This is a genomic window from Pseudomonas sp. 1L-B-1-E-C1, assembly GCF_057291835.1.
Genome location: NZ_JBXAWN010000004.1, coordinates 1 through 115,343 on the forward strand (window position 1 = coordinate 1; position 115,343 = coordinate 115,343).

89 protein-coding genes, 3 tRNA genes, 2 rRNA genes, 1 other RNA gene and 3 pseudogenes (1 of these 98 running past the window's edge) are annotated in these 115,343 nt (G+C 59.3%); 64 read left to right on the forward strand and 34 right to left on the reverse strand.

Annotated features, from left to right (window positions below; translation table 11 throughout):
• The 8 genes from AC0Z4S_RS08310 to yfiB form a co-directional block, all read left to right on the forward strand.
• Positions 1-75, forward strand: a 23S ribosomal RNA gene (locus AC0Z4S_RS08310); the annotation flags it as partial.
• A 166-nt stretch (positions 76-241) separates the two neighbouring features.
• Positions 242-357, forward strand: a 5S ribosomal RNA gene (gene rrf, locus AC0Z4S_RS08315).
• 153 nt (positions 358-510) lie between these two features.
• Entirely contained in the window at positions 511-3,963 is a 3,453-nt protein-coding gene (gene recC / locus AC0Z4S_RS08320; RefSeq protein ID WP_485622651.1) for an exodeoxyribonuclease V subunit gamma, read from the forward strand.
• Entirely contained in the window at positions 3,960-7,643 is a 3,684-nt protein-coding gene (gene recB, locus AC0Z4S_RS08325; RefSeq protein WP_485622652.1) for an exodeoxyribonuclease V subunit beta, read from the forward strand. Before recC ends, recB begins: the two co-directional genes overlap by 4 nt.
• Entirely contained in the window at positions 7,640-9,748 is a 2,109-nt protein-coding gene (recD, locus tag AC0Z4S_RS08330) for an exodeoxyribonuclease V subunit alpha (RefSeq protein WP_485622653.1), read from the forward strand. Before recB ends, recD begins: the two co-directional genes overlap by 4 nt.
• Before the next feature lie 119 nt (positions 9,749-9,867).
• Positions 9,868-10,437, forward strand: coding sequence for a regulatory sequestration protein YfiR (gene yfiR / locus AC0Z4S_RS08335; protein ID WP_485622654.1), 570 nt, complete (start codon positions 9,868-9,870; stop codon positions 10,435-10,437).
• Positions 10,434-11,702, forward strand: a complete 1,269-nt coding sequence (gene dgcN, locus AC0Z4S_RS08340) for a diguanylate cyclase DgcN/YfiN (protein ID WP_485622655.1) — start codon at positions 10,434-10,436, stop codon at positions 11,700-11,702. Before yfiR ends, dgcN begins: the two co-directional genes overlap by 4 nt.
• Positions 11,702-12,202: an outer membrane lipoprotein YfiB gene (yfiB, locus tag AC0Z4S_RS08345; protein WP_485622656.1), complete on the forward strand. Its 501-nt coding sequence runs from the start codon at positions 11,702-11,704 to the stop codon at positions 12,200-12,202. The genes dgcN and yfiB overlap by 1 nt, the downstream gene beginning before the upstream one ends.
• On the opposite strand, the gene AC0Z4S_RS08350 is transcribed toward yfiB, so the two are convergent.
• Positions 12,199-13,146 (reverse strand): LysR family transcriptional regulator, encoded by a 948-nt coding sequence (locus AC0Z4S_RS08350; protein ID WP_042608809.1) that lies wholly within the window; start codon positions 13,144-13,146, stop codon positions 12,199-12,201. The genes yfiB and AC0Z4S_RS08350 overlap by 4 nt on opposite strands.
• 148 nt (positions 13,147-13,294) lie before the next feature.
• Between AC0Z4S_RS08350 and AC0Z4S_RS08355 the strand changes: the two genes are divergently transcribed.
• Positions 13,295-14,821 (forward strand): CoA-acylating methylmalonate-semialdehyde dehydrogenase, encoded by a 1,527-nt coding sequence (locus AC0Z4S_RS08355; RefSeq protein WP_485622657.1) that lies wholly within the window; start codon positions 13,295-13,297, stop codon positions 14,819-14,821.
• A gap of 10 nt (positions 14,822-14,831) precedes the next feature.
• Entirely contained in the window at positions 14,832-15,719 is an 888-nt protein-coding gene (gene mmsB, locus AC0Z4S_RS08360; protein ID WP_485622658.1) for a 3-hydroxyisobutyrate dehydrogenase, read from the forward strand.
• Positions 15,720-15,984: 265 nt separating this feature from the next.
• Here the strand turns inward: mmsB and AC0Z4S_RS08365 are convergent, their stop codons facing one another.
• Positions 15,985-16,335: a cupin domain-containing protein gene (locus tag AC0Z4S_RS08365; RefSeq protein ID WP_016770579.1), complete on the reverse strand. Its 351-nt coding sequence runs from the start codon at positions 16,333-16,335 to the stop codon at positions 15,985-15,987.
• Positions 16,336-16,377: 42 nt separating this feature from the next.
• Positions 16,378-17,316 carry a LysR substrate-binding domain-containing protein gene (locus AC0Z4S_RS08370; RefSeq protein ID WP_485622659.1) on the reverse strand — a complete coding sequence of 313 codons (939 nt, stop codon included), beginning with the start codon at positions 17,314-17,316 and terminating at the stop codon, positions 16,378-16,380.
• 216 nt (positions 17,317-17,532) lie between these two features.
• Here AC0Z4S_RS08370 and AC0Z4S_RS08375 point away from each other — a divergent pair, with 216 nt between their 5' ends.
• Entirely contained in the window at positions 17,533-18,297 is a 765-nt protein-coding gene (locus tag AC0Z4S_RS08375; RefSeq protein ID WP_485622660.1) for a sulfite exporter TauE/SafE family protein, read from the forward strand.
• Here AC0Z4S_RS08375 and AC0Z4S_RS08380 read toward each other — a convergent pair.
• Complete coding sequence (locus AC0Z4S_RS08380; RefSeq protein WP_485622661.1) at positions 18,287-18,601, reverse strand: putative quinol monooxygenase; 315 nt, start codon at positions 18,599-18,601, stop codon at positions 18,287-18,289. The two genes, AC0Z4S_RS08375 and AC0Z4S_RS08380, sit on opposite strands and share 11 nt — an antisense overlap.
• Before the next feature lie 181 nt (positions 18,602-18,782).
• Between AC0Z4S_RS08380 and mdaB the strand changes: the two genes are divergently transcribed.
• The 7 genes from mdaB (at position 18,783) to AC0Z4S_RS08415 (ending at position 26,652) form a co-directional block, all read left to right on the forward strand.
• A complete protein-coding gene (mdaB, locus tag AC0Z4S_RS08385; protein ID WP_325719723.1) occupies positions 18,783-19,373 on the forward strand; it encodes an NADPH:quinone oxidoreductase MdaB in 591 nt (196 codons plus the stop codon).
• Positions 19,374-19,481: 108 nt separating this feature from the next.
• Positions 19,482-20,393, forward strand: coding sequence for a LysR family transcriptional regulator (locus tag AC0Z4S_RS08390; RefSeq protein WP_329515760.1), 912 nt, complete (start codon positions 19,482-19,484; stop codon positions 20,391-20,393).
• Positions 20,394-20,496: 103 nt separating this feature from the next.
• Complete coding sequence (locus AC0Z4S_RS08395; protein WP_485622662.1) at positions 20,497-21,390, forward strand: NAD-dependent epimerase/dehydratase family protein; 894 nt, start codon at positions 20,497-20,499, stop codon at positions 21,388-21,390.
• 1,009 nt (positions 21,391-22,399) lie between these two features.
• Entirely contained in the window at positions 22,400-23,749 is a 1,350-nt protein-coding gene (locus AC0Z4S_RS08400; protein ID WP_460094243.1) for a GntP family permease, read from the forward strand.
• Between the two features lie 16 nt (positions 23,750-23,765).
• The gene (locus tag AC0Z4S_RS08405) at positions 23,766-24,626 is read left to right on the forward strand and encodes a MurR/RpiR family transcriptional regulator (RefSeq protein WP_485622663.1); all 861 of its coding nucleotides are present in this window, start codon (positions 23,766-23,768) and stop codon (positions 24,624-24,626) included.
• Position 24,627: 1 nt separating this feature from the next.
• Positions 24,628-26,085 carry an N-acyl-D-amino-acid deacylase family protein gene (locus tag AC0Z4S_RS08410; RefSeq protein WP_485622664.1) on the forward strand — a complete coding sequence of 486 codons (1,458 nt, stop codon included), beginning with the start codon at positions 24,628-24,630 and terminating at the stop codon, positions 26,083-26,085.
• A gap of 198 nt (positions 26,086-26,283) precedes the next feature.
• Complete coding sequence (locus AC0Z4S_RS08415; protein ID WP_016771789.1) at positions 26,284-26,652, forward strand: glyoxalase superfamily protein; 369 nt, start codon at positions 26,284-26,286, stop codon at positions 26,650-26,652.
• Between the two features lie 282 nt (positions 26,653-26,934).
• On the opposite strand, the gene AC0Z4S_RS08420 is transcribed toward AC0Z4S_RS08415, so the two are convergent.
• Both AC0Z4S_RS08420 and gliR read right to left on the reverse strand, forming a co-directional pair.
• Positions 26,935-27,300, reverse strand: a complete 366-nt coding sequence (locus AC0Z4S_RS08420; protein WP_485622665.1) for a DUF6124 family protein — start codon at positions 27,298-27,300, stop codon at positions 26,935-26,937.
• A 480-nt stretch (positions 27,301-27,780) separates the two neighbouring features.
• A complete protein-coding gene (gene gliR, locus AC0Z4S_RS08425) occupies positions 27,781-28,797 on the reverse strand; it encodes an AraC family transcriptional regulator GliR (protein ID WP_485622666.1) in 1,017 nt (338 codons plus the stop codon).
• Between the two features lie 188 nt (positions 28,798-28,985).
• Here gliR and AC0Z4S_RS08430 point away from each other — a divergent pair, with 188 nt between their 5' ends.
• Genes AC0Z4S_RS08430 through AC0Z4S_RS08440 form a run of 3 tightly spaced genes read left to right on the forward strand, consistent with a single transcriptional unit; the run spans position 28,986 to position 33,729 of the window.
• A complete protein-coding gene (locus AC0Z4S_RS08430) occupies positions 28,986-30,590 on the forward strand; it encodes an FAD-binding oxidoreductase (protein WP_485622667.1) in 1,605 nt (534 codons plus the stop codon).
• Positions 30,587-32,182, forward strand: a complete 1,596-nt coding sequence (locus tag AC0Z4S_RS08435) for a glycerol-3-phosphate dehydrogenase/oxidase (protein ID WP_485622668.1) — start codon at positions 30,587-30,589, stop codon at positions 32,180-32,182. The genes AC0Z4S_RS08430 and AC0Z4S_RS08435 overlap by 4 nt, the downstream gene beginning before the upstream one ends.
• Positions 32,179-33,729 carry an FGGY-family carbohydrate kinase gene (locus AC0Z4S_RS08440; RefSeq protein ID WP_485622669.1) on the forward strand — a complete coding sequence of 517 codons (1,551 nt, stop codon included), beginning with the start codon at positions 32,179-32,181 and terminating at the stop codon, positions 33,727-33,729. The genes AC0Z4S_RS08435 and AC0Z4S_RS08440 overlap by 4 nt, the downstream gene beginning before the upstream one ends.
• Positions 33,730-34,339: 610 nt before the next feature.
• On the opposite strand, the gene AC0Z4S_RS08445 is transcribed toward AC0Z4S_RS08440, so the two are convergent.
• From AC0Z4S_RS08445 to AC0Z4S_RS08470, 6 genes and pseudogenes are all read right to left on the reverse strand, one after another.
• The gene (locus AC0Z4S_RS08445; protein ID WP_485622856.1) at positions 34,340-35,203 is read right to left on the reverse strand and encodes a methyl-accepting chemotaxis protein; all 864 of its coding nucleotides are present in this window, start codon (positions 35,201-35,203) and stop codon (positions 34,340-34,342) included.
• A pseudogene (locus tag AC0Z4S_RS08450) lies at positions 35,198-36,259 on the reverse strand (methyl-accepting chemotaxis protein); the annotation flags it as partial. The pseudogene AC0Z4S_RS08450 and the gene AC0Z4S_RS08445, both read right to left, overlap by 6 nt.
• A 147-nt stretch (positions 36,260-36,406) precedes the next feature.
• A complete protein-coding gene (locus tag AC0Z4S_RS08455) occupies positions 36,407-36,994 on the reverse strand; it encodes a GNAT family N-acetyltransferase (RefSeq protein ID WP_310050552.1) in 588 nt (195 codons plus the stop codon).
• Positions 36,995-37,233: 239 nt separating this feature from the next.
• Positions 37,234-37,740, reverse strand: coding sequence for a hypothetical protein (locus tag AC0Z4S_RS08460; RefSeq protein ID WP_485622670.1), 507 nt, complete (start codon positions 37,738-37,740; stop codon positions 37,234-37,236).
• A 39-nt stretch (positions 37,741-37,779) separates the two neighbouring features.
• Complete coding sequence (locus AC0Z4S_RS08465) at positions 37,780-38,079, reverse strand: hypothetical protein (protein WP_485622671.1); 300 nt, start codon at positions 38,077-38,079, stop codon at positions 37,780-37,782.
• 459 nt (positions 38,080-38,538) lie between these two features.
• Complete coding sequence (locus tag AC0Z4S_RS08470) at positions 38,539-38,748, reverse strand: YegP family protein (protein ID WP_323151028.1); 210 nt, start codon at positions 38,746-38,748, stop codon at positions 38,539-38,541.
• A 1,350-nt stretch (positions 38,749-40,098) separates the two neighbouring features.
• Between AC0Z4S_RS08470 and AC0Z4S_RS08475 the strand changes: the two genes are divergently transcribed.
• Positions 40,099-41,670 (forward strand): site-specific DNA-methyltransferase, encoded by a 1,572-nt coding sequence (locus tag AC0Z4S_RS08475; RefSeq protein WP_485622672.1) that lies wholly within the window; start codon positions 40,099-40,101, stop codon positions 41,668-41,670.
• A gap of 10 nt (positions 41,671-41,680) precedes the next feature.
• Positions 41,681-44,317, forward strand: a complete 2,637-nt coding sequence (locus AC0Z4S_RS08480; protein ID WP_485622673.1) for a DEAD/DEAH box helicase — start codon at positions 41,681-41,683, stop codon at positions 44,315-44,317.
• Positions 44,318-44,391: 74 nt separating this feature from the next.
• On the opposite strand, the gene AC0Z4S_RS08485 is transcribed toward AC0Z4S_RS08480, so the two are convergent.
• The 11 genes and pseudogenes from AC0Z4S_RS08485 to AC0Z4S_RS08535 form a co-directional block, all read right to left on the reverse strand.
• A complete protein-coding gene (locus AC0Z4S_RS08485) occupies positions 44,392-44,697 on the reverse strand; it encodes a hypothetical protein (RefSeq protein ID WP_485622674.1) in 306 nt (101 codons plus the stop codon).
• Positions 44,694-45,020, reverse strand: coding sequence for a helix-turn-helix transcriptional regulator (locus tag AC0Z4S_RS08490; protein WP_485622857.1), 327 nt, complete (start codon positions 45,018-45,020; stop codon positions 44,694-44,696). Before AC0Z4S_RS08490 ends, AC0Z4S_RS08485 begins: the two co-directional genes overlap by 4 nt.
• Before the next feature lie 23 nt (positions 45,021-45,043).
• Positions 45,044-45,295 (reverse strand): helix-turn-helix domain-containing protein, encoded by a 252-nt coding sequence (locus tag AC0Z4S_RS08495; protein ID WP_485622675.1) that lies wholly within the window; start codon positions 45,293-45,295, stop codon positions 45,044-45,046.
• 536 nt (positions 45,296-45,831) lie between these two features.
• Positions 45,832-47,066 (reverse strand): annotated as a pseudogene (locus tag AC0Z4S_RS08500) (tyrosine-type recombinase/integrase).
• Between the two features lie 167 nt (positions 47,067-47,233).
• Positions 47,234-47,622, reverse strand: a transfer-messenger RNA (tmRNA) gene (gene ssrA / locus AC0Z4S_RS08505).
• A 98-nt stretch (positions 47,623-47,720) separates the two neighbouring features.
• The gene (locus AC0Z4S_RS08510) at positions 47,721-47,999 is read right to left on the reverse strand and encodes a hypothetical protein (RefSeq protein ID WP_485622676.1); all 279 of its coding nucleotides are present in this window, start codon (positions 47,997-47,999) and stop codon (positions 47,721-47,723) included.
• 129 nt (positions 48,000-48,128) lie between these two features.
• On the reverse strand, positions 48,129-50,939 hold the full coding sequence (locus AC0Z4S_RS08515; RefSeq protein ID WP_485622677.1) for an FAD-binding and (Fe-S)-binding domain-containing protein: 2,811 nt from the start codon (positions 50,937-50,939) through the stop codon (positions 48,129-48,131).
• Positions 50,936-51,607 (reverse strand): LutC/YkgG family protein, encoded by a 672-nt coding sequence (locus AC0Z4S_RS08520; protein WP_472509840.1) that lies wholly within the window; start codon positions 51,605-51,607, stop codon positions 50,936-50,938. The genes AC0Z4S_RS08515 and AC0Z4S_RS08520 overlap by 4 nt, the downstream gene beginning before the upstream one ends.
• Positions 51,604-53,061 carry a LutB/LldF family L-lactate oxidation iron-sulfur protein gene (locus AC0Z4S_RS08525; protein ID WP_485622678.1) on the reverse strand — a complete coding sequence of 486 codons (1,458 nt, stop codon included), beginning with the start codon at positions 53,059-53,061 and terminating at the stop codon, positions 51,604-51,606. The genes AC0Z4S_RS08520 and AC0Z4S_RS08525 overlap by 4 nt, the downstream gene beginning before the upstream one ends.
• A complete protein-coding gene (locus AC0Z4S_RS08530; protein WP_485622679.1) occupies positions 53,058-53,882 on the reverse strand; it encodes a (Fe-S)-binding protein in 825 nt (274 codons plus the stop codon). The genes AC0Z4S_RS08525 and AC0Z4S_RS08530 overlap by 4 nt, the downstream gene beginning before the upstream one ends.
• Positions 53,883-54,043: 161 nt before the next feature.
• Complete coding sequence (locus tag AC0Z4S_RS08535) at positions 54,044-55,738, reverse strand: lactate permease LctP family transporter (protein WP_064364505.1); 1,695 nt, start codon at positions 55,736-55,738, stop codon at positions 54,044-54,046.
• Positions 55,739-56,001: 263 nt separating this feature from the next.
• Between AC0Z4S_RS08535 and AC0Z4S_RS08540 the strand changes: the two genes are divergently transcribed.
• On the forward strand, positions 56,002-56,769 hold the full coding sequence (locus AC0Z4S_RS08540) for an FCD domain-containing protein (RefSeq protein WP_016771775.1): 768 nt from the start codon (positions 56,002-56,004) through the stop codon (positions 56,767-56,769).
• A gap of 105 nt (positions 56,770-56,874) precedes the next feature.
• On the opposite strand, the gene smpB is transcribed toward AC0Z4S_RS08540, so the two are convergent.
• Entirely contained in the window at positions 56,875-57,357 is a 483-nt protein-coding gene (gene smpB, locus AC0Z4S_RS08545) for an SsrA-binding protein SmpB (RefSeq protein ID WP_007953781.1), read from the reverse strand.
• Positions 57,358-57,476: 119 nt separating this feature from the next.
• On the opposite strand from smpB, the gene AC0Z4S_RS08550 reads away from it, so the two are divergent.
• Genes AC0Z4S_RS08550 through AC0Z4S_RS08560 form a run of 3 tightly spaced genes read left to right on the forward strand, consistent with a single transcriptional unit; the run spans position 57,477 to position 59,629 of the window.
• Complete coding sequence (locus tag AC0Z4S_RS08550) at positions 57,477-58,880, forward strand: sodium-dependent transporter (protein ID WP_253498904.1); 1,404 nt, start codon at positions 57,477-57,479, stop codon at positions 58,878-58,880.
• Between the two features lie 7 nt (positions 58,881-58,887).
• Positions 58,888-59,322 (forward strand): type II toxin-antitoxin system RatA family toxin, encoded by a 435-nt coding sequence (locus AC0Z4S_RS08555; RefSeq protein ID WP_016771773.1) that lies wholly within the window; start codon positions 58,888-58,890, stop codon positions 59,320-59,322.
• Positions 59,285-59,629, forward strand: coding sequence for an RnfH family protein (locus AC0Z4S_RS08560; protein ID WP_485622680.1), 345 nt, complete (start codon positions 59,285-59,287; stop codon positions 59,627-59,629). The genes AC0Z4S_RS08555 and AC0Z4S_RS08560 overlap by 38 nt, the downstream gene beginning before the upstream one ends.
• Before the next feature lie 61 nt (positions 59,630-59,690).
• Here AC0Z4S_RS08560 and AC0Z4S_RS08565 read toward each other — a convergent pair whose 3' ends face one another.
• Positions 59,691-60,218 (reverse strand): outer membrane protein assembly factor BamE, encoded by a 528-nt coding sequence (locus AC0Z4S_RS08565; RefSeq protein WP_042608857.1) that lies wholly within the window; start codon positions 60,216-60,218, stop codon positions 59,691-59,693.
• A 97-nt stretch (positions 60,219-60,315) separates the two neighbouring features.
• Here AC0Z4S_RS08565 and fur point away from each other — a divergent pair, with 97 nt between their 5' ends.
• Positions 60,316-60,720 (forward strand): ferric iron uptake transcriptional regulator, encoded by a 405-nt coding sequence (gene fur, locus AC0Z4S_RS08570; protein WP_187676705.1) that lies wholly within the window; start codon positions 60,316-60,318, stop codon positions 60,718-60,720.
• 76 nt (positions 60,721-60,796) lie between these two features.
• Here fur and recN read toward each other — a convergent pair whose 3' ends face one another.
• Positions 60,797-62,470 (reverse strand): DNA repair protein RecN, encoded by a 1,674-nt coding sequence (gene recN, locus AC0Z4S_RS08575; RefSeq protein ID WP_485622681.1) that lies wholly within the window; start codon positions 62,468-62,470, stop codon positions 60,797-60,799.
• A 240-nt stretch (positions 62,471-62,710) separates the two neighbouring features.
• Between recN and grpE the strand changes: the two genes are divergently transcribed.
• From grpE to AC0Z4S_RS08615, 8 genes are all read left to right on the forward strand, one after another.
• Positions 62,711-63,277, forward strand: coding sequence for a nucleotide exchange factor GrpE (grpE, locus tag AC0Z4S_RS08580; protein WP_039759570.1), 567 nt, complete (start codon positions 62,711-62,713; stop codon positions 63,275-63,277).
• A gap of 102 nt (positions 63,278-63,379) precedes the next feature.
• A complete protein-coding gene (gene dnaK / locus AC0Z4S_RS08585; RefSeq protein ID WP_042608859.1) occupies positions 63,380-65,296 on the forward strand; it encodes a molecular chaperone DnaK in 1,917 nt (638 codons plus the stop codon).
• Positions 65,297-65,593: 297 nt separating this feature from the next.
• Positions 65,594-66,718 (forward strand): molecular chaperone DnaJ, encoded by a 1,125-nt coding sequence (gene dnaJ / locus AC0Z4S_RS08590; protein ID WP_485622682.1) that lies wholly within the window; start codon positions 65,594-65,596, stop codon positions 66,716-66,718.
• 9 nt (positions 66,719-66,727) lie between these two features.
• Positions 66,728-67,531, forward strand: coding sequence for a 4-hydroxy-tetrahydrodipicolinate reductase (dapB, locus tag AC0Z4S_RS08595; RefSeq protein ID WP_016771766.1), 804 nt, complete (start codon positions 66,728-66,730; stop codon positions 67,529-67,531).
• Between the two features lie 258 nt (positions 67,532-67,789).
• Complete coding sequence (gene carA / locus AC0Z4S_RS08600) at positions 67,790-68,926, forward strand: glutamine-hydrolyzing carbamoyl-phosphate synthase small subunit (protein ID WP_485622683.1); 1,137 nt, start codon at positions 67,790-67,792, stop codon at positions 68,924-68,926.
• Between the two features lie 125 nt (positions 68,927-69,051).
• Positions 69,052-72,273: a carbamoyl-phosphate synthase large subunit gene (gene carB, locus AC0Z4S_RS08605; protein WP_039759558.1), complete on the forward strand. Its 3,222-nt coding sequence runs from the start codon at positions 69,052-69,054 to the stop codon at positions 72,271-72,273.
• Between the two features lie 2 nt (positions 72,274-72,275).
• Entirely contained in the window at positions 72,276-72,752 is a 477-nt protein-coding gene (gene greA, locus AC0Z4S_RS08610; RefSeq protein WP_039759729.1) for a transcription elongation factor GreA, read from the forward strand.
• Between the two features lie 28 nt (positions 72,753-72,780).
• The gene (locus AC0Z4S_RS08615) at positions 72,781-73,185 is read left to right on the forward strand and encodes an MFS transporter (protein ID WP_485622684.1); all 405 of its coding nucleotides are present in this window, start codon (positions 72,781-72,783) and stop codon (positions 73,183-73,185) included.
• 9 nt (positions 73,186-73,194) lie between these two features.
• Here AC0Z4S_RS08615 and AC0Z4S_RS08620 read toward each other — a convergent pair whose 3' ends face one another.
• Positions 73,195-73,503 (reverse strand): YhbY family RNA-binding protein, encoded by a 309-nt coding sequence (locus tag AC0Z4S_RS08620; protein ID WP_003221534.1) that lies wholly within the window; start codon positions 73,501-73,503, stop codon positions 73,195-73,197.
• 101 nt (positions 73,504-73,604) lie between these two features.
• Between AC0Z4S_RS08620 and rlmE the strand changes: the two genes are divergently transcribed.
• The 17 genes from rlmE to AC0Z4S_RS08705 all read left to right on the forward strand — a co-directional run bounded on the left by rlmE (position 73,605) and on the right by AC0Z4S_RS08705 (position 89,695).
• A complete protein-coding gene (gene rlmE, locus AC0Z4S_RS08625; RefSeq protein ID WP_039759551.1) occupies positions 73,605-74,234 on the forward strand; it encodes a 23S rRNA (uridine(2552)-2'-O)-methyltransferase RlmE in 630 nt (209 codons plus the stop codon).
• Positions 74,235-74,436: 202 nt separating this feature from the next.
• A complete protein-coding gene (gene ftsH, locus AC0Z4S_RS08630; protein WP_016771759.1) occupies positions 74,437-76,344 on the forward strand; it encodes an ATP-dependent zinc metalloprotease FtsH in 1,908 nt (635 codons plus the stop codon).
• Positions 76,345-76,352: 8 nt separating this feature from the next.
• On the forward strand, positions 76,353-77,204 hold the full coding sequence (gene folP / locus AC0Z4S_RS08635) for a dihydropteroate synthase (RefSeq protein WP_485622685.1): 852 nt from the start codon (positions 76,353-76,355) through the stop codon (positions 77,202-77,204).
• A 16-nt stretch (positions 77,205-77,220) separates the two neighbouring features.
• Positions 77,221-78,558 (forward strand): phosphoglucosamine mutase, encoded by a 1,338-nt coding sequence (glmM, locus tag AC0Z4S_RS08640; protein WP_471879908.1) that lies wholly within the window; start codon positions 77,221-77,223, stop codon positions 78,556-78,558.
• 65 nt (positions 78,559-78,623) lie between these two features.
• A complete protein-coding gene (gene tpiA, locus AC0Z4S_RS08645; protein WP_042608862.1) occupies positions 78,624-79,379 on the forward strand; it encodes a triose-phosphate isomerase in 756 nt (251 codons plus the stop codon).
• A 4-nt stretch (positions 79,380-79,383) separates the two neighbouring features.
• A complete protein-coding gene (gene secG, locus AC0Z4S_RS08650) occupies positions 79,384-79,767 on the forward strand; it encodes a preprotein translocase subunit SecG (protein ID WP_123418240.1) in 384 nt (127 codons plus the stop codon).
• A 22-nt stretch (positions 79,768-79,789) separates the two neighbouring features.
• A tRNA-Leu gene (locus AC0Z4S_RS08655) sits at positions 79,790-79,875 on the forward strand.
• A gap of 97 nt (positions 79,876-79,972) precedes the next feature.
• Positions 79,973-80,049, forward strand: a tRNA-Met gene (locus AC0Z4S_RS08660).
• Positions 80,050-80,188: 139 nt separating this feature from the next.
• A complete protein-coding gene (rimP, locus tag AC0Z4S_RS08665; protein WP_007973115.1) occupies positions 80,189-80,647 on the forward strand; it encodes a ribosome maturation factor RimP in 459 nt (152 codons plus the stop codon).
• Between the two features lie 47 nt (positions 80,648-80,694).
• Entirely contained in the window at positions 80,695-82,176 is a 1,482-nt protein-coding gene (gene nusA / locus AC0Z4S_RS08670) for a transcription termination factor NusA (protein ID WP_024011569.1), read from the forward strand.
• A gap of 27 nt (positions 82,177-82,203) precedes the next feature.
• Entirely contained in the window at positions 82,204-84,735 is a 2,532-nt protein-coding gene (gene infB / locus AC0Z4S_RS08675; RefSeq protein WP_042608863.1) for a translation initiation factor IF-2, read from the forward strand.
• A gap of 159 nt (positions 84,736-84,894) precedes the next feature.
• Complete coding sequence (gene rbfA, locus AC0Z4S_RS08680; RefSeq protein ID WP_016771753.1) at positions 84,895-85,296, forward strand: 30S ribosome-binding factor RbfA; 402 nt, start codon at positions 84,895-84,897, stop codon at positions 85,294-85,296.
• A gap of 4 nt (positions 85,297-85,300) precedes the next feature.
• The gene (gene truB, locus AC0Z4S_RS08685) at positions 85,301-86,218 is read left to right on the forward strand and encodes a tRNA pseudouridine(55) synthase TruB (protein WP_024011571.1); all 918 of its coding nucleotides are present in this window, start codon (positions 85,301-85,303) and stop codon (positions 86,216-86,218) included.
• A gap of 142 nt (positions 86,219-86,360) precedes the next feature.
• Positions 86,361-86,630, forward strand: coding sequence for a 30S ribosomal protein S15 (gene rpsO, locus AC0Z4S_RS08690; protein WP_016771751.1), 270 nt, complete (start codon positions 86,361-86,363; stop codon positions 86,628-86,630).
• 204 nt (positions 86,631-86,834) lie between these two features.
• Positions 86,835-88,940, forward strand: coding sequence for a polyribonucleotide nucleotidyltransferase (gene pnp, locus AC0Z4S_RS08695; protein ID WP_485622686.1), 2,106 nt, complete (start codon positions 86,835-86,837; stop codon positions 88,938-88,940).
• A 151-nt stretch (positions 88,941-89,091) separates the two neighbouring features.
• Positions 89,092-89,167, forward strand: a tRNA-Thr gene (locus tag AC0Z4S_RS08700).
• Between the two features lie 228 nt (positions 89,168-89,395).
• Positions 89,396-89,695, forward strand: coding sequence for a DUF6388 family protein (locus AC0Z4S_RS08705; protein ID WP_024011573.1), 300 nt, complete (start codon positions 89,396-89,398; stop codon positions 89,693-89,695).
• An 80-nt stretch (positions 89,696-89,775) separates the two neighbouring features.
• On the opposite strand, the gene nadC is transcribed toward AC0Z4S_RS08705, so the two are convergent.
• The gene (gene nadC, locus AC0Z4S_RS08710; protein WP_056782879.1) at positions 89,776-90,624 is read right to left on the reverse strand and encodes a carboxylating nicotinate-nucleotide diphosphorylase; all 849 of its coding nucleotides are present in this window, start codon (positions 90,622-90,624) and stop codon (positions 89,776-89,778) included.
• A gap of 266 nt (positions 90,625-90,890) precedes the next feature.
• Between nadC and AC0Z4S_RS08715 the strand changes: the two genes are divergently transcribed.
• The 5 genes and pseudogenes from AC0Z4S_RS08715 to AC0Z4S_RS08735 all read left to right on the forward strand — a co-directional run bounded on the left by AC0Z4S_RS08715 (position 90,891) and on the right by AC0Z4S_RS08735 (position 96,809).
• Positions 90,891-93,071 (forward strand): DUF1631 domain-containing protein, encoded by a 2,181-nt coding sequence (locus tag AC0Z4S_RS08715; RefSeq protein ID WP_485622687.1) that lies wholly within the window; start codon positions 90,891-90,893, stop codon positions 93,069-93,071.
• A 64-nt stretch (positions 93,072-93,135) separates the two neighbouring features.
• On the forward strand, positions 93,136-93,696 hold the full coding sequence (gene ampD / locus AC0Z4S_RS08720) for a 1,6-anhydro-N-acetylmuramyl-L-alanine amidase AmpD (RefSeq protein ID WP_485622688.1): 561 nt from the start codon (positions 93,136-93,138) through the stop codon (positions 93,694-93,696).
• Positions 93,693-94,532 carry a regulatory signaling modulator protein AmpE gene (gene ampE / locus AC0Z4S_RS08725; RefSeq protein WP_485622689.1) on the forward strand — a complete coding sequence of 280 codons (840 nt, stop codon included), beginning with the start codon at positions 93,693-93,695 and terminating at the stop codon, positions 94,530-94,532. Before ampD ends, ampE begins: the two co-directional genes overlap by 4 nt.
• A gap of 1,215 nt (positions 94,533-95,747) precedes the next feature.
• Positions 95,748-95,951: pseudogene (locus AC0Z4S_RS08730) on the forward strand (HAMP domain-containing protein); the annotation flags it as partial.
• A 153-nt stretch (positions 95,952-96,104) separates the two neighbouring features.
• On the forward strand, positions 96,105-96,809 hold the full coding sequence (locus AC0Z4S_RS08735) for a methyl-accepting chemotaxis protein (RefSeq protein WP_485622858.1): 705 nt from the start codon (positions 96,105-96,107) through the stop codon (positions 96,807-96,809).
• A gap of 122 nt (positions 96,810-96,931) precedes the next feature.
• On the opposite strand, the gene AC0Z4S_RS08740 is transcribed toward AC0Z4S_RS08735, so the two are convergent.
• Positions 96,932-97,708, reverse strand: coding sequence for a TatD family hydrolase (locus tag AC0Z4S_RS08740; protein WP_485622690.1), 777 nt, complete (start codon positions 97,706-97,708; stop codon positions 96,932-96,934).
• 3 nt (positions 97,709-97,711) lie between these two features.
• Entirely contained in the window at positions 97,712-98,707 is a 996-nt protein-coding gene (gene cra, locus AC0Z4S_RS08745; RefSeq protein WP_485622691.1) for a catabolite repressor/activator, read from the reverse strand.
• Between the two features lie 305 nt (positions 98,708-99,012).
• Between cra and ptsP the strand changes: the two genes are divergently transcribed.
• From ptsP to AC0Z4S_RS08765, 4 genes are all read left to right on the forward strand, one after another.
• Positions 99,013-101,874, forward strand: coding sequence for a phosphoenolpyruvate--protein phosphotransferase (gene ptsP / locus AC0Z4S_RS08750; protein ID WP_485622692.1), 2,862 nt, complete (start codon positions 99,013-99,015; stop codon positions 101,872-101,874).
• Complete coding sequence (gene pfkB / locus AC0Z4S_RS08755; RefSeq protein ID WP_485622693.1) at positions 101,874-102,815, forward strand: 1-phosphofructokinase; 942 nt, start codon at positions 101,874-101,876, stop codon at positions 102,813-102,815. Before ptsP ends, pfkB begins: the two co-directional genes overlap by 1 nt.
• A gap of 11 nt (positions 102,816-102,826) precedes the next feature.
• Complete coding sequence (locus AC0Z4S_RS08760; RefSeq protein ID WP_485622694.1) at positions 102,827-104,560, forward strand: PTS fructose-like transporter subunit IIB; 1,734 nt, start codon at positions 102,827-102,829, stop codon at positions 104,558-104,560.
• A 171-nt stretch (positions 104,561-104,731) separates the two neighbouring features.
• Positions 104,732-106,273: an alkaline phosphatase D family protein gene (locus AC0Z4S_RS08765; protein ID WP_485622695.1), complete on the forward strand. Its 1,542-nt coding sequence runs from the start codon at positions 104,732-104,734 to the stop codon at positions 106,271-106,273.
• A gap of 119 nt (positions 106,274-106,392) precedes the next feature.
• Here AC0Z4S_RS08765 and AC0Z4S_RS08770 read toward each other — a convergent pair whose 3' ends face one another.
• Both AC0Z4S_RS08770 and AC0Z4S_RS08775 read right to left on the reverse strand, forming a co-directional pair.
• Positions 106,393-108,921, reverse strand: a complete 2,529-nt coding sequence (locus AC0Z4S_RS08770; RefSeq protein WP_485622859.1) for a PepSY domain-containing protein — start codon at positions 108,919-108,921, stop codon at positions 106,393-106,395.
• Between the two features lie 235 nt (positions 108,922-109,156).
• Positions 109,157-111,472, reverse strand: coding sequence for a TonB-dependent receptor (locus tag AC0Z4S_RS08775; protein WP_485622696.1), 2,316 nt, complete (start codon positions 111,470-111,472; stop codon positions 109,157-109,159).
• Positions 111,473-111,679: 207 nt separating this feature from the next.
• Between AC0Z4S_RS08775 and AC0Z4S_RS08780 the strand changes: the two genes are divergently transcribed.
• Both AC0Z4S_RS08780 and AC0Z4S_RS08785 read left to right on the forward strand, forming a co-directional pair.
• The gene (locus tag AC0Z4S_RS08780) at positions 111,680-112,360 is read left to right on the forward strand and encodes a Fe2+-dependent dioxygenase (protein WP_485622697.1); all 681 of its coding nucleotides are present in this window, start codon (positions 111,680-111,682) and stop codon (positions 112,358-112,360) included.
• On the forward strand, positions 112,357-113,106 hold the full coding sequence (locus AC0Z4S_RS08785; protein ID WP_485622698.1) for a tetratricopeptide repeat protein: 750 nt from the start codon (positions 112,357-112,359) through the stop codon (positions 113,104-113,106). Before AC0Z4S_RS08780 ends, AC0Z4S_RS08785 begins: the two co-directional genes overlap by 4 nt.
• Before the next feature lie 163 nt (positions 113,107-113,269).
• Here AC0Z4S_RS08785 and AC0Z4S_RS08790 read toward each other — a convergent pair whose 3' ends face one another.
• Together AC0Z4S_RS08790 and AC0Z4S_RS08795 are read right to left on the reverse strand one after the other, a co-directional pair.
• Positions 113,270-114,433, reverse strand: coding sequence for a type III PLP-dependent enzyme (locus AC0Z4S_RS08790; RefSeq protein WP_485622699.1), 1,164 nt, complete (start codon positions 114,431-114,433; stop codon positions 113,270-113,272).
• Positions 114,434-115,089: 656 nt separating this feature from the next.
• Positions 115,090-115,343: the end of an osmoprotectant ABC transporter ATP-binding protein OsmV gene (locus AC0Z4S_RS08795; protein WP_039759487.1), read on the reverse strand. Its footprint extends 904 nt past the window's final position; only the last 254 of its 1,158 coding nucleotides appear in the window; the start codon falls outside the window, past its right edge; the stop codon is at positions 115,090-115,092.

Consider the following 115,343-nt stretch of genomic DNA (forward strand, 5'->3'; position numbering starts at 1 on the left):
CGTTGATAGGTTGGGTGTGTAAGCGCTGTGAGGCGTTGAGCTAACCAATACTAATTGCCCGTGAGGCTTGACCATATAACACCCAAGCAATTTGCATGCTTCAAGCTGAAAAGTGAGAGAGCACCAGATTGCGGTGTGTGAAGACGAAACGAACCGAAAGTTCGAAACGCACAAACACCAGCTGTCACATACCCAATTTGCTGAAGCGAGGCCATCCGGTCACGAGTCAGTACCCGAATTTCTTGACGACCATAGAGCGTTGGAACCACCTGATCCCATCCCGAACTCAGCAGTGAAACGATGCATCGCCGATGGTAGTGTGGGGTTTCCCCATGTGAGAGTAGGTCATCGTCAAGATTAAATTCCGAAACCCCAATTGCGAAAGCAGTTGGGGTTTTGTTTTGCCTGCGAGAAAGTTCTTACAGCCTTCGCAGCCCTCGTCCGGCTGTCACAGCCGGCCGACAATGCTAAGGTTCTGCCTCGGCTTTAGCGATTTTCCAAGGAATCCATATGTCGGACGCCCAGTCCCTCAACGCTGCATTCATGGTGGTTCAGAGCAACAGTCTCGATGAGCTGCGCAGTCTTGTGGTCAGCATCATGCGGCGCTACCCACTGGCACCCTTGGAGAACGAAATCGCTTTGGTGCAAAGCAACGGCATCGCCCAATGGCTCAAACTGGCATTGGCCGAAGATCCTGAAGAAGACGACCTTGGCGGTTGCGGGATCGCTGCGGCGATTGACGTTCAACTACCCGGCAGTTTCATGTGGCAGCTCTATCGCATGGTCTTAGGGCGAGAAGAGATTCCGGCGAAATCCCTGCTCGACAAAGCTCCGCTGACCTGGCGCCTGATGCGCCTTTTGCCACAGGTAATCGACCGCCCACATTTCGAGCCGCTGCAACGCTTCCTCACCCATGACAGCGATCTGCGCAAGCGCTATCAATTGTCAGAGCGTCTGGCCGACCTGTTTGACCAATATCAGGTGTACAGGGCCGACTGGCTGGAAGATTGGGCGGAAGGCCGCCACCAACTGCGCAATGTGCGAGGTGAAATCAAGCCTCTGCCAGCAACCAGTTGCTGGCAGGCAGAGTTGTGGCGAGCGCTGCTGGATGACGTCGGCGAACAAGGCATGGCGCAGAGTCGTGCCGGCGTTCATCAACGCTTCATGGAGCGCATCAACACACTCGACAAGGCTCCCGCGGCGCTGCCACCGCGAGTGATCGTCTTTGGTATCTCTTCGTTGCCTGCGCAGGTACTTGAAGCTCTCGCCGGTCTGGCTCGCTTCAGCCAGGTACTGCTTTGCGTACACAATCCTTGCCGCCATCACTGGGCGGATATCGTCGCCGACAAGGATCTGTTGCGGCATCAGTACAAACGTCAGCAGCGCAAAAGCGGCATGCCCGTCGTGCTCGATGCCGAGACTCTGCATCAGCACGCGCATCCCCTATTGGCCGCGTGGGGCAAACAAGGTCGCGACTACATCAACCTGCTCGACAGCTACGACGACCCCAGCAGCTACCGCGCAGCCTTTCGTGACGGGCGCATCGACCTGTTCAGCGAGGCCCAGCCGCACAACATGCTTAACCAGCTTCAGGACGACATTCTCGAATTGCGTCCGCTCAACGAGACGCGCGAACTCTGGCCAGCGGTCGATGCAACGCAAGACCATTCCATCCGGTTTCACATCGCCCACAGTGCCCAGCGCGAAGTCGAAATCCTGCACGATCAACTCCTGGCGCGTTTCAGCGCCGACCCGGCTCTTCGCCCACGGGACGTGATCGTGATGGTCCCGGATATCGACAGCTATGCCCCGCATATCCGCGCGGTTTTCGGTCAGCTCGATCGATCTGACCCGCGCTTCATTCCGTTCACTTTGGCGGACCAGGGCCAGCGAGGACGTGATCCATTACTAATCGCCGTCGAGCACCTGCTCAAGCTGCCGGACAGCCGTTTCCCGGTCAGCGAGATTCTCGACCTGCTCGATGTTCCAGCTCTGCGTGCTCGCTTTGGCGTAGAGGAACGTGACCTGCCAACTCTGCACCGCTGGATCGAAGGCGCCGGTGTGCGTTGGGGCATGAGCGCCGAGCAACGGGCCGGTCTCGGTTTGCCGGAGGAACTGGAGCAGAACAGCTGGCATTTCGGCCTGCGCCGAATGCTGCTGGGCTACGCCGTCGGCAGTGCCGACGCGTGTGCAGGTATCGAACCTTACGATGAAATTGGTGGGCTTGACGCTGCCTTGATCGGACCGCTCGTCGCGCTGCTGGATGCGTTGGAAATTGCTCACCAGCAGCTCACCCAACCGGCTCAACCGAAGGAGTGGGGCCTGCGCTTGCAGGCGCTGATGCAGGTATTTTTCCAGGCCAGCAACGAGCATGACGACTACCTGTTGGCCCAACTGGAAGAGCTTCGCGAAACCTGGCTCGAGACCTGCGAGGCAGTCGGTCTGACTGACGAGCTGCCGCTGACTGTCGTTAGAGAGGCCTGGCTCGCTGGGCTGGATCAGGGGCGTTTATCGCAACGATTCCTCGCCGGTGCGGTGAATTTTTGCACCTTGATGCCGATGCGTGCCATTCCTTTCAAACTGGTCTGTCTGCTGGGCATGAATGACGGCGATTATCCCCGCGCCCAACCGCCCCTGGATTTCGACCTGATGGGCAGCGATTACCGCCCAGGCGACCGTTCACGGCGCGAAGACGACCGCTATCTGTTACTCGAAGCGCTGTTGTCTGCACGCAATCAGCTCTACATCAGTTGGGTCGGTCGCAGCATCCGCGACAACAGTGAGCGACCCGCCTCGGTGCTGATCGGCCAGTTGCGCGACCACCTCGCCAGCGGCTGGCAATCAATCGACCCGAGCCAGGATCTATTAGAGGCGCTGACCGAAGAACACCCTCTGCAACCTTTCAGCGCCCGCTATTATCACGAAGGCGAGCAACTGTTCAGCTACGCCAGCGAATGGCAAGTGTTGCATCAAGAGCAAACGCATCAAAGCGAGACGCCATTACTCGCGCCGTATGTTCAGGAAGAACCGCTGACGCTGGCCTTACTGCAGGATTTTCTGCGCAACCCGGTGAGGCATTTTTTCACCCAGCGACTCAAGGTTTACTTCGAGGCCGCGCAAGCGCCGTTGGCCGATGAAGAACCTTTCGTGCTGGACGCGTTGCAGCGCTACACGCTGAGCGACAGTTTGCTGGAGGCCGCACTCGGCCAGCCGGACGATGTCGATCAAGCACTGCAAGCCCGGGCGCTGCGCTTGCAAAACAGTGGTTTGTTGCCGATGGCGGGTTTCGGCGAATGCCTGCAGCGAGAGTTGATCGAACCGCTGCCGGATCTTCTGCAGCGTTATCAGCAATTGCTGACGTTATGGCCGACGCCGTTGTCCAGTGCGATCCCGGTCAGTCTCGACTTGCAAGGTGTGCGGCTGGAGGGCTGGCTCGCCAGCCTGCATCAACGCGGCGATGGCGGACTGCTGTCAGTCACCACCATTCCCAACAGCATCGGCTCGATCAAAACGCGCAAGTGGCATCGGCTGACCAAACCGTGGGTGACCCATCTGGTTGCCTGCGCCAGCGGGCATGCGTTGACCACGGCATTGGTCGCGAGTGACGACACATTGTTGCTTGAACCCATGGAGCGAGACCGAGCGCTGCGGTTCCTCGGTGACCTGCTGCTCGCCTGGCAAACCGGCATGCGCCAGCCCTTGCCGATTGCGATAAAAACCGCATTCGCCTGGCTGTCGCAGTCCGACCCGATGAAAGCCGAAGCCGCGGCGCGAAAAGCCTATGAGGGTGACGGCCAGACCAGCGACGGCGAGCGGCGCGAAAGCCCGGCGCTGCTCCGACAATATCCCGACTTCGATGCATTGTTGGCAGACGAAACCTTCACCGGCTGGTGCGATGCGCTATACCGCCCATTATTCGAAGCGCCCTGGCGTTCCTTGTCCAACGAAGGCGCACGTTCATGAGTACCAGGACACCGTTGGCTCTGGCCTTCCCGTTGCGCGGCAGTCAGTTGATCGAAGCGAGCGCCGGCACCGGCAAGACCTTCACGATCTCGGCGCTTTATCTGCGGCTGATTCTCGGCCATGGCGGCGAGACAAGCGGTTTCGCACGCGAATTGCTGCCGCCGCAAATCCTCGTAGTGACGTTCACCGACGCTGCCACCAAAGAGCTGCGTGAGCGCATCCGAACCCGCCTGGCCGAGGCTGCGCGTTTTTTCCGCGACGAGATTCCCGCTCCTGACGGACTGATTGCCGAACTTCGCGATCAGTTCGATCCATTGCAATGGTCGGGCTGCGCCAACCGCCTCGATATCGCCGCGCAGTGGATGGACGAAGCCGCCGTCTCGACCATCCACAGCTGGTGTCAGCGCATGTTGCGTGAGCACGCGTTCGACAGCGGCAGCCTGTTCACGCAGTCGCTGGAAACCGATCACAGCGATTTGCTCGGCGAGGTGCTGCGCGATTACTGGCGTCTGTTCTGCTACCCGATGCAGGGCGATGCGTTGAACTGGGTGCGCAGCAATTGGGGTGGCCCCGCCGCGTTGTTGCCTCGGGTCCGCGGCTTGTTCGCCAGCGCGCGTGATACAGATGAAGGCAAGGTGCCGACGGAGCTGATCGCAGCATGTTTACAGGAGCGGCGAGCGGCGTTGGTCGAACTGAAAATGCCTTGGCGTGACTGGGCAGACGAGCTGCTTGCTCTCTGCCATGAGGGCGTCGCCAGCAAAGCCGTCGATGGCCGCAAGATGCAGGCGCGTTATTTCGAACCCTGGTTCGAGAAGCTCAAGACCTGGGCCGAAGACGAGTCGCTTGAGCAACTGGACATTGGCACCGGCTTCACTCGACTGACACCTGATGGCATGGCCGAGGCCTGGAAAGGTCAGGCGCCGAGTCATCCGGGGCTGGACGCCATGTCCGGGCTCAAGTCGAGCCTCGATGCCTTGCCGACGCCCGATGCCGCGGTGCTGCAACACGCTGCCAAGTGGGTGGGCACGCGTTTTGAAGAAGAGAAGCGTCGTCGCGCGGAAATGGGTTTCGACGACATGCTGCTGCGTCTGGATGCCGCCTTGCAATCGGAAGGCGGCGAGCGTCTGGCGACGCTGATCCGCGAGCAGTTTCCGGTGGCACTGATCGACGAATTCCAGGACACCGATCCGGTGCAATATCGCATCTTCGAGAGCATTTACCGCATCGAAGACAATCACCCTGAGACCGGCCTGTTCCTGATCGGCGATCCCAAGCAGGCGATCTATGCCTTTCGCGGAGCTGACATCTACACCTACCTGCGCGCCCGTCAGGCCACCACCGGCCGCTTGCATACGCTCGGCACCAACTTCCGCTCCAGCCACGGCATGGTGACAGCGGTCAATCACGTATTCGAACGCGCCGAGTCCCGAGAACAGGGACGCGGCGCGTTTTTGTTTCGCGAGAAAAGCGGCGAGAACCCGGTGCCGTTTCTGCCCGTAGAATCTCAAGGCCGCAAAGAAACGCTGCAGATCGCCGGGCAAGACGTCGCTGCGCTGAATGTCTGGCTACTGCCGAGCGATCAACCGCTGTCCGGCGCAGTCTATCGCCAGCAAATGGCCGCTGCCTGCGCCAGCGAGATCACCGCACTGCTCAATGGCGGGCAAACCGGCAGCGCGGGGTTCATTCAGGCAGACGACTTCCGAGGTTTGCGTCCTTCGGACATCGCGATCCTCGTCCGCGACGGTAAAGAGGCTCAAGCCGTACGCAGCGAACTCGCCGCCCGCGGGGTACGCAGTGTTTATCTCTCGGACAAGGACTCGGTCTTCGCCGCGCAAGAGGCGCATGACCTGCTGGCCTGGCTGAAGGCTTGCGCCGAACCCGATGTCGAGCGTTCGCTCAAGGCCGCGCTGGCATGCACCACGCTTAACCTGCCACTGATCGAGCTGGAGCGCCTGAATCAGGACGAAATGGTCTGGGAAGCCCGGGTCATGCAGTTCCGCGGCTATCGCGAGCTGTGGCGCAAACAGGGCGTGTTGCCGATGTTGCGCCGCCTGCTTCACGACTTCCATCTGCCGCAAACCCTGATGCAGCGCAGTGATGGCGAGCGCGTATTGACCAATCTTTTGCACCTGTCGGAACTGATGCAGCAAGCCGCCGCGGAACTGGACGGTGAGCAAGCGTTGATCCGCCATCTGGCCGAGCTGCTGGCACTGTCAGGTCAGGCCGGTGAAGAACAGATTCTGCGGCTGGAAAGCGACGAGCAACTGGTGAAAGTGGTGACCATCCACAAATCCAAAGGCCTCGAATATCCGCTGGTATTCCTGCCATTCATTTGTTCGGCGAAACCGGTGGATGGCAGTCGCTTGCCGTTGCATTACCACGACGCTGCGGGCAAAGCGCAGATCACCCTCAAGCCGACCGCCGAGTTGATCGCCCTGGCTGACGATGAGCGTCTGGCCGAAGATCTGCGTCTTCTGTATGTCGCGTTAACCCGTGCGCAACATGCTTGTTGGCTCGGCGTCACTGACCTGAAACGCGGCAATAACAACAGCTCGGTGCTGCACCTTTCTGCGTTGGGTTACTTGCTGGGGGGCGGTGCCGCTTTGGGCGAGTCCAGCGAATTGAACCGTTGGCTGCAAGAGCTGCAGCAAGACTGTCCGGCGATCGACATCGGCGAGATGCCTCAGCCCACTGACGAGCATTACCAGCCGCCGCGCAATGAAGCAGTTTTGCGAGCCACGCTTCGGCCCAAGCGCAAAGCCAGTGAGAACTGGTGGATCGCTTCCTATAGTGCTTTGCGTATCAGCGATGTATTAAGCGTCGGCAGCGATGAAGCACCGGACAGTCCACAGGCGCAAAAGCTCTTTGACGACGAGCGCCTCGATCCCGACGCGCCCCGAGAAATCATCAGCGGTGGCGCCGATATTCACCGTTTTCCTCGCGGACCGAATCCCGGCACGTTTCTGCACGGCTTGCTCGAATGGGCGGGCGCTGAAAGTTTTGTGGTTACCCGCGAAGCGCTGGAAGATGCGATTGCCCGGCGCTGCAACCTGCGCGGCTGGCAAGGCTGGATCGCCACGCTGACGGACTGGCTGCAGCATTTGCTCAAGTCGCCTTTGCCGATCGCTGGCGGGCCGCCGGTGGTTCTTGAGCAGCTGAAGCAATACCGCGTCGAGATGGAATTCTGGTTTGCCAGCCACAAAGTCGACGTGCTCAAACTCGACGAACAGGTGCGCCAGCACACCCACAATGGCGTCGCTCGTGTTGCGGCAGAACCGGTGCAACTCAACGGCATGTTCAAGGGTTTTATCGACCTGACCTTCGAGCACGCTGGCCGCTATTACGTCGCCGATTACAAATCCAATTGGCTCGGCGTCGATGATCAGGCCTACACGGTGCAGGCGATGGAGCAGTCGATCCTCGACAACCGTTATGACCTGCAATACGTGCTGTATCTGCTGGCATTGCATCGTCAGTTGAAAGCGCGGCTGGCGGATTACGATTACGACCGCCATGTCGGTGGGGCGCTGTATCTGTTCCTGCGCGGTACGCGTGCGGAGAGTCGCGGCGTGTACTTCGTGCGCCCGCCACGGGAATTGATCGAACGCCTCGACCGGATGTTCCAGGGCAAACCCGAACCCAAGTCCGAACCCGCCTGGGAACAGGGAGTCCTGCTATGAGCCGCACATTCGCCGATCTGCTGCCGACACCGCTGGAGGCGGACAGCCTGTCGAAACTCTCGCCGCTGACCCGCGCCGATGATTTGCTGTTGTTGCTGAGCCGGTGGGTCGAACGCGGCTGGCTACGCGCGCTGGACCGAGCCTTTGTTGCTTTCCTGCATGAGCTTGAGCCCGAGACCGATCCGCTGGTGCTGCTCGCGGCGGCGCTGACCAGCCACCAGCTCGGCCATGGTCATGTGTGTCTGGACCTGTTCGAGACCCTCAAGGCGCCGGATTTTGCACTGTCGCTCCCGCCCGAAGGCGACGTGCAGGGCGGTGTGTTGCTGCTGCCCTCGCAACTGCTCGAAACGCTCGATGGAGCCCATTGGTCCAAAGTGCTGGCAAGCAGTCCTTTGGTGGCCCTGGCTGCTGACCCGAGTGAAACAGCGCAGACACGTCCATTGGTGCTGTCCTCGAAACGCCTGTACCTGCGCCGTTACTGGACCTACGAACGCCGCATCGATGCAGCGTTGCGCCAACGCTTGATGCAACAGGAGCCGACGCCGGATGATCTGCCGCAGCGTCTGAACGAATTGTTCGGCGGCGCGGAATCCGCAGCTGTCATTGATTGGCAAAAACTCGCCTGCGCCATCGCTACGCGCAGCGCCTTCAGCATCATCACTGGCGGCCCGGGCACCGGGAAAACCACCACGGTGGTGCGCTTGCTCGCGTTGCTGCAGGCGCCGGCCGTCGAGGCTGGCCATCCGTTGCGCATTCGTCTGGCCGCACCGACTGGCAAAGCCGCCGCGCGCCTGACCGAGTCGATCAGCCAGCAAGTGCAATCGCTGCAAGTCGCCGAAGCGGTGCGCGCGGCGATCCCCAGTGATGTCACCACCGTGCACCGTCTGCTCGGTAGTCGACCGGGCACCCGCCACTTTCGTCACCATGCCGGTAACCGCTTGCCGCTGGATGTGCTGGTGGTCGACGAAGCCTCGATGATCGACCTGGAAATGATGGCCAACTTGCTCGACGCGATGCCGGCGCATGCTCGGCTGGTGCTGCTGGGCGACAAGGATCAGTTGGCCTCGGTCGAGGCCGGTGCGGTGTTGGGCGATCTGTGTCGTGATGCCGAGGGCGGTTGGTACAGCCCGCAGACGCGGCAATGGCTGGAGTCGGTCAGCGGCGAGTCGTTGCAAGGCAGCGGTTTGCATGAAGACCGCGACGGCACCCATCCGCTGGCGCAACAAGTGGTGATGCTGCGTCACTCGCGCCGCTTCGGCGAGGGCAGCGGTATCGGTCAGCTCGCGTGCCGGGTCAATCAGCAATTGGCCGATGAGGCGCGACAGTTGCTCGCGGCCGGCAGCTACGACGACGTGTATTCGCTGCCGCTCAAAGGCGAGCACGATCACAAGCTCGAACGCCTCTTGCTCGAAGGTCACGGCAACGGCCCGCAAGGTTATCGCCATTACTTGAGCGTACTGCGCGATCAGCGTCCACCGTCGACGCGGCCACTTGAGCATGCGGACTGGACCGATTGGGCGCGCGAAGTCTTGCAGGCGTTCGACACATTCCAGTTGCTGTGCGCCGTGCGCAAAGGCCCATGGGGCGTTGAAGGTCTGAATCAGCGCATCACCGCAGCGTTGCTCAAGGCGCGTCTGATCGAGAGTGATCAGCAGTGGTATGAAGGTCGGCCGGTGCTGATGACACGCAACGACTATGGTCTGGGCCTGATGAACGGCGACATCGGTATCGCCCTGAAACTGCCCGAGCGTGAAGGCGCAGAAATCGGCAAAACGGTTCTGCGCGTGGCCTTCCCGCGTAACGATGGTCAGGGCGGCGTGCGCTTCGTGTTGCCGAGTCGACTCAATGACGTCGAAACCGTTTATGCCATGACGGTGCACAAATCCCAGGGCTCGGAGTTCGCGCACACGGCACTGATCCTGCCGGATGCGCTGAATCCGGTGCTGACCAAAGAGCTGATCTATACCGGAATCACTCGCGCCCGGCACTGGTTCACCTTGATCGAGCCGCGTGCCGGTGTGTTCGAGGAGGCGGTGCAGCGCAAGGTCAAGCGTCTGAGCGGGCTGATGCTGGAACTGGAGGAGGGCACCGAGCCCCGGAAATGAAGCGCTGAATGATCGGCAACGATTGCTGACCAACCGGTCAGGGGCAGGCGCCTCGCTGGCGTTTCGACGCTGTGCTATCGTTGCGGCATCATTTCGTAACGCTCCAAGAGAATCCCTGCATGAAGGTCGCCGTCCGGACGACAGAGCGTGTGGTTGCCTGCCAGCGCGCCTTGCTGATCGTTTTGCTCTGGTTGTTGACGGGTATTGCCATCGCACAAGCGCAAACCGGGCCGGCCGAGCAACGGGCCAAAGCGGTGACGCAAGTAGTCCTCGGTATCCTCAGTTATGCACGCTGGCCAGTGGAGCCCGCGCAGTTGCGCCTGTGCATTGTCGGTCCCACCGAATACACCGATGACCTGGTCAAAGGCACCACACAAGCAAGTGGCCGGCCGGTGGCGGTGCGTCGTCTGCTGGCGAACAACCCGGCCATCGTCAGCGAGTGCGACGCGGTGTACATCGGCAAGCTCACCGTCGATGAGCGCAGTCGCCTGTTCGCATCGTTGATCGGGCATCCGGTGCTGAGCATCAGCGAAGCGGACGATCAATGCACGGTCGGCAGTCTGTTTTGCCTGCGCGTCGGCGATGAGCAAGTGTCGTTCGAGGTCAATCTCGACTCAGTGGCTCGCAGCGGCGTGCGCATTCACCCCAGCGTGTTGCAGTTGTCCCGTCGCAAAGCGGCGGCGCCATGAAGCTGTTCAGTTGGAAGGCTCGCCCGACCCTGGGCTCGGTCATTGGCCGTGGGCATCTGATTGTCGCGCTGGTAGCGGTGGCGATGGCCAGTGTTTCGCTGACCTTGCTGGGCGTATTGGCGCTGCGGGTGTATGCCGATCACAACCTGCACTTGATCGCCCGTTCGATCAGCTACACCGTCGAAGCAGCCGTGGTGTTCAACGACAAAGCGGCGGCAACCGAGGCGCTGGCGATCATCGCCGCCACCGAGGAAGTGGCGGATGCCCGAGTGCTGGACGCGCAAGGCCAACTGATTGCGCAATGGCAGCGCGCTGAAACCGGCTTGTTCTCCGAGCTGGAAATGCGGATCGCCCGCGCCATTCTGGAAAAACCGGTCAGCCTGCCGATCGAACATCAGGACCGCGAAATCGGTCGCGTCCTGCTCATCGGTCACGGCGGCAGCCTGATGCGTTTCCTGCTCAGCGGCCTGGCCGGGATTGTGCTGTGCACCGCGATCAGCGCCTGGGTCGCGCTCTATCTGGCGCGACGGCAACTGCGCGCAATCATTGGTCCATTGCACAGCCTCGCCTCCGTCGCTCACGCCGCCCGCAGCGAACGGGCGCTGGATCGCCGCGTGCCGCCGGCGCAAATCGCCGAACTGGATAATCTCGGCAACGACTTCAATGCCTTGCTCGGCGAACTTGAGTCCTGGCAGACCCACCTGCAAAACGAAAACGAAACCCTTGCCCATCAAGCGACCCACGACAGCCTCACCGGGTTGCCCAACCGCGCGTTTTTCGAAGGCCGCTTGATCCGCGCATTGCGCAACGGCAAAAAACACGATGAGCGCATTGCCGTGCTGTTTCTCGACAGCGACCGCTTCAAAGGCATCAACGATAACTTCGGCCATGCCTCCGGTGACGCAGTGCTGGTGGCCATCGCCAATCGCGTGCGAGCGCAATTGCGCGAGGACGATCTGGTCGCGCGTTTGGGCGGTGACGAGTTCGCCGTGCTGCTCGCGCCGCTGCACACCGTTGAAGACGCTGAGCACATCGCTGACAAGATTCTCGCCAGCATGGACATGCCGATCACCCTGCCGGGCGACACCAGTGTGGTGACCTCGCTCAGTATCGGCATCGCCGTCTACCCCGATCATGGTGCCACGCCGGGCACCTTGCTCAACGCAGCCGACGCGGCGATGTATCAGGCCAAGCGCCTGTCACGCGGCGCGCAATTCACGGCCGGGTCGGAGCGCCCGGTTGATTCCGTTCACACCAGGAGCTGATGTCTGTGTTCACTTTTCCCGTTCGACTTTTTTCCGCATTGCTGTTGATCGCCGCGCTGACGCTGAGCGGTTGCCAGACCGCCCCGCAAAAAGGCCTGACACCGGCGCAGGTCGCTGTGCTCAAACAGCAGGGTTTCGAGTTGACCGACGACGGCTGGGAGTTCGGCCTGTCGGGCAAAGTGTTGTTTGGCAGCGATGTCGAAAGCCTGAACGCACCCAGCACGGAAATCGTCGAACGCATCGGCAAGGCGCTGCTCGGCGTGGGTATCGAGCGGGTGCGCGTCGATGGCCATACCGATGCGTCGGGCAAGGAAACCTACAATCAGCAACTGTCCCTGCGCCGGGCCAAGAGCGTCGCCAACGTCCTCGGCACGGTCGGCATGAAGCAGGAAAACATCCAGCTGCAAGGCCTCGGTAGCAGCGAACCGGTAGCCTCCAACGATACAGCGGCTGGCCGCACGGAAAATCGCCGGGTGTCGATTGTGGTCAGCGCCGACTAATCGGCAAAGCGCATCTCCCGCGTTTCCCCCATCAACAACGCCTGATTGCGCTCAGTCACCTCGCGGATGTAATCCCACAACAAGGTGATCCGCTTCAACTTGCGCAGATCCTCCCGGCAGTACATCCAGAACTGCCGGGTAATGTCGACTTCCTCCGGCAACACCGGCAGCAATCGCGGGTCTTGGGCGGCGAGGAAGCACGGCAGGATCGCCAGCGAGCGGCCCTGCTGCGCGGCGACGTATTGAGCGATCACGCTGGTGCTGCGCAAATGTGCGCTGGCGCCGGGCAGCACGTTGGCCAGATAAAGCAGCTCTGAGCTGAACGCAAGATCGTCCACATAACTGATGAATTGATGCTTGCTCAAGTCTGCAGGGCGGCGGATCGGTGGGTGTTTGTCGAGATAGTCCTGGGTTGCGTACAGCTGCAAACGGTAGTCGCAGAGTTTGCAGCAGACGTACGGCCCATGCTCCGGCCGTTCGAGGGCGATGACGATGTCGGCCTCGCGCTTGGACAGGCTGATGAAGTGCGGCAGCGGCAGGATGTCCACCGAGATCGCCGGGTAGGCGTCGACGAAATGACTCAGTTGCGGGGTGATGAAAAAACTGCCGAAACCTTCAGTGCAACCCATGCGCACATGCCCGGAGAGGGCCACGCCCGAGCCGGACACCTGCTCGCAGGCCATGTGCAACGTGCTTTCGATCGACTCGGCATAACCGAGCAAACGCTGGCCCTCGGTGGTCAGGACGAAGCCGCTGGTGCGGGACTTTTCGAACAGCAATGTTCCCAGCGCCGCCTCCAGCGAACTGATCCGTCGCGACACCGTGGTGTAGTCGACGGCCAGGCGTTTGGCGGCGGTGCTGGCCTTGCGGGTGCGGGCGACTTCGAGGAAAAACTTCAGGTCGTCCCAGTTCAGCGAGCCTAGCGAGGTGATGTTTTTTTGCATGATGGACGGGCTTATATGTGCGTTCTTATTAGAAGTTTGCACATCTATACTCCAAAAACCGTCCGACAACCATTCTGGACACACGCCTCATCTCAAGGCGAACCTCTCGCCTTGGCTCCTACGATAAAAACAAGTTCTGGAGACCAGCATGAACGCATCGCTTACGCCCAACGACACCACGCTGCAAAAGGTCAAACTGCTGATCGACGGCGAATGGCTCGAGTCGCAGACCAGCGAGTGGCACGACATCGTCAACCCGGCCACCCAGCAAGTGCTGGCCAAAGTCCCGTTCGCCACCGCCGCTGAGGTCGATGCCGCTGTCAGCGCCGCCCAGCGCGCGTTCCAGACCTGGAAACTGACCCCGATCGGCGCGCGGATGCGCATCATGCTCAAGCTGCAAGCGCTGATTCGCGAGCATTCCAAACGCATCGCCGTGGTCCTCAGCGCCGAGCAGGGCAAGACCATTGCCGACGCCGAGGGCGATATTTTCCGCGGTCTCGAAGTGGTCGAGCACGCTTGCTCGATCGGCACCCTGCAAATGGGCGAGTTCGCCGAAAACGTCGCCGGCGGTGTCGACACCTACACCCTGCGCCAGCCGATCGGCGTCTGCGCCGGCATCACGCCGTTCAACTTCCCGGCGATGATTCCGCTGTGGATGTTCCCGATGGCGATCGCCTGCGGCAACACCTTCGTGCTCAAGCCTTCGGAACAGGATCCGCTGTCGACCATGTTGCTGGTGGAGCTGGCGATCGAGGCGGGCGTTCCTGCGGGCGTGCTCAACGTCGTTCACGGCGGCAAGGATGTGGTCGATGGCCTGTGCACGCACAAGGACATCAAAGCCGTGTCCTTCGTCGGTTCGACTGCCGTCGGCACCCACGTTTATGACCTGGCCGGCAAACATGGCAAGCGCGTGCAGTCGATGATGGGCGCGAAAAACCACGCCGTGGTGCTGCCGGACGCTAATCGCGAGCAAGCGCTGAATGCCTTGGTCGGCGCCGGTTTCGGTGCGGCCGGGCAACGCTGCATGGCCACCTCGGTGGTGGTGCTGGTCGGTGCCGCAAAACAGTGGCTGCCGGACCTGAAAGCGCTGGCGCAGAAACTCAAGGTCAACGCCGGCAGCGAGCCGGGCACCGATGTCGGCCCGGTGATTTCGAAAAAGGCCAAGGCACGGATTCTTGAACTGATCGAAAGCGGCATCAAGGAAGGCGCCAAGCTGGAGCTCGATGGTCGTGACATCAGCGTGCCGGGTTACGAGCAAGGCAACTTTGTCGGCCCGACCCTGTTCTCCGGGGTGACCACCGACATGCAGATCTACACCCAGGAAATCTTCGGCCCGGTGCTGGTGGTGCTGGAAGTCGACACCCTCGATCAGGCGATTGCGCTGGTCAACGCCAACCCGTTCGGCAACGGCACTGGCCTGTTCACCCAAAGCGGTGCGGCGGCGCGCAAATTCCAGACTGAAATCGACGTCGGTCAGGTTGGCATCAACATTCCGATTCCGGTGCCGGTGCCGTTCTTCAGCTTCACCGGTTCGCGGGGTTCGAAACTCGGCGATCTCGGCCCGTACGGCAAGCAAGTGGTGCAGTTCTACACGCAGACCAAAACGGTCACGGCGCGCTGGTTCGATGACGACAGCGTCAACGACGGCGTGAACACCACCATCAACCTGCGCTGAGGATCCGATCATGAAAATCGCATTTATCGGGCTGGGCAACATGGGCGCGCCGATGGCGCGCAACCTGATCAAGGCTGGCCACTCGCTGAACCTGGTCGACCTGAACAAAACCGTGCTGGCGGAACTCGAGCAACTGGGCGGCACCATTCGCGCTTCGGCGCGCGAGGCGGCGGAGGATGCCGAACTGGTGATCACCATGCTCCCGGCCGCTGTGCATGTGCGCAGTGTCTGGCTGGGCGAAGAGGGCGTGCTCACCGGCATTCGCCAAGGCGTGCCGGCGGTGGATTGCAGCACGATCGATCCGCAGACCGCCCGCGACGTCGCAGCGGCCGCCGCCAAACACGGCGTGGCCATGGCCGATGCGCCGGTCTCCGGCGGCACGGGAGGTGCCACGGCCGGGACCCTGACCTTTATGGTCGGCGCTACCCCGGAACTGTTCGCCACCCTGCAACCGGTGCTGGCGCAGATGGGCCGCAACATTGTGCATTGCGGTGAAGTCGGCACCGGCCAGATCGCCAAGATCTGCAACAACCTGCTGCTGGCGATTTCGATGGTCGGCGTCAGTGAGGCGATGGCATTGGGCGATGCGCTGGGGATCGACACCGGCGTGCTGGCCGGGATCATCAACAGCTCGACCGGCCGTTGCTGGAGTTCGGAGATGTACAACCCGTGGCCGGGCATCGTCGAAACGGCGCCGGCCTCGCGCGGTTATACCGGAGGGTTCGGTGCAGAGCTGATGCTCAAGGATCTCGGGCTGGCGACGGAAGCGGCGCGGCAAGCGCATCAACCGGTGGTGCTCGGCGCGGTGGCGCAGCAGTTGTATCAGGCGATGAGCCAGCGCGGTGACGGTGGGAAGGATTTCTCGGCGATCATCAACAGCTATCGCAAGCCGCAATAGAAGGCCCATGGTGAAAACACCCGTGGGAGCGAGCCTGCTCGCGAAGACGGCATCAGCCTCGAATATGGAGTGACTGTCAGACCGCTTTCGCGAGCAGGCTCGCTCCCACAGGGGATCGCGGCACTATCAAATTATTTGCCGGGAAATCACGTCGGGTGATTTTCCGGTTTTTTTGTGCCGCCAGAAAAAGATCGCAGCCTTCGGCAGCTCCTACATGGGAATGCGTTCCTGTAGGAGCTGCCGAAGGCTGCGATCTTTTGCTTTGTCAGGCGAAGACGAAATACTTGCGCACGGTCTCGACCACTTCCCACGTGCCTTTCATGCCCGGCTCAACCACGAAGATATCGCCGGCGCGCAGGTGAATCGGCGCCATGCCGTCCGGGGTGATCACGCAGTAGCCTTCCTGGAAATGGCAGTATTCCCACTTCACATAATCGACGCGCCACTTGCCCGGCGTGCAGATCCAGGTGCCCATGATCTTGCTGCCGTCTTCGCTGGTGTAGGCATTGAGGTTGACGGTGTGCGGATCGCCTTCGAGTTTTTCCCACTTGCAGGCATCGAGCACTGGCAGCGGGTGAGTGTCGCGCAGAACGGTGATAGGGGCGGTCGCGGTCATGAGGGACTCCGGGCAAGTGGACTTGAGAATTGAATTCGCACCCTATAGCGCCCGGTTGTCGCTCAGTTGTCTGGGGTCGACATCGGAGTGCTCAGAAACGCGCGTAGCGGTGAGCGCTTGTAACAATGCCTGGGCATAACCCGGCAGCGCGGCGAAGTCTCTTGCGCAGAGCATCAACGTGCGGCGCGCCCACGGCTCATTCAGGGTCACGCACTGAAACCGTTTGAGCGCCGTACGTTCGACAGCGGCCAACGGCACGATGGCCAGTCCGGCGCCTCGGACCACCATGCGCATCGCCCCGTCGAATCCATCGGCGCGAATGCGCACCTGCATCCGTGCGCCGCTGTGCAGCGCCTGTTCTTCCAGATAAATCGCCAGTGCGCTGTCGGCACTCAGTCCGACAAATTCATGCTGTAACGCGTCGCTGAAACTGACCTCGACGGCGTCAGACAACGGGTGATCGAGCGGCAGAATCAGCACCAGCGGATCGTCGCGAAACGCCTGGGTCTGTAGGCCGTTGGTGTCGACCGCGTCGGATACGATGCCCAGATCCGCTGCGCCTTCCCGCAAGGCATGGGTGATCCGCGCGCTAGGCAGTTCCTGCAGATCGATATCGAGATTGCGATGGTTGCGCAGGAAATCCGCGAGTACTTCCGGCAGGTATTCGGTGATCGCCGTGGTGTTGCACAGCAGCCGCACCTGGCCTTTGACGCCTTGCGCATAGTCGGCGAGATCCTGTTGCATGCGTTCGGCTTGTTGCAAAAGGACGCGCGCGTGGCGGGCGAGGGCTTTGCCGGCGGGCGTCGGGGTGACGCCACGGCGGCCGCGCTCGAGGAATTCGGCGCCCAGCGAGGCTTCCATCGCGCGGATTCGAGCGCTGGCGGCGGCGAGGGATAAATGACTGCGCAGGGCACCGGCGGTGATGTTGCCGGTGTCGATGATGTGCAGGTAGAGGCGCAGGTCGGTGAGGTCGAAGTGCATGGGGTTTGCCTCTGCTTTTGGGGTGTCTGGGCTGGCCCTTTCGCGAGCAGGCTCGCTCCCACAGGGACTCATGTACACCGCAGATCCCGTGTGGGAGCGAGCCTGCTCGCGAAGAGTCCAGATGCTTCGAAGCCGATTCCAGCCTCTTGCAAAGAAAGAGGCAGCCTCAGTATATGGCAGATTTTCACCCGCTCCGGATCAGCGCACATTACCCCAATGCACACGCTAACCGACTTCTACCAAAACCTAGGCCCGACCCTGTCTCTGCTGGTCATCGCCACCTTCATCCTCGCCGGCATGGTCAAAGGCGTCATCGGCCTCGGCCTGCCCACCGTTGCCATGGGCCTGCTCGGTCTGGCTATGGCGCCGGCGCAGGCAGCTGCTTTGTTGATTATCCCCGCGACCCTGACCAACCTCTGGCAACTGGCCTTCGGCGGTCATCTGCAAGGATTGATCAAACGCCTCTGGCCTATGCTGCTGATGATCTTTCTCGGCACCGGAATCGGCACCCTGTGCATCGGCATGTCCGGTGGCCATTGGGTGGTGCGCGGACTCGGTGCGGCGCTGTTGCTGTATGCATTGAGCGGGCTGTTTCTGCCGACGCTGCACGTCAACCCGCGCCATGAGCGCTGGCTTGGTCCGCTGTGTGGCCTGATCACCGGCGTCATCACCTCCGCCACCGGCGTCTTCGTGATTCCAGCGGTGCCGTACTTGCAAGCGTTGGGGCTGAGCCGCGATGAATTGGTGCAGGCACTCGGCCTGTCCTTCTCCGTTTCGACCCTGGCGCTGGCGCTCGGGCTGTTCTGGCACGACGCACTCGGCGGTGGCGAATTGAGCGCCTCGCTGCTGGCGCTGATCCCGGCCATGCTCGGCATGTGGCTTGGCCAATGGTTGCGTCAGCGCATCAGTGCTGTGATGTTCAAGCGGGTGTTCTTTATCGGACTGGGCGCGCTCGGCGCCCATTTGCTGATCAGCGGCTAGCCGACGATTCGCTGAGCATGTCGATCGGGCGGATATCGAAATCGCGTTCCAGATACTCCATGCGTTTGGCGAAAAACTCTTTCATGTGCGGCAACGCCGAGTGCACATCCAGAGCTGCCTGGCTTGCCCAGATTTCGTAGAAGATAAACAGCGTCGGATCCTGCTTGTCGCGCAGCATGTGGTACTCGATGCAGCCCGGTTCGGCGCGGCTCGGCTCGACGTAGGCGCGAAACAGTGCTTCGAACTCGGCGGCTTTTTCCGGACGGGTCTTGGCGTGCAGGATGAAACCCTGGCGTTCACTCATCACAACTTCCTCGAATGCAGAAAGCTCCGAATGCTACGGCAACAATGGAATGTTGATTCGTGCGTTTTACTCAAATGTATTTTGCGCTGACATGGCTGTTTCCGCGCGAGGCCGATGGTTAATCTGCCGCCATTCCATTTAATGTTGCCACCAGCCCCAAGGGCTGCGCCGAGGTTTTCCGATGAAAAAAGTCCTGTTGCTCAATGGCGGTAAAAAATTCGCCCACTCCGATGGCCGCTACAACACCACCCTCCACGAAACCGCGCTGAGCGTGCTCGATCGTGGCGGTGTCGACGTCAAGACCACGTTTATCGACGAGGGCTACGACGTTGCTGAAGAAGTGGCGAAATTCCTCTGGGCCGACGTCATCATTTATCAGATGCCGGGCTGGTGGATGGGCGCGCCGTGGACGGTGAAAAAGTACATCGACGAAGTCTTCACCGAAGGCCACGGCAGCCTCTACGCCAGCGACGGTCGCACCCGTTCCGATGCGTCGCAGAAGTACGGCAGTGGCGGTCTGATTCAGGGCAAGCAATACATGCTGTCGCTGACCTGGAACGCGCCGCAGCAAGCCTTCGATGACCCGTCGGATTTCTTCGAAGCCAAAGGCGTGGACGCGGTGTACTTCCCGTTCCACAAGGCCAACGAATTCCTTGGCATGACCGCGTTGCCGACCTTCCTCTGCGTTGACGTGATGAAGCGTCCAAATATCGAGAATGATGTGGTGCGCTATGAGCAGCATCTGACTGAGGTGTTTGGCCTCAAGGCTTGAGGCTTTCAGGCTAATATCGGGGTCACAGCAAAAGATCGCAGCCTTCGGCAGCTCCTACAGTGGGCATGGCGACTGGCTGCGATCTTGGCGATTTCAAAGAGGGAACCCGTGAAAGCCAGATCCGATGAGTTGCAGATTTTCGTCTGCGTGATCGAATGCGGTTCGATTTCCGCCGCCGCCGAGCAGGTCGGGCAGACGCCGTCGGCCGTCAGTCGCACGCTGTCGAAGCTCGAAGCCAAACTCGACACCACACTGATCAACCGCACCACGCGGCGCATGGACCTGACCGAGGAGGGCAAATATTTCTTCGAACAGGCCAAGCTGATTCTCGATCAGATGGACCAACTCGAAGAACGCCTGTCCTCGCGCCAGCAAACCCCGTCCGGACGCCTGCGCATCAACGCCGCCTCGCCGTTCATGCTCCACGCCATCGTTCCCTACATCGACGAATTCCGGCAGTTGTATCCGGACATCCAGCTCGAACTCAACAGCAATGACCTGATCATTGACCTGCTGGAACAAAGCACCGACGTCGCCATCCGCATCGGCACCCTCGCCGATTCGACGTTGCATGCGCGTTCGCTCGGCTGCAGTCCGTTGTTGATCGTCGCCAGCCCTGCTTACCTGAAAAAACACGGCGCGCCCCGGCAGGTCGCAGACTTGAGTGAGCACACGCTGCTCGGCTTCACCCAGAACGAAGGCCTCAACCAGTGGCCGCTGCGCTATGTGCATGGTGATCGCTGGCCGATCACCCCGGCGATCAGCGCCTCCAGCGGCGAGACCGTGCGCCATTTGGTGCTGGAAGGGCAGGGCATCGCTTGTCTGTCGCACTTCATGACCATCGACGATATTCGCGCCGGACGCCTGAAAGTCTTGCTCGGCGAATTCAACAGCGGCTACCGCCAGCCGATCAACGCGGTGTACTACCGCAACTCGCAGCTGGCATTGCGCATTCAGTGCTTCCTCGACTTTATCCAAGGCAAACTCGCCGCCTACGCCAGCGCCGAATTCAAGGGCTGATTCGTGATCCCTGCGCAAGAGTGAATTGGCCGAGGGCGGGTTTTTCGCCGGGGTTCATCGGCCGATACTCGTTGCATCACTTATTCACGCAGGGAGTTTCTCCATGAACGTATTCGTCACCGGCGCGGCCGGTTTTATCGGCGGTTCCATCGCCACCGGTCTGGTGCAGGCCGGGCACAAGGTTACTGGTTTGGTGCGCAGCGCCGAGCAGGCTGACGAGCTCAAAGCGCTGGGCATGAACGCGGTAATCGGCACCCTCGATGACAGCCAATTGCTGGCGGAACAGGCCCGTGCTGCGGATGCGGTGATTAACGCTGCCAGCAGTGATCATCGCGGCGCGGTGGAAGCGTTGCTCGATGCTTTGCGCGGTTCCAATAAAGTCTTTCTGCACACCAGCGGTTCGAGCATCGTCGGCGATGCCTCCGGCGGCAAATCCAGCGATGTCATCTATTACGAAGACAGCCTGCCAGAACCGACTGTCGATAAAGCCGATCGCGTGGCCATCGACAACCTGGTGCTCGCGGCGTCGAAGGATGGCGTGAATTCGGCAGTCATCTGCAACACGCTGATCTACGGCCACAGCCTGGGCGTCAAACGCGACAGCGTGCAACTGCCGCGACTGCTGAAACAGGCGCGCAAAAGCGGCGTGGTACGCCACGTTGGCAGCGGCCAGAACATCTGGTCCAACGTGCACATTGAAGACGTCGTCGCCCTGTATGTGCTGGCGCTGACCAGGAATGTGCCGGGCACTTTCTACTTCGTTGAAAGCGGTGAAGCCTCGTTCATCGACATGACCACCGCCATGGCCGAAGCCCTCAACCTGGGCAAAGCGCAAGACTGGCCGCTGCAAGACGCCGAAGCCGAATGGGGCTACGAAATGGCCAACTACGGCCTCGGCTCCAACAGCCGCGTACGCGGCAAACACGCCCGCGAACTGCTGGGCTGGACGCCGAAGCGCACGTCGGTGGTTGAATGGATTCGTAACGAAATGGTGTGAGTCCAGCGCGCACCGAGTGAAGCCATTCGCGAGCAGGCTCGCTCCCACAGGTTGATTGCGATGTAGCTGGAGGAATGTGATTAAAACTGTAGGAGTGAGCCTGCTCGCGATAGCGTCGTGTCAGGCAAATAGTCCTGCTTTGACCCACCGCAATCGCGAGCAGGCTCACTCCTACAGGTTGACCGCGTTCTGTCTGGAGGAATGCGATCATAAACTGTGGGAGCGAGCCTGCTCGCGAATGCGGTGGGTCAGTCAATGAAGATGTTGGATGTGAAGCCGCCTTCGCGAGCAGGCTCGCTCCCACAAGTTGATTGCGAAGTAGCTGAAGGAATGTGATCAAAAACTGTAGGAGTGAGCCTGCTCGCGATAGCGTGGTGTCAGGCAAATAGTCCTGCTTTGACCCACCGCAATCGCGAGCAGGCTCACTCCTACAGGTTGACCGCGTTCTGCCTCGAGGAATGCGATCAAAAACTGTGGGAGCGAGCCTGCTCGCGAATGCGGCGGGTCAGTCAATGAAGATGTTGCATGTGAAGCCGCCTTCGCGAGCAGGCTCGCTCCCACAGGTTGATTGCGATGTAGCTGGAGGAATGTGATTAAAACTGTAGGAGCGAGCCTGCTCGCGATAGCGTCGTGTCAGGCAAATAGTCCTGCTTTGACCCACCGCGATCGCGAGCAGGCTCACTCCTACAGGTTGGCCGTGTTCTGCCTGAAAGAATGCGATCAAAACTGTGGGAGCGAGCCTGCTCGCGAATGCGGTGGGTCAGTCAATGAAGATGTTGGATGTGAAGCCGCCTTCGCGAGCAGGCTCGCTCCCACAGGTTTATGTGGTGATCTGGAAAGGCATGAAAATCCCGCCCTCCGATTTTCATTAATCACGACAGCGCATACTCACCAGCGACACCTCTTGTCTCTCCACGAAAATTACTTTCATGCGGTTTGAAATCTCTTTCTCGAAATGATTTATGAGTTTCACAACCCATTCGAACGTGACCCTTTCGAGGAGTACCGCATGACGCCTTCCTTCGGCTATTGGCTGCTGGTCTACGCCGCCGTGGCCATCATTGCACTGATCGTGTTGATCGCCCGTTACCGGCTCAATCCGTTCATTGTCATCACCCTGATTTCTCTTGGCTTGGCGCTGGTGGCCGGGATGCCGCCGTCGGCTGTGGTCGGTGCGTATGAGGCGGGCGTCGGCAAGACGTTGGGGCATATTGCGCTGGTGGTGGCATTGGGGACGATGCTCGGCAAGATGATGGCCGAGTCCGGCGGTGCCGAGCAGATGGCGCGCACGCTGATCGACAGATTCGGTGAGAAGAACGCGCACTGGGCGATGGTCTGCATCGCGTTTCTGGTCGGCTTGCCGCTGTTCTTCGAAGTCGGTTTCGTCTTGCTGGTGCCGATCGCCTTCACCGTGGCGCGGCGCGTCGGCGTGTCGATTCTGATGGTCGGTCTGCCGATGGTTGCCGGGCTCTCGGTGGTGCATGCGCTGGTGCCACCGCACCCGGCGGCGATGCTCGCGGTGCAGGCCTATCAGGCCTCGGTCGGGCAGACCTTGCTGTACGCCATCGCGATCGGCATTCCGACGGCGATCATCGCCGGCCCGCTGTACGCCAAATTCATCGTGCCGCGCATTCAATTGCCAGCGGACAACCCGCTGGAAAAGCAATTTCTCGACCGTGAACCGCGCGACAAACTGCCGGGTTTCGGCATTACCATGGCGACCATTCTGCTGCCGGTGGTGCTGATGCTTATCGGCGGCTGGGCCAACCTGATTTCCACTCCCGGCAGCGCGTTCAACCAGTTCCTGTTGTTCATCGGCAACTCGGTGATCGCGCTGCTGCTGGCGACCTTGCTGAGCTTTTGGACGCTGGGCATCGCCCAAGGCTTCAACCGCGAATCGATCCTCAAGTTCACCAACGAATGCCTTGCGCCCACCGCCAGCATCACCTTGCTGGTCGGCGCTGGTGGCGGCTTGAACCGGATTCTGGTGGATGCCGGCGTCACCGATCAGATCGTCGGCCTCGCTCACGAATTTCACCTGTCGCCGCTGATCATGGGCTGGTTGTTCGCTGCGCTGATGCGCGTTGCCACTGGCTCGGCCACCGTGGCGATGACCACCGCGTCCGGCGTGGTCGCGCCGGTGGCCATCGGTCTGGGTTATCCCCACCCTGAGCTTTTGGTGCTGGCGACTGGCGCCGGCTCGGTTATCTTTTCCCACGTCAACGACGGCGGCTTCTGGTTGATCAAGGAATACTTCAACATGACGGTCGCGCAAACGTTCAAGACCTGGACGGTGCTTGAGACGTTGATCTCGCTGGTCGCCTTCGCCCTGACCGTCGGCCTTTCCTACCTGCTGTAACCGGAGCCTGCCGCCCATGGACATCCTCTACCAGATCCGCGCCCGCCAGGATTCCTTCAGCGCCGGCGAGGGGCGCATTGCGCGGTTGATGCTCGACGATGTCGGCTTTGCCGCCAGCGCCAGCCTCGAAGACCTCGCGCAACGGGCCGAGGTCAGCACCGCCACGCTGTCGCGTTTTGCCCGCACGGTTGGCTGCCGCGACCTGCGTGACCTGCGTCTGCAACTGGCCCAGGCCAGCGGCGTTGGCAGCCGTTTTCTCGACCCGGCGGGCACGCCTGAGCAGTCGGCGTTCTACAGGCAAATCGTCGGCGATATCGAAACCACGCTGCGCCAGCATCTGGCCGGTTTCGACGAATCGCGCTTCGCCGACGCAGTGAAATTGCTCAGCCAGGCGCGGATGATTCACGCGTTCGGCATGGGCGGTTGCTCGACCCTGTGCAGCGATGAATTGCAGGTGCGCCTGGTGCGCCTCGGTTACCCGATTGCGGTGTGTCATGACGCGGTGATGATGCGCGTCACCGCCGCCAGTTTGAACGCCGAGCAAGTGCTGATCGTCTGCTCGCTGACCGGCATCACCCCGGAGCTTTTGGAAACCGTGGAGCTGGCGCGCAACTACGGCGCGCGCATCCTCGCCATCACTCGCGGCGATTCACCACTGGCGGAACTGGCCGACGTCGTGCTGCCGCTGCAAGGCGCGGAAACCTCGTTCATCTACAAACCGACGGCGGCGCGCTACGGCATGCTGCTGGCCATCGACGTGCTCGCCACCGAGCTTGCGCTGGCCAGCCCTGAAGACAATCAAGAACGTCTGCGGCGAATCAAACTCGCCCTCGACGAATACCGTGGCGGCGACGATCACCTGCCGCTGGGAGACTGACATGCAGTACGACACCCTCATTCGCAATGCCGTGGTCATCGACGGCAGCAACACGCCGGGCTACCGCGCAGACGTGGCGATTCTCAATGGTCGCGTCGAGCGCATCGGCGATCTGCCTGACGCCCGCGCCACCGAAGAAATCGACGCCGCCGGCCGGGTGCTGGCGCCGGGGTTCATCGACGTGCACACCCACGACGACACCGTAGTCATCCGCCAACCCGAGATGCTGCCCAAGCTTAGCCAAGGCGTGACCACGGTGATTGTTGGCAACTGCGGCATCAGCGCTTCGCCAGTGAGTTTGAAGGGCAATCCGCCGGATCCGATGAACCTGCTCGGCACTGCCGCAGCGTTTGTTTATCCACGTTTCAGCGACTACCGCGCCGCCGTCGAAGCGGCCAACACCACGCTGAACGTTGCGGCACTGGTCGGCCACACCGCGCTGCGCAGCAATCACCTCGACGACTTGTTCCGCACTGCAACGCCCGGCGAAATCGCCGCCATGCGCGAGCAACTGCGCGACAGTCTCGAGGCTGGCGCGTTGGGTTTATCCACCGGCCTGGCCTACGCCAGCGCCTTCAACGCCTCGACCGATGAAGTCATGCAACTGACCGAAGAACTGACGGCGTTCGGCGCGGTGTACACCACCCATCTGCGCAGCGAATTCGCTCCGGTGCTGGAGGCGATGGACGAAGCGTTTCAGATCGGCCGCCACGCGCAGTCACCGGTGATCATTTCCCACCTCAAATGCGCCGGCGTCGGTAACTGGGGGCGCAGTCCGCAATTGCTCGCAGCGCTGGAAGAGGCAGCGAAAACCCATCCGGTCGGCTGCGACTGCTACCCGTACGCGGCGAGTTCCTCGACTCTGGATTTGAAGCAGGTTACCGACGCCCACCGCATCACCATTACCTGGTCAACACCGCATCCGGAAGTCAGCGGGCGCGACCTGATCGACATCGCTGGCGAATGGAAACTGTCGCTGGAAGAAACCGCGAAACGTCTGCAACCGGCCGGGGCGGTGTATTACGGCATGGATGAGGCCGACGTCAGAAGAATCCTCGCCCATCCGCTTTCGATGGTCGGTTCTGACGGACTGCCCGAAGACCCGTTCCCGCATCCGCGCCTGTGGGGCGCTTTCCCACGGGTGCTGGGCCACTTCAGTCGCGACGTCGGCCTGTTTCCGCTGCACACCGCCGTGCACAAGATGACTGGCCTGTCGGCGGCGCGTTTTGGCTTGCAGGAAAGGGGCGAGATTCGTGAGGGACATTGGGCGGATCTGGTGTTGTTCGATCCGGCGACCGTGCGCGACGTGGCCGATTTCAACGATCCGCAACGGGCGGCGCAGGGGATTGACGGGGTGTGGGTCAACGGCGTGTTGAGCTATCGCGACGGGCAGGCGAATGGGTGCAGGGCAGGGCGGTTTCTGGCACGTGAAGGTGATTTGCGCGAAGGGTTTCGTTGAGTCGAATGACGCCAAAAGATCGCAGCCTTCGGCAGCTCCTACAGGAGATCGCATTCCAATGTAGGAGCTGCCGAAGGCTGCGATCTTTTGATCTATGTCTCATAGTGGCACTGTGCAATTAAAGAAAGCCATCAACAAGCCGATTTGCTGACATCCTCCCCGTCTACACTGTGGGGCCAATCAGTCAGGGAGCACCCCATGAGCTTCGGCAAAACCACCCCGATCCTGCGGATCTTCGATGAGGCCAAGGCTGTCGAGTTCTACGTCGATTTTCTCGGTTTCAAGATCGACTGGCAGCATCGCTTCGAAGCGAATTTTCCGCTGTATCTGCAGGTGTCGCGCGGTGAGTGTGTGCTGCATTTGTCCGAGCATCACGGCGATGCCTGCCCGGGTTCGGCGCTGCGTATCGAAACCGATGAGCTGGAGGCGTTTCAGCAGCAGCTGATGGCCAAGGACTATAAGTTTTCCCATCCGCAGATTCAGGCGATGCCTTGGGGGAGTCAGGACATGACGATTGCTGATCCGTTTGGTAATCGGTTGGTGTTTACCAATGCGATCAGTCTTTGAGCTTGGCGCCTGAGATCAAAAGCCCCTCACCCTAGCCCTCTCCCGGAGGGAGAGGGGACCGATTGGGGGATGCTTGAGAGTTACGCCGACCTGAATGTGCTGTGCTGAGTCCAGAATCGAACAGAATGCGTGGCGTTGAATCCATAATCGACTCGGTCTTTCAGGTCGACGGACAGCGCAAAACGTCTCGGTCGGCCCCCTCTCCCTCTGGGAGAGGGCTGGGGTGAGGGCAACCCCTGACACCCCACCAAAACCAGTCCACAAAAAAACCCTCACAAGTCGTCAATCAGTCGGCACCAACCGATCCAGCACCCGATTCACCGCCATCTCCGCGACCATCACAATCTGCGCAATGCCCTGCAACGTCTTGCGTTGCGCGCCGTTCACCAGCCCCGCCTGATCGTTGAGCATCACCGTCGCCGACCCGAGGGTTTCGCAGGCATCGGCCAGCAGCGATTCGTTGTCGGCCTCGGGATTGGCCATGTACAGCGTGTTGGATTTGTAGGGCGGGGCCATGAATTCAGCGCTGGACGTGCCGAGGTAATGATCGAGGGCGCGGTCGGCGGCTTCGTGGAATTTCTTTGAGTCGGCGGATTCGTAGGGGGACGTCGGGTCGGTGGTTGGCGGGTTTGGGGTTACTTTGAACATGGTGACTAACCTCTGTGAGGCCACCATCTCTCCGCCGCTAAGCGAAAGGGTGGCGGCTATGCGCAAGTTAGCGGACCGGTAGTCACCAAAACCCGGCGCACCCGAAGGTGCCATGCGCACAGCCACCATCAAGCGCAGGCGAATGCCCGACTGGATAGACTTGTGCAACCGTGGTGACTAGCCGAGCCGCTAAGCTCGATCACTGAGAAATCAGTGACCGAATCAAGTTACCGGCAGGCCTCCGGAGGCACAAGCCGGCGGATTCTGGCGCAGGCGTAGGCAGCGGCGCAAGGAATTGTGGGTGGTTTCGCGGAATACCTGGCGGTTTTAAACAGTTGTGCCAAGGCGTGTTTAATCGGTGTGGCGAATGACGCCTTCGCGAGCAGGCTCGCTCCCACAGGTGGGCGGCGGTGAGTTCGGAAATGCAGGCAACCGAGAACTGCTGTGGGAGCGAGCCTGCTCGCGAAGAGGCCATCAGCATCACCGACGATTCCGCAACCTAAACTCTCCCGGCGGCATCCCGCGCCAGCTCTTGAACGTGCGATGAAACGAGCGCGGTTCGGTGAAACCCAGATACTGCGCAATGTCCTGAATCGGCAACGTGCTGTTGAGCAAATAATGCTCCGCCAACTCCTGACGCAGCTCATCGAGAATCTGCTGATACGACGTCCCGGCCTGCTGCAATTGCCGCTGCAACGTGCGCACCGACACGCTGAGCTGCTCCGCCACTTGCTCCTTGCGCGGCAGACCTTCCTTGAGCAAACCGCGCAGGATGTTCTTCACCTGCTGCGCCAGCGACGCCTCTTCCAGAGTCGCCAGCAAACCCATCGCGTGTTCTTCCAGGGTTCGCAGCAATTGCGCATCGGCCTGGCGCAACGGCAACTGCAAATACGCCAGCGGCACCACCAGCGCCGAATACGCCTGATCGAACCGCACCGGGCAACCGAAAAACGCCTCGTACTCGGCCAGCGTCACCTCATCCGGCCGCGCATGCTCCAGCCATACGCAGGCCGGCGACAGCTGCGTGTCGGCGATCCAGCGCGCGTAGTGCAGCCACGAACCGAGCACGTTTTCCACCAGATGCCGACGAATCCGTGGCCGCTGGTAACGGCAGGTCCAGATCAGATGCACGTGTTCGCCCTGCACCTCGGCGCGGCTGACGCCCATGTCGCCGACGAGTTTTTCGAACGGCATGATCCGGCTCATCGCATCGCCCAGCGTCGCGCAATTCATGGTGATGTAACCGAGGACGCTCCATGAATTGGGCAGGACGAAATTCGCCGCATGCAGCCCGAACAAGCCATCGCCCGAGTGCTCGCAGAAGTAATCCAGCAAGCGCTCGTGAACCTCGCCCGGCAGGCGCAAGGTGTTGTCGCTCAACTGCTGCGCCTGCAACCCGGCCGCCGCCAACGCAGGCTCGATGGCCATGCCCAACTGTTCGGCATGGCGCAGGTATTTGAGCAGCGGCGGAACGGAAGTGAAGCCGAGCGATGGCATGGTCGCGGTCCTTTGATCGACGGCGCGTGAGCGAATGAATGGCGCAAGGTAAGTGGATTGCCCGGAGAAAGTAAATGCCCGGACGTTTGGCGCCATTCGCTACAGGATCTGGCCGGATGCGACCGTGACAGATCCCCAGCGCTGACTAGTATGCAAGCTTGATCCGACGGCAAAAAAAGGACACACGCATGCGACGCTGGAACGGCTGGGGAGAGGCAGGCACGGTGGTCGAACTGCCGGCCCAGGGCGCGACATTTCTCCACGAACGCTTGGGCGCTGGCCGCGCTTTGCCCGATGCGACATTGGCAGCGGCATTGGCGCAAGTGCCGAGCTCGCGCCTGGTGCCTCATCACTTGTACAGCGTCGATACTCACGATCGCCTGCTGCACGCGCGCGGCCAGAGCCTGCCGGACTGGCTGGCGTTGCGCGAAGGCGCGCTGGGCACGTATCCCGATGCCGTGGCGTTTCCGGAAACCGCCGAGCAAATCCGCCAATTGCTGGCGCTCGCCCATGATCAGGATCTGTGCCTGATTCCCTACGGTGGCGGCACGTCAGTGGCCGGACACATCAATCCGCCGACATCCGCGCGCCCGGTGCTGACGGTGTCGCTGGCGCGGATGAATCGCCTGACCGACCTCGACGAACAGAGCCTGCTGGCGACATTCGGCCCCGGCGCCAGCGGGCCGCAAGTGGAAAGCCAATTGCGCGCGCGCGGCTACACGCTGGGGCATTTTCCGCAGTCGTGGGAGCTGTCGACGCTGGGCGGTTGGGTGGCCAGTCGTTCCAGCGGCCAGCAGTCGTTGCGCTACGGGCGGATCGAGCAATTGTTCGCTGGCGGCACCCTGGAAACGTTCGCCGGGCCTCTGCAGATTCCGACGTTCCCGGCGTCGGCGGCAGGTCCCGATCTGCGTGAAATGGTGCTCGGTTGCGAAGGCCGTTTCGGGATCATTTCCGAGGTCAAGGTGCGGGTCAGTGCGTTGCCGGCGGACGAACGTTTCTACGGCGTGTTTCTGCCCGACTGGCCGCAGGCGCTGCAAGCGATCCGGCAACTGGCGCAGGCGCGCGTGCCGCTGTCGATGCTGCGCCTGTCGAACGCGGTGGAAACCGAAACGCAACTGGCGCTGGCCAGTCATCCGCAGCAGATCGCCTGGCTGGAGAAGTACCTCAAGCTGCGCGGTGCCGGCGACGGCAAATGCCTGCTGACTTTCGGCGTCACCGGCAATCGCCAGCAAAACGCACTGTCGCTGAAACAGGCGCGCGCGCATCTGAAAGCCTTCGGCGGCGCGTTCACCGGCACGCTGCTGGGCAAGAAGTGGGCGCAGAACCGCTTCCGTTTTCCCTACCTGCGCGAGAACCTGTGGAACGCCGGTTACGTGGTCGACACCCTCGAAACCGCCACCGACTGGAGCAACGTCGACCACTTGCTCAGCCTTATCGAAAACAGCCTGCGCGACGCCTTGGCCGCCGAGGGCGAACGCGTGCATGTCTTCACCCATCTCTCGCACGTCTACGGCGAGGGCTCAAGCATCTACACCACCTATGTGTTTCGCCCGGCGGCGGACTATGCCGCAACGCTGGCGCGATGGCGGGTGCTCAAACACGCGGCCAGCCAGACCATCGTCGACAACCACGGCACGATCAGTCATCAGCACGGCGTCGGCAAGGATCACGCGCCGTATCTGCTACGGGAAAAAGGCCCGCTGGCGATGCAGACGTTGCAGGCGCTGAGCGAACATTTCGACCCGGAAGGGCGCCTCAACCCGGGCACGCTGTTGCCAGAGTCGCGGCCATGACGGCGAACTGGAACGCGCAATGGCGCGAGCAGATGTTGCCGACACTGGCGGATGACACCTGGGACCTGATCGTCATCGGCGGCGGCATCAGCGGCGCCGGAATTGTCCGCGAAGCCGCGCGCCGAGGCTGGCGTTGTCTGCTGCTGGAACAGCGCGATTTTGCCTGGGGCACCTCCAGCCGATCATCGAAAATGGTCCACGGCGGTTTGCGTTACATCGCCACGGGCCAGTGGCGCCTGACCCGCGATTCGGTGCGCGAGCGCCAGCGCCTGCTCGACGAGGCGCCGGGGCTGGTCGAGCCGATGAGTTTCATGATGCCGCACTATCGCGGCGGCTTTCCCGGGCCGCGCGTCATGGACGGCTTGCTCTCGGTTTACGACGCGCTGGCGGGGCGGCGCAACCATGCTTTTCATGACGCGCAGCAACTGCGTTTTCTCGCCCCGGGGTTGAAGGAAAACGGCTTGCTCGGCGGCAGCTGTTTTGTCGATGCACTGACCGATGACGCGCGGCTGGTGATGCGCGTACTGCGCGAGGCCCGGGCCGATGGCGCGGTGATAATCAATGCTGTGCGGGTCACGCAACTGCTGCGTGAAGGCGGGCGCGTGTGCGGGGTTCAGATCGAAGATGGCGAGGGCGGCGCCACCCTGCAATTGCGCTCCGCTGTGTTGGCCGTGGCCACAGGCGCGTGGGCTGAGCGTTTGCGTCCCGCTGAAGCTGTGAAGCAATTGCGCCCGTTGCGCGGTAGTCATCTGTTGCTGCCGGGCTGGCGCTTGCCGGTGGCGCAGGCGTTCACTTTTCTGCATGAGCGCGACCGGCGCCCGGTGTTTGTTTTTCCTTGGGAAGGCGCGACGGTGGTCGGCACCACGGACCTCGATCACCGCGACGATCTCGACCAGAGCGCGCGCATTTCCAGCGAAGAACTCGACTACCTGCTCGCCGCGTGCCAGCAGCAATTTCCCGGCGCCGAAGTAGGCGTCGATGATGTGCTGTCGACCTGGTCAGGGGTGCGTCCAGTGGTCGGCAGCGCGGCGGGTGCGCATCAAGACAAACCATCGAATGAAACCCGCGAACATGTGCTGTGGCAGGAGCCCGGTTGCGTGACGTTGGCCGGTGGCAAACTGACCACATTTCGACCGCAAGCGATCGAAGTGCTCAAAGCTTGTGCGGTGATGCTTGGGCGTTCTTTTGTAGATGACGGCGCGCCGGTATTCGCCGCTGTGCCGCCGCTGAGCATTTCAGGACTGAGCACACATCAATGGCGACGCCTGGCCGGGCGTCACGGTCAAGACCTGCCAAGGCTGGCGCAATTGCTCGGCGAACTCGGTCTGGAAACGGTTGGTGCCAGCGATACGTTGTGGGCAGAACTGGCGTTCGCCTGCGAGGCGGAAATGATTCTGCACCTGGATGATTTGCTGCTGCGCCGCACCCGTTTGGGCCTGTTGCTGCCGCGCGGTGGCGAGGATTATTTGCCTGCGATTCGCACGCTGTGCCAGCCACGATTGGCCTGGGATGATGAGCGCTGGCAGGCGGAAATCCAGCGCTATCGTTTGCTTTGGCTGCGCGATCACGGCTTGCCGGAGATCACGCCATGAAATACCTATTGGCGATCGACAACGGCACTCAGAGCGTGCGCGCATTGCTCTTCGATCTGCAGGGCAATCTGCTCGGCAAAGGCAAAGTCGATCTGCAGGCGTACTACTCGACGCAACCCGGTTGGGCCGAGCAGGACCCGGAGTATTACTGGACGAAACTCGGCGAGGCCTGTCAGCAACTCTGGCAGCAGACCAGCATCGATCGTGCGCAGATTGCCGGCGTGTCCCTGACCACCCAGCGCGGCACCGTGATCAATGTCGATGCCAACGGCAAACCGCTGCGCCCTGCGATTGTCTGGCTCGATCAACGTCAGACTGAAGTCGAGGGCGGCATCAAAGGGCCGTGGGGCTGGCTGTTCAAATTGGTCGGCGCCAAGGCAACGGTGGATTATTTTCGCGCCCAGGCCGAGGCCAACTGGATCGCCCGGCATCAGCCCGATGTGTGGGCGACGACTGACAAATTTCTCCTGCTCTCGGGCTTTCTTACCCATCGCCTGTGCGGGCGCTTCGTTGATTCCGTGGGCTGCTGCGTCGGCTATCTGCCCTTCGACTTCAAACGCCTGAAATGGGCGGCCCCGCGTGACTGGAAATGGCAGGCACTGGCGGTGCGCCCGGAGCAGTTGCCGACCCTGCACAAGCCCGGTGAAACCCTTGGCTACATCAGCGCTGAAGCCGCCAGCCACACCGGCATTCCTGAAGGCCTGCCGTTGATTGCTGCGGGGGCGGACAAGGCCTGCGAAGTGATCGGCTCCGGCGTGGTCGATGCGAGCACCGTGTGCCTGTCCTACGGCACCACCGCGACCATCACCAGCACGCGTTCACGCTACCTGGAAATCATCCCGCTGATCCCGCCGTACCCCTCGGCCGTGCCCGATCAGTACAACTGCGAAGTGATGATCTATCGCGGCTACTGGATGGTCAGCTGGTTCAAGAACCAGTTCGGCCTGCGCGAAATGCAACAGGCAAAAGCGCAGGGCATCGAACCGGAGCAACTGTTCGACGCACTGGTCGACGAAGTGCCGCCGGGCTCGATGGGCCTGATGCTGCAACCCTACTGGTCGCCGGGCATCCGCGAACCGGGCGTGGAAGCCAAAGGCGCGATGATCGGCTTCGGCGACGTACACACACGCGCGCACATCTACCGCGCGATTCTCGAAGGCCTGGCCTACGCGCTGCGCCAAGGCATGGAGAATATCGAGCGACGCTCAAAGGTCTCGATCAAACGCCTGCGCGTCGCCGGCGGCGGCTCGCAAAGCGACGCCGCCATGCAACTGACCGCCAACATCTTCGGCCTGCCGGCCGAGCGTCCGCATGTGTATGAAGCATCTGGTCTGGGGGCGGCGATTTGTTGTGCGGTAGGGTTGGGATTGCACAAGGATTTTTCCACGGCCATTGCGGCGATGACTCGGGTTGGCGCGGTCTTTAACCCACAACCCGAGGCGCAGGAGATTTACCAGCAACTGTACAAAGACGTTTACCTGCGCATGTACCGCCAACTCAAACCGCTGTATCAAAGCATCCGCAAAATCACCGGGTACCCCGCGTAAAAAGCACACCACAAATCCCCTGTAGGAGTGAGCCTGCTCGCGATAGCGGTGTTTCAGTCAGCCTGTCTTTTACTGACACACCGCTATCGCGAGCAGGCTCACTCCTACAGGGATTTTCGGTGAGCTCAAAATCCGGTGAGTCACACAAATCCAAATTTGGGAGCGAGCTTGCTCGCGAAGGCGGAGTGTCAGGCAATGTTGATTTGACTGACCCACCGCTTTCGCGAGCAGGCTCGCTCCCACAGGGATTATGCGACGGGATCAAAATCCAGCGTGGCACACAAATCCAATGTGGGAGCGAGCTTGCTCGCGAAGGCGGAGTGTCAGGCAATGTTGATTTGACTGACCCACCGCTTTCGCGAGCAGGCTCGCTCCCACAGGGATTATGCGACGGGATCAAAATCCAGCGTGGCACGCAAATCCAATGTGGGAGCGAGCTTGCTCGCGAAGGCGGAGTGTCAGACAACGTTGATTTGGTTGATCCACCGCCATCGCGAGCAGGCTCACTCCTACACGGTTTCCGAGGTGTTCACAGATTTTGTGTTCGACCTGGGACCTGTAGGAGTGAGCTTGCTCGCGATTCGGTTTCAGCTACAACGCAAATCCAAAATCAAACGCGGAAGTGGCTAACCATCTGCTGTAACTGACCACCCAACCGCGCCAGTTCAACACTCGACGCTGCCGTCTCATCACTCGCTGCGGCGGTCTGCTCGGACACGTCGCGCACGTTGATGATGCTGCGGCTGATCTCTTCCGCCACAGCACTTTGCTGTTCAGCCGCCGCAGCGATCTGCTGGTTCATCGACTGGATGTTCGACACCGTGCGGGTGATGTTTTCCAGCGACACACCGGCCTTGCGCGTCAGGGCGACGCTGCTGTCGGTCAGCGCGCGGCTGTTGTTCATCACTGCCGAAACCTGCTGGGTGCCGTTCTGCAGACCGGCGACCAGACCTTCGATTTCCTCGGTGGATTTCTGCGTACGCTGGGCCAAGCCACGCACCTCATCGGCGACCACGGCAAACCCACGCCCGGCTTCACCGGCACGCGCGGCTTCGATCGCAGCGTTGAGCGCGAGCAGGTTGGTCTGTTCGGCGACTGCCTTGATCACGTCCATGACGCTGCCGATCTTGTCGCTTTCCTGTTGCAGCACACTCATCGCTTCGGTCGAACGCACCACTTCGCTGGCCAGACGCTCGATCTGCGCGATGGCCTCATTCACAACCTTGTCGCCTTCACGGGCCTCACCATCCGCAGCAGCGGCAGCTTGCGACGCTTCCTCAGCATTGCGCGCAACTTCCTGCACGGTGGCAGTCATTTCGTGCATGGCGGTGGCGACCTGATCGGTCTCGACTTTCTGGCTATTCACACCAGCACTGGTCTGCTCGGTCACGGCCGAGAGCTCTTCGGCGGCGCTGGCAATCTGGGTCACGCCGTCGCGGATGCCGCTGATCAAATCACGCAGGGTCACGCCCATGCGCGCAATGCCTTGCTGCAACACGCCGAGTTCGTCGCGGCGGGTGACGGTGACATTCTGAGTCAGGTCGCCGCTGGCGATGCGCTCGACCACGGCCAGGGTTTCGCGCAACGGACGGGTGATCTGACGGGTGATGATTACTGCCGCAATCACGCCAACCAGCAGCGCCAGCAAGGTGCTGATCAACTGGAAGGTACGCGCCTGGGCGCTTTCGGCGTCACGGCGATCAAGCTGAATCTGGTACAGCTGCTCGCTCAGGGCGACGATGGTGGTGCCCTGATCGGTCATTTCCTTACGCGCCTGCACGGCATCGGTGTTGGCGTTCTTGTACGCCATCAACGCGCTGCGATAGCTGGTCAGCGCGGTTTCCAATTGGCGCAAGGCATCCTGCTGAGTCGCGGCAAATTGCGCGTTCAGCGGTTTGAGGCTGGCGATGGCTGCGTCGATCTGGCCGACGGCTTTCTGCTCGGTCTCGGCGTTGCTGGTCGCGGTGTAACCACGCACTTCATAACGCGCGAGGATGAACGCTTCCTTCGCCGCAGTAACAGCCTGGAACTGCTCGAAACGCTGATCGCTCAACTCCATCTGCTGCACGCGCTGGCTGATCGATTCGATCAGGTTGTACGCGGTCTGAGCGTTGACGCTCATGGTGTCGCGCGCACTGTTGCCGGTGCGATAGGCGTTGCGCATTTTGTTCAGCGAGGTCTGGTATTCAGCGATGGTCGCCGCCTGCTGCTTGAGCAGTTTGACGTTCTCCGGACTCTTGAATTTGCTGATCAGCGCCTGCTGCTGCGCGGCGAAACTCTCCAGGGTGGTCTGCACATTCTGCGCGGCGGTTTCATCGCCGTTGGTCAGCATGTACTGCAGGCGCACCACGCGCAGTTTGGTCAGGCCGGCGTTGAGCTGGGTGATATCGCTCATCCAGTTGCTGCGGTCGATCAGGCCGCCGAGGCTGGTCCAGCCGGTCAGCGCCAGAATGCAGGTCAGGGCCAGCACGAGGCCGAAGCCCAGGCCGAGTTTCATGTTCACGCTGATGTTACCGAACCAGCTATTCATGCAAATCCTCCAGAAACGTTGGGTTTCTTGGTCGTCAGTTAAGCTGGAAGATTGTTGTTCTTTTGAGCCAGCAGGGGTGTTAGCAGGTCTGTATCGGCCGCAAACCCGAGAGCTGAAAGGATTTTTGTCTGACAGGTTTCGCGCAACTCAACCGAGGCGCCGCGACCACCGCTGATCCGGCGCCTCGAACCCCGGATTGACCAGCGCCGTCAGCACATGATCCTGCCAACGCCCGGCAATGTTGAGATACGCCTTCGCATACCCCTCACGCTCAAAACCCAAACGCTCAAGCAAACGCGCACTGCGCTCATTGCCCGGAATGTAATTGGCCATGATCCGATGCAGATTCTGCACATCGAACATATAACCAATCCCCGCCTCCAGCCCCTCCTGCATCAAACCCTGCCCCTGATGCGCCTCATCGATGTGATAACCCAAATAACACGCCTGAAACGCCCCACGAATGATCCCGCTGAAATTGCACGCACCGATCATCTGCTGACCGTCCGCGGACAGCAGCGCGAAATGCATCGCCAGGCCTGCCTCGAAGGCACTGGCCTGGATCTCGAGTCGACGGCGGATGTTGGCGGTGGAGAAGTAATCGGTGGTGCGGATGGGCGACCAGCGCGCCAGGTGCCGCTGGTTGCGTTGGTAGAACGCGCTTTCGAGCTCGGCCTGATCGGGGGAGAGGATCGCCAGCGTCAGGCGCGGGCAGGGCAGGGATAACAGCGGCATCGAGCGCTCCTTGGCGAGGGATCTGCGGGCAGAGTCGCGCAGTATGGTGGGGAGCGGCAAGATATGGAGAAGCCGAGGCGAAAAAAAGCCCGCTAGGAGCGCGGGCGAACCGTAGTTTCTTGAATGAGCGGGGGGATTTTATGGGATTGGTCGGGTGGGCGTGGTGAAGAAAAGTTCATCTCGCTTCTGCCGACCGGGTTGATGTCCCGACAGTCGATCTTTAGCGCACGATGTAAATATCAGCGCCCATACAGCACCGTATTCATCAACGCATTGATCTGATTTGGCATCGTGTGGATGAACCAGTTGAAAGCAAGACCCGAGGTAAGCAGATACGCGAGAACCAGCAGGATAGGCATGAAGATGATGTTTTTGCGCAGATTGGCGTACTTGCGGTTTTTTCTGGAAAGCCATGGTTCCTGAGTGCCGTTGTTATTGGCATGTGCACCCGCAACGATGAAGTAGGTTGAAAAAAACATCATCCGAATGCTGGTATAGATAAACAGCATTACGCCTGTCAGGTGCAGCAGGAACCAGTGCATGTCTAGCAGGACGAAATATTTCTTTATTCCCGTCAGGCCCTGCTCATTGATGATCTGCTGGATGTATTGAAAGTTTTGCGGCGCCAGAGTGGGCGTAAAAGCTTCATCAGTGAGGTAGGTGGCTGCCACGCAGAAGGCCATGGAAAAAATCAGCGAAACCACCCATTTGCTGCCCGCGAAGAAGCCCCGGTAAAGGCTATGCAAGGTTCCGCCGGCCCACAGGGAAATGGTGAATAGTGTGATTCAGGAAAGCAGGTTGAGTATCTCTGCGCGGAAAAACACATAAATCAGTCCGGCAATCAGCATCATCATGCAGATGACTGGAGTCATATCTTGGCTTGTGCTGGCTGGATTTACTCCCGGTGGATTTACCACCGTGTTGAAGGTCAGGTTTACAGAATGGCCCGGCTGATTGGCGGATTGTGGAGAATCGCCTTTCAGTACCCGATCCAGAATGGCTCCCAGAATCAGGCCGAGGATGGTGAAGAACGCCGATATGTAGATATCGACTTCCTTGGATTGGATTGTTTCGATGAAGCTCATGTTTCATTGCCTTCCTTGTGCAGGTTGAGTATTTCCGCGTGCGAACCGGGTTTCTCTGCGAGGCGTCCAGCCAGCCGCGGAATGGTAAGGGGATGGGTGTGGTTTGGCTATCACACAAGCGCACTCGTCTTACAGCCAAACTGGTTTCGTTAAATTGGAGAATGAGCCGAAGCGCTGCCGCCCCAGCGTCCTTTTAGTACAACGTCGAACATTCACAGCCACCGGCAGGCTTGAGAATGTGAAGGAAATGGGTGGCCATTCGACTAACCCCAGATGCGACAAAGCCCGCACTGGGCGGGCTTTGTTGTTGAGAGTTGGTGGGCCGGGGTCAACTGAACACGGCTTGCAAGTGCCTATATTCATTGGGTAAGGCCAGTGCGTAAGTTATTTGGGATACAGATTGGGATACACGCTCCAGTACCCTGCAACGTTCACTGACCACTCATTCGCACGCTGGGGCTATTTTCTAACCCTGTCATAGTAGTCATCGCCGATTACTGGAGCAGCCGGCGCCTCCGACTTCATCAAGCTGACAGCATGTTCGCAATCGACGAGATTTTTGTAGCCCTCAGAGCTGACCGCGATGGTTTTACCGTTCTTTGCGGTGAACCTCCAACGCCATTCAGAAGCATTGTCCACGTAGATATAGAAATACGATACGCCACTCATAGTCGTAAACCCTCTGTCTGTGCAGGCAGTGCTAACCGTCGCGATCAGCACTATTCATTAGCGTCCGCGCATGTGCCCACAGCAAAAGGGACTGGCTCAGCAGCTCGACTTCGACACTACTTCTTCCCGGAGTGACTGTCTATGCAGCCTTCGAAGTCATTGGTCCTATCCTTTCCCCGATGAAATCCGCTGGGGACCCTGGGAGCTCTGCGTTCACACGGGGTCGGAAACCCGCGGGACTTCGTTAGTGGAAGGTTTTCAAAGTTACTGAAATTTCAGTCATTGAAATCGAAAGAATTCTGCTGAAAAGAGGCCATCGTTACCGCATTGGTAACGATGGCCTTTTGTGTTGATGATTATGGACACCTTGGGCCGTCAACCGAGTCAACCTGTCAACCAATGTAGAAAAATCAGCCACTACCAAGGTCGCGCGGGTTTTGTGCCCCGTGTCAGTCAGAAGTGCTCAGGGTCCCCGGCGACTCTGACCAGCTTGTGCAATTGCACTGGTGAACTGTCTGTTCACCCGGTTCACCTGTTCACTAAGCTGGGCACCTGTCCGCTAACAAAGTCCGGCGGGTTTCCGACCCCGTGTTTCAACGAAAGCCTCAGGGGCCCCCGGCAGACCGCGGGTGAAGCTCCTGAAGTTCGCTGGAGGGATTGGTGCTACCGGGGAGCGGGGATCGTATCTGATGAAAATGCGGTGTAACTTGTGTAACCGGTGTAACGGTAAGCTATAAGCTATTGAATTTATTGTGTTTTATTAGAGTTACACCGATCTGAGACGCCGATTTTCAAGCGTGTAACTGAGTCATGTCGTGTAACAGTTTCAGATGAAGGCGGGGCGCTCCAACTGGTTGACCGCCCGTTAGTAATGGTTAGCCATCGGTAATCATCTGGCATCAGGGCGTCAGTTGCGCCAGCAATTTGCAGGCAGTCGAAAATGACTGCTTTCGGCCAAAAGCCGACGTCCAGGAACGAGTGAATCCGGCAAAATTCAGTCATTCAAAAAGCATCAAGATAAATCAGGGAGAGAGGTAGCCATCCCTTGGTAGTACTTGTGTGCTTTTTTTTGCACTATTTGTAACTAAGACAGTACGAATAATATTCGTTAATTACAGAAAGAGCGCTAAGATCAAAGCCTTAAATTTATTACACTTTAACGAGCGTGGTTTAAGTTGAGCGTTCTACGGGTAAGTTGGTCTACGAAAAAGTTACTCTATACGTGGCTGGGTTGTTAAATATATTATTGCTGTTATCGGTTGGCGGTTAAAAAGTTGTTTTAAAATTCGATAGATCTTGTAAATTTATTTCATAAGTTATAAAATCTGGCGATCAGAAATGGGGGGCAAAATGCCAACAATCACCTGGGCCGGTAAAGAAAAGGTCGAAAATCACCATCACGAAGTACCTTTTCGTACATTAAAAAAGCAGAAGAGCTTTAGGGCTAAAACGTCTAATAGCGAAGATAATCGCATAATTCATGGTGATAATCTTGAAGCGTTAAAAAGCCTTCTTCCAGAATTCGATGGTGCAATTGACTGCATTTACATTGATCCACCTTATAATACGGGTAATGAGAAGTGGGTTTACAATGACAATGTCAATGATCCACGCCTCCTGAAGTGGCTTGATAAAGTGGTTGGCAAAGAAGGCGAAGATTTGAGCCGTCACGACAAGTGGCTTTGCATGATGTATCCACGTTTGAAATTATTGCATCGCCTTTTGAATAAAAATGGCGTCATACTCATTAGCATCGATGAAAACGAGTATCACAGCTTGAAGTTGGTGATGGATGAGATCTTTGGTAGGTCGTGCTACTTAGGAACCATCGCATGGAAAACTAGGAACGTAGACAATAGGGTAAAAACTAGATTGTCGATCGATCACGAACAAGTGCTTGTTTATGGGAAACGGAGCACTGCGGCAGTCAACGGTCGAGTGATTGATCGCTCAGATTTTAAAAACCCTGACGGCGATCCCCGCGGTGTGTACACCACAGACCCGCTGACTGGTAAGGCTACCGCGGAAGATCGCGAGAACCTTCACTACACTATTGTCAATGAATTGACCGGGGATGTTTATGAGCCAGATCCATCAAGAGGCTGGATTACTGATCGTGCCGGCTATGAAGCTCTTCTAGCAGATAACCGCATCACGTGGCCTGCAAAAAATCCGCGCAAAAAACGGTTCCTGTGGGAAACAAGCGAACGCATGCCCCTCTCAACATTTTGGCCAGATATTAAGGGTCAATCAGGTGCAGATGAACTGGACAAGATCATGGGAAGCCGTAAGTTTCCGTTTCCAAAGTCCATTGAATTTATGACTAGAATATTGGATATCGCCTGTGGCAAGGATGCACTAATTCTTGACTCATTTGCGGGATCAGGAACCACTGGTCACGCGGCCCTTCAGCTAAATGCGAACGATGGTGGGAACCGTCGATTCATTTTGATCGAAACCATGCCTTACGCCGAAGAGCTCACTGTAGAGCGAATCGAGCGAGTCATGAACGGATACAATGACGGTGAGCAAGATGTTCTAGGTCTAGGAGGTTCTTTCGACTTTTACACAACTAGTGAGCCTCTTTTTGAAAATGAACTGCTGAATGAAAAAGTTGGGATTGACACAATCAGAAGTTACATTGCGTACAGCGAAGGCATAAAGCCAGAGGAGCGGCAGTCAATAGACAATCCATACACTCCTTATCTTCTAGGTTTGAATGAAGAAATGGCCTGGGTCTTTAATTACGAAGCTGGCCGGATTACAAGTCTTGATAGTGAGTTTCTGTCTACCTTAAAGTTTGAAAACAATAAGCCTAAATCCGCTATTGTATATGCTGATCGTTGCCTCCTTTCAAAGGAGCTTATGGAAAAAATAGGCATAAAGTTCAAGAAAATTCCCCGTGATATTTCTAGATTTTAAGGTGAAGCATATGGAACTCAAAGATTATCAGCAGAAAGTCATAGATGACCTCGAGCGTTATCTAAAATTTGTTCTGTCAACGGATAGCTTGAAAGATGCTTTTGTTGACTACTGGGCTGAAAATGGCGTTTTGCTTGAGCGGGGAAAAAAAGCTTACAAAGACACGAAAATTCCTGGTGTGCCGAATATTTGCGCAAAAGTTCCGACAGCGGGCGGCAAAACCTTTATCGGCGTTAATGCTATAAAGACTATTTTTGATGCAACGCACTATGCGGTTCCAAATCATCCAAAGCTTGTAGTTTGGCTGGTTCCATCACGGCCTATTTTGGAACAAACAATCAATGCATTTTCAGATCCAGAACATCCCTATCGGAAACGTCTGGAGCTCCACTTTCGTCGACGCGTAAATGTCATTTCTCGTGAAAGCATGCAGATTGGCGCCAGTTTTTCGCCTGATTCTGTAAAGGAAGAACTGACTCTAGTTGTTATGACATATGCAAGTCTCCGCTCAAAGAGCAAAGACGGGCGCAATATTTTCAAAGACAACGGTTACCTCGAAAAATTTACAAAAGCAGAAGGCTACGGTGAAGATATCTCATTTCTTGATGAGACTGATCCGTCAGCACTTATCAATGTTATAAGAACATTACGACCTGTTGTAATTGTGGATGAAAGCCATAACGCAGAGTCTGCGTTGTCCATGGAAATGCTAAAAAGCCTCAATCCAAGCTTCGTATTGGATCTCACAGCTACGCCAAAAGAACATAGCAATGTCATTAGTTACATCAGTGCAAAATCGCTTAAAGATAATAATATGGTCAAGCTGCCAGTCATTGTGGCTAACCGTTCCAGTACTGAAGAAGTGATTGAAAGCGCTATCATTTTACGCCGTAAACTTGAAGAGATTTCTATAGAAGCCGAGAGTCATGGTGGAAGATATATTCGCCCTATAGTGCTTTTTCAAGCACAGCCGAACTCAGACGAAGAAAGCATCACCTTCGCAAAAATCAAAAAAAATCTAGTTGACGTCGGTATTCCTGAGGATCAGATCAAGATCAGAACGTCAGGTATTGACGAGCTGTCTGGCCTCGATTTAATGAGTCGGGACTGCACCGTTCGCTATATCTTGACAGTCAATGCATTAAAAGAAGGCTGGGACTGTCCGTTTGCTTACATTCTTGCTTCCCTAGCAAGTAAATCATCGTCTGTTGATGTAGAGCAAGTTCTCGGTCGTGTTCTGCGGATGCCTTACATTCATAGGCATCAAAACCCGCTATTAAATGACTCATACGTTTTCACTTCTAGCAGTAATTTTTCTTCCACGCTTAATGATATCGTAAAGGCTCTGAATTCCTCTGGGTTCTCTGATCGCGATTACCGTGCAATTGATGTTTATGACTTGCCTGTTGTGTCGCAAGATCCGGCTTTCCAGCTAGAGCTTACAAATAAAGGCAATTACTTAGAGCAACAAGAGTATCCAAAAGTAGGAGGAGGGGGCTCTGGCGCATTCGATATTAAGTCAGTGTCTGATGCAGTTAATAATTCTGACAGCGAAGATAGCATTGACAGCTTCATCGAAAAAGCTAAAACGCAAACGGAGGACTTCGAGACGCGGCTAAAGTCTGATCATAATGATCAGCTGCCTAAAGAATTAGAAGGAAAGATGAATCAGTTCAATATTAAAGAAATCTTCGCGGCAGAAATTAAAAATCTTAAGATACCTCAGTTCGTTAAGGAAGCAGTCGAGGGAGGCTGGTTTGACGAGCCTCTTCATGCTTTCGAAAAAAACGAGCTCTTGAAGAACTTTAAATTATCAACATGTGATTCGAAAATAAATTTTGACGATGTTGATTCCGATATATACCGCTTAGATCTCGAAGAGTATGGTGTTGACAATTATGCTCTTAAGCCTTTTAGACTCACTAGTGCTAGTCGCAAGCGCTTTAACGAAATAATTCTTAAAGGTAGTTCCGAAAGTCAGAAGCGCGATCTTTCTCACCGTATCACTACGATGATTGGGAACATGTTTCCCATAACTGATGAAGAGGTCGCTACTTACGTTAAAAGAATTGTTGATGGATTCTCTAGCGAGCAAATCCAAGACTGTCTTGATCGTGACGTTTCGTATGTACGCAAGATCAAAGAGAAAATTGCAATTCTCGCTGCTACGCACTCAAAGAAAGAGTTTGACCATCTGCTGCAGATCGAAGCTGTTCGTACCGAGCCATGGTTCGTGTTCCCGAATACAATATCGCCCAGTAGTCAAGCTCCTAGCCTCCCAAGGTCTCTCTACACCGAGGAAGCTGGAATAGGTCTTTTTGAACGTGGCGTGATTGAAAAAATTGCGAACCTAAGCAACGTAAGATGGTGGCACCGTAACCTGTCTCGCGGTAAAGGATTTCGTATTAACGGATTTATCAATCACTACCCAGATTTCATCATCATGACGGAACACGGAACGCTAATTCTTGTTGAAGCAAAAGGCGCAGACAGAGATAACTCGAACTCAGTACATAAATTAGAGCTTGGCCAGGCTTGGGCAAAAGAAGCAGGCAAAGGCTATCGCTATCTGATGATTTTTGATGCAAATGAAATACCTGGTGCATACGTCACCGCTGATGCAGTCGGAATTATTTCGCAGCTTTGAATAAAAAAACGAAAAGAGTCAGTAGGTTACTGACTCTTTTAGACTCAAGCTAAATTTTTTAGATGTTTAGCTAATCAGGCATTGGCTTCCCAGCGCAGGGAGAGCAGGGGCAGGAAGTCCCCGTCGATAAAGGATTTGGCGTCTTCGTAGGCGTCGATCTGCTGGCCTTCATCGACGACCACAAATCCAAATTTTTCGCAGTGGAGAGCGAGAATGCACCAGGTGCCGTCGGCCCATCTGAGGATGCTGACCACACGCCCCTTTTTTTCTTCTCGGCTGCGAAAGCGTTCAAACCGCTGCATGGTTTGGGATGAAAAACCGATTTGGCGCAACACTGAAAACGGATGCATCAGCGCTTTGCTGGCGATCTTGAAATTCATGCGGCCACCTCGTTTCGGGCCGCGATGCGCGCACGGTTCCAATTCAAAACCTCGGCCAAAACCCATGCCACGGGCGCGCCGCGTGCGTTGCTGTTGGTGAGTTTTACAGGCACTGGAAACCCGCTTTCAGACTGATTCATGAGCTTGTAGACGGTTGCACGGCCGATGCCTTTGAAGGCCATGACTTGGTTGATGCGGATCAACGTGGCGTGGGGATCGAAACGGTCTAAGTCCCAGTCAGAAACGTTGGCTTGAGATTGTGGCGAGTTGGCGCTGTTACGTCGGTCAGTGTTCGACGTGGCGGATGCAGAGCGCTCTACAATTTTCTTGATTGGATAGGAAGCGGTCACTCGGTTTGTTCTCCAGCCGTGGCAGCGGTGGAGCAAACCCGACTTTCAAGCCAGGCCGCGACGTCTCCGGAGCGATAGCGCACCCGTGATCCGGTTTTGACGTAGGGGAGTGAATGAGTACGTGAGCTGCGCCATGCAGCGAGCGTTCGACTGGACAAGCCTAGAGCGTTCCCTACCTGATCGGTAGTGAGAAGCTCTGTAGCAGGCTGGATGGTTGCAAATGGGGTTGCGGCGTTGTGGATAGTCATAGCGGGTTACCTGTCGTAGTTCTTACAGGCCCCAGCTACGTAAACTAATAATTGATTTTTAAAAGCTTTATTTTTCGTCTACTTCGAAGCAGTGTTTCGTTTAGTGGCAAGTAAAGTCAGCATGTTCGCGACAAAGTTTTCATTTTTTGCCGGGCCGTCCCACCATGTCCTACTGGTTTTCTATACAGTGGAAAAAATGAAAAGCGAAACGCGTTTTTCACAATTTTTTACACAAACGGTACTTTATTACGGAGTTTTTGACTCTCTCTCTGCAGTTTCTCAATTTCTGAAATTCAGCCCCCCGCCCCATGTTTTCTGTCGTTACCAGCGAGCGACATTCAAGTCTCAGCCACATGTGGCCACCAGTGAAGTGGTGCTATCCGGCGTTACACGGTTAGTCATGGTTACACCGGGTGTACGCGATCCCGTTCAAACGTGTAACCACTGGAAGAACCAATGAATTCGGGCGTTTGGCGGAGGTCGTTACACGGGTTACACGCGTTACACTAATTTTGGACGGGGTTGTGGATGCCTGCTCATACCACCTCGCCGAAATCTCCGTGAGCGACACTTCCAGCAGCTAAGTGATCTAGGTAATCGGCGTACCACTGCATCATGGTCGTGCGCTGTTTTAAGTACACAGCTTGGTTGTAAACACCCGCAACCCCATCCTTCATATGAGAAAGCTGGGCTTCAATATGGTTTTCATCAAAGCCGTGCTCGTTAAGGATCGTACTCGCAATGTGTCGGAATCCATGGCCAGTTTGACGACCTTCATAGCCCAAGCGACGTAATGCCATTAAGAAGACAGTATTAGAGTGTGCTTTGGTTGTATCGCTACGGCCAGGGAAAAGAAGCTGATAGTTGCCAGTCAAAACATACAGGTCCCTCAGCAGAGTTACTGCTTGGTGAGGTAGTGGCACCAGGTGTTCTCGACGCCGTTTCATTCGCTCTGCTGGGATCGTCCAAACAGCTTTTTTTAGATCAAACTCCGACCATCGTGCTTCGCGAATTTCAGAAGGACGGCAGGCCAGCATGGAGAGCAAGTGAAGCCCAATACGGATATCGATAGCGCTTGGATAAGCACGGATTGCTCGGAGGACAGGAGGCAATTCTTCTGAAGATACATGAGCGTAGTTTTCTGCTGGCTTCGTCTGCAGAAATTTGTGCAAGCCTTCCAGCGGGTTGTGTGTTGCCCGCCCGGTTACCCTCGCGAGGTCGTAAATCTCACGACACATTCCTCTTACGCGGCTGGTCTGCTCAATGATTCCTTTCCGCTCCATTGAGCGAAGAAAGTCCATCCATTCCATTGGAAGAATTTCGCGGTACGAGCGAGTTCCGAAAACCGGGAAGACATGCAGCTCCAGTGCGCCGATGGTTCGGACTGCTGTTCCTGCGGTCCAGCCTTTACGTTTCGACGCATACCATTCCCGAGCGGTTTTTCGAAGGTATTACTGGCGCTTTCCAACGCAGCGGCTTTTCGGGCCCGCATTGTTGCCAATGGGTTGCTCCCATCAGCAGTGCTTGCCCGCATGTCAGCTGCTTTCTGTCGCGCAGCAGATCCAGAGACCATTGGATAACTGCCCAACCCTATCCATGACCACTTCCCGTCAGCTTTCTTGTAGCGAAGCTGCCAAGACTTCTTCCCGTCCGGCCGGACACGGAGGTACACGTTGTTCCCATCGTGCTCGCGGTACTCCTTGGAGTCAGCTTCCAGGCTCGCTATGACTGTGTCAGCGAGAGGGCGCCGTTTGATTTCAGTCCTTTTCATTTCCTTGTACCCATCAGTTTCAATCTGTATCCGAGGTACACGAAAGGATACAGCGCGCATTGGGATAGGGGTAGACAAGGACGGATAGCCAGAAACAAGAAAGCCCGCACAGGGCGGGCTTCTTGGGGTGTTTCGAAGACTGTCTGAGACAGGTCTAGATTGCTATTTGGTGGAGCCGGGGGGATTTGAACCCCCGTCCGCCAGTACTCCGCTGTCGGTACTACATGCGTAGCCGTGTCTATTAAGTTAACCCTCAGCGACCCGACGGGCAGGGTGCTTTGGGCGAGTTGTGTAAGTTTTAGCCGCTTCGTCCACAACGTACTGCACGGCGATTCTGTTCTATATGACAATCATTTCGGGTTTACAGACATCCCCTGATGATTGCTGGACCCGAAGGTACCAGGAGCATTGTCAGCTGCAATTAAGCAGCGAGAGCAACACCGTATTGGTCGTCATTGGCAACTATAAGTAGTTGCAACAGTGGATTTACGACTTCTGTTACCAAGTCGGCATGCACCTAGAGTTTCGCAACCGGCGTCGAATCCTAAACGGCCCCGAACTCATTGCCCGGTGAATCTGATCGGGCAACAAGCGTGCACAGTGTACGTCAATCTGCCGACGAGGCCAACCCGCAGGTTGGCCCGTCAGCATGGATCAGTTGTTGGTGCCGGTGGCTTTGCGCAGTTCCACGATGGTTTGCGAGGTTTCCGCAACGCAGTCGTCGATTTTGCCTTCGGCTTTGAGCGCGTGGGCCCTGCTTACGCTGGCTTCGGCGCGCTGGCTCAACTCCGGATTCGACGACAACTGCCCTTTGGCGTTGTTGATCGTCTGGATGTTGGCATCACACAGATCGGCAGGCTTGTCTGCGGCGAACGAAGTGGACGCCATCATCGAGGCAGTAACGAACAGACCTAACAGTACAGAACGCTTCATGTGTATCTCCTTGAACTGAGGGATCCAGGCTTCGCTGACCGCTGGGCGAGCCACCGAATGGAGGAAAAGCCCCGATTTGTCGGGGCCTGTTCTGTGGATTGCCGCTTCGCTCAAGAGTTCTATTTTTCTTCAGACGACTTTTGCCTGCGTCACCCGATCCACCAGATAAACCAGCCCGTGGTAGTCGATTCCACCGTGCTGGGTCAGGCCGATTTCGCAGGTGCGGCTGGTGGAAATCCCCTCGCTGCAGTGCTGCACGGCGTCCTTGAGCGTACGCAGCGAATGGCTGTTCAGCTCCGGTGTGGTGAAGCCTTTGTCGCCGGCAAATCCGCAGCAATGTATGCCTTCGGGAATCACCACGGTGTTGCTGCATTTGCGCGCCAGATCGATCAGCGCCTGGCTTTCGCCCAAGTGTTGAGTGCTGCAGGTCACGTGCACGGCAATTGGCGCTTGCTGGGGTGTGAAGTCCAGACGATCCAGCAGATGCGTACGGATGAAGCGCACCGGATCGTACAGATCCAGTCGCGTTTCGCCGATGTCCTGAACCAGCCGCAGCGTACATGGGCTGGTGTCGCAGTAGATTGGATCGAGGCCGCCGCGACTGGCGTGGAGTAGGGCGCTGATCAGCTCTTGGCGCTTGCGCTCAGCCTGTTCGGCGTAGCCTTTGGAGGCGAACGGCTGGCCGCAGCAGAGGTTGTCCTGGTTGTCGGGAAAGACTACCTGGTAACCGGCTTTTTCCAGCAGGCCACGGGTTTTGTCGTACAGCGACATCTGTTCTTTGTCACCCGCCGCCGGGCCCATGACCCGCGAGACGCAAGCAGCCAGATAAACCACGCGCGGGCGCTCGTCCGAAACGCTCGGACTGAAGCGAATGGCTTTTTCCGGTTGTGGCATGGCGTTGGTCCATAGCGGGACCTGGCCTTTGGACAAGCGCGTAAGCGTTGCCGACAGCTTCGCCAGACGCGGTGCCCCGAGCATCATCCGCGCGCCGTTGGCGACGTGCAGGGTGAAGCGAGCGCCTTGCAGGGTTTTGGCGAAATTTCCTTCAATCCAGTCAGCGGTTTTCTGGTGCGTGGCGTGTCGGCCGCGGAGTTTTTTCACCAGCTCGCCGGTGTTGATGCCTACAGGGCAGCGTTGCGCACACAGACCGGTCGCGGCGCAGGTGTCTATGCCTTGGTAGTCGTAGGCTTTTTCCAGTTCGCTGGTGTCGACGCCGGCACGTTTTTTCGCCTGGATATCGCGCCAGATGACGATGCGCTGGCGCGGGCTCAGGGTCAGGCCTTTCGATGGGCAGACCGGTTCGCAAAAGCCGCACTCGATGCACTTATCCACAATCTCGTCCGCCGCCGGCAGTGGTTTCAGGTGCTTGAGGTGGATCTGCGGATCCTCGCTGAGCACCACGTCCGGATTGAGAATGCCGTTCGGGTCGAGCAGGCGTTTGAGCTGCCACATCAGTTGATAGGCGTCGCTGCCCCATTCCAGTTCGACGAACGGCGCCATGTTGCGGCCGGTGCCGTGTTCGGCCTTCAGCGAGCCGCCGAATTCCACCGCGACCAGTTGCGCGACGTCGTCCATGAACGCTTGGTAGCGTGCGATTTCTTTCGGGCTGTTGAAGCCCTGGGTGAAGACGAAGTGCAGATTGCCTTCCAGTGCGTGTCCGAAAAGGATCGCTTCGTCGTAGGCATGTTTGTCGAACAGCTCAATCAGGCGATTGACGCCGATCGCCAGTTGTTCGACCGGGAAGGTCACGTCTTCGATGATCACTGTGGTGCCGGTTTTACGCACGGCGCCGACGGCGGGGAAGGTGTCTTTGCGGATGGCCCAGAGTCGCGCGTTTTCCACCGGGTCTTCGGTGAAATCGACCTGCTTCTCCACGGGGAAATCGCGCAGCGACGCCATGATTTGCGCCAGTTGTTCCTGCAGCAATGTCGACGAGGCGGCGCGGGATTCGATCAGCAGCGCGCAGGCATTTTCCGACAGCCGCTGTACGAAAGCGGGCATGCCTTTTTTGTCCTGCACGGAACGCAGACTACGTCGGTCGAGCAGTTCCACTGCGGATACCGGTTGGCTTTTCAGCACGGTGACCGCGTTGCAGCAAGTCTCGACATCAGGGAAGACGATGAGCGCCGAGGCCTTGTTCGGGTGATCGACAACGGTGTCGTAAGTCACCGCGCTGATAAAGCCAAGGGTGCCCTCGGAGCCGACCAGCAGGTGGCTCAAGATATCCACAGGCTCGTCGAAATCCACCAGGGCATTCAGCGACAGACCGGTGGTATTTTTCAGACGGTATTTGTGGCGAATTCTCGCGGCCAGTTCGGCATTGGCGCGGGTCTCGCGACCTAAAGTCGCCAAGCGTTCGAGCAGTTCGCCGTGGCTTGAGCGAAATGCCGCGACGCTGACGGGGTCTTCGGTTTCGAGGCGTGTGCCGTCGGCCAGCACCAGACGAATCCCGGCCAAGGTGTGATAGGTGTTTTGCGCGGTACCGCAGCACATGCCGCTGGCGTTGTTGGCGACGATGCCGCCGATCTTGCAGGCATTGATCGACGCCGGATCCGGGCCGATCTTGCGCCCGAACGGTGCCAGCCAGGCGTTGGCCTGCGCGCCGATCACTCCTGGTTGCAGGCGGATCTGCGTGCCCTGGCCGCGAATCTCGCGGGCGTTCCAGTTATCCCCAAGCACGATCAGCACGGAATCGCTGATCGCCTGCCCGGACAGGCTGGTGCCGGCGGCGCGGAAGGTCACCGGCACCTTGTCGCGCTGGGCCAGTTGCAGCAGCGCCACGACTTCGTCTTCAGACTCGACGCGGATCACCAGTTTCGGGATCAGTCGATAGAAACTGGCGTCGGTACCAAAGGCCAGGGTCGACAGCGGATCGTCGAAGCGCCGGTCTGCTGGAATCAGTCGCTCGGCATCACGCAGGAAAGCAGCAGGAAGACTCATTGATCCTCCAGAATCAGCACGACCAGATCTTTCGGGCCATGCGCGCCATAGGCGAGGACCTGTTCAATATCGGCGGTTTTCGACGGGCCGGAGACCAGCAGCGCGTTGGTCGGCATGCCTTGCGCCCATTCGAATTCCTCTTGCACTTGATAGAAGTTGTCGCGGATTTCGCTGGCCTTGAGCAGGGCGAAATGCACCGGCGGCACCAGGCTCATCAAGCGTGGCTCTTCACGGGTTGGCCAAATGATCAGGCTGCCGGTCGCGGCGATCGCACCGAGGGTGCCGGTAAGGCTGGCCGGGGTGTCGTTGAACAGCTCGGCTTTCCACTCTTCCATCGGCCGGTCGTAGGATTTCAGTGCTGGCAGCTCGGGATTGTTCGCCCAGTGCTGTGTGATGCGTTGCCCGTGCGGTGTAGTCGGAGCGATCAGCAGGCTCGGCAACTGGCGGTCGCGCAGCAGTTGCGCCAGTAATGCCGGCCACTCGGCGCCCGAGGTCAGGTGGATTTCGGTGTGCACCGCTTCCATCAGTTTGCGCAGTTGCGGGATGCGTTGCTCGGCGCTGTAGGTGTAGGGCTGGGTGACCAGATCGACGTCAAAGGTGTCGGCGATCGGCGTGGTGCCGGTCAGACTTTTCCGCAGCTTGCCGAGGATATTTTGCTTGGCGCTCATCGACGCTCTCCCTGTTTGCCCAGATGCTCGCGGGCCATGTCATGCAACGAACGCGCGGCGGGTTTTGGTGCGCTGTGATTTTGCGTCCACGGGCCGACTTTGCTGGGTGTCAGCCCGCGCAGCCGCGTGGCGAAAAAAGCAAAGATTCGGTACAGCGTCGGCGAGCTGTTGAGCTTCGCCCAAGCGTTCCAGATAAAACGCTCCTTGCGCGAATATTTGCTGCCCTGGCCGCGCATCACCTGATTCGGCGCGTCCGGGGCTTTGACGTTTTCTTCGCGCAGACGGCGCAGGATCGCCGGGATTGGGATCTTTACCGGGCAGACTTCACCGCAGGCGCCGCACAGTGAAGACGCGCTCGGGTGGTCCGGAACCTTGGCCAGGCCGACCATGTGTGGGGTGATGATTTTGCCGATCGGCCCGGGGTAGACCTCGCCATAGGTGTGGCCGCCGACGCGGGTGTACACCGGGCAATGATTCATGCAGGCGCCGCAGCGGATGCAGTTCAGGGTCTGGCGTAATTCACTGTCGGCGAAGGCCTGGCTGCGACCGTTGTCGAGCAGCACCAGATGCACTTCCTGCGGGCCGTCGAGTTCATGTTTCTTGCGCGGGCCGGAGATCATGTTGACGTAGGTGGTGATCGGAATGCCCAGCGCCGAGCGCGTCAGCAGTGACAGCAGCGGCACCACGTCGCGCAGGTTTTCCACGACTTTTTCGATGCCGGTGACGGCGATATGCACCGGCGGCACGGTGGTGGTCATGCGCCCGTTGCCTTCGTTTTCCACCAGCAGCAGGGTGCCGGTTTCGGCCACGGCGAAGTTGACGCCGGAGACGCCGATGTCGGCTTCGAAGAATTTCTGCCGCAGGACCCTGCGACCGATCTGAATGAGTTGGTCAACGTCCTTGGTGTATTCCACGCCAAGTTTGTCGTGGAACAAGGACGCGACCTGACCGGCATTCTTGTGGATCGCCGGCATAATGATGTGTGAAGGCTTCTCGTGGTCGAGCTGGACGATGTACTCCCCCATGTCGGACTCCAGACATTCAATGTCCCGAGCCTCGAGGAAATGGTTCATCTCCATCTCTTCGCTGACCATCGATTTGCCCTTGATCACTTGCCGCGCCTCGTGAGCGCGGATGATCGATAAGACGATGCCATTGGCTTCGTCCACCGTTTCCGCCCAGTGCACTGTCACACCGTTGCGGGTCAGGTTCTGTTCCAGTTGCTCGAGCAGGTCGGGCAACCTGGACAGCGCGCGGGCCTTGATCGAATTGCCCAGTGCGCGCAAGTGTTCTCTTTCGTGGGCATCGCTGAAAGCCGCTGCCCGCTTGGTCATCAGTGAGTCCATGGCAGTGCGGAAGTTGTTCCGCAGCTGCTGATCACCCAAGGCGTTGTGTGCCCGGGTGCGGAAATCTTCTTCTACGGCGACCGTAGGAATAATCGCTGAGGTGCTCATTGCGCACCTCCGGTTCGTTGCCAGAGGAAGCTCGCCAGATGTTGCCCGCGCAGCGCTTCCTGCTGTTTCTCCAGCGCGCCGTTGATATTCATCAAACAGCCACAGTCGGCACTCAGTACCTTGTGTGCGCCGGACTCCTTCAGTGCGCGGGTCTTGTCAGCCACCATCGCCCCGGAAATGTCTGGCATACGGACGCTGAATGTCCCACCGAAGCCACAGCATTCGCTTTCGTGGTCGTGATTGACCCGTTCCACATTGCTCAACTGCGCCAACAACTCGCGGCCGTGCAGGTGGGTGTTCATTTCGCGGCGTGCCGAACACGACGTGTGCAGCGCGACTTTGACCGGTTCGCCGCTGTCCTTGAGCTGCACCTTGCAGACGAACAGCAGAAACTCGGCCAGTTCATAGGTGCGTGCTGCGAGAGCCTGCACCTGTTTCAACGTTTCCGGCTCGTCCCTGAACAAGTCGGCGTAATGCTCGCGCAGCATGCCGGCGCAGGAACCCGACGGCACCACCACCGGATAATCCCCGGAAAACAGTGCCAGTTGCGAGCGCGCTACCGTGCGCGCCTGCTCGGTGTAACCCGAGGTGTAGGCTGGTTGGCCGCAGCAACTCTGCCCTTGCGGATACTCGACCCGGATCCCTTCACGCTCCAGCAGATGGATCGCGTCCATCCCGGCTTCGGGGTAGAACAGGTCGACCACACACGTGCCGAACAGATAGACCCGCGACGGTTTTTCGCTGGGGTATTGCCGAGGTTCGGGCAGTGGCGGTGCCACGCGGGTCGCGTTCGGCACAGCGTTGTAGAAAAGCTCGCTCATCAGGCGTGTCTCCGGGTGGGCCCGGTTATCCGTCTGCTGCGGCTGCCGAATATAAAGCGCATTGCTTTCAGCAGCCTTACAGACCCGGTGGTGAATTGCTGACGCCGGATCGCGGGCCGGCGTCGGTTATTTCCGTCTTTCTTGTAGGCGTCTTGTAGGTTTTAGTGCACCAGCATGCCGGTGAACCAGTAGGCCTGAGCCAAGGTGATCAAACCGACAATCGTTGCAAAGAATAGGCTGTGCTTGAGCGTGAAGCGGAAGAGATCGGATTCCTTGCCGACCAGACCGGTAGCGGCACACGCCACGGCGATCGATTGTGGCGAGATCATCTTGCCGGTCACGCCGCCGCTGGTATTGGCCGCCACCAGCAAGGTGTCGTTGACGCCGATCTGGTGGGCGGTGGTCGCTTGCAACGAACTGAACAGCGCATTCGACGAAGTATCCGAGCCGGTGAGGAACACGCCCAGCCAACCGAGGAACGGCGAGAAGAACGGGAACGCCGCGCCGGTACCGGCCAGCACCAGGGCCATGGTCGAAGACATGCCGGAGTAGTTGGTGACAAAGGCGAACGCCAGCACCATGCCGATCGACAGGATCGGCCAGCGCAGTTCGTAGAAAGTCTCTTTCAAAGTGGTCAGACCAGTTTTGAAATCAATCTTCAGCACCAGCATCGAAATCAGCGCGGAGAAGAAAATCGCCGTGCCGGTGGCGGAAATCGGGTCGAGTTTGAACACCGCAGGAATGGCGGTCGGGTTGGCCACGATCGGTGCAGTCTTGATCACCAGTTGATCAAGGTGCGGAATCGCAAAGTTGAACACCCAGCTGTACATCGAACCGCCCGCAGCGAACATTGCTTTGAAAGGCTTCAACGTCCAGATGGTCACCAGTACGGTGAGGATCAGGAACGGCGACCAGGCTTTGAAAATTTCCCCGAGGCTGTAGGGCGAAGCCACGGTGGTGCGCTTCTGGCCGAAACCGCCGACGCTGGCGCTGACCACCGAAGCCGACACGGCGCCGACGATGTGCTGGCCGGCGGCGCGGCGTGGTTGCCAGACCTTGAGGAACAGGGTCAGGGAAATCAGGCTGGCCAGCGCCGAGGTGATGTCCGGCAGTTCCGGGCCGATGAAGTTGGAGGTGAAGTATTGGGTGATGGCGAAACTCAGACCTGCCACCAGCGCGGCCGGCCAGGTTTCGCGCACACCGCGCAGGCCGTCCATCATGAACACCAGCCAGAACGGCACGAACAGCGACAGCAGTGGCAGCTGGCGACCGGTCATGGCGCCGATCTTGAAGGCGTCGATGCCAGTGACCTGGCCCGCAACGATGATCGGAATCCCCAGCGCGCCGAACGCGACTGGAGCGGTGTTAGCGATCAGGCACAGGCCGGCGGCGTACAGCGGATTGAAGCCCAGTCCTACAAGGAGTGCGGCAGTAATCGCGACCGGCGCGCCGAATCCGGCGGCACCTTCCAGAAATGCGCCGAAGCAGAAACCGATCAGCAACACCTGCAAGCGCTGGTCATCGGTGATCGACAGAACCGAGCTGCGGATCACCTCGAACTGACCGCTCTTCACCGTCAGCTTGTAGAGGAACACTGCCGCGACAATGATCCAGGCAATCGGCCACAGGCCGTAAGCGAAACCATAACCGGCGGCGGCGAACGCCATGTCCACCGGCATCTGGAAGGCGAAAATCGCCACGGCAATCGAAAGCGCAAGGGTGATGCTGCCGGCCACATGGCCTTTGAGGCGGAACACCGCCAGGGCGAGAAAGAAGAACACGATGGGAATGACGGCCGCGAGTGCGGAAACGCCGAGACTGCCGAGCGGGCTGTAGAGCTGTTGCCAGGTTTGCATAGTGGGGTGGCCCCTAATTGTTGTTGGTCAGGCACTGTCAGCGTATTTGGATAATTGGTAAGACCAATTTACAAGCGCTGTTGGCTAGGGTAAAAGCCTTGGCGTAGGTGTGTCAATTTGCCGCCCTGAAACTTTCGTCGAAGATACGGTGCAGGGGGCAACTGATCCGCGTTGGCGAAGTAGCCTCTGGCAGGTGTCGGCGGCGCGCGGATAGGCCAGAATAGACAGCCCGGCGAGCGGTCGGGATCGTGGAGAAATGAGTTATGGGCTTTGATCAGATACGTCAGCGCCGTTTGTCTGACGATATTGTCGAGCGCCTCGAAGGGATGATCCTTGAGGGCACGCTGAAGTCAGGCGAGCGGCTGCCGGCCGAGCGCACCCTGGCCGAACAATTTGGCGTATCACGCCCGTCGTTGCGCGAGGCGATTCAGAAGCTCGCGGCCAAAGGCTTGCTGGTCAGCCGCCAGGGCGGCGGCAATTATGTGGTGGAGGGGCTTGGTTCGACGTTCAGCGATCCACTGTTGCAATTGCTTGAGAGCAATCCTGAAGCGCAGCGCGATTTGCTCGAGTTTCGCCACACCCTGGAGGCATCGTGTGCCTATTACGCCGCTTTGCGCGCCACCGATGTCGATCGTGAGCGCCTGACGGCCGCGTTCGAAGAGCTGCAGGATTGCTACTCGCGCCATGAAGAGGTCAGCCGCGCGGAAGAGGGCGCGGCGGATGCGAAATTTCATCTGGCGATTGCCGAGGCCAGCCACAACGCGGTGTTGCTGCATACCATTCGTGGTTTGTTCGATCTGCTCAAGCGCAACGTCGTGACCAACATTGGCGGCATGTACAAACAGCGCACGGAAACCCGCGACATGCTGATCTCGCAGCATCGCGAATTGTATCTGGCGATTATCGAAGGGCGTGCCGAGCAGGCGCGCGAGGTGTCCAGCCGACATATTCTGTATGTGCAGGAAGTGCTGGAAGAGGTGCGTCAGGAGGTGCAGCGCATGGCTCGGGCGGAGCGGCGCAAGGGCATGTGATTTTTCAAAGCAAAAGATCGCAGCCTGCGGCAGCTCCTACACAGAAATATGTATTTCCCTGTGGGAGCTGCCGCAGGCTGCGATCTTTGCTTTCAAGGGGGAAGATCAGTCTTCCTTGCCCTTGTTGCGCACTGCACGCTGCAGTTCACGACCGGCATCGCGCTCGCGCTCGGTGTCACGCTTGTCGTATTCCTTCTTGCCCTTGCCTAGAGCGATCTCGCACTTGACCATGTGCTTGCTCCAGTACCAGGACAGGCAGACGCAGGCGTAACCCTTTTGCTGCACGGCGGCGGCGAGCTTGTCCAGCTCGCGGCGGTTGAGCAGCAGTTTGCGTGTGCGCACCGGGTCGGCGATGACGTGGGTGCTTGCGGTCATCAGCGGCGTGATGTGGCTGCCGAGCAACCACGCTTCGCCATCCTTGAGCAGGACATAGCTGTCGACCAGCTGCAACTTGCTCGCCCGCAGACTTTTTACTTCCCAGCCGGCCAGGACCAGACCAGCCTCGAACTTGTGCTCGATGAAGTAATCGTGTCGCGCCTTTTTGTTCTGCGCGATGGTCCCTGTTGGGTGTTTCTTCTGTTTAGCCATAGGGGCGGCATTATATGGAGTTGTTCGGCTGTCGGCTACGGTGTTGCTGCGTGCTTGAGCAGGTTGAGTGAATCCCGGACAATGCGGCCTCTTTTTCTAACGCTTGGGCGTGATAAACGATGTCGACAGACAAGGTTTCTGTCCACGGCAGTTGGGCTAGCCGCTGGGTATTCATACTCGCCGCGACCGGTTCGGCCGTGGGACTGGGTAGTATCTGGAAGTTCCCCTACATGGTCGGGGTCTACGGTGGCGGGGCCTTCGTGCTGATGTTCCTGGCGTGCATCGCGCTCATCGGTGTCCCGGTCATGCTCGCGGAAACCCTGATCGGCCGGCGCGCCCGGCAGAGTCCGGCGAACGCCCTGAAGGTGCTGGCGCTGGAGGCGGGGCACTCGGCCAAATGGTCGTGGGGCGCGTTTGCGGGGATGATCACGGCCCTGCTGATTCTGTCTTTCTATAGTGTGGTCGGCGGCTGGTCGCTGGACTACATCGTCGACATGGGCCGGGGCGATTTCCAGGGCGCGACGGCCGATCAGGTCGGCGCCTATTTCGGCAATGTCATCTCCAATCCATGGCGCCTGACACTTTGGCACACGATTTTTATGCTGCTGTCGGCCTACGTGATCGCCAAAGGTGTGGTCGCCGGGCTTGAGCGCAGCTTGCGGATCATGATGCCGCTGCTGTTCGTGATGGTGTTGGTGTTGCTGGGCTACAGCATGACCACCGGGCATTTCATGGAAGGCGTGCATTTCATGTTCGACTTCCACCCGGAAAAGGTCCTCGACGGCCTGCTGCCAGCGATGGGCCACGCGTTCTTTTCGCTGAGCGTTGGCGTCGGCTCGATCATGATTTACGGCGCCTACATGCCGAAGAACACCTCGCTGTCGGGCACGGTGGTCGGTGTTGCGCTGCTGGATACTTTCGTATCGCTGGTGGCCGGCCTGGCGTTGTTTCCGATTGTGTTCGCCGCGGGCCTGAACCCGAGCGAAGGCCCGGGCCTGATGTTCGTCAGCCTGCCATTCGCTTTTGGTAACGTATTTCTCGGCCAGTTGATGGGCGTGGTGTTCTTTGTGCTGGTCGCGGTGGCGGCCTGGAGTTCGGCGATCTCCCTGCTCGAACCGATGGTGGCGTACCTTGTTGAGCGCACCAAAGTCAGCCGCGCGTGGGTGACTTTCTGGCTGGCGTTCACCTGCTGGTTTGTCGGTCTGGGCACGGTGTTTTCCTTCAATATCTGGAAGGAAGCCAAGTTTTTCGTGAACGAAGGCGGGGTGTTCAGCCTCTACCAATGGGGTGCGCAGAGCGGTCTCGACTTCTTCGGTGTGATCGATTTCTTCACCTCGCGGATCATGTTGCCCCTCGGTGGCTTGTGTTTCGTGCTGTTCGCGGGATGGGTGATGGGGCGTGAAGCGGTGCGGGATGAATTGTCTATCCGTAACCCGGTTCTGTTTGCCCTGTCCCTGTTCTTGATGCGCTACGTGGCGCCTATCGGCATTCTTGTAGTCTTTGCCGCTCAGCTCTGGAAGTAACGCTTACATGACGACACATATCCAACGATCCGCGCTTCTGCCGTATCCGGCGCAGTTTCTCTACGACCTGGTCAACGATGTCGCGCGGTACCCGGAGTTTCTGCCGTGGTGCTCGGAGGCCGAAGTGCTGGAAAGCTCCCCGGAACACATGCGCGCCAGTGTCGGCGTGGCCAAGGGCGGCCTCAGTCAGCATTTCGTCACGCGCAATACGCTGGTGCCGGGGCAGTCGATCGAGATGAATCTTGAAGAAGGCCCGTTCACTCAGTTGCACGGCATCTGGGTATTCAAGGCGCTGAACGAAAAGGCCTGCAAGATCAGTCTGGATCTGTCGTTCGATTACGCCGGGCCGCTGGTGCGCGCTACGTTGGGTCCACTGTTCAATCAGGCGGCCAATCAGCTGGTGGATGCTTTCTGCCAGCGCGCCAAGCAGATGCACGGTTGAGCCGGTGATCGACATAGAAGTTGTGTACGCGGCGGTTGATCGGCAGGTTCTGCGTACGATCAGCGTCGCTGAAGGCGTTAGCGTTAGGGCGGCGGTGCAGGAATCGGGCATCGCAGCCGAGTTTCCTGAGCTGAATCTGGCGGAATGTCCGCTGGGGATTTTTGGCAAAGTCGTGGCTGACGCGGATGCGCGTGCCGTTCAGGCCGGCGATCGCATCGAAATTTACCGGCCGCTGCTGGCTGATCCCAAAGAGGTTCGACGTTTGCGAGCCGCCAAGGCTGCCGAGGCAAAGGCTCGCAATTCTTGACCAAGCCAAACGGCAGGCAATAAAAAACCCGGAATCTCCGGGTTTTTTATTGCCTCGCGCATTACTGCGGCGAGGTGTCCAGCGGTTCTGGCGTCGGAACCGGTACGGTTTCCACACCATCGACGTCCTTCTGGATCTGATCCAGCAAAGAGCCTGGTTTGGCTGGCTTCTCAGCTTCTGGCTTCTCGGCGTTTTCAGCAGGCGCGGTAACGTTCGTGCCGCTGTCCTTGCCGAGAATGGCTTCGTCACGGCTCACGCCGGGCATGAAGTCACCCGACAGGCTGACAAGCTGGTCGTTGGAATTGAAGATAACGCTGATTCGTTCCTGCTGGCGTTCACCGCCACCCGGTTGCAGGCTGTACAGATAATCCCAGCGATCGGCATGGAACGTGTCGGCAAGCAGAGGGTTGCCCATGATAAACCGTACTTGCGGCCGGGTCATTCCCGGGCGTAACTGGTCTATCATGTCCTGCGTGACGACATTGCCCTGCTGGATGTCGATTTTGTAAACCCCGGGGAATGAACAACCGGCGAGTGCGAGCAGTCCCACAAAGGTGAAACTGGTTAGCAAGAGCTTGGTGTTTTGCATCGGTGGGCGACTTCCACTATCTTGGCTGGGACAACGTAAACGCCGATCATACCCGCATTAAGAGAAGCTGCGAAGCAGCATCGCGAGAAAGCTGACCATGGTTGAAAATAGCGAACTACGCAAAGCCGGCCTCAAAGTGACCCTGCCACGGGTCAAGATCCTGCAAATGCTCGACTCTACCGAGCAGCGCCACATGAGTGCCGAGGACGTCTACAAGGCGTTGATGGAAGCTGGCGAGGACGTCGGTCTGGCCACGGTTTACCGTGTTCTGACTCAGTTCGAAGCGGCCGGCCTCGTGGTCCGCCACAACTTCGACGGCGGCCACGCGGTATTCGAATTGGCTGACGGTGGCCACCACGACCATATGGTCAACGTGGAAACCGGTGAAGTCGTCGAATTCGTCAGCGTCGAAATCGAAAAGCTGCAGAAGGCAATTGCCGACGAGCACGGTGTCGAGTTGGTGGATCACAACCTGGTGCTGTACGTACGCAAGAAAAAGTAAGCATGTCGCGCGAATTTCACATTCGCGAAACGAACGAAGGCGACCCAAGGGTCGCCTTCGTGCTTTCTACTATTTGTTACGCCTTGGCAGTCACCACCATTTTTTTCGCGTGAGCCAGGGATTCTTTGGTCAGATCAATACCGCCGAGCATGCGCGCGACTTCTTCGATGCGTTCGTTTTTGCTCAGCTTGGCGACGGCGGTGTGAGTCGCCTTCTCGTCACGGACCTTGTGCACGAACAGATGTTGATGACCCTGCGCTGCCACTTGCGGCAAGTGCGTCACGGTCAGAACCTGGCCACGATCACCGAGGCGCCGCAGTAGCTGGCCGACGATTTCCGCAGTCGGGCCACCGATACCTACGTCCACTTCGTCGAATACCAGCGTTGGCACACGGGAGGTCTGAGCGGTGATCACCTGAATCGCTAGACTGATCCGCGACAGCTCACCGCCGGATGCGACTTTGGCGAGCGCCTTGAGCGGTTGGCCGGGGTTGGCGCTGACCAGCAGTTCAACCTGTTCCAGCCCGTTCGGCAGCAACTCGTCGCTGCTGTTGGCTTTCAATTCGATAGTGAAGCGGCCACCAGGCATGCCCAAGCGCTGAATTTCCTGCTCCACTGCACTGGCGAGGCTACCGGCCGCCTGATGTCGAAGATCGCTGAGCTCGCAGGCCTTCTCTTGATAGTGGCGGGCGTAGGACGCCAGTTCTTCGCCCAGGCGCTCGATGGATTCATCGTTGGCGTTCAGGGTTTCGATTTCATCCAGCAACTTCTGCTGCATTTCGCCGACTTCGGTCGGTTGAATCCGGTGTTTACGCGCCAGGGTGTAGATCGCGTCGAGGCGCTCTTCCAGGTATTGCAGGCGAGCCGGGTCGGCATCGAAGTTGTCGAGGAAGCGGTTGAGCTCGCCGACCGCTTCTTCTACTTGGATCTGCGCGCTGGTTAGCAGGCTGCTGGCTTCACCCAGCGCACCGACCGAATTGTTCACGCTGGACAGGCGATTGAGACTGGCGGTGAGAGCATTCAGCACATTGCCGGAATCGCTTTCGCTGCACTGTTCGACCACTTGCCGGCAAATGCCCAGCAAGGTTTCGGCGTTGGTCAGGTTCTTGTGTTCCTGCTCCAGCTGTTCGAGTTCGTTTTCGCCGAGCCCGAGGTTTTCCAGTTCTTCGAGCTGGTAGCTGAGCAGTTGATGACGTGCGCGTTGTTCATCGCCGGAGTTGGAGAGGCGCTCCAGTTCCTGGCGGGTCTGGCGCCAGCGCTGTGCGGCAAGTTGTACCTGACGCGCCAGATCGGTCGCGCCAGCGTACTCGTCGAGGAGGCGGCGATGGGTGTCGGTTTTCAGCAGCGACTGATGTTCGTGCTGGCTGTGGATATCGATCAGCAGCTCGCCAAGGGCTTTGAGGTCGCCAAGCGGGCAGGGCGTGCCGTTGATATAGCCGCGCGAACGACCTTCGGAGGTGATGACCCGGCGCAGGATGCATGGCCCATCGTTTTCCAGATCACGCTCGGCCAGCCAGGCGCTGGCTTCGGGAATATCAGCCAGATCGAAAGTGGCCAGGATGTCGGCTTTATCGGCGCCCGGGCGAACCACGCCGCTGTCGGCGCGATCGCCGAGGGTGAGGCCCAGAGCGTCGAGCATGATCGACTTGCCGGCGCCGGTTTCCCCTGTGATCACGCTCATCCCGCGATCGAGTTCGAGATCGAGATGTTCGACGATGGCGTAGTTGTGTACGGACAGGTGCACCAGCATAAAGGCAGCTCCCAGGCTTGAGGTCTGGTTATTTATACAGTGTTTTGTTCGGGCCTGACAATGCCCTCGCTTAGGTCGATTTGCTTGATCGAAAAGTTTTCTTAGCGCATTCGAGAATGACTATTCAGCACTTTTTTGTAGGGACAATCGATTGCAGCCCTTGAAGCCTGATTTTGCGGCCCCATATATCGGGGCAGAAGCGCGAGTCAGGCTCGCGGAAGAAATTGAAAGGAGAATTCTATGGCTGACGAACAGACAGTAGATACGCAAAACCCAGATGCCAATCAGGCGCCCGAAGGTTCGGGTGACGACCTGGCGACCCGTGTGCAAGTGCTCGAAGAGCAATTGGCCGCCGCGCAGGATCAGTCTCTGCGTGTTGCTGCCGATCTGCAGAACGTTCGCCGCCGTGCCGAGCAGGACGTCGAGAAGGCGCACAAATTTGCCCTGGAAAAATTCGCCAGCGACCTGCTGCCGATCGTCGACAGCCTGGAGCGCGGCCTCGAGCTGTCGAGCCCGGACGACGAAAGCATCCGTCCGATGCGCGAAGGTATCGAGCTGACCCTGAAAATGTTCCACGACACCCTCAAGCGCTATCAGCTTGAAGCGATCGATCCGCATGGCGAACCGTTCAACGCCGTTCACCATCAGGCGATGGCCATGCAGGAAAGCGCCGACGTTGAGCCGAACAGCGTGCTGAAGGTTTTCCAGAAGGGCTACCAGCTCAATGGTCGCCTGTTGCGCCCGGCGATGGTCGTGGTCAGCAAGGCGCCGGCACCGGTTTCGCCTTCGATTGACGAGCAGGCTTGAAATTAGCCGCAAGGCCCCCATTTAGAAGTCAAGCGTTTAAGTGCTACCGCAGTCAGCCACCACTGCTGCGGCAACAAAATCCAAAGTTTCGGGAGAGTGAACATGGGCAAAATTATCGGTATCGACCTGGGGACTACCAACTCCTGCGTCTCCGTGCTGGAAAACGGCAAAGCCAAAGTTATTGAAAACGCTGAAGGCGCGCGTACCACGCCGTCGATCATCGCTTACGCCAACGATGGCGAAATTCTGGTAGGTCAGTCGGCCAAGCGTCAGGCTGTCACCAATCCGCACAACACCCTGTACGCAGTAAAGCGTCTGATCGGTCGTCGTTTCGACGAAGAAGTTGTGCAGAAAGACATCCAGATGGTCCCTTACAAGATCGTCAAGGCTGACAACAACGACGCCTGGGTTGAAGTGAACGGCCAAAAAATGGCTCCGCCACAAATCTCGGCTGAAATTCTGAAGAAGATGAAGAAGACCGCCGAAGACTACCTCGGCGAGGCAGTGACCGAAGCGGTGATCACCGTTCCGGCCTACTTCAACGACAGCCAGCGTCAGGCCACCAAAGACGCCGGCCGCATCGCTGGTCTGGACGTAAAACGTATCATCAACGAACCAACCGCAGCCGCTCTGGCTTACGGTATGGACAAGGCCAAGGGCGATCACACCGTGATCGTTTATGATCTGGGTGGCGGTACCTTCGACGTTTCCGTAATCGAGATCGCTGAAGTTGACGGTGAGCACCAGTTCGAAGTGTTGGCCACCAACGGTGACACCTTCCTCGGCGGTGAAGACTTCGACATTCGTCTGATCGACTACCTCGTTGACGAATTCAAGAAAGAAAGCGGCATGAACCTCAAAGGTGACCCGCTGGCCATGCAGCGCCTGAAAGAAGCCGCTGAGAAAGCCAAGATCGAGCTGTCGTCCGCTCAGTCGACCGACGTCAACCTGCCGTACATCACTGCAGACGCGACCGGTCCTAAGCACCTGAACGTAAAAATCTCCCGTGCCAAGCTCGAAGCACTGGTTGAAGACTTGGTTCAGCGCACCATCGAACCTTGCCGCATTGCCATGAAAGACGCCGGCATCGACGTCAGCGCGATCAACGACGTGATTCTGGTCGGTGGTCAGACTCGTATGCCGCTGGTGCAGAAGCTGGTTACCGATTTCTTCGGTAAAGAAGCGCGTAAAGACGTCAACCCGGACGAAGCCGTTGCCATGGGTGCTGCGATTCAGGGCGCTGTTCTGGCCGGTGACGTTAAAGACGTGCTGCTGCTCGACGTCAGCCCGCTGACCCTGGGTATCGAAACCATGGGTGGCGTGATGACCGCGCTGATCGAGAAAAACACCACGATTCCTACCAAGAAATCGCAAGTGTTCTCGACTGCCGACGACAACCAGGGCGCTGTGACCATTCACGTTCTGCAGGGCGAGCGCAAGCAAGCCGCACAGAACAAATCGCTGGGCAAGTTCGACCTGGCCGACATTCCACCAGCTCCACGTGGTGTGCCGCAGATCGAAGTGACCTTCGACATCGACGCCAACGGCATCCTGCACGTCGGCGCGAAAGACAAGGCTACCGGCAAGACCCAGTCGATCGTGATCAAGGCCAACTCCGGTCTGTCCGACGAAGAAATCGAGCGCATGGTGCGTGACGCCGAGGCGAATGCCGAGGAAGACCGCAAGTTCGAAGAACTGGCCGCTGCCCGTAACCAGGGTGATGCACTGGTGCACTCGACTCGCAAGATGATCGCTGACGCGGGCGACAAGGTCACCGCCGAAGAGAAGACTGCAATCGAAGCAGCAGTGGTTGCTCTGGAAGCCGCCGTCAAAGGCGACGACAAGGCTGCCATCGAAGCCAAGGTTGAAGAGCTGTCGAAAGTCTCCGCTCCGGTTGCTCAGAAGATGTACGCCGAACAGGCTCAGCCAGCTGATGGCGCAGCCCCGCAAGGCGAATCGGCTGAGAAGGCTGACGACGTTGTCGACGCCGAGTTCGAAGAAGTAAAAGACCACAAGTAAGTTGTTGGTCGCCCGGTTGACTGCCTTGCGGCGGTGACTGGTAGGATGTCGCCGCGCGGGAGCTTGCCTCCCGCGTTGGCGTATCTGGAATACGCGAATTTTTACAGCATGCGACAGCGCTCGCTTGCTGGCGGTATGGCTGAAAATGCTCCTGCTTTTCGCGCCGCAGATACCGCATCAATCAAGACCAGGATCGTTGAATTGACGTGAGTTGGGTCCGGGCCTTAATGGGGGCTCAACGAGTTTGGCGAGGCTCAGGAGGGGTTTGCCGAACGTCCTTAAGAGTGCAAAGAACTTATGGCAAAGCGTGACTATTACGAAGTATTGGGTGTCGAGCGGGGCGCGAGCGAAGCAGACCTGAAGAAGGCCTATCGTCGTCTGGCGATGAAGCACCACCCGGACCGTAATCCCGATGACAAAGCATCGGAAGAGTTGTTTAAAGAGGCCAATGAGGCTTACGAAGTACTGTCCGATTCCAGCAAGCGCGCGGCATACGACCAGTACGGTCATGCCGGCGTCGATCCGAGCATGGGCGGCGGCGGTGCCGGTTTCGGTGGCCAGAACTTCTCGGACATCTTTGGCGATGTCTTCAGTGACTTCTTCGGCGGTGGTCGCGGCGGTTCCCGGGGCGGCGCCCAGCGTGGCAGCGATCTGCGCTACACCCTGGAGCTGAATCTGGAAGAAGCAGTGCGCGGCACGTCGGTGAATATCCGCGTTCCAACGCTCGTCAACTGCAAGCCGTGCGATGGTTCCGGCGCCAAGAAGGGTTCTTCGCCTACGACATGCCCGACCTGCGGCGGTATCGGCCAAGTGCGCATGCAACAGGGCTTCTTCTCGGTGCAGCAGACCTGCCCGCGCTGCCATGGCCAAGGCAAGATCATTTCCGATCCGTGCGACTCCTGCCACGGCGACGGTCGCGTCGAAGAGTACAAAACCCTGTCGGTGAAAGTGCCGGCCGGTGTTGATACCGGCGACCGCATTCGTCTGTCCGGCGAAGGCGAGGCGGGTACCCAGGGCGGGCCGACTGGCGACCTGTACGTTGTGATCAATGTGCGTGAGCACGACATCTTCCAGCGTGACGGCAAGCACCTGTTCTGCGAAGTGCCGATCAGCTTCGTCGACGCAGCGTTGGGCGGCGAGCTGGAAATTCCGACCCTCGACGGTCGCGTCAAACTGAAAATCCCTGAAGGCACGCAGACCGGCAAGCAGTTCCGCGTTCGCGGCAAAGGCGTTGCGCCAGTGCGTGGCGGCGGTGCCGGCGACCTGATGTGTCGTGTGGCTGTGGAAACGCCGGTCAACCTCAACCGTCGTCAGCGTGAACTGCTGGAAGAATTCCGCAGCTCCCTGGCCGACGACAACAGCCATTCGCCAAAAACCACCGGTTGGTTCGACGGTGTGAAGCGTTTCTTCGGCGATTTGTAAGGAGTCGGCATGCGACGTATTGCAGTGATGGGCGCCGCCGGGCGCATGGGCAAGACCCTGATCGAAGCGGTGCAGCAGACGCCGGGTGCCGGTCTGACGGCGGCGGTCGATCGTCCCGACAGCACGCTGGTTGGCGCGGATGCCGGTGAGCTGGCAGCGCTGGGCCGTATCGGCGTGCCGCTGTCCGGTGATCTGGATCGTGTGGTTGAAGAGTTCGATGTGTTGATCGACTTCACCCACCCGACCGTGACCCTGAAAAATCTCGCGTTCTGCCGCAAACACGGCAAAGCGATGATCATCGGTACCACCGGTTTCAGTGTTGAAGAGAAGCAATTGCTGGCCGAGGCGGGCAAGGACATTCCGATCGTCTTCGCCGCCAACTTCAGCGTCGGCGTCAACCTCTGCCTGAAGTTGCTCGACACCGCTGCGCGCGTGCTGGGCGACGATGTCGATATCGAGATCATGGAAGCCCATCACCGGCACAAGGTCGATGCCCCGTCGGGTACCGCCGTGCGCATGGGTGAAGTGATTGCCGATGCCCTGGGGCGTGATCTGAAGAAGGTCGCGGTCTACGGTCGTGAAGGCCAGACCGGTGCGCGTGAGCGTGAAACCATTGGTTTCGCCACCGTGCGTGCTGGCGATATCGTCGGTGATCACACCGTGCTGTTCGCTGCCGATGGCGAGCGCGTCGAGATCACCCACAAGGCTTCGAGCCGCATGACCTTCGCCAAGGGCGCGGTGCGTGCAGCGCTGTGGCTGGATGGTCGCGAGCCGGGCCTGTACGACATGCAAGACGTGCTCGACCTGCGTTGAGTCGTTGCTGAACCCGGCGCAAACGTCCCGTTTTGCGCCGGTTTTTACCGCTTGGCGACGACCTGTCGCATTCTCCGGCCTTTAAGGCTCTTTAGCGGTGGACCAAAAACGGCCTTTTCTGTAAGCTACAGCTTTAGTGTGTCCACTAAAAGCGCGCAGAATAATTTCAGTGAAGAAGCGGGGTGACGTGTCCATACGTCACTCCGCTTTTTTACAACCTGCGATTGCCCTTTCATGCGTTATTTACGGGAGGTCTTCTTGACTAAGCCAGCCATACTCGCCCTTGCTGATGGCAGCATTTTTCGCGGCGAAGCCATTGGAGCCGACGGTCAGACCGTTGGTGAGGTGGTGTTCAACACCGCAATGACCGGCTATCAGGAAATCCTTACCGATCCTTCCTACGCCCAACAGATCGTTACCCTGACTTACCCGCATATCGGCAACACCGGCACCACGCCGGAAGATGCCGAGTCCGACCGCGTCTGGTCCGCTGGCCTGGTCATCCGTGACCTGCCGCTGGTAGCGAGCAACTGGCGTAACACGATGTCCCTGTCCGACTACCTGAAAGCCAACAATGTAGTGGCAATCGCTGGTATCGACACCCGTCGCCTGACCCGCATCCTGCGTGAAAAAGGCGCACAGAACGGCTGCATCATGGCCGGCGACAACATCTCCGAAGAAGCGGCCATCGCCGCTGCGCAAGGCTTCCCGGGCCTGAAGGGCATGGACCTGGCGAAAGTCGTCAGCACCCAGAAGCCATACGAATGGCGCTCGACTGTCTGGGATCTGAAAACCGACAGTCACGCGACCATCGAAGCCTCCGAGCTGCCATACCACGTGGTCGCCTACGACTACGGCGTCAAGGTCAACATCCTGCGCATGCTGGTCGAGCGCGGCTGCCGCGTCACCGTGGTGCCGGCTCAGACGCCAGCCGCCGATGTGCTGGCGCTCAAGCCGGACGGCGTGTTCCTGTCCAACGGCCCAGGCGACCCGGAGCCATGCGACTACGCGATCCAGGCGATCAAGCAAGTGCTGGAAACCGAGACGCCGGTATTCGGCATCTGCCTCGGCCACCAACTGCTGGCTCTGGCCTCCGGCGCCAAGACCCTGAAAATGGGCCACGGCCACCACGGTGCCAACCACCCTGTGCAGGACCTGGACACCGGCGTGGTTATGATCACCAGCCAGAACCACGGTTTTGCGGTAGACGAAGCCACCCTGCCAGCCAACGTGCGTGCGATCCACAAGTCGCTGTTCGACGGCACCCTGCAAGGCATCGAGCGCACCGACAAGAGCGCGTTCAGCTTCCAGGGTCACCCTGAAGCGAGCCCGGGCCCGAACGACGTCGCGCCACTGTTCGACCGCTTCATCAACGAGATGGCCAAGCGACGCTAAGCGTTCGCCTTGAGACTGTAGAGAGAAGCCCGCGAGGGCGGCCCCGGCACCCGGCGGCCCCTTCGGGACTTCAGAAATCGATCAAGACGGCTTGCCGACTGACCTGCGGATTTGAGTGACAAACCATGCCAAAACGTACAGACATTAAAAGCATCCTGATTCTCGGCGCTGGCCCGATCGTGATCGGCCAGGCCTGCGAATTCGACTACTCCGGCGCCCAGGCCTGCAAAGCCCTGCGCGAAGAGGGTTACCGCGTCATCCTGGTGAACTCCAACCCGGCCACCATCATGACCGACCCGGACATGGCCGATGCCACCTACATCGAGCCGATCAAGTGGCAGACCGTTGCCAAGATCATCGAGAAGGAGCGTCCGGACGCCGTCCTGCCGACCATGGGCGGCCAGACTGCACTGAACTGCGCCCTGGACCTGGAGCGCGAAGGCGTTCTGGAGAAGTTCGGCGTAGAGATGATCGGCGCCAACGCCGACACCATCGACAAGGCTGAAGATCGTTCGCGTTTCGACAAGGCGATGAAATCCATCGGCCTGGCGTGCCCGCGTTCCGGCATTGCCCACAGCATGGAAGAGGCCAACGCGGTTCTCGAAACCCTCGGTTTCCCGTGCATCATCCGTCCGTCCTTCACCATGGGCGGCACCGGTGGCGGTATCGCCTACAACCGTGAAGAGTTCGAAGAAATCTGCGCCCGTGGTCTGGACCTGTCGCCGACCAAAGAGCTGCTGATCGACGAATCGCTGATCGGGTGGAAAGAATATGAAATGGAAGTTGTCCGCGACAAAAAGGACAACTGCATCATCGTCTGCTCGATCGAAAACTTCGACCCGATGGGCGTGCACACCGGTGACTCGATCACCGTGGCTCCAGCCCAGACCCTGACCGACAAGGAATACCAGATCCTGCGTAACGCCTCGCTGGCGGTACTGCGCGAGATCGGCGTCGAGACCGGCGGTTCCAACGTTCAATTCGGTATCTGCCCGAACACTGGCCGCATGGTCGTGATCGAAATGAACCCGCGTGTATCGCGTTCCTCGGCACTGGCTTCGAAAGCCACCGGTTTCCCGATCGCGAAAGTCGCGGCCAAACTGGCTGTGGGTTACACCCTCGACGAGCTGTCGAACGACATCACCGGCGGCAAGACCCCGGCGTCCTTCGAACCGTCGATCGACTACGTCGTGACCAAGCTGCCACGCTTTGCCTTCGAGAAATTCGCCAAGGCTGACGCGCGCCTGACCACGCAAATGAAGTCGGTCGGTGAAGTCATGGCCATCGGCCGGACCTTCCAGGAATCCCTGCAGAAAGCCCTGCGTGGTCTGGAAGTCGGCGTTTGCGGTCTGGACGAGAAGCTCGACCTGAGCAACCCGGAAAGCATGAGCGTGCTCAAGCGCGAACTCACCGTACCGGGCGCCGAGCGTATCTGGTACGTGGCGGACGCCTTCCGTGCCGGTCTGTCGGTCGAAGATATCTTCGGCATGAACATGATCGATCCGTGGTTCCTGGTGCAGATCGAAGATCTGATCAAGGACGAAGAGAAGGTCAAGACCCTCGGTCTGTCCTCGATCGACCGCGACCTGATGTTCAAGCTCAAGCGCAAAGGCTTCTCCGATCAGCGTCTGGCCAAGCTGCTGGGCGTCACCGAGAAAAACCTGCGCACGCACCGTCAGAAGCTGGAAGTGTTCCCGGTCTACAAGCGCGTTGACACCTGCGCCGCCGAATTCGCCACCGACACCGCTTACCTCTACTCGACCTACGAGGAAGAGTGCGAAGCCGCGCCGTCGGGTCGCGACAAGATCATGATTCTGGGTGGCGGTCCGAACCGTATCGGCCAGGGCATCGAGTTCGACTACTGCTGCGTTCACGCTGCTCTCGCCCTGCGCGAAGACGGCTACGAAACCATCATGGTCAACTGCAACCCGGAAACCGTTTCCACCGACTACGACACTTCCGACCGTCTGTACTTCGAGCCGGTAACCCTGGAAGACGTACTGGAAATCTGCCGCGTCGAGAAACCGAAGGGCGTGATCGTCCAGTACGGCGGCCAGACTCCGTTGAAACTGGCTCGCGCGCTGGAAGCCGCTGGTGTGCCGATCATCGGCACCAGCCCTGACGCCATCGACCGTGCCGAAGACCGCGAGCGCTTCCAGCAAATGGTCGAGCGCCTGAACCTGCGTCAGCCGCCAAACGCCACCGTGCGCAGCGAAGACGAAGCCGTTCGTGCTGCCGCGAAAATCGGTTATCCGCTGGTGGTGCGCCCGTCCTACGTACTGGGCGGCCGTGCGATGGAAATCGTTTACAAGGAAGACGAACTCAAGCGCTATCTGCGTGACGCGGTGCAAGTGTCCAACGACAGCCCGGTGCTGCTCGACCACTTCCTCAACTGCGCCATCGAAATGGACGTGGACGCGGTTTGCGACGGCAAAGATGTGGTAATCGGCGCGATCATGCAGCACATCGAACAGGCGGGCGTTCACTCCGGTGACTCCGCATGCTCGCTGCCGCCGTACTCGCTCCCAGCGCACATCCAGGACGAGATGCGCGAACAGGTCAAGAAAATGGCCCTGGAACTGGGCGTTGTCGGCCTGATGAACGTGCAATTGGCTTTGCAGGGCGAAGACATCTACGTCATCGAAGTCAACCCGCGCGCCTCGCGTACCGTGCCGTTCGTATCCAAGTGCATCGGTGTTTCCCTGGCGATGATCGCTGCCCGCGTAATGGCCGGTAAGACCCTGAAGGAAATCGGCTTCACCAAGGAAATCATCCCGAACTTCTACAGCGTGAAAGAGGCGGTGTTCCCGTTCGCCAAATTCCCTGGCGTTGACCCGATCCTCGGCCCAGAGATGAAGTCGACCGGTGAAGTGATGGGCGTCGGCGACACCTTCGGTGAAGCTTTCGCCAAAGCGCAGATGGGCGCCAGCGAAGTGCTGCCGACCGGCGGTACCGCGTTCATCAGTGTGCGCGATGACGACAAGCCACTGGTTGCAGGCGTGGCCCGTGATCTGATCAACTTGGGCTTCGAAGTGGTCGCCACTGCCGGCACTGCCAAGCTGATCGAAGCGGCAGGCCTGAAAGTGCGCCGCGTGAACAAGGTGACCGAGGGTCGTCCGCACGTGGTCGACATGATCAAGAATGACGAAGTCACGCTGATCATCAACACCACCGAAGGTCGTCAGTCGATCGCCGATTCGTACTCCATTCGTCGCAACGCCTTGCAGCACAAGATCTACTGCACCACTACCATCGCTGCGGGCGAAGCGATCTGCGAAGCGCTGAAGTTCGGTCCGGAAAAAACCGTGCGCCGCTTGCAGGATCTACACGCAGGATTGAAGGCATGAGCATAACCAAGTACCCAATGACTGTTCAGGGCGCCAAAGCCCTGGAAGAAGAACATGCTCACCTGACCAAGGTCGTTCGTCCGAAGCTCAGCCAGGACATCGGTACGGCCCGCGAGTTGGGTGACTTGAAGGAAAACGCTGAATACCATGCCGCGCGCGAACAGCAGGGCATGGTCGAGGCGCGGATTCGTGACATCGAAGGCCGGATTCAGAATCAGGTCATCATCGATGTCACGACCATTCCGCACACCGGCAAAGTGATTTTCGGTACCACCGTCGAGATCGCTAACGTCGAGACTGATGAAAGCGTCACATACCACATCGTGGGTGAGGATGAGGCTGACTTCAAACTCGGCAAGATTTCCGTCGGTTCGCCGCTGGCCCGCGCCTTGATTGGCAAGGAAGAGGGCGACGTGGTCGCCGTCAAAACGCCAGGCGGCGTGATCGAGTATGAGATTGTCGAAGTTCGTCACATCTGAAAGAAGGCGCCCGCTGCATGCGGGCGCCATGCTTTGGCAACTGACCCAGATGCTTTGGGTCGGTGGTCTATGGTTGATTCACATTGGTTTGCAGCCGGCTTTAGGCCAGATCGGTCTGGCGCCGCTGTTGATCGACGAAGTTGCCAGTGCTTTCGAAGTGCTGGTAGTGGGATTCGCCGCTCTTTGCGTTGTGTTTCAGGCTTTGGTGCTGGTACAGGCCGAGGGCCTTGGCAGTCTATGGCGGGATTTTCGCGGGCAGGTGCTGTTGATGGCGTTGTACGCGTGCGCGATGTATGTCGCTGTGCGTGTCGGCTGGCCGGATGCGCAGCGCTGGCAGGTATTCAGTTATCTGGTGCTGGGGTTTTCCGGGCTGGTGCTGGTCATGCAGCCGGTGCCTGGATGGAGTGGCAGGGTGCGCGAAGCACACCCTTGACCCTGCGCATCACTTGAAGCGATGAACGTTCGACAGCTGCTTGTTGACGCTGAAGTTCTTGCGGTAGACCAGAGCCATCTTGCCGATGACCTGAACCAGGTCCGCTTTGCCGACTTTGCACAGTTCGGCGATGTGCGCCAGGCGCGACTCGCGGTCGAGGATGTTGAGCTTGATCTTGATCAGCTCGTGATCCGCCAGGGCGCGTTCAAGTTCGGCTAAAACACCTTCAGTCAAACCGTTGTCCGCCACCGTCAACACTGGCTTGAGGTGGTGGCCGATGGATTTGTACTGTTTCTTCTGCTCTGGAGTGAGCGGCATAATCTGACCCTTTCGTCTGGATTCTGTAAAATGGCGGCCATTTTACCCGAGGGTTCGTGGATCCGCCCAACTAATCACGACCCTAATCATCGAGGTGCCCAATGGCGCGTTCCAAGACAAGCCTTGGTTGGCTGAAAAGACATGTCAACGATCCTTATGTGAAGCAGGCGCAGAAGGATGGCTACCGTTCGCGTGCAAGTTACAAGCTTCTGGAGATCCAGGAAAAATACAAACTGATCCGTCCGGGCATGAGCGTGGTCGACCTCGGCGCCGCCCCGGGCGGCTGGTCGCAGGTCACCAGCCGGCTGATCGGTGGTCAGGGGCGTCTGATCGCTTCTGACATCCTTGAGATGGACGGCATTCCGGACGTGACCTTCATTCAAGGTGACTTCACTGAAGACTCGGTGCTTGCCGAAATCCTTGAGGCCGTCGGTAATTCGCAGGTGGACCTTGTGATTTCCGATATGGCCCCCAATATGAGTGGTACGCCCGAAGTGGATATGCCCAAGGCCATGTTCCTTTGTGAGCTGGCGCTGGATCTGGCGGAGCGGATCCTCAAGCCCGGTGGCAATTTCGTCATCAAGATTTTTCAGGGCGAAGGGTTCGATGTTTATCTGAAGGATGCGCGCAAGAAATTCGACAAGATCCAGATGATCAAGCCAGACTCTTCCCGTGGCAGCTCCCGTGAGCAGTACATGCTGGCCTGGGGTTATCGCGGCGGTGATGCGTAAAACGAGGTTTTTCGGCAGGGCGATAGGTTTTTCATATTTCGCTCTGCGGGCATAAGCGAATATTGTGTAGAAAGTGTTTCACAAAGGGTTACAGACGGCGCCTGCCAGAGTTGTAGGTAATGTAGTAAGTTAGGCCGGTGAATATCATGCGAAGCGCGCGCCAGTAGCGGAGCTTGCTTCAGAGGGTAGTTAATTGAACGATATGGCAAAGAATCTGATCCTGTGGTTGATCATCGCGGCTGTCCTGGTGACGGTGATGAACAACTTCTCCAGCCCTAACGAGCCGCAGACCCTCAACTATTCCGACTTCATCCAGCAGGTCAAGGATGGCAAGGTCGAGCGCGTAGCTGTCGATGGCTATGTAATTACCGGCAAGCGCACCGATGGCGACAGCTTCAAGACCATTCGTCCGGCAATCCAGGACAATGGCCTGATCGGCGATCTGGTCGACAACCACGTTGTGGTTGAAGGCAAGCAGCCTGAACAGCAAAGCATCTGGACCCAGCTTCTGGTGGCCAGCTTCCCGATTCTGGTGATCATCGCGGTGTTCATGTTCTTCATGCGCCAGATGCAGGGCGGTGCCGGTGGCAAGGGTGGGCCGATGAGCTTCGGCAAAAGCAAGGCGCGCCTGCTCTCCGAAGATCAGGTGAAAACCACGTTGGCTGACGTTGCCGGTTGCGATGAAGCCAAGGAAGAAGTCGGCGAACTGGTCGAGTTCTTGCGTGATCCGGGTAAATTCCAGCGTCTGGGCGGCCGCATCCCGCGCGGTGTGCTGATGGTCGGCCCACCGGGCACCGGTAAAACCTTGCTGGCCAAGGCGATTGCCGGCGAAGCGAAAGTGCCGTTCTTCACCATTTCCGGTTCCGACTTTGTCGAAATGTTCGTCGGTGTCGGCGCCAGCCGTGTCCGCGACATGTTCGAGCAGGCCAAGAAGCACGCACCGTGCATCATCTTCATCGACGAAATCGATGCCGTGGGTCGCCATCGTGGCGCCGGTATGGGTGGTGGTCACGATGAGCGTGAGCAGACTCTCAACCAGTTGCTGGTAGAGATGGACGGCTTCGAAATGAACGACGGCATCATCGTGATTGCCGCAACCAACCGTCCCGACGTGCTCGACCCTGCGCTGCTGCGTCCAGGCCGTTTCGACCGTCAGGTGGTGGTTGGCTTGCCGGACATTCGTGGTCGCGAGCAGATTCTGAAAGTGCACATGCGCAAAGTGCCAATGGGCGACGACGTTGCTCCGGCGGTAATCGCACGTGGTACTCCGGGCTTCTCCGGTGCAGACCTGGCCAACCTGGTCAACGAAGCGTCGCTGTTCGCTGCCCGTAGCGGCAAGCGTATCGTCGAGATGAAAGAGTTCGAGCTGGCCAAAGACAAGATCATGATGGGTGCCGAGCGCAAATCCATGGTCATGTCCGAGAAAGAAAAGCAGAACACTGCTTATCACGAAGCGGGCCATGCCATTGTTGGTCGCGTCGTACCTGAGCATGATCCGGTCTACAAGGTCTCGATCATCCCGCGCGGTCGTGCGCTGGGTGTGACCATGTTCCTGCCGGAAGAAGATCGCTACAGCCTGTCCAAGCGTGCGTTGATCAGCCAGATCTGCTCGTTGTACGGCGGCCGTATCGCTGAAGAAATGACCTTGGGCTTCGATGGTGTGACCACCGGTGCCTCCAACGACATCATGCGTGCAAGTCAGATTGCCCGGAACATGGTGACCAAGTGGGGTCTGTCGGAAAAACTCGGTCCGCTGATGTACGCCGAAGAAGAGGGCGAAGTGTTCCTCGGTCGCGGCGGTGGCGGTCAGGCTGCCAGCTTCTCCGGTGAGACCGCCAAACTGATCGACTCCGAGGTGCGCAGCATCATCGATCAGTGCTACGGCACCGCCAAGCAGATCCTTACGGATAATCGTGACAAGCTGGATGCCATGGCTGATGCGCTGATGAAGTACGAAACCATTGATGCCGAGCAGATTGACGACATCATGGCAGGTCGTACACCTCGCGAGCCGCGTGATTGGTCCGGTGGCACCGGTACACCTCCGCCGCCTGTGGTGCAGGACGAGCGCCCGGAGAAACCGATTGGCGGCCCGGCTGCTGACGTTTAAGGTTTGAAATGACTTCTGTTCAGTCCCTGACCCGGTTGCCTTGCGGCAACCGGGTTCTTGATTTGGCCCATACGCATGTCATGGGCATTCTCAATGTCACCCCTGATTCTTTTTCCGATGGCGGCCGCTACAGCCAGCTCGACGCGGCTCTGCGCCATGCCGAAGCGATGGTGCTTGCCGGTGCGACGCTGATCGATGTCGGCGGCGAATCGACCCGGCCGGGTGCGCGAGCGGTTTCTCCTCTCGAGGAGCTTGAGCGCGTCGCACCGATTGTCGAGCTGATCAATCGCGAGCTGGATGTCATCATTTCGGTTGATACTTCCACACCGGCAGTCATGCGCGAAACCGCACGGCTTGGCGCTGGATTGATCAACGACGTGCGTTCGCTGCGTCGCGATGGTGCGCTGGATGCGGCAGCGGCGACCGGGTTGCCGGTCTGCCTCATGCACATGCTCGGCGAGCCGGGCGATATGCAGGACAATCCGCACTATCAGGATGTCACCCGCGAGGTGGGCGAATTTCTGGCCGAGCGCATCGATCAGTGCGCGCAGGCGGGCATTCCTGCCGAGCGGATCATTCTTGATCCCGGCTTCGGCTTCGCCAAAACCCTGCAGCACAATCTAAGCTTGTTCAAGCACATGGAGGCCCTGCATGCACTGGGTCGCCCTCTGCTGGTAGGTGTTTCGCGCAAGAGTATGATTGGCCACGCCTTGAACCGTCCCGTAGGCGAGCGTCTGCATGGCGGTCTGGCGCTGGCGGCGCTGGCGTCGGTCAAGGGCGCGCGGATATTGCGCGTCCACGATGTGGCGGAAACTGTCGATGTAGTGCGAATGATCGCGGCCGTAGAATCAGCCGAATAAGAATGATGGAGCACTTATGAGCAAGAAATATTTTGGTACCGACGGCATTCGCGGTCGCGTTGGTGAATACCCGATCACGCCTGATTTCATGCTCAAGCTTGGCTGGGCCGCTGGCATGGCGTTCCGCAAGATGGGGGCGTGCAAGGTGCTGGTCGGCAAGGACACGCGGATATCCGGCTATATGTTCGAATCCGCGCTCGAAGCGGGGCTGACCTCGGCGGGTGCCGATGTGATGCTGCTTGGCCCGATGCCGACGCCGGCCATCGCCTATCTGTCGCGCACCTTCCAGGCTGAAGCCGGTATCGTGATCAGCGCATCGCACAACCCGCATGACGACAACGGTATCAAGTTCTTCTCCGGCAAAGGCACCAAGCTGCCGGATGAGCTGGAGTTGATGATCGAAGAGTTGCTGGATACGCCGATGACCGTTGTCGAATCGAGCAAGATCGGCAAGGTGTCGCGAATCAATGACGCATCGGGCCGCTATATCGAGTTCTGTAAAAGCAGCGTGCCTACTGGGACCAATTTCTCCGGCCTGAAGATCGTTGTCGACTGTGCGCACGGTGCGACCTATAAGGTGGCGCCGAGCGTCTTCCGTGAGCTGGGTGCCGAAGTTGTCGTGTTGTCTGCCCAGCCGAACGGGCTGAACATCAACGATAACTGCGGTTCCACGCACATGGGGCCATTACAGGCTGCGGTGCTGGCCGAGCATGCCGATCTGGGCATCGCCTTCGATGGTGACGGCGATCGGGTGTTGATGGTTGATCATACTGGCACCATCGTTGATGGTGACGATTTGCTGTTTATCATTGCTCGCGATCTGCATGAGCGCGGCAAGTTGCAGGGTGGTGTCGTCGGTACGTTGATGAGCAATCTCGGCCTCGAGCTGGCCTTGGCGGATCTTTCCATTCCTTTCGTTCGTGCCAATGTCGGTGACCGTTACGTAATCGCCGAACTGCAGGCGCGTAATTGGCTGGTGGGTGGCGAAAACTCCGGGCATGTCGTCTGCTTCAATCACACTACTACGGGCGACGCGATCATCGCAGCGTTGCAAGTGTTGATGGCTCTGAAATCCCGCAATGAAGGTCTCGCCCAAACCCGACAGGCTTTGCGCAAGTGCCCTCAGGTGCTGATCAACGTCCGCTTCGGCGGCGGTGAAAGCCCACTGGAGCATCCGGCTGTCAAGGAAGCCAGCGCCCGCGTAACCCAGGCGATGGCGGGGCGCGGTCGCGTGCTTCTGCGCAAGTCCGGCACAGAGCCTCTGGTGCGCGTAATGGTCGAAGGCGAGGACGAAAACCAGGTTCGCGGCTATGCCGAAGAGCTGGCAAAACTGGTAACCGAAGTTTCTGCCTGATACGGCTTGCAAGCCATGATTGTGTTGGGTAACATCTGCGCCCACTTTGACCGACGAGGTACAGCATGCGTCGCCCTATGGTAGCTGGTAACTGGAAGATGCACGGTACCCGCGCCAGCGTCGCTGAGCTGATCAACGGCCTTCGTCATCTGGCCTTGCCTAGCGGTGTTGATGTCGCGGTGTTCCCGCCTTGCTTGTATATCAATCAAGTGATTGATGGCTTGAAAGGCAAGTCGATTTCGGTCGGCGCGCAGAATTCTGCGGTGGAAGCCATGCAAGGTGCGCTGACCGGTGAGATTGCTCCCAGTCAGTTGGTGGATGCAGGTTGTTCCCTGGTGCTTGTCGGGCACTCCGAACGCCGCCAGATTCTGGGCGAGCGAGACGGGATGCTGAATCGCAAGTTCGCAGCGGCACAGGCATGTGGCTTGATTCCGGTGTTGTGTGTGGGGGAGACCCTTGAGCAACGCGAAGCCGGAAAAACTCTTGAAGTTGTCGGGCGTCAGCTGGGCAGCATCATCGAGGAGCTGGGTGTCGGTGCCTTTGCCAAGGCAGTGATTGCTTACGAGCCGGTCTGGGCCATTGGTACCGGGCTGACTGCAACGCCGCAACAGGCTCAGGATGTGCATAAAGCCATTCGCGAGCAGTTGGCGGCAGAGAATTCTGAAGTCGCACGAAATGTGCGTCTTCTATACGGCGGCAGCGTGAAGGCGGCCAATGCGGTCGAACTGTTCGGCATGCCGGATATCGATGGGGGGCTCATTGGTGGAGCCTCCCTGAATGCAGATGAGTTCGGTGCGATCTGTCGCGCCGCGGGAAACTGAAAAAATGCTGGAAACAGTCGTAGTCGTTTTTCATCTGCTGGGTGCATTGGGCGTAGTTGCTCTGGTTTTGCTGCAGCAGGGTAAGGGTGCGGACGCTGGCGCGTCTTTCGGAGCAGGTGCGTCAAATACTGTGTTCGGAAGCCAAGGTTCCTCTACCTTTCTTAGTAAGTTTACTGCTATACTTGCCGCCGGTTTCTTCATAACCAGCTTGGGGTTAGGTTACTTTGCTAAAGAGAAAGCTCATCAGCTGACTCAAGCAGGTCTGCCAGATCCAGCGGTGTTGGAAGTACCTAAGCAACAACCGGCTTCTGATGATGTCCCGGTGCTTCAAGAGCAAAAGTCGGCTTCTCCAGCGACTGACGTGCCTCCAGCTCAAGAGCAGAAGTAAGAAGGGTTTCAAACGTAGTATTGCCGAGGTGGTGGAATTGGTAGACACGCAACCTTGAGGTGGTTGTGCCCATAGGGTGTAGGGGTTCGAGTCCCCTTCTCGGTACCAATTAGTCAAGAAAGCCCGCTGTTGCGGGCTTTCTTGCAGGTGGAAGGTTACATTGACCCTAAAAGGGATCGGTCGTATACTTCCGCCCCAGCTTTGTCGCGGGGTGGAGCAGTCTGGTAGCTCGTCGGGCTCATAACCCGAAGGTCGTCGGTTCAAATCCGGCCCCCGCAACCAGTTTAAGGAGCCCCTTTTAAGGGGCTTTTTGTTAGCTGGATACTTCCAACGCCGCTGTTCGACGGCGTTTCAAGGATGGGCGTTATGCCCATTTTTTTATTTTGCAAAGCATGCACATATCATGCACTAGGGGGTTCAGGTGTCGAGCAAGCTAGAAGAGTTGCAGGCCTTGCTGGCCCCGGTGGTCGTGGCCCTGGGCTATGAATGCTGGGGTATCGAGTTTTCGGCTCAGGGTCGTCACTCGATGTTGCGCGTTTATATCGATAAAGAGGGTGGCGTGCTGGTGGACGATTGCGCCATTGTCAGCCGTCAGATCAGCGGCGTTCTGGATGTTGAAGATCCGATCTCCGTTGAATACACCCTTGAAGTTTCCTCGCCTGGCATGGAGCGCCCGCTGTTCACTCTTGAGCAGTTTGCCAAATTTGCCGGTGAACAAGTGAAGATCAAGCTGCGCTCGCCTTTCGAAGGTCGACGCAACTTTCAGGGCCTTCTGCGCGGTGTAGAAGAGCAGGACGTCGTGGTGCAGGTAGAAGACCACGAGTTCCTGTTGCCGATCGATATGATCGACAAGGCCAACATTATTCCCAGTTTTGACTGAGACGCGGATCCCGCGGATCCAATGGCTTGCGAAAGGCGAGGCGTACGATGAGCAAAGAAGTACTGCTGGTTGTTGAGTCGGTATCCAATGAAAAGGGTGTACCGGCAAGCGTAATTTTTGAAGCGCTGGAGCTGGCTCTGGCCACTGCTACCAAAAAGCGTTTTGAAGACGAAGTGGACCTGCGTGTGGAAATCAACCGCCACACCGGTTCCTACGAAACCTTCCGTCGCTGGACGGTCGTCGAAGAGAATGATCTCGACGATCCGGCCATCGAGACCTGGCCAAGCAAGGTTGCCGAAACGCATCCTGGCGCCAAGGTCGGTGACGTCGTCGAAGAGAAAATCGAATCCATCGAGTTCGGCCGCATCGCTGCACAGACTGCCAAGCAGGTCATCGTGCAGAAAGTTCGCGAAGCCGAGCGCGCTCAAGTGGTTGACGCCTATCGCGAGCGCCTGGGAGAAATCATCTCCGGCACCGTGAAAAAAGTCACCCGCGACAACGTGATCGTCGATCTGGGCAACAACGCTGAAGCGTTGCTGGCCCGCGAAGACATCATTTCTCGCGAAACCTTCCGTGTCGGCGTGCGTCTGCGTGCGCTGCTCAAGGAAATCCGCACCGAGAACCGCGGCCCGCAGCTGATCCTGTCGCGTACCGCGCCGGAAATGCTGATCGAGCTGTTCCGTATCGAAGTGCCGGAAATTGCTGAAGGCCTCATCGAGGTCATGGCCGCCTCCCGTGACCCGGGTTCGCGCGCCAAGATCGCCGTCCGCTCCAAGGACAAGCGCATTGATCCACAAGGTGCCTGCATCGGTATGCGCGGTTCGCGCGTCCAGGCGGTATCGGGTGAGTTGGGCGGTGAGCGTGTTGATATCGTGCTGTGGGACGACAACCCGGCCCAGTTCGTGATCAACGCCATGTCCCCGGCCGAGGTTGCGGCAATTATCGTTGACGAAGATGCCCATGCCATGGACATCGCCGTTGGCGCAGACAATCTGGCTCAGGCCATCGGTCGTGGTGGTCAGAACGTGCGTCTGGCCAGCCAATTGACTGGCTGGACCCTGAACGTGATGACCGAATCGGACATCCAGGCTAAACAGCAAGCAGAAACCGGCGACATCCTGCGCAACTTCATCGACGAGCTGGAAGTCGACGAAGAGCTGGCTCAGGTGCTGGTAGATGAAGGCTTCACCAGCCTGGAAGAGATTGCCTACGTACCGGTGGAGGAGATGCTCAACATCGACGGCTTTGACGAGGACATCGTCAACGAGCTTCGTGCTCGCGCCAAGGATCGCTTGTTGACCAAAGCCATCGCTACTGAGGAAAAGCTGGCAGACGCCCATCCGGCCGAAGACCTGCTCTCGCTTGAGGGTATGGACAAGGATTTGGCGATGGAACTGGCGGTGCGCGGCGTAATTACCCGCGAAGACCTGGCCGAGCAGTCTATTGACGACCTGCTCGACATCGACGGCATTGACGATGATCGTGCCGGCAAGTTGATCATGGCCGCCCGAGCCCACTGGTTCGAGTAATTAGGCGCGGCCTGAGGAGAGAAGTGCATGACGCAAGTCACGGTGAAACAACTGGCCGATGAGGTCAAAACACCGGTAGAGCGCCTGTTGCAGCAGATGCGTGAGGCAGGTCTGCCGCACACCGCCGCCGACGAAAATGTGACTGACAGTGAGAAGCAATCCCTGCTGACTCACTTGAAGAGCAGTCACAAGGCGAAAGTGGAAGAACCACGCAAGATCACGCTGCAGCGTAAAACCACCAGCACCCTGCGTGTGGCTGGTAGCAAGAGCATCAGCGTTGAAGTTCGCAAGAAGAAAGTTTTCGTACAGCGCAGCCCGGAAGAAATCGAAGCCGAGCGCAAGCGTGAACTGGATGAGCGTCGCGCAGTAGAAAATGCTGCCCGTCAGAAGGCTGAAGAAGAAGCCAAGCAACGCGCCGAAGAAGAAGCGCGTCGCCAGCCTGCTGCTGCGCAAACCGCTGCCAGCGATGCCGTTGCGGCACCGGCTGCTGCTGCCGAACCTGTTCGTGAAAGCGCACCGGTGGTGGCTGCTGCTCCTGCTCCATCGGCTGACGTTCGCAACAAGCAGAACGAACAGCGCCGTCCGGACAAGCCACGTGCCGACGACAACAATCGTCGTAGCGGCGGCGGTGATGGCGAGCGCAAAAACGCTCCGCATCGCGCATCGGTCAAGGAAAAAGCGCCGGCACCACGTGTGGCGCCACGCACTACCGACGAAGAAAGCGATGGCTTCCGTCGTGGTGGTCGCGGCAAGGCCAAGCTGAAGAAGCGCAACGCCCACGGTTTCCAGAGCCCGACCGGCCCTGTCGTGCGTGATGTGCAGATCGGCGAGACCATCACGGTTGGCGATCTGGCCAATCAGATGTCGGTCAAGGCTGCTGAAATCATCAAGTTCATGTTCAAACTGGGTACCCCAGCGACCATCAACCAGGTGCTTGATCAGGAAACTGCTCAACTGGTAGCCGAAGAACTGGGCCACAAAGTGACCCTGGTCAGCGACACCGCCCTGGAAGATTCCCTGGCCGAGTCCCTGAAGTTTGAAGGTGAGTCGTTCTCCCGTGCACCAGTCGTGACCGTAATGGGCCACGTTGACCACGGTAAGACTTCCCTGCTCGACTACATCCGTCGTGCCAAGGTAGCTGCTGGCGAAGCCGGCGGTATCACCCAGCACATCGGTGCATACCACGTTGAGACTGATCGCGGCATGGTCACTTTCCTCGACACCCCAGGTCACGCTGCGTTTACCGCAATGCGTGCCCGTGGTGCCAAGGCGACCGACATCGTGATCCTCGTGGTGGCAGCGGACGACGGCGTGATGCCGCAAACCATCGAAGCCGTTCAGCATGCTCAGGCAGCTGGCGTGCCGCTGGTGGTTGCAGTGAACAAGATCGACAAGCCGGGCGCCGATCTCGACCGCATCCGCAGCGAACTGTCGGTTCACGGCGTGACTTCCGAAGACTGGGGTGGCGACACACCATTCGTACCGGTTTCGGCGAAGATGGGTACCGGCGTGGACGAGCTGCTTGAAGCCGTTCTGCTGCAGGCCGAGGTTCTCGAACTGAAGGCAACCCCATCGGCTCCTGGCCGTGGTGTCGTGGTTGAATCGCGTCTCGACAAGGGTCGTGGCCCGGTCGCAACCGTGCTGGTTCAGGACGGTACTCTGCGTCAAGGCGACATGGTCCTGGTCGGTTCGAACTATGGCCGCGTACGTGCCATGCTCGACGAGAACGGCAAGCCAATCAAGGAAGCCGGTCCATCCATCCCTGTCGAGATCCTCGGCCTGGACGGTACCCCGGACGCTGGCGACGAGATGAGCGTGGTTGCCGACGAGAAGAAAGCCCGTGAAGTGGCTCTGTTCCGTCAAGGCAAGTTCCGCGAAGTCAAACTGGCTCGCGCTCACGCCGGCAAGCTGGAAAACATCTTCGAAAACATGGGTCAGGCCGAGAAGAAGACGCTCAACATCGTCCTCAAGTCCGACGTCCGTGGTTCGCTGGAAGCGTTGAACGGTGCCTTGAATGGTCTGGGCAACGATGAAGTGCAAGTGCGTGTCGTGGGTGGCGGTGTCGGTGGTATCACCGAATCCGATGCCAACCTGGCACTGGCTTCCAACGCTGTACTGTTCGGCTTCAACGTGCGTGCCGATGCTGGCGCTCGCAAGATCGTCGAGCAGGAAGGTCTGGATATGCGTTACTACAACGTGATCTACGACATCATCGAAGACGTCAAGAAAGCCTTGACCGGCATGCTCGGCAGCGATGTTCGCGAGAACATCCTGGGTGTGGCCGAAGTGCGTGACGTGTTCCGTTCGCCGAAGTTTGGCGCGATCGCCGGTTGCATGGTGATCGAAGGTGTCGTGCACCGTAACCGTCCGATCCGTGTACTGCGTGAAGACATCGTTATCTTCGAAGGCGAGCTGGAATCCCTGCGCCGCTTCAAGGATGACGCTTCCGAAGTGCGTGCCGGCATGGAATGCGGTATCGGCGTGAAGAGCTACAACGACGTCAAAGTCGGCGACAAGATCGAAGTCTTCGAGAAGGTTCAGGTTGCTCGCAGCCTCTGACTCGCGCACTTCAAGGGCCACGATGGGCCGTAGCATGCAAATGCACGGCCCAGCGTCCGGACTCTAAACGCAACGCCCGGTCTGGCTTTTGTCAGGCCGGGCGTTTGCCGCTTTCAGACCTTGCGGGTTTCGCCGCTCGGCAGTAACAGGTAACAAATCATGGCAAAAGAATACAGCCGTACCCAACGTATCGGCGATCAGATGCAGCGCGAGCTGGCGCAACTGATCCGTCGCGAAGTCAAAGACCCGCGCGTCGGCCTGGTCACCATCACCGCTGTGGAAGTGTCCCGTGACGTCGGTCACGCGAAGATTTTCATCACCGTGATGGGCCAGGACAACGCTGAAGACATCGCGCAAAGCATCAAGGTGCTCAATGCCGCCGCAGGTTTCCTGCGTATGCAATTGGCCCGCGAAATGAAGCTGCGCAGCGTGCCGCAATTGCACTTCCACTACGACGAATCCGTCGTGCGTGGTGCGCACCTGTCGGCACTGATCGAGCGCGCCGTGGCTGAAGACAATCAGCACGTTGCCGCTCCAGCACCTGAAGACACCAAGGAGTAATTCGGTGGCTCAGGTCAAACGTATCCGTCGTAATGTCAGCGGCATCATCCTGCTCGACAAGCCGTTGGGTTTCACTTCCAACGCCGCGTTGCAGAAGGTGCGCTGGCTGCTCAATGCCGAGAAGGCCGGGCACACCGGCAGCCTCGACCCGCTGGCCACCGGCGTGTTGCCGCTGTGCTTCGGCGAGGCGACCAAGTTCTCGCAGTATCTGCTCGATTCCGACAAGGGCTATGAAACCCTGGCGCAACTGGGCAAGACCACCACCACGGCCGATGCCGAAGGCGAGGTTTTGCAGGAGCGTCCGGTGACCGTTGGTCGCGCCGATGTCGAAGCGGTTCTGCCGAAATTTCGCGGGCAAATCAGTCAGATACCGCCGATGTACTCGGCACTCAAGCGTGATGGCCAGCCGCTGTACAAACTGGCACGTGCAGGCGAAGTAGTGGAGCGCGAACCGCGTTCTGTTACTATTGCGCGCTTGGAATTGCTGGCCTTCGAAGGCGATACTGCGCGGCTTGCGGTGGACTGCAGCAAGGGCACCTATATTCGCACCCTGGTGGAGGATATCGGTGAGCAACTCGGTTGTGGTGCGTACGTCGCAGAATTGCGTCGGACCCAGGCCGGGCCTTTCACCTTGGCGCAGACCGTGACCCTCGAAGAGCTGGAAGCGGTACATGCCGAAGGCGGCAATGAAGCGGTCGACCGCTTCCTGATGCCATCGGACAGCGGCCTGCAGGATTGGCCGTTGCTGCACTTCTCGGAAGCGAGCGCGTTCTACTGGCTCAACGGCCAGCCGGTACGTGCCCCGGATGCACCGAAGTTCGGCATGGTACGAGTACAGGATCACAATGGTCGCTTCATCGGTATCGGTGAAGTGAGCGAAGACGGGCGCATCGCGCCGCGTCGCTTGATTCGGTCAGAATGACCGGAACCGGTCTGCGTAAGCGGGCCGGCGAGTGTGGCTGTTAACAGGCATGGTCACTACTCATTTATAGATACAGGGATTTGTCCCTGGCCTGTTGAAGCTGTTTCCCTGAAACAGTTTCCTGATAAGGAAGGATTGCCTCATGGCTCTCGACGTTCAAGAAAAAGCTCAAATCGTTGCTGACTACCAGCAAGCTGTTGGTGACACTGGTTCGCCAGAAGTGCAGGTTGCACTGCTGACCGCCAACATCAACAAATTGCAAGGTCACTTCAAGGCCAACGGTAAAGATCACCACTCCCGTCGTGGTCTGATCCGCATGGTTAACCAGCGTCGCAAGCTGCTGGACTACCTGAAAGGCAAGGACGTAAGCCGGTACGCCGCGCTGATCGCTCGCCTGGGTCTGCGTCGCTAATCAGCGATTGCGCTATGAGGTTGGTGGTCTGTCGGACGTCAGCGGTTTTCCGCTGACGTCTTGCAGGCTCCCAGCCTCAAGTTTTATCTGCAGCATGGCTTTACCTGTAACACCCGGACAATTGCCATCGGGCCGATTCCCGAGATTGCCCAAGAATTCGCAAGAAACCGTTTCCCCCAAGAGCCACAAAGAAGGTAGGACACCGTGAACCCGGTAATCAAAAAATTCCAGTTCGGTCAATCGACCGTTACCCTCGAGACAGGCCGTATCGCCCGTCAGGCCTCCGGCGCAGTATTGGTCACCGTTGACGACGACGTCAGCGTGTTGGTGACTGTCGTCGGTGCAAAGCAAGCCGATCCGGGCAAGGGTTTCTTCCCTCTGTCCGTGCACTACCAGGAAAAGACTTACGCTGCCGGTAAGATCCCTGGCGGTTTCTTCAAGCGTGAAGGCCGTCCTTCCGAGAAAGAAACCCTGACTTCCCGACTGATCGACCGTCCGATCCGTCCGCTGTTCCCAGAAGGCTTCATGAACGAAGTGCAGGTTGTCTGCACCGTCGTTTCCACCAGCAAGAAGACCGATCCGGACATCGCCGCGATGATCGGTACCTCGGCTGCCCTGGCCATTTCCGGCATTCCGTTCGACGGCCCGATCGGCGCCGCTCGCGTGGCGTTCCACGAAAGCACCGGTTACCTGCTGAACCCGACTTACGAACAGCAGGCCGCTTCGAGCCTGGACATGGTCGTTGCCGGTACTTCCGACGCCGTGCTGATGGTTGAATCCGAAGCCAAAGAGCTGACCGAAGACCAGATGCTGGGCGCGGTATTGTTCGCTCACGACGAATTCCAGGTTGTGATCAATGCTGTGAAGGAACTGGCTGCCGAAGCCGCCAAGCCAACCTGGAACTGGGCTCCACAGCCTGAAGCCACCGAGCTGCTGGGCGCGATCCGTGCCGAGTTCGGCGAAGCGATCTCCCAGGCTTACACCATCACCATCAAGGCCGACCGCTACGCGCGTCTGGGCGAGTTGCGTGACCAGGTGGTTGCCAAGCTGTCCGGTGAAGAAGGCCAGCCTACCGCTGCTGAAGTCAAAGCAGCCTTCGGCGAAATCGAATACCGCACCGTTCGCGAAAACATCGTTAACGGCAAGCCTCGTATCGACGGTCGCGACACCCGCACCGTACGTCCGCTGAACATCGAAGTCGGCGTTCTGCCGAAGACTCACGGTTCGGCGCTGTTCACCCGTGGCGAAACCCAGGCACTGGTTGTGGCAACACTGGGCACCGCCCGTGACGCGCAGCTGCTGGACACCCTGGAAGGCGAAAAGAAAGACCCGTTCATGCTGCACTACAACTTCCCGCCGTTCTCGGTAGGCGAGTGTGGTCGCATGGGTGGCGCCGGTCGTCGCGAAATCGGTCACGGCCGTCTGGCCCGTCGTTCGGTTTCGGCCATGCTGCCAGCCGCTGACGTGTTCCCGTACACCATCCGCGTGGTCTCGGAAATCACCGAATCCAACGGTTCGAGCTCGATGGCTTCCGTGTGCGGCGCTTCCCTCGCACTGATGGACGCTGGTGTGCCGATGAAGGCTCCAGTGGCCGGTATCGCCATGGGTCTGGTTAAAGAAGGCGAGAAATTCGCTGTTCTGACCGACATCCTCGGCGACGAAGATCACCTGGGCGACATGGACTTCAAGGTAGCCGGTACCGCCAAAGGCGTTACCGCGCTGCAGATGGACATCAAGATCAAGGGCATCACCGAAGAGATCATGGAAATCGCTCTGGGCCAGGCCCTTGAAGCGCGCCTGAACATCCTCGGCCAGATGAACCAGATCATTGGCCAGTCGCGTACCGAACTGTCGGCCAACGCTCCGACCATGATCGCGATGAAGATCGACACCGACAAGATCCGTGACGTTATCGGTAAAGGTGGCGCGACCATCCGTGCGATCTGCGAAGAAACCAAGGCTTCGATCGACATCGAAGACGACGGTTCGATCAAGATCTTCGGCGAAACCAAAGATGCCGCAGAAGCTGCTCGTCAGCGCGTTCTGAGCATCACGGCAGAAGCCGAGATCGGCAAGATCTACGTCGGCAAGGTTGAGCGCATCGTCGACTTCGGCGCATTCGTCAACATCCTGCCGGGCAAGGACGGTCTGGTGCACATCTCGATGCTGAGCGACGCTCGCGTTGAGAAAGTGACCGACATCCTGAAAGAAGGCCAGGAAGTGGAAGTGCTGGTACTGGACGTGGACAACCGCGGCCGTATCAAGCTGTCCATCAAAGACGTGGCAGCTGCCAAGGCTTCGGGCGTTTAATCACCCCAACGCTTTAGCGCAATGAAGATGCCCCCGCCGTGCAAACGGCGGGGGCATTTTTTTATCTGAAATAAAGAAATTGTGGCGAGGGGATTTATCCCCTCGCCACAAATTTGCCGCAGCTCGAGACCGGTGCTAGGTTTAGCCCACCGCCCGTGTAGCTCAGCCGGTAGAGCAGCGCACTCGTAACGCGAAGGTCGCAGGTTCGATTCCTGTCTCGGGCACCAACTCCTCAGCGCGCCACATCGATTCATGTTCCGCAGGTCAGCTTTTTGTGCAGAGATGTAAAGAGCCGTGTAATTCGTCATGCAAACGTCCTATATTCGGTGCCTGCATGAGCATCGCTTAGCAGTTTTCAGATGATCCCGAATGGTTCCGAAGGCCGGCCAGTCCGCGTCAGAGAGATCCTTGATGATCCAGATCCATCCTCCATTCCTAAGATCAGCGAGAACCCCATGACTGAATTGACCCAAGAGCAACGCCACGAACAAGCGCTGGAAAAATACCTTCTGGATGTGCCGGACCTGAAGGAAGAGATCAAGGACTTGAGTCCCGATGATCAGAAAGACCAGATCCAGTGGGCCTTCGAAGACGAAGCCGAAGCGCAGGGCTTGCAGCCGTGGGAGCTGACCCTCAAGTACACGAGCACGCCAGAGGAGTTCGAGGCGCAGCGCCTCGTGCTGCACAAGGAAGCGGCAGAAGTATTGGGTGTCGAGTGGGAAGAGTACTGCGAGATGAACAATCTCGTCGTATAAGAGCAGCTGCGAGCTTCTAGCTACAAGCTGCAAGTCAAAGCAGAGTCGCTTGGCTTGTAGCTTGTAGCTTGCCGCTGCGTTTAGAGGCTTAGTCGCATCGACAGATCCACCGCTTTGACATCCTTGGTCATCGCACCGATCGAAATGTAATCCACGCCCGTTTCGGCGATCGGCAGCAGTGTGCTTTCGTTGATGCCGCCGCTGGCTTCCAGTTTCGCTTTGCCGGCGGTCAGGCGTACCGCTTCGCGCATGTCGTCCAGGCTCAGTTCGTCGAGCATGATGATGTCGGCGCCCGCTTCCAGCGCTTGCTGCAACTCCTCAAGACTTTCCACTTCGATCTCCACCGGTTTGCCCGGGGCGATCTTGTGTGCGGCGGCCACGGCTTCGGCGATGCCACCACTGGCGGCGATGTGGTTTTCTTTGATCAGGAAGGCGTCGTACAGACCGATTCGGTGGTTGTGACAGCCGCCGCAGGTCACTGCGTATTTCTGCGCCATCCGCAGGCCCGGCAAGGTTTTGCGCGTGTCGAGCAACTTGACCTGCGTCTCGCCGACGAAGTCCGCCAGGTACTGCGCGCGCGTGGCTACGCCCGACAGCAACTGCAGGAAGTTCAACGCGCTGCGTTCACCCGTCAGCAGTGAGCGAGCCGGGCCTTCCAGGTGAAACAGCGGCTGATTGGCTTTGACCCGCTGGCCGTCGACCACTTGCCAATGCACCGCCACGCGCGGATCGAGCTGGCGAAACACCGCATCGACCCACGCGGTGCCGCAGATGACGGCGTCGTCACGGGTGATGATGGTGGCTTTGGCCAGGCGTTCGGCCGGGATCAGTTGCGCGGTGATGTCGCCGCTGCCGACGTCTTCGAGCAACGCACGGCGCACGTTGTTTTCGATTTCGGCGGTCAGATCGGCGAGACGTAGATTCGGCATAACGGACTCCACAAACAAAGTGGTTCGATTATAGGGGCAGGGCGCGAGCCAACCCAAGGCGAGAACGCGCGTGCCTGACGCATCTGGTCGATTTTCCTGAGCCGAGTGCGTGGTGCGTGGCGTATAGGGGAAACCCTGAGGCCTATAGCATCGTCGCCATCTTTTACCAGATAATCCGCCTTGTATTTGACGTCATGGCTTTGACGAACGACTCCGCTGGAGCAGTGTCAAAGCGACGAACCGAATCACCGTTCCAGGAGGCTTGGATGCGCAACGACGGGAAAGTGGTGCCTTTGCACCGGGCGACTGCCGATCTGGCGGACCACTCGCCGCTTGCCCGCTTGCCGGTGATTCTGCTGCAAGTCCGCGACAAGGCTGCGCAGCAGTTGCGCCACGATTTGCAGGAGCTGTTCGATAACGCCGACGACACGCTGTTCGAAATGGCCGACCGGGCGCGCAACGACGTCGATCAGAACATCTTTTTCGAAGCCATGCGCGACCTGCGCCTCAAGCGCAAGAACATCGAGCGCGGCTTTCTCGAGCTGTTTTTCGAAGCCTTCGCCGGTCTCACTCAATACGATCCCGCCGCCATTACCTTGCCACGCACGCTGGTGGTCGAAGATGCGACGCCGCGTACCGATGCCATGGAGCGCACCGTGGCCGTGCAGACCATGGTCAGCCGCGTGCTCAAGCGCGACGGCTTCGCTCTCGATCAACTGACCGCACGCTTCAGCTCGATGCTCGGCAAGCGTCTCGACGATCAGCACAATCCGCTGAGTCCGGCGATGCTCTGCGAATATTTCCTGCAGGCCGGGCGTAACCTCGGCGTCGAGATCAAGGTCAAGCTGATCCTGCTCAAACTGTTCGAACGCTATGTGCTGGCCGATACCGAGCAGCTGTATGCCGAGGCCAATCAGTTGCTGCTCGCCACCGGCGTATTGCCGCATCTGAAACCGGCCATACCCCGTCGCATGGTCGAGCCTGCGGACAGCGAGACGTTGATTGAGGACCTCGACGAGCTGCCGCCAGCGGACGAGGGCGTGGAAGAGGTGTTTGCGGCGTTGCAGCAACTGCTCGCCCACGTGCGCGGCCGTGTCACCCCGACACTGGAACCTGGCGCCCCGGCGCATCCGATCAACACCCGCGATCTGCTGCGGTTGTTGTCGCATTTGCAGCAATACGTACCGGCGCTCGAGGCTCAGGAAGATTTCGATCTGCGTCATCAGCTCGAACAGCTGCTGACCCGGGTCAGCGTCAGAAGTGGCCGCTCCCGCGTTGTCGCGACCGCCGACGAAGATGTGATCAACCTGATCGCCATGGTCTTCGACTGCATCCTCGACGATCGCAACGTGCCAGACGCGCTCAAGGCGCTGATCGCCCGATTGCAGATTCCGATGCTCAAAGTCGCTGTGCTGGACAAGAGTTTCTTCAGCCGCAGCACGCACCCGGCGCGGCGCCTGCTCAACGAAATCGCCGAGGCCGCAATGGGCTGGAGCGATTGCGACGGTGCTGAGCGGGACAGCCTCTACGTGCGCATCGAGCAAGTGGTGCAGCGCTTGCTGAGCGAGTTCGTCGACGACCCGGCGACCTTCTCCGAATTGCTCGCCGACTTCCTCGCCTTTACTCAGGAGGAGCGTCGTCGCACCGAACTGCTCGAACAACGCTTGCGTGATGCCGAGGAAGGCCGGGCGAAAGCCGAGTTGGCTCAACATCGCGTCGCGCAAGCGTTGCAGCAGGCGTTGCTGGGCAAAGTGCTGCCGACCACGGTGGTCAGTTTCGTCCAGCAGGCCTGGAGCAACGTGCTGCTGCTGACCTGTCTGAAGCATGGCGATCAGTCCGCTGAGTGGCACGCCGACGTGCAGACCATGGAACAGCTGATCTGGAGTGTGCAACGCCATGACGACGGCGAATCCAGCCTGCGTCTGCTGGCACTGGTGCCGGGTCTGCTCAAGTCGCTGCGCGATGGCCTGAGCAGCACGGCGTTCGACCCGTTTGCCACCAGCGAATTCTTCAGTGAACTGGAGGCTCTGCACGTGCGCGTGCTGGAGCGCTCCGACGACGCCGATCACAGCGGTACGCCGCTGATCGAAGTCACGCCCCAGGTCTTGCAGCACAGCACCGACCAAACTGCAGCCACGCCATCGCCGCGCCCTGCGCAAGACGATGCCGCTCTGTCTGAGATCGAGCAGTTGCGTGTGGGTAACTGGGTGGTGTTCGACGAGGATGACGAACAGACCTTGCGTTGCAAACTCGCGGCGATCATCGAGGAGACCGGCAAATATGTCTTCGTCGACCGTACTGGCATGAAAGTGCTGGAGCGCAGCCGCACCGATCTGGCCCTGGCATTGAGCCGTGGCGTCGCGCGCGTGCTGGATGACACCTTGTTGTTCGACCGCGCACTGGAAACGGTGCTGGGCGACCTGCGGCGACTCAATCGCGGCAACTGATCGCACGGCGAGGGCGGATCGCGGCATACTGGGCGCCCACATGGTCGGCGTTGAAGGAATCGGTATGCAGTTGGATCCCGCGAGCGGGTGGTGTCATGGCGTGCAGATCTGCCCGTCGCCCAACTTCAATGAGCGCCCGGCGGGCGAAGTCTCCCTGTTGGTCATCCACAACATCAGCCTGCCGCCGGCGCAATTCGCCACGGGCAAGGTGCAGGAATTTTTCCAGAATCGTCTGGATGTCACCGAACACCCGTACTTTGCAGGCATCGCTGACCTGCGTGTCTCGGCGCACTTTCTGATCGAACGTGACGGTAAGGTCACCCAGTTTGTCTCCTGTCTTGCGCGGGCGTGGCATGCCGGCGTTTCTGTGTTCGAAGGTCGTGAAACCTGTAACGATTTTTCCGTGGGCATCGAGCTGGAAGGCACCGATGATCTGCCGTTCACCGACGAACAGTATCGCGCGCTGACGGCGCTGACCCGGCAGTTGCAGCAACGTTTTCCGGCGATCACCGATCAGCGCATCTGCGGCCACAGCGATATCGCGCCGGGGCGCAAGACCGATCCGGGACCGGCATTCGACTGGGCACGCTACCGCGCGGCCCTGGCAAAAGAGGAAGGACAATGAGTTTTCTGGTGTTACTGCTGGCGCTGTGGATCGAGAAGTTTTCGGCCCTGCGCCATCGGCTTCAACGCGATGGCGGATGGATCCGCGAGCTGCACAAACTCGAAAGCAGCGAACGATTGGCGAAACAACCGTGGCTGGTGCTGACGATTCTGGTGCTGTTCCCGGTGGCGTTGCTGGCGCTGTTGCTGTGGGTACTGGAACCGGTGGCGTACGGTTTGCTGGCGCTGCCGGTGCATTTGCTGGTGGTCATTTACAGCCTCGGGCGTGGCGATCTGCTCGGCGGCCTCGGGCCGTTCCGCGATGCCTGGCGCCGTGAAGATCTGCAAGCGGCGGCGCACGTGGCCAAGCGCGACCTGAACATCTGCGCCGACAGCGGCGAGCAATTGCTCGAGCGGGTGCAGGGGCATCTGCTGTGGCAGGCCTATCAGAGTTTCTTCGCGGTGATCTTCTGGTACTTCCTCCTCGGTCCGGTAGCGGCACTGGCCTATCGTTTGCTGGCGTTGGCCGAAGAGCACGGTACAAACCCGGCGCTGGTCGAGCGCGCTGCGCAGTTGCGTCATGCCTTCGATTGGGTGCCGGTGCGTTTGCTGGCGGCGAGTCTGGCCCTGGTTGGCAACTTCGTCGCGGTCAGCCGCGTGATGCTGCATGAGCTGCTGAACTGGAACATCAGCGCTGCACAGTTGATCAACAAGGTCGGCCTCGCCGCTGGAGAGATCCCGCCGCCAGCGGTCGGCCCGGATGGCATCAACACCCTCGACTGCCTGTGGGAACTGCTGCTGCGTGCGGCAGTGTTGTGGTATGCCGGGTTTGCCTTGTGGACTGTTCTGGTTCACTGATTACAGCAAGAGCAAAAGATCGCAGCCTTCGGCAGCTCCTACACGGGATCGCATTTCCCCTGTAGGAGCTGCCGAAGGCTGCGAGCTTTTTTGCTTTTGACGGTGGCGATCACCGCATCGCCATTAACCTTAAGTTACAAAACCCCCCGCCGATTTGCGCTATACAGAGATAGCGCCCGATAGTGGCTATCTGCTGTCGTCCCGCGCCTGCCAATAAAAACAAGAAAAACCAAGGGGAGACTTCCAGTGAAGAGCTTGCTCTATCCCGCCGTCTCGCTGATGAACCGCCTGAGCTTCGGCATGAAGTTCAGCCTGATCAGCGTGCTGTTCCTGGTGCCGATGCTGGTGACCAATTTCTATCTGGTGCGCGACTCCTATCGCGAATTTCAGGGCACCCATGTCGAACTGCAAAGCCTCGATCTGCTGGGCAGCAGCCTGACCCTGCGTCGGGATCTGGAGACCTTGAACAATCTGGTGCAGATCGACGTCACCCTTGGCCAGTCCGGCAAGGCCGGCAATGTCGAAGCGCAGATCCAGACCTTGGAGCAGGCCGTGCTCGCGCGCCTCGAAGGGCTGACGGCGATGACCGAAGACCCGGAGCAGATCAAGCAATTCGAGGCCAAGCGCGATGAAATGATCGCCGCGTTCAAGGCCCAGCAAGCGGAGAGCTCGCTGCAAAGCAAAAGCGCATTGATTGGCAAATTGCTGGCCAGTGCGCAGATTTTCAGCCAGATCATCACCAGTCAGGCCGGGTTGAGCCGCGACAACCAGAGCGACATTCGCCAGCTCAGCGAACTGGTCACGCTGATCACCCCGAGCGTCACGCAAACCCTCGGCGAAGGCCGGGCAATGGGTTCGTATTCGTTGGGCCAAGGCTTTCTCAACAGTTCTTCCAGCACACGTTTTGACGAATTGCTGGTGCAGATCGAAAAACTCCAGGCCGAGTACGCACTGAAGCTGCAGGACGCCCTCGGTTCCAGCAACGCCGCGCGCGAATCCCTTAGCGCGCAGGCTGAGAACAGCAAGGCCTCGCTGAAGCAGGCCAGCGAACTGTTCGAAGAGCAAGTGGTGATGGCCGACACCCTCGATGCGCCGTGGCAGGCATTTTACGATCAGGTCACCGGGCTGATGGAACACACCTACCAGCTCAATCAGGCCACGCTGAAATTTCTCGACAGCCAGTTGCAGCAGCGTCTGGAGCAGAACCGCACGCACATGATTCTGCAAGCCTCCGCGCTGTCGGTGGTGTTCGTGCTGATTTTCTATCTTTATGGCGGTTTCTACGCCTCGACCCGCACCACCCTGAAAAGCCTGGGGGCGATGATGGACAAGGTCGCGGCCGGTGACATGACCGTCAACTTCAAGGCCAGCAGCCGCGATGAACTGGGCGAGTTGGGCGAGGTGTTCAATGGCACGGTGAAGAAGATTCACGATTTGATCGAACGTGTCGGTCATACCGTCGGTGAGGTCGAGCGTCAGGCCGGGCAGGTGGAAAGCGTGTCGGCACAGAGCAATCAGGCTGTGGCCGGGCAGCGTACGCAAATCGAACAAGTGGCGACGGCAATGAACCAGATGTCGGCGACCTCAATGGAAGTTGCCCGCAGTGCTGCGGCAGCGGTGAGCAGCGCTCACAGCGTCAACGACGAAACCCTCAGCGGACGCGGGCTGGTGGAATCGCAGCAGGGCAGCATTGCCGCGCTGGCCAGCGAGATTGATCAGTCGGTGCTGGTGATCAATCAACTGGCCAGCGACAGCCAGTCGATCAGCCGTGTGCTTGAGGTGATCAAGAGTATCGCCGAACAGACCAATCTGCTGGCGCTCAACGCCGCCATTGAAGCGGCCCGGGCCGGCGAGCAGGGGCGCGGCTTTGCCGTGGTCGCAGATGAAGTGCGCACGTTGGCCAAGCGTACCCAGCAATCGACTGAAGAAATCGAGCAGATGATCGCCAAACTGCATGGCGGCGTCGGCGCGGCGGTGAAAGCGATGGGTGTCAGCCATCAGATGGCCAATGGCACGGTGGGACAGTCGGAGAAGGTCCAACAGGCGCTGGAAAATATTCTTGGCGCGGTGGGCATGATCGTCGACCAGAACCAGCAGATTGCCGCAGCCGTCGAACAGCAAACGGCAGTGGCCGATGACATCGACCAGAATATCGTCGAGATCAACCGCGCCGGCGAACGCACGGCGCAAGGCGCGCACCAGACCGAAGATGCCAGCCGCGCGCTGTCGGCGCAGGTGGTTGAACTCAAACAACTGATCAGCGCGTTTCGCGTCTGAGCCTGACCCCGTCCCCCCGTAGGAGCTGACGAGTGCAACGAGGCTGCGATCTTTTGACTTTGCCTCTGAAGATCAAAAGATCGCAGGCTCGTTGCACTCGTCAGCTCCTACCCGGGTAGGTGTTACCAGCCGAAGACGTCGCTGCAGTTGGCGGTACTGACGTTGGCCAGTTGTTCTGGAGTGATATTCATCAGCTCGGCCAGCGCCGCACAAATCGCCGGCAGATGCGCCGGGCTGTTGCGCTGGCCGGGGAACATGGCGGGGGCCATGTCTGGTGAGTCGGTTTCCAGCACCACCGATTGCAGCGGCAGCTCGGGCAGGACCCGATGCATGCGCAACGCCTGCGGCCATGTCGGTGCACCGCCAAGACCCAGTTTTAAACCGAGCTTGATATATTCCCGCGCTTCTTCGCGGCTGCCGGCGAAGGCGTGGATGATGCCGGCGCGTTTGAGCTTGAAGCGTTTGAGCGTGGCGATCACCGCGGCGTGGCTGCGGCGAACGTGGATCAACGCCGGCAATTCGAAGTCCGCCGCCAGTTGCAGTTGCGCTTCGAACAACGCTTGCTGGCGCTCGCGATCCAGGTTTTCGATGAAATAATCCAGACCGATCTCGCCCACCGCACACAGTTGCCGATGCCCGCGCAAACGCGTCAGCCAGTCACCCAGCGCGTGCAGATCCTCGGGACGGTGCTGATCGAGGAACACCGGATGCAGACCGAACGCCGCATACAGGTCGGCATCGCTCTGCACCAGGTCCCACACCCGTTGCCAGTTGCCCTTATGCACGCCGAGCACGACGATGCGCCGCACGCCGAGGGCGCGGCTTTCGGCCAGCAGCGCCGCGCGATCGGCGTCGAAGTCGGGGAAGTCGAGGTGGGTGTGACTGTCGATCAGCTCCACGCTTCAGTCCCGGTGAATACGCTGCTTGAAGGTCCGCGCAATGGCTTGCACGCCCGGTTGGTAATCGTCCTGCTCGACGGCGGCCAGCGCCAGTTCCAGGGCCTTGTCGGCGATCAACTGGTGTTGCTGGGACATGGCGTTGACCGGCAGCGGCAGGAAATCCAGCAACTGCGTGTCGCCGAAGGTGCCAAGGCGCAGCGGCCGCGATTTCAGCGGGAAATCATGCAGCGCATCGAACACGCCCTGCAGCAGTACGTAGGAAGTGGTCACCAGCGCGTCAGGCAAATGCCCCAACCGCTGCAGGAGTTCTTCCATCAATTGCTTGCCGCACTCGCGGCTGAACGACTCGGCGTGCTCGATCAGCACTTCGCCTTGGAAATCTTTGAGCGCTTCGCGGAAACCGGCAGCACGTTCCTGGCTGATGCTCAATTCCGGGCGGGCGCCGAGCAGCACGATCTGCTTGGGCTGCGGATCGAGCAGGCTCTGGGTCAGGTGCAGGCTGGCCTCGCGGTCGTCGCTGATCACCGAGCAGAAATGCTCCGGCTCCATGACCCGGTCGATGGCGATGATCGGCAGACCCTTGGCCTGCAACTGCCGATAGCTGTCGTCACTGGCGGGCAGGCAACTGGCAACGATCAGCGCATCGCAACGCCGGGCGCGGAACAGTTGCAGGAGCTGGCGTTCGCTGTCCGGCGCATCGTCGGAACTGGCGATCAGCAATTGATAACCGCGCGCCCGCGCGCCTTGTTCGAGCAACTTGGCGATCCGCGCGTAACTGGGGTTTTCCAGATCCGGCAGGATAAAACCCAGGGTGCGCGTGTGCCGACTGCGCAGGCCGGCCGCTTGCGGATTGGGCGTGAAGCCGTGCAGATCGACCACCGCGCGCACGCGCTCGACGGTCGCGTTGCTGATGCGTTGCTGTTCGGCCTTGCCGTTGATGACGTAGCTGGCGGTGGTGACGGAGACGCCGGCCAACCGCGCGATATCACTGAGTTTCAACCCGGTATTTCCTTGTTTTTTCGAGCATGCCGCGACATTTTCGCCAATCCTACCCGATAAGGGCAGCCGACTTGTTGCCTGGGCAGATCCGACCAGTTGGACTTCAAGGATGAGACATTATCGAGTAACGTGCCGATCAATCTAGATTAAACGTTTCAGCAAGCGTATTTTCTACGTTTTGGGTGCCTTTGGCCGGTCCTGCCGTGAAACCGCCAAAACTGCCGCTGAAAAGCGCGGCAGAGCGCCTAAGCTGTGAACCATTCAAAACAATACCTGGCGTTGAACTGCGCCAAAAAGGAGATCGCATGCTCGAGCTCACTATAGAGCAGATATCCATGGGCCAGTCGGCCTTGGATAAACCCGCCGCCTTGCAATTGCTGGCCAGTCATCTGGTCGCCGACGGTCTGGTTGCCGACGGCTACCTCGCCGGCCTGCAGGCTCGGGAAGCCCAGGGCTCGACCTTTCTCGGTCAAGGCATCGCCATTCCCCACGGCACCCCGGAAACCCGCGATCAGGTATTCGCCACCGGCGTGCGCCTGATGCAGTTTCCCGATGGTGTCGACTGGGGCGATGGCCAGATCGTTTATCTGGCCATCGGCATCGCGGCGAAATCCGACGAACACCTGCGCCTGCTGCAACTGCTGACCCGCGCCCTCGGCGAGACCGATCTGGGCCAGGCGCTGCGTCGCGCCAGCTCGCCCGAAGCGCTGCTGAAACTGCTGCAAGGCGCGCCGCAGGAACTGGCGCTGGATGCGCAGATGATCGGCCTCGGTGTGTCGGCCGACGATTTCGAAGAGCTGGTCTGGCGCGGCGCGCGTCTGCTGCGTCAGGCCGACTGCGTGAGCAACGGCTTTGCCGGCGTGTTGCAGCAGGTTGAAGCGCTGCCATTGGGCGATGGCCTGTGGTGGCTGCACAGCGAGCAAACCGTGAAGCGTCCGGGACTGGCGTTCGTCACCCCGGACAAACCGATGCGCTATCTCGGTCAGCCGCTCAGTGGTCTGTTCTGCCTCGCCAGTCTGGGCGAAGCGCATCAGGCCCTGCTCGAGCGTTTGTGCGCGTTGCTGATCGAAGGTCGCGGCCACGAACTGGGCCGCGCCACCAGCAGCCGCAAAGTCCTCGAAGTGCTCGGCGGTGAACTGCCCGCCGACTGGCCGAGCGCGCGCATTGCCTTGGCCAACGCCCATGGCTTGCACGCGCGCCCGGCGAAAATTCTCGCGCAGCTGGCGAAAAGCTTTGATGGCGAAATTCGCGTGCGCATCGTCGACAGCACTGACAGTGCCGTGTCGGTGAAGAGCCTGAGCAAACTGCTGAGTCTTGGCGCCCGACGCGGTCAGGTGCTGGAGCTTATCGCCGAACCGAGCATCGCCGCCGATGCCTTGCCGGCTCTGCTTGCGGCGATTGAAGAAGGCCTCGGTGAAGAAGTCGAGCCGCTGCCGCCTGTGAGTCAGCAGCGCGAAGTGATCGCCGACGTCGCCGAAGTGCTGGTCGCTCCGGCCTCCGGCAGCCTGTTGCAAGCGATTCCCGCCGCACCGGGCATTGCCATCGGCCCGGCGCACATTCAGGTGCTGCAGGCCATCGATTACCCGTTGCGCGGCGAGTCGGCGGCGATCGAGCGCGAGCGCCTCAAGCAAGCGCTGAGCGACGTGCGCCGCGACATTCAGGGCTTGATCGAACGCAGCAAGGCCAAAGCGATCCGGGAGATTTTCATCACCCACCAGGAAATGCTCGACGACCCGGATCTGACCGACGAAGTCGACACCCGCCTCAAGCAAGGCGAAAGCGCTGAAGCGGCGTGGATGGCGGTGATCGAAGCGGCGGCCAAACAGCAGGAATCGCTGCAGGACGCTTTGCTTGCCGAACGTGCCGCGGATCTGCGTGACATCGGTCGCCGGGTTCTGGCCCAGTTGTGTGGCGTGCAGACCGCGAACGAGCCGGAGCAACCGTACATTCTGGTGATGGACGAAGTCGGCCCATCCGATGTGGCGCGGCTGGATCCTGCGCGAGTGGCGGGGATCCTCACCGCGCGCGGTGGCGCTACCGCGCACAGCGCCATCGTCGCCCGCGCCCTCGGTATTCCGGCATTGGTCGGTGCGGGAGCGGCGGTGTTGCTGCTCGAACCGGGCACGCCGCTGTTGCTCGATGGTCAGCGTGGCCGTCTGCATGTCGACGCCGATGCCGCGACGCTGCAACGCGCCGCTGAAGAACGCGACACCCGCGAGCAACGCCTGAAGATCGCCGCCGAACAACGTCATCAACCGGCGCACACCACTGACGGTCACGCCGTTGAAGTGTTCGCCAACATCGGCGAAAGCGCAGGCGTGACCAGTGCGGTGGAGCAGGGCGCCGAAGGCATCGGTCTGCTGCGCACCGAACTGATTTTCATGGCCCACCCGCAGGCACCGGACGAAGCCACGCAAGAGGCCGAGTACCGTCGCGTCCTCGATGGTCTCGCCGGGCGGCCGCTGGTGGTGCGTACGCTCGATGTCGGCGGCGACAAACCGCTGCCATATTGGCCGATCGCCAAGGAAGAAAACCCGTTCCTCGGTGTACGCGGCATTCGCCTGACCTTGCAGCGTCCGCAGATCATGGAAGCGCAACTGCGTGCCTTGCTGCGCTCGGCCGACAATCGTCCGCTGCGGATCATGTTCCCGATGGTTGGCAGCGTCGAAGAGTGGCGTCAGGCCCGCGACATGACCGAGCGTCTGCGCAAGGAAATTCCGGTCGCCGATTTGCAGTTGGGGATCATGATCGAAGTGCCGTCGGCCGCGTTGCTCGCGCCGGTGCTGGCCAAGGAAGTCGACTTCTTCAGTGTCGGCACCAACGACCTCACGCAATACACCCTGGCCATCGACCGTGGTCATCCGACCCTGTCTGCACAAGCGGACGGCTTGCACCCGGCGGTGCTGCAACTGATCGACATCACCGTGCGCGCCGCCCATGCCCATGGCAAATGGGTCGGTGTCTGCGGCGAGCTGGCGGCCGATCCGCTGGCGGTGCCGGTGCTGGTCGGCCTCGGTGTCGACGAGCTCAGTGTGTCCGGTCGCAGCATTGCCGAAGTCAAGGCGCGCATCCGTGAACTCAGCCTGACCCAGGCGCAAACCCTCGCTCAACAGGCCTTGGCCGTGGGCAGCGCCAATGAAGTGCGCGCATTAGTGGAGGCCCTGTAATGGCCAAGATTCTCACCCTGACCCTCAACCCGGCACTCGACCTCACCGTTGAGCTGTCGCGGCTGGAAGCCGGTCAGGTCAATCGCAGCGAGGAGATGCACACCCACGCTGCGGGCAAGGGCGTCAACGTCGCCCAGGTGCTGGCGGACCTCGGTCATCAGCTCACCGTCAGCGGCTTTCTCGGCGAAGACAATCTGCAAGCATTCGAAACCCTGTTCGCCAAGCGTGGTTTTGTCGACGCGTTCATCCGCGTGCCCGGCGAGACGCGTAGCAACATCAAGGTCGCCGAGCAGGACGGGCGCATCACCGACATCAATGGCCCGGGCCCGGTGGTCGATGCAAATGCGCAGCAAGCGTTGCTTGATCGCCTGCTGCAAATCGCGCCGGGGCACGATGCGGTAGTGGTCGCTGGCAGTCTGCCGCGCGGCGTCACCGCGCAGTGGTTGCGCGAGCTGATCGACAAGCTCAATGCGCTCGGCTTGAAAGTCGCCCTCGATTCCAGCGGAGAAGCCTTGCGCGCCGGGTTGCAGGCCAGCCCCTGGCTGATCAAACCGAACACCGAAGAACTGGCCCACGCCCTCGGCTGCGAAGTGGTGTCGCCGATCGCCGAAGCACAAGCCGCCGCACGTTTGCATGGGCAAGGCATCGAGCACGTGGTGATCTCCCACGGCGCCGATGGGGTGAACTGGTTCAGTGTCGGCTCGGCCCTGCATGCCTCGCCGCCGAAGGTCAGCGTGGCCAGCACGGTCGGTGCCGGAGATTCCTTGCTCGCCGGCATGCTCCACGGTCTGCTCAGCGCCGACACCCCCGAGCAAACCCTGCGCACCGCCACCGCGATTGCGGCGATGGCGGTGACCCAGATCGGTTTTGGCATCAACGACGCTGCGCAACTGGCGCAGCTCGAACAGGGCGTGCGCGTGCGCGCCCTGACAGAACAATAAGAGGGTTTGTCATGAAGTTAGCCATTGTTACGGCTTGCCCGAACGGCATGGTCACCAGTGTGCTGTGCGCGCGTCTGCTCGATGCAGCGGCGCAGCGTCAGGGCTGGAGCACCAGCGTCGAAGTGGTCGATCCGGCGCACCCGGAACGCGAATTGTCGGCGGCGACCATCGAAGCCGCCGAGTGGGTCTTGCTGGTCAGTACCGGCGCGGTGGACATGCGCCGTTTTGTCGGCAAGCGCGTGTTCCAGATTGCTCCGGCGCAAGCCTTGCAGGATGTCGAAGCGGTGCTGCGTCGCGGTGCTGACGAAGCCGAAGTCTACGTCGCCAGCGAGGTCGAATCGGCAGTTGACGCGTCACGTGCGCCACGCATCGTCGCCATCACTGCCTGCCCGACCGGCGTTGCTCACACCTTCATGGCCGCCGAAGCGTTACAGCAGACTGCCAAGCGTCTGGGCTATGAATTGCAGGTCGAAACCCAAGGCTCGGTCGGCGCGAAAACCCCGCTCAGCGCAACGGCCATCGCCGAGGCCGACGTGGTGTTGCTGGCGGCAGATATCGACGTCGCCACCGAGCGCTTCGCTGGCAAGAAAATCTATCGCTGCGGCACGGGCGTTGCGCTGAAGCAGTCTGAAGCGACTTTGAAAAAAGCCTTGGCCGAAGGCGCTGTCGAAAGTGCGGCAAGCGACGGCAGGGCCCCGGCCAAGTCCGAGAAAACCGGCGTCTACAAGCACCTGCTCACGGGTGTGTCGTACATGCTGCCAATGGTGGTGGCGGGTGGTTTGCTGATCGCATTGTCGTTCGTGTTCGGCATCACCGCGTACAAGGAAGAAGGCACGCTGGCGGCGGCGCTGATGCAGATCGGCGGCGACACCGCGTTCAAGCTGATGGTGCCGCTGCTGGCCGGGTACATCGCCTACTCGATCGCTGACCGTCCCGGTCTTGCGCCGGGGATGATCGGCGGCTTGCTCGCAGGCACCTTGGGCGCCGGGTTTATTGGCGGGATCATTGCCGGTTTCATCGCCGGTTACGCCGCCAAAGCCATCGCCCGTTATGTGAAATTGCCGCAGAGTCTGGAGGCGTTGAAGCCGATCCTGATCATCCCGTTGCTGGCCAGTCTGGTCACCGGCCTGGTGATGATTTATGTGGTCGGCAAACCGGTCGCCGGCATGCTCGCCGCGCTGACGCAGTTCCTCGACAGCATGGGTACGACCAACGCGATTCTGCTCGGCGTGTTGCTCGGCGGCATGATGTGCGTCGACCTCGGCGGGCCGATCAACAAGGCTGCCTACGCGTTTTCGGTGGGGCTGCTGGCCTCGCAGAGTTACGCACCGATGGCCGCGACCATGGCCGCCGGCATGGTGCCGCCGATCGGCCTGGGCATCGCCACCTTCATTGCCCGGCGCAAGTTCGCGCAGACTGAACGTGAGGCCGGTAAAGCAGCGTTCGTGCTGGGCCTGTGCTTTATCTCCGAAGGGGCGATTCCGTTTGCCGCCAAAGACCCGCTGCGGGTAATCCCGGCGAGCATCGCCGGTGGCGCGCTGACCGGTGCCTTGTCGATGTACTTCGGCTGCAAACTGATGGCGCCACACGGCGGCTTGTTTGTGCTGGCGATTCCCAATGCGATCAACCATGCGTTGTTGTATTTGCTGGCGATAGTTGCGGGGAGTCTGGTCACGGCGGTGGTGTATGCGTTGCTCAAGCGGCCAGAGGCTGTCGAGCTGGCAGTCGACCCCGTCAACGCCTGACACCCGCCAAACCCTGTGGGAGCGAGCCTGCTCGCGAAGGCGGTCTGCCAGCGACGTCCAGGTTGACTGACACATCGCTTTCGCGAGCAGGCTCGCTCCCACAGGAGTCTGCGTTGTCATAGCGGATTCATACACCCGTGCTTAAGTTTTCCCTTTTGCAGGGAGAACACCATGAGCGATTTCAACCTCGGCCGGCGTCGCGTCATGCAGGCGGTCGGTGCCGGGCTGTTGCTGCCGGGGCTGGCGCCGGCGGTGATCGCCTCGGTCAAGGATCGTCCGCAGCTCACTGACGGCGTGCAGTCCGGCGACCTGCTCGGCGACCGCGCGATGATCTGGAGCCGCAGCGATCGCCCGGCGCGCATGGTGGTCGAGTGGGACACCGGCAGCCTGTTCGGCAACCCGCGCAAATTCGTCTCGCCACTTGCAGATGCGCGCAGCGATTTCACCGCCCGCGTCGAACTCACCGGCCTGCCGGCCAACCAGGCAATCTTCTATCGCGTGCACTTCGAAGACGCCCAGACTGGAGTTGCCAGCGAACCGTGGTTCGGTCATCTGCGCAGCGTGCCGACGGCCAGGCGTGATATTCGTTTTGTCTGGAGCGGTGACACCGTCGGCCAGGGCTTCGGCATCAACCCGGACATCGGCGGCATGCGCATCTACGAAGCCATGCGCCTGCGCCTGCCGGACTTCTTTATCCACAGCGGCGACACCATCTACGCCGACGGCCCGGTGCCCGCGCAACTGACCACCGAGAGTGGCCGCATCTGGCGCAACATCACCACAGAAGCCAAGAGCAAAGTCGCGCAGACTCTCGACGACTATCGCGGCAACTATCGCTACAACCTGATGGACGAAAACATCCGCCGCTTCAACGCCGAAGTGCCGCAGATCTGGCAGTGGGACGATCACGAAGTGGTCAACAACTGGTCACCGGGCAAGCAACTGGATCAGCGCTATCAGGAGAAAGATATCCACAAGCTGGTCGGCCGTGCACGACAGGCATGGCTGGAATATGCGCCGATGCGTTTGCAGGCGGCGGACGGCGGCGGGCGGATCTATCGCAAGCTCAGCTATGGGCCGATGCTTGATGTGTTCGTGCTGGATATGCGCAGTTATCGCGAGGCCAATGATGCCAACCTCGGCGCGGCAAAACCGTTTCTCGGCCGCGAGCAACTGGACTGGCTCAAGCGCGAATTGCAGGCGTCGAAGGCGCAGTGGAAGGTGATTGCGGCGGATATGCCCATCGGCCTTGGCGTCCCGGACGGCGAGGTCAGCCCCGGCGTTGCGCGTTGGGAAGCCGTGGCCAACGGCGACCCTGGACCTGCGCAGGGGCGCGAACTGGAAATTGCCGAATTGCTCGGATTCCTGCGCGCGCAGCAGGTGCGCAATTTCGTGTTTCTGACGGCGGACGTGCACTACTGCGCGGCGCATCACTATCATCCGGACCGCGCGGCGTTTCAGGATTTCGAACCGTTCTGGGAATTTGTCGCAGGGCCGCTGAATGCCGGCAGTTTCGGGCCGAATCCGTTGGACAAGACGTTCGGGCCTGAGGTGGTGTTCGAGAAAGCGCCGCCCGCGCAAAACACCTCGCCGTTTGCCGGGTTTCAGTTTTTCGGTGAGGTGAATATCGAAGGGCAGAGTGGCGAGATGAATGTGGTGTTGCGGGATCTGGATGGCATCGCTGTTTACGAACAGAAACTCCAACCGGTCTGAGCACCGCGTCCCCTGTGGGAGCGAGCCTGCTCGCGAAAGCGGACTTACAGCCAACACCAATGTTGACTGTTAAATCGCCTTCGCGAGCAGGCTCGCTCCCACAGGGGGATGGTGTTGGGTCAGTAAACATCCCGGCGATAGCGGCCCTGTTCGATCAGGCGTTCGACTTCGGCGCTGCCGAGGATATCGTTGAGAGCCTGGTCTACGCCTGAGGCCATGCCTTGAAGGCTGCCGCAGATATAGATGACGGCACCATCAGCCAACCATTTCTTCAATTCATCCGCTGACTCGCGCAAGCGATCCTGCACATAAATCTTCTCGGCCTGATCCCGGGAAAACGCCAGATCGAGGCGCGTCAGATCACCATTGACCAGCCACTCTTCCAGCTCTGCGCAGCAGAGGAAGTCGTGTTCGCGATTGCGCTCGCCGAACAGCAGCCACTGCCGCTGCTGACCGTCGGCAATGCGTGCCTTGAGCAAGCTGCGCAGTCCGGCCAGGCCGGTGCCGTTGCCCAGCAGGATCATCGGCACCGGCTCGTTCGGCAGATGGAAGCCGCTGTTGCGCCGCACCCGCAGGCTGATGCTGCCGCCCACAGGCGCATGCTCGGTGAGCCAGCCGGAGCCGATGCCGAGGCTGCCGTCGTTGTGCTGTTCCTGACGCACGATCAGCTCGAGCATGCCGTCGGCGGCGATCGAGGCTATGGAGTATTCGCGCATCGCCAGCGGCACCATTGCATCGACCAGCGATTGCGCATGCAGGCCGACCAGATGCGCACGATGTTCAGGCAACTGGCGTGAAGCGAGTGCCACTTCCAGCGGCTCGTCGATGCCGTTGACCTTGACCGGAGTTTCGCCACGGATGCCGAGGCCGTCGAGGAAGTGTTCGATGGCCCACGGGCAATTGCGTGGCAGCACTTCGACCAGGTCACCGGCCAGCCAGCTGCGCGTGTCCGGGGCTTTGAGGCCGAGCAGATAGACCGGCGCACCGCTGCTGTCGGGGTTCATCAGTTCGCGACGGACCAGCGTCCAGTTGTCGTAGCTGGGTGCTTGCCAGGTTTCGCTCGGCGCCTGTCCGGTGAGCTGGCCGAGTTGCGTTTGCCAGTGACGCAGCGCGTAGGGATCGGCGCTATCGACTTCCACCGGCGCGAACAGGGTCTTGCCGCCGTGCTCGCCGAGCCATTGATGCAAGCGTTTAGCGAAGCCACAGAAGTGCGCGTACTGCCGATCGCCGAGGCCGAGCACGGCGTAGTTGAGGCCATCGAGTGTCGAGGTCTTGGCCAGCACCTTGCGTTCGAAACCACGGGCGCTGTCCGGTGCTTCGCCGTCGCCGAAGGTGCTGACCACGAACAACGCATTGTTCGAATCGCGCAGATCCTGTTCGCTGAGATTGGCCAGGGGCTGCACGTTGACCGGCAGTCCGGCGGCCTGCAATTGCCCGGCGGTCTGCCACGCCAATTGTTCGGCGAAACCGCTCTGACTGGCGAAACCGATCAGCCATGCCGACGCATCAGCGGTCGGTTGTGCGAGGCCTTGGCGGGCATCCTTGATCTGCTTTTTCTTGCGCCGACGATCCAGATACAGCAGCCAGCCGGTGATGAAAAACAGCGGCATGCACACCGCCGCCATCGTCACGATGATCCGCCCGACGAGGCCGAAATAGCTGCCGACGTGCAGCGCGTAAATGCTGGTCAGCAGTTGTGCCTTGAAGCTCTTGTCGGCATAGCGGTCGACGCGTTTGACCACGCCGGTGGCCGGGTCGAGAGTGATCTGGTTCAGCGCGCGGTCATGGGGCGAGCTGTCGAGCAGGTAGAACACCGTCGCCGGCTGGCCGGCCACCGCTGGCATGCGGATGTTGTATGCCGCCAGACCCGGGCCGGCAGCGCTATAGATGCTGCTCCACATCGCCGCGTAGTCGGCCGTCGGTGCCGGGCCTTCTGGCGCCGGTCCGCGACCGCCGCGTACGCGCTCGTTCTGTGGTGCGTCGGAAAGCAGTCGGGTCAGGCCTTTGTTGTACCACTCGTACGACCATGACAACCCGGTCAAGGCCAGCAGCAGATAGACCATCAAACACCAGGTGCCGGCCACCGAGTGCAGATCCCAATTGAACGCGCGACCCTTCTTTTTCCAGTCCAGGGTCAGCCACACCCGCCAGCTGTTCCACTGACGCGGCCAGCGCAAATACAGGCCAGAGAGACAGAAGAACACCAGCATCAGAGTGCAGGCGCCGGTGATGTTGCGCCCAGTGTCACCCATGGCGAGGAAGCGGTGCAGTTGCAGCATCAGGCCGAAGAAATCCTGGCCAGTGGCGTCGCCCTTGAACTCGGCGGTGTACGGATCGAAGTAGCGCATCTCGCCCCGCCGTTCACCCTTGGGCGGGGTGAAGTAAACGCGTGCGGCGTGACCGCTGTCGGTTTCGACCCAGAGCATGGCGACCTTCTTGCCGGACGCGGCTTCGATGCGCTCGACCAGTTCCACCGGCGGCAACACGCCGGCGACCTGCTTTTCCACCTGCAGAACGGACGGATTCAGCGCGCGCAGGATCTCGTCCTGAAACGAATAGGCCGCGCCGGTGATGCCCATCAGGGCCAGCACCAGCCCCGCGGTGATGCCAAAAAACCAGTGCAACTGGAACAGGGTTTTCTTCAACACGTCACTCGCCGTCCATTCGGAAATTGTCATCACGGCGCGCATTATGCCGTGGGTTATCAAGAAGCGTTTTGCGTAACACACAAAAGCCCCGTTCAACTGAATGAACGGGGCCGAGCCTCGCGGCACATTCCCTGTGGGAGCGAGCCTGCTCGCGAAAGCGGTGTGTCAGTCAGCATCGATGTTGCTGAAAGATTGCCTTCGCGAGCAGGCTCGCTCCCACAGATTTTCACATTGGTCAGAAGTGGAAGTTGGTGCTCAACAGCGCCGTACGCCCCGCCGCCTGATTGGCGAAGTGGGTCGAGAAGGCTTTGTCGTAATAGGTTTCGTCGGTCAGGTTCTGCACGTTGAGTTGCAGGTCGACGTTCTTGGTCAGCTTGTAGGCCGCCATCGCGTCGTAACGCACATAGGAATCGACCATTGTCGTGTTGGCCACACTGCCGTAGACGTCGTCGACGTAGAACGCGCCACCACCGATGGTCAGCTTTGGTGTGACCTGATACGTGGTCCACAGGCTGGCGCTGTTTTTCGGTGTATTCGGCAGGTCGTTGCCGTCGTTGGCGCGACTCAGCGGGCCACCGTCAACCTGTTCGCTGTCCATGAAGGCGTAACCGGCGAACACCTGCCATTTGTCGGTGATCCTGCCGCTGGCTGACAGTTCGAAACCTTGTACCCGGGTCTTGCCGGCGTTCTCGTATGAGCTGGTGTCGACCTGCACGCGAGCGTTTTCCTTCTCGGTGCGGAAGATGTCGGCGGTCAGCGACAGGCGATCATTGAGCAGATCCCACTTGGTGCCGATCTCGTAGTTCTTGGTGGTTTCCGGCTCCATGTCGCTGCTCAGCAGATTGCCGCTGCGATCCGGGGTGCCGCCCAGCGGATTGCCTTCCTGACCTTCGCCCAAGGTGTTGCCCGGCGGTGTCGCCGAGGTCGCATAGGAGGCGTAGATGCTGCCGTTTTCCGCCGGTTTGTAGACCACGCCGAACTGGCCGGTGACGAACTCGCTGGTGTCATCGCCCTTGGAGGTGGTGCGGCCAGCGGCGTTGTAGGTCTTGTAATCGGTGTCGAAGTGGTCGTAACGCAGGCCCATGTTCACCAGCCACTGCTCGGACAATTCCAGCGTGTCGAACACGTACAGCGCGTAGGTGTCGGCCTGGGTGTCGGTGCCGGCGTAGTTGCGCGAGATTGCGCCGTTCCACGGATCGTTCGGGTTCGGGTTCGACAACGAGGTGCAGTTGTAACCGCTGGCCGCGCCGATCAGGCCCGGGTTGCAGTTGGTGGTGACGGCGCTGGTGCGCGGCGTGGTGTCGGTGTTGACGTTGTACGAGGATTTCTCGCTCTGCTCACGAGTGTATTCAACCCCGGTGGAGAAACTGTTCTTGAAACCGGCCACGTAGAAGGTGCCGAAAAGATCGGTCTGGTTGGTGGTGGTTTCGGTGTTGCTCACCCGTGTGTTGGCGCGACGCCAGACGCTGCCATTGTTCACGTTGCCCTTGCTGTCGTCCGGCTGGGTGAGGATGTAATCCTGCATGCTGGTGCCGTGGCGCAGGGTGTTCTTGATGGTCAGCGCATCGTTCAGGTCGTGCTCGATGGCGAAGGTCGCGGTGTCGGTGCGGCCCTTGCGGAAGTCGCGATCCAGACCGTAGAAGTTGTCGTGATCGCCACCGGCGTACGGCTTGTCCGGGTTGGACTTGGTGCGTGCGGCCGAACCACCGGCTGGGATGGTGTACGGGATGCCCGAATCCGGGGTGTCGTTGCTTTCCAGATGGTAGTAGTCGAGGTTGACGCGGGTATCGGTGCCCAGGCCAAAGGCCAGGGACGGCGCGATGCCCCAACGGTCGTAATCGACCTTGTCGCGACCGGCGACGTTGCTCTCATGGCTCATCAGGTTGAGACGACCGGCAGCGCTGTCGCTGAACTGGTAGTTGCCGTCGAGGGTGTAGCGCTGGGTCTGGTCGGAGCCGTAGGTGAAGCCGCCGTCGAACGAGTTGCCCAGGTGCGCTTTCTTGCTCACCAGGTTGATGCTGCCGCCAGCGGCGCCACGACCGCCAATGGCCGAGTTCGGGCCTTTGCTGACTTCGATGTTTTCCACGGCGAAGATTTCGCGGCTCTGCGAACCGGTGTCACGCACGCCGTCCAGATAGGTGTCACCCTGAGCGTCGAAGCCACGAATGAACGGACGGTCGCCCTGCGGGTTGCCACCTTCACCGGCGCCGAAGGTGATGCCCGGCACGGTACGCAGTGCGTCCTGCATGTTCAGCGCGCCGGTGTCCTTGAGCACTTGTTGCGGAATGACGGTGACCGAACGCGGCGTGTCGACCAGCGGCGCGGTGTACTTGGGTGAGGAGGCTTTTTCGACCTGGTAGGAGGTCGCGTCCTGGGCTTCGCCGGTGATGGCGGTGGCGTCCAGGGCGATGGCGTTGCCGGACGCTTTGCTGTCGGTTTTTTCCGCGGCAAAGGCCATCTGCCCCGCAGAGCCGGCGGTGATCGCGACACCGATTGCCGAGGCAAGCAAACGTGGTGAACTGACCGGTAGTTGTGCGTATTGACGTGCCATTTTTATTCCCCTCCCCAAGGATTTGAGGCGGCGGAATATAGGGTAAACAGGTATTCGTATCAATTGCGAAACATTGTTATTCGCATTGAATTTACATTCTTTACAATTTGCCCTTACGGTTTCTGTCCGTTCCTTCGTCTTGCGGGTTTTACACAGTCAATAAGAATCAATACCATTGCCGCCTTCTTGCCATCAGGTGACATTGCCATGCTGCTGCACATTCCCGGGCTGTTCGCAAAAGATGAAGTGCAGCGCATCCGCCAGGCCCTTGAGGAGGCGGACTGGGCCGATGGCAAGATCACCGCTGGCTTCCAGTCGGCCAAGGCCAAGCACAACCTGCAATTGCCCGAAGGCCACCCGCTGGCCAAAGAAATCGGCGCGGCGATGCTCGAGCGGCTGTGGAAAAATCCGCTGTTCATGTCCGCCGCATTGCCGCACAAAGTCTTTCCACCCTTGGTGAACTGTTACACGGCTGGCGGCAGTTTCGATTTCCATATCGACAATGCCGTACGCCAGCCCAAGGGCAGCATCGAGCGGGTGCGTACCGATCTGTCGGCGACGCTGTTTTTCAGCGAGCCGGAAGATTACGACGGCGGCGAGCTGGAGATTCAGGACACCTACGGCACCCAGCGAGTGAAGTTGCCGGCCGGCGACATGGTGTTGTATCCGGGCACCAGTTTGCACAAGGTCAATGCCGTCACTCGCGGCGCGCGTTATGCGTCGTTCTTCTGGACGCAAAGCCTGGTGCGCGAGGACAGTCAGCGCGCGTTGTTGTTCGAGATGGACGCGGCGATTCAGCAGCTCACTCAGGACGTTCCCGATCACCCCTCGCTGATCCGCCTCACCGGCACGTATCACAACCTGCTGCGGCGCTGGGTCGAGGTATGAGTTTCCACCTGCGCCGCGAGGAAGTCCTCGACGCCGCCGGGTTGGCGGCGATGCTTGAAGAAAGCCCGGCTCGAGCGGCGCAGGCGATTTTGCTGGCGGCGGGCGAGGGCGAGGTTGAAGCGCAGGCGCTGCTCGGGCAGATCCTGCTCGACGGCCATGGCATCGCGCAGGATCAAGCGCTGGCGCTGCGCTGGTTCGCCATCGCCGCCAATCGCGGGCACCTGATGGCGCGCAACATGCTCGGGCGTTGCCATGAGCATGGTTGGGGTCGTGCGACGGATGCCTCGATGGCGGCGCAGCATTATCGGATCGCCGCAGATGCCGGGCTGGATTGGGCGATGTACAACCTCGCCAATCTGCTGGCGACCGGGCGCGGGGTGACGGTTGATCATCGGCAGGCGTTGGCGTTGTATCGGCGCGCGGCTGAGTTGGGCCATGCCAAATCGATGAATCTGCTGGGGCGCTATCTGGAGGAAGGGCAGGTGTGTCCGGCGGATCCGGCGGCGGCGCGCGAGTGGTATCGGCGTTCGGCCGAGGCAGGGGATTTTCGCGGGCAGTTCAGTTATGCGGCGGTGTTGGCGGGTGAAGGACGGATTGATGAGGCGGTCGACTGGCTTGAGAAAGCCTTGGCCGGGGGGAATCTGAATTTTCTGCGGGTGGCGAGTCAGGCGCTGGCGAGCGCAACGGATCCCAGAATTCAGGCCATGGCGAACCGATATTCCCAACGCTACGCACAGTCCCTGTAGGAGCTGCCGAAGGCTGCGATCTTTTGACTTTGATTTTTCAAAGCCAGATCAAAAGATCGCAGCCTTCGGCAGCTCCTACAGGGAGACCGCAAGCACAAAAAAGCCCATGACACGTCATGGGCTTTTCTCTTGCAGCTTGCAGCTCAAAACTCGCAGCTGCTCCTTACACGTAAAACGACTTCAGCGGCGGAAACCCATTGAATTCAACCGCGCTATAGCTGGTGGTATACGCACCGGTCGACAACCAGTACAGACGATCACCAATCGCCAGATTCAGCGGCAGGCCGTACTTGTAGTTTTCGTACATGATGTCGGCGCTGTCGCAGGTCGGGCCAGCGATGACGACTTCTTCCATCTCGCCTTTCTTCTCGGTCCAGATCGGGAATTTGATCGCTTCGTCCATGGTTTCGATCAGGCCGGAGAACTTGCCCACATCGGTGTACACCCAGCGCTCGACGGCAGTGCGGGATTTGCGCGCAACCAGGACCACTTCGCTGACCAGGATGCCGGCGTTGGCAATCAACGAACGGCCCGGCTCGAGGATGATTTCCGGCAGGTCATCGCCGAAGTCTTCTTTCAGGAAGCGGATGATTTCTTCGGCGTAGGTTTCCAGGCTGTTGGTGCGGGTGATGTAGTTGGCCGGGAAGCCACCGCCCATGTTGATCAGCTTCAGATGAATGCCGTCTTCTTCTTTCAGGCGTTCGAAGATCACTTTGACCTTGGCGATCGCCGCGTCCCAGACGCTGATGTCGCGCTGTTGCGAGCCGACGTGGAAGGAGATGCCGTACGGCACCAGACCGAGGTCGCGGGCGAGGATCAGCAGGTCCATGGCCATGTCGGTCTGGCAGCCGAACTTGCGCGACAGCGGCCAGTCAGCCGTGGTCGAGCCTTCAGTCAGAATACGTACATAGACTTTCGAACCCGGTGCAGCCTTGGCGATGTTGCGCAGGTCGGCTTCGGAGTCGGTGGAGAACAGGCGCACACCCTTATCAAAGAAGTAGCGGATGTCCTTGGATTTCTTGATGGTGTTGCCGTAGCTGATACGGTCCGGGCTGACGCCGCGATCCATGACCTTGTCCAGCTCGTAGATCGAGGCGATGTCGAAGCTCGAACCCTTGTCTCTGAGCAGGTCGATGATCTCGACGGCAGGGTTGGCCTTGACCGCATAGTAGACCTTGGCGAATTCGAAACCGGCGCGCAGGTCATCGTACGCCTGGGCGATCATCGCGGTGTCGATCACCACGAACGGGGTTTCCTGTTTGTCGGCGAACGCCTTCATTTTGTCGAATGTAGCGCGCGCGAAATAGTCTTCGACCTGGATCGACATGCTGGGTGCTCCTATGGGCAAACTCGTAAAAACAATGGGTGCATGAACGCCCTCCGTATCCCCACTTTGGTTCGCCTACTTCCCAAGGCATGTCGCCGAAAGCAAAAAGGCCAGAGATGTGCCGCTATCCCTTGGCCTTGCTGTCTCGTCGTCAGTACTTGAGCCGGATGGATCGTTTCCAGCATGGACGTTCGGCGCGAACTTTAGGGCGTGAGGGGCGTGAGATCAACTAAAAATGTCGCGTTTTTGCACGCTTCTGACGTGCGTCGCGTTCATCACTCCTTCTACCCGACCGAGATGACGGACAGATGTTCCCGGCGAATTTTCGAGTGTTAAACATATCTGCACGTTCGTGGCTTTTGTCGGCTAGATCGCAGGTAAGTGTGATAGCGGCAACATCGGCGACGTTGGCGTCGAGAGAGGGTGTTGAAGGGGGATTTGGACCTTAAAAAAGCTGAATTGACGACGCTCATGCAGGAGAGGCTGTTGAGATTCTTTGTCACCCAGTGAAGATCAACAAAATTACGTAGATCCCTGTAGGAGTGAGCCTGCTCGCGATAGCTTCTTCACAGCCAACATCTCTTTTGACTGTCATTGCGCCATCGCGAGCAGGCTCACTCCTACAGGAGATTGCATTTCAATCATGCAATGATGGTTTACGCGACGACGGTCTCAGCCGGCGAGACGATATTGGTCTTCATCCCTCGCGAACGTCCCGAGCTCAGGTACGCCGCAATCGACTCCTGCGTCACCTCGCCGAGGAACACCCGTTCGGCGTCCATCACCGGCAACCACGCCCGATTGAACTCGTACATGCGCGACAGCAGGATGCGCAGGTGCTCGTCGTACGCCGCCGTGGCGTTGAACTCACGCAGGAATTGCGCGCAGGTGCCGGTCTGGCGGTGCAGGT

What these genes read in the sequence shown, in the direction of transcription:
- recC (WP_485622651.1), top strand. Translation starts at nt 511, where the DNA reads ATGTCGGACGCCCAGTCCCTCAACGCTGCATTCATGGTGGTTCAGAGC.
- recB (WP_485622652.1), top strand. Translation starts at nt 3,960, where the DNA reads ATGAGTACCAGGACACCGTTGGCTCTGGCCTTCCCGTTGCGCGGCAGT.
- recD (WP_485622653.1), top strand. Translation starts at nt 7,640, where the DNA reads ATGAGCCGCACATTCGCCGATCTGCTGCCGACACCGCTGGAGGCGGAC.
- yfiR (WP_485622654.1), top strand. Translation starts at nt 9,868, where the DNA reads ATGAAGGTCGCCGTCCGGACGACAGAGCGTGTGGTTGCCTGCCAGCGC.
- dgcN (WP_485622655.1), top strand. Translation starts at nt 10,434, where the DNA reads ATGAAGCTGTTCAGTTGGAAGGCTCGCCCGACCCTGGGCTCGGTCATT.
- yfiB (WP_485622656.1), top strand. Translation starts at nt 11,702, where the DNA reads ATGTCTGTGTTCACTTTTCCCGTTCGACTTTTTTCCGCATTGCTGTTG.
- AC0Z4S_RS08350 (WP_042608809.1), bottom strand. Translation starts at nt 13,146, where the DNA reads ATGCAAAAAAACATCACCTCGCTAGGCTCGCTGAACTGGGACGACCTG.
- AC0Z4S_RS08355 (WP_485622657.1), top strand. Translation starts at nt 13,295, where the DNA reads ATGAACGCATCGCTTACGCCCAACGACACCACGCTGCAAAAGGTCAAA.
- mmsB (WP_485622658.1), top strand. Translation starts at nt 14,832, where the DNA reads ATGAAAATCGCATTTATCGGGCTGGGCAACATGGGCGCGCCGATGGCG.
- AC0Z4S_RS08365 (WP_016770579.1), bottom strand. Translation starts at nt 16,335, where the DNA reads ATGACCGCGACCGCCCCTATCACCGTTCTGCGCGACACTCACCCGCTG.
- AC0Z4S_RS08370 (WP_485622659.1), bottom strand. Translation starts at nt 17,316, where the DNA reads ATGCACTTCGACCTCACCGACCTGCGCCTCTACCTGCACATCATCGAC.
- AC0Z4S_RS08375 (WP_485622660.1), top strand. Translation starts at nt 17,533, where the DNA reads ATGCACACGCTAACCGACTTCTACCAAAACCTAGGCCCGACCCTGTCT.
- AC0Z4S_RS08380 (WP_485622661.1), bottom strand. Translation starts at nt 18,601, where the DNA reads ATGAGTGAACGCCAGGGTTTCATCCTGCACGCCAAGACCCGTCCGGAA.
- mdaB (WP_325719723.1), top strand. Translation starts at nt 18,783, where the DNA reads ATGAAAAAAGTCCTGTTGCTCAATGGCGGTAAAAAATTCGCCCACTCC.
- AC0Z4S_RS08395 (WP_485622662.1), top strand. Translation starts at nt 20,497, where the DNA reads ATGAACGTATTCGTCACCGGCGCGGCCGGTTTTATCGGCGGTTCCATC.
- AC0Z4S_RS08400 (WP_460094243.1), top strand. Translation starts at nt 22,400, where the DNA reads ATGACGCCTTCCTTCGGCTATTGGCTGCTGGTCTACGCCGCCGTGGCC.
- AC0Z4S_RS08405 (WP_485622663.1), top strand. Translation starts at nt 23,766, where the DNA reads ATGGACATCCTCTACCAGATCCGCGCCCGCCAGGATTCCTTCAGCGCC.
- AC0Z4S_RS08410 (WP_485622664.1), top strand. Translation starts at nt 24,628, where the DNA reads ATGCAGTACGACACCCTCATTCGCAATGCCGTGGTCATCGACGGCAGC.
- AC0Z4S_RS08415 (WP_016771789.1), top strand. Translation starts at nt 26,284, where the DNA reads ATGAGCTTCGGCAAAACCACCCCGATCCTGCGGATCTTCGATGAGGCC.
- AC0Z4S_RS08420 (WP_485622665.1), bottom strand. Translation starts at nt 27,300, where the DNA reads ATGTTCAAAGTAACCCCAAACCCGCCAACCACCGACCCGACGTCCCCC.
- gliR (WP_485622666.1), bottom strand. Translation starts at nt 28,797, where the DNA reads ATGCCATCGCTCGGCTTCACTTCCGTTCCGCCGCTGCTCAAATACCTG.
- AC0Z4S_RS08430 (WP_485622667.1), top strand. Translation starts at nt 28,986, where the DNA reads ATGCGACGCTGGAACGGCTGGGGAGAGGCAGGCACGGTGGTCGAACTG.
- AC0Z4S_RS08435 (WP_485622668.1), top strand. Translation starts at nt 30,587, where the DNA reads ATGACGGCGAACTGGAACGCGCAATGGCGCGAGCAGATGTTGCCGACA.
- AC0Z4S_RS08440 (WP_485622669.1), top strand. Translation starts at nt 32,179, where the DNA reads ATGAAATACCTATTGGCGATCGACAACGGCACTCAGAGCGTGCGCGCA.
- AC0Z4S_RS08445 (WP_485622856.1), bottom strand. Translation starts at nt 35,203, where the DNA reads ATGGGCGTGACCCTGCGTGATTTGATCAGCGGCATCCGCGACGGCGTG.
- AC0Z4S_RS08455 (WP_310050552.1), bottom strand. Translation starts at nt 36,994, where the DNA reads ATGCCGCTGTTATCCCTGCCCTGCCCGCGCCTGACGCTGGCGATCCTC.
- AC0Z4S_RS08465 (WP_485622671.1), bottom strand. Translation starts at nt 38,079, where the DNA reads ATGAGCTTCATCGAAACAATCCAATCCAAGGAAGTCGATATCTACATA.
- AC0Z4S_RS08470 (WP_323151028.1), bottom strand. Translation starts at nt 38,748, where the DNA reads ATGAGTGGCGTATCGTATTTCTATATCTACGTGGACAATGCTTCTGAA.
- AC0Z4S_RS08475 (WP_485622672.1), top strand. Translation starts at nt 40,099, where the DNA reads ATGCCAACAATCACCTGGGCCGGTAAAGAAAAGGTCGAAAATCACCAT.
- AC0Z4S_RS08480 (WP_485622673.1), top strand. Translation starts at nt 41,681, where the DNA reads ATGGAACTCAAAGATTATCAGCAGAAAGTCATAGATGACCTCGAGCGT.
- AC0Z4S_RS08485 (WP_485622674.1), bottom strand. Translation starts at nt 44,697, where the DNA reads ATGAATTTCAAGATCGCCAGCAAAGCGCTGATGCATCCGTTTTCAGTG.
- AC0Z4S_RS08495 (WP_485622675.1), bottom strand. Translation starts at nt 45,295, where the DNA reads ATGACTATCCACAACGCCGCAACCCCATTTGCAACCATCCAGCCTGCT.
- AC0Z4S_RS08510 (WP_485622676.1), bottom strand. Translation starts at nt 47,999, where the DNA reads ATGAAGCGTTCTGTACTGTTAGGTCTGTTCGTTACTGCCTCGATGATG.
- AC0Z4S_RS08515 (WP_485622677.1), bottom strand. Translation starts at nt 50,939, where the DNA reads ATGAGTCTTCCTGCTGCTTTCCTGCGTGATGCCGAGCGACTGATTCCA.
- AC0Z4S_RS08520 (WP_472509840.1), bottom strand. Translation starts at nt 51,607, where the DNA reads ATGAGCGCCAAGCAAAATATCCTCGGCAAGCTGCGGAAAAGTCTGACC.
- AC0Z4S_RS08525 (WP_485622678.1), bottom strand. Translation starts at nt 53,061, where the DNA reads ATGAGCACCTCAGCGATTATTCCTACGGTCGCCGTAGAAGAAGATTTC.
- AC0Z4S_RS08530 (WP_485622679.1), bottom strand. Translation starts at nt 53,882, where the DNA reads ATGAGCGAGCTTTTCTACAACGCTGTGCCGAACGCGACCCGCGTGGCA.
- AC0Z4S_RS08535 (WP_064364505.1), bottom strand. Translation starts at nt 55,738, where the DNA reads ATGCAAACCTGGCAACAGCTCTACAGCCCGCTCGGCAGTCTCGGCGTT.
- AC0Z4S_RS08540 (WP_016771775.1), top strand. Translation starts at nt 56,002, where the DNA reads ATGGGCTTTGATCAGATACGTCAGCGCCGTTTGTCTGACGATATTGTC.
- smpB (WP_007953781.1), bottom strand. Translation starts at nt 57,357, where the DNA reads ATGGCTAAACAGAAGAAACACCCAACAGGGACCATCGCGCAGAACAAA.
- AC0Z4S_RS08550 (WP_253498904.1), top strand. Translation starts at nt 57,477, where the DNA reads ATGTCGACAGACAAGGTTTCTGTCCACGGCAGTTGGGCTAGCCGCTGG.
- AC0Z4S_RS08555 (WP_016771773.1), top strand. Translation starts at nt 58,888, where the DNA reads ATGACGACACATATCCAACGATCCGCGCTTCTGCCGTATCCGGCGCAG.
- AC0Z4S_RS08560 (WP_485622680.1), top strand. Translation starts at nt 59,285, where the DNA reads ATGCTTTCTGCCAGCGCGCCAAGCAGATGCACGGTTGAGCCGGTGATC.
- AC0Z4S_RS08565 (WP_042608857.1), bottom strand. Translation starts at nt 60,218, where the DNA reads ATGCAAAACACCAAGCTCTTGCTAACCAGTTTCACCTTTGTGGGACTG.
- fur (WP_187676705.1), top strand. Translation starts at nt 60,316, where the DNA reads ATGGTTGAAAATAGCGAACTACGCAAAGCCGGCCTCAAAGTGACCCTG.
- recN (WP_485622681.1), bottom strand. Translation starts at nt 62,470, where the DNA reads ATGCTGGTGCACCTGTCCGTACACAACTACGCCATCGTCGAACATCTC.
- grpE (WP_039759570.1), top strand. Translation starts at nt 62,711, where the DNA reads ATGGCTGACGAACAGACAGTAGATACGCAAAACCCAGATGCCAATCAG.
- dnaK (WP_042608859.1), top strand. Translation starts at nt 63,380, where the DNA reads ATGGGCAAAATTATCGGTATCGACCTGGGGACTACCAACTCCTGCGTC.
- dnaJ (WP_485622682.1), top strand. Translation starts at nt 65,594, where the DNA reads ATGGCAAAGCGTGACTATTACGAAGTATTGGGTGTCGAGCGGGGCGCG.
- dapB (WP_016771766.1), top strand. Translation starts at nt 66,728, where the DNA reads ATGCGACGTATTGCAGTGATGGGCGCCGCCGGGCGCATGGGCAAGACC.
- carB (WP_039759558.1), top strand. Translation starts at nt 69,052, where the DNA reads ATGCCAAAACGTACAGACATTAAAAGCATCCTGATTCTCGGCGCTGGC.
- AC0Z4S_RS08615 (WP_485622684.1), top strand. Translation starts at nt 72,781, where the DNA reads ATGCTTTGGCAACTGACCCAGATGCTTTGGGTCGGTGGTCTATGGTTG.
- AC0Z4S_RS08620 (WP_003221534.1), bottom strand. Translation starts at nt 73,503, where the DNA reads ATGCCGCTCACTCCAGAGCAGAAGAAACAGTACAAATCCATCGGCCAC.
- rlmE (WP_039759551.1), top strand. Translation starts at nt 73,605, where the DNA reads ATGGCGCGTTCCAAGACAAGCCTTGGTTGGCTGAAAAGACATGTCAAC.
- ftsH (WP_016771759.1), top strand. Translation starts at nt 74,437, where the DNA reads ATGGCAAAGAATCTGATCCTGTGGTTGATCATCGCGGCTGTCCTGGTG.
- folP (WP_485622685.1), top strand. Translation starts at nt 76,353, where the DNA reads ATGACTTCTGTTCAGTCCCTGACCCGGTTGCCTTGCGGCAACCGGGTT.
- glmM (WP_471879908.1), top strand. Translation starts at nt 77,221, where the DNA reads ATGAGCAAGAAATATTTTGGTACCGACGGCATTCGCGGTCGCGTTGGT.
- tpiA (WP_042608862.1), top strand. Translation starts at nt 78,624, where the DNA reads ATGCGTCGCCCTATGGTAGCTGGTAACTGGAAGATGCACGGTACCCGC.
- secG (WP_123418240.1), top strand. Translation starts at nt 79,384, where the DNA reads ATGCTGGAAACAGTCGTAGTCGTTTTTCATCTGCTGGGTGCATTGGGC.
- nusA (WP_024011569.1), top strand. Translation starts at nt 80,695, where the DNA reads ATGAGCAAAGAAGTACTGCTGGTTGTTGAGTCGGTATCCAATGAAAAG.
- infB (WP_042608863.1), top strand. Translation starts at nt 82,204, where the DNA reads ATGACGCAAGTCACGGTGAAACAACTGGCCGATGAGGTCAAAACACCG.
- rbfA (WP_016771753.1), top strand. Translation starts at nt 84,895, where the DNA reads ATGGCAAAAGAATACAGCCGTACCCAACGTATCGGCGATCAGATGCAG.
- rpsO (WP_016771751.1), top strand. Translation starts at nt 86,361, where the DNA reads ATGGCTCTCGACGTTCAAGAAAAAGCTCAAATCGTTGCTGACTACCAG.
- AC0Z4S_RS08705 (WP_024011573.1), top strand. Translation starts at nt 89,396, where the DNA reads ATGACTGAATTGACCCAAGAGCAACGCCACGAACAAGCGCTGGAAAAA.
- nadC (WP_056782879.1), bottom strand. Translation starts at nt 90,624, where the DNA reads ATGCCGAATCTACGTCTCGCCGATCTGACCGCCGAAATCGAAAACAAC.
- AC0Z4S_RS08715 (WP_485622687.1), top strand. Translation starts at nt 90,891, where the DNA reads ATGCGCAACGACGGGAAAGTGGTGCCTTTGCACCGGGCGACTGCCGAT.
- ampD (WP_485622688.1), top strand. Translation starts at nt 93,136, where the DNA reads ATGCAGTTGGATCCCGCGAGCGGGTGGTGTCATGGCGTGCAGATCTGC.
- ampE (WP_485622689.1), top strand. Translation starts at nt 93,693, where the DNA reads ATGAGTTTTCTGGTGTTACTGCTGGCGCTGTGGATCGAGAAGTTTTCG.
- AC0Z4S_RS08735 (WP_485622858.1), top strand. Translation starts at nt 96,105, where the DNA reads ATGTCGGCGACCTCAATGGAAGTTGCCCGCAGTGCTGCGGCAGCGGTG.
- ptsP (WP_485622692.1), top strand. Translation starts at nt 99,013, where the DNA reads ATGCTCGAGCTCACTATAGAGCAGATATCCATGGGCCAGTCGGCCTTG.
- pfkB (WP_485622693.1), top strand. Translation starts at nt 101,874, where the DNA reads ATGGCCAAGATTCTCACCCTGACCCTCAACCCGGCACTCGACCTCACC.
- AC0Z4S_RS08760 (WP_485622694.1), top strand. Translation starts at nt 102,827, where the DNA reads ATGAAGTTAGCCATTGTTACGGCTTGCCCGAACGGCATGGTCACCAGT.
- AC0Z4S_RS08765 (WP_485622695.1), top strand. Translation starts at nt 104,732, where the DNA reads ATGAGCGATTTCAACCTCGGCCGGCGTCGCGTCATGCAGGCGGTCGGT.
- AC0Z4S_RS08775 (WP_485622696.1), bottom strand. Translation starts at nt 111,472, where the DNA reads ATGGCACGTCAATACGCACAACTACCGGTCAGTTCACCACGTTTGCTT.
- AC0Z4S_RS08780 (WP_485622697.1), top strand. Translation starts at nt 111,680, where the DNA reads ATGCTGCTGCACATTCCCGGGCTGTTCGCAAAAGATGAAGTGCAGCGC.
- AC0Z4S_RS08785 (WP_485622698.1), top strand. Translation starts at nt 112,357, where the DNA reads ATGAGTTTCCACCTGCGCCGCGAGGAAGTCCTCGACGCCGCCGGGTTG.
- AC0Z4S_RS08790 (WP_485622699.1), bottom strand. Translation starts at nt 114,433, where the DNA reads ATGTCGATCCAGGTCGAAGACTATTTCGCGCGCGCTACATTCGACAAA.